This window comes from uncultured Comamonas sp. (genome assembly GCF_964277875.1).
GTDB lineage: Bacteria > Pseudomonadota > Gammaproteobacteria > Burkholderiales > Burkholderiaceae_C > Comamonas > Comamonas sediminis.
In genome coordinates this window covers 110904-224987 of record NZ_CAXYJV010000050.1, presented here as the reverse complement: position 1 = coordinate 224987, position 114084 = coordinate 110904, and the positions used below count along the sequence as shown (strand labels likewise).

Annotated in this window: 96 protein-coding genes, 4 tRNA genes, 1 other RNA gene and 2 pseudogenes (2 of these 103 running past the window's edge); 53 read left to right on the top strand and 50 right to left on the bottom strand. The window is 62.8% G+C overall.

The features are described 5' to 3' along the window. From ACHWUQ_RS21970 to ACHWUQ_RS21950, 5 genes are all read left to right on the top strand, one after another. Positions 1–70: the 3' portion of a TonB-dependent siderophore receptor gene (locus tag ACHWUQ_RS21970; protein ID WP_394682436.1), read on the top strand. The gene continues 2318 nt to the left of window position 1, outside the view; the window shows 70 of its 2388 coding nt (coding positions 2319–2388); its start codon lies beyond the left edge, outside the window; the stop codon is at positions 68–70. 1501 nt (positions 71–1571) lie between these two features. Beyond that, positions 1572–2552, top strand: a complete 981-nt coding sequence (gene msrP / locus ACHWUQ_RS21965) for a protein-methionine-sulfoxide reductase catalytic subunit MsrP (RefSeq protein ID WP_394682435.1) — start codon at positions 1572–1574, stop codon at positions 2550–2552. 9 nt (positions 2553–2561) lie between these two features. After that, entirely contained in the window at positions 2562–3200 is a 639-nt protein-coding gene (locus tag ACHWUQ_RS21960) for a protein-methionine-sulfoxide reductase heme-binding subunit MsrQ (protein ID WP_312409253.1), read from the top strand. A gap of 114 nt (positions 3201–3314) precedes the next feature. Further along, the gene (locus ACHWUQ_RS21955; RefSeq protein WP_133858915.1) at positions 3315–4025 is read left to right on the top strand and encodes a response regulator transcription factor; all 711 of its coding nucleotides are present in this window, start codon (positions 3315–3317) and stop codon (positions 4023–4025) included. Beyond that, positions 4022–5506, top strand: a complete 1485-nt coding sequence (locus tag ACHWUQ_RS21950) for a sensor histidine kinase (RefSeq protein ID WP_394682434.1) — start codon at positions 4022–4024, stop codon at positions 5504–5506. The genes ACHWUQ_RS21955 and ACHWUQ_RS21950 overlap by 4 nt, the downstream gene beginning before the upstream one ends. A gap of 125 nt (positions 5507–5631) precedes the next feature. Here the strand turns inward: ACHWUQ_RS21950 and ACHWUQ_RS21945 are convergent. The 4 genes from ACHWUQ_RS21945 to ACHWUQ_RS21930 all read right to left on the bottom strand — a co-directional run bounded on the left by ACHWUQ_RS21945 (position 5632) and on the right by ACHWUQ_RS21930 (position 7570). Further along, positions 5632–5722 (bottom strand) — tRNA-Ser (locus ACHWUQ_RS21945). Between the two features lie 87 nt (positions 5723–5809). Continuing rightward, positions 5810–5900 (bottom strand) — tRNA-Ser (locus ACHWUQ_RS21940). A gap of 120 nt (positions 5901–6020) precedes the next feature. Next, a complete protein-coding gene (locus ACHWUQ_RS21935; protein ID WP_230778027.1) occupies positions 6021–6935 on the bottom strand; it encodes an SPFH domain-containing protein in 915 nt (304 codons plus the stop codon). A 194-nt stretch (positions 6936–7129) separates the two neighbouring features. Continuing rightward, positions 7130–7570, bottom strand: a complete 441-nt coding sequence (locus tag ACHWUQ_RS21930) for an NfeD family protein (protein WP_394682433.1) — start codon at positions 7568–7570, stop codon at positions 7130–7132. 158 nt (positions 7571–7728) lie between these two features. Here ACHWUQ_RS21930 and ACHWUQ_RS21925 point away from each other — a divergent pair, with 158 nt between their 5' ends. After that, on the top strand, positions 7729–10287 hold the full coding sequence (locus ACHWUQ_RS21925; protein WP_239812251.1) for an arginine/lysine/ornithine decarboxylase: 2559 nt from the start codon (positions 7729–7731) through the stop codon (positions 10285–10287). A gap of 103 nt (positions 10288–10390) precedes the next feature. On the opposite strand, the gene ACHWUQ_RS21920 is transcribed toward ACHWUQ_RS21925, so the two are convergent. Further along, entirely contained in the window at positions 10391–11287 is an 897-nt protein-coding gene (locus tag ACHWUQ_RS21920) for a DNA ligase (RefSeq protein ID WP_394682432.1), read from the bottom strand. Positions 11288–11420: 133 nt separating this feature from the next. Continuing rightward, the gene (msbA, locus tag ACHWUQ_RS21915; protein WP_394682431.1) at positions 11421–13151 is read right to left on the bottom strand and encodes a lipid A export permease/ATP-binding protein MsbA; all 1731 of its coding nucleotides are present in this window, start codon (positions 13149–13151) and stop codon (positions 11421–11423) included. Positions 13152–13362: 211 nt separating this feature from the next. Here msbA and tolB point away from each other — a divergent pair, with 211 nt between their 5' ends. The 5 genes from tolB to ACHWUQ_RS21890 all read left to right on the top strand — a co-directional run bounded on the left by tolB (position 13363) and on the right by ACHWUQ_RS21890 (position 16992). Continuing rightward, the gene (tolB, locus tag ACHWUQ_RS21910; protein WP_239812248.1) at positions 13363–14676 is read left to right on the top strand and encodes a Tol-Pal system beta propeller repeat protein TolB; all 1314 of its coding nucleotides are present in this window, start codon (positions 13363–13365) and stop codon (positions 14674–14676) included. Positions 14677–14734: 58 nt separating this feature from the next. Beyond that, on the top strand, positions 14735–15271 hold the full coding sequence (gene pal, locus ACHWUQ_RS21905; protein WP_239812247.1) for a peptidoglycan-associated lipoprotein Pal: 537 nt from the start codon (positions 14735–14737) through the stop codon (positions 15269–15271). A gap of 7 nt (positions 15272–15278) precedes the next feature. Beyond that, entirely contained in the window at positions 15279–16040 is a 762-nt protein-coding gene (ybgF, locus tag ACHWUQ_RS21900) for a tol-pal system protein YbgF (protein ID WP_394682430.1), read from the top strand. Between the two features lies 1 nt (position 16041). Then, positions 16042–16842, top strand: coding sequence for a ThiF family adenylyltransferase (locus ACHWUQ_RS21895; protein ID WP_369459115.1), 801 nt, complete (start codon positions 16042–16044; stop codon positions 16840–16842). 74 nt (positions 16843–16916) lie between these two features. Beyond that, a tRNA-Lys gene (locus tag ACHWUQ_RS21890) sits at positions 16917–16992 on the top strand. A 494-nt stretch (positions 16993–17486) separates the two neighbouring features. Here ACHWUQ_RS21890 and ACHWUQ_RS21885 read toward each other — a convergent pair. The 3 genes from ACHWUQ_RS21885 to ACHWUQ_RS21875 are packed head-to-tail and all read right to left on the bottom strand — an operon-like array spanning position 17487 to position 23348. Then, complete coding sequence (locus ACHWUQ_RS21885; protein ID WP_394682429.1) at positions 17487–18956, bottom strand: efflux transporter outer membrane subunit; 1470 nt, start codon at positions 18954–18956, stop codon at positions 17487–17489. After that, the gene (locus ACHWUQ_RS21880) at positions 18949–22152 is read right to left on the bottom strand and encodes an efflux RND transporter permease subunit (protein WP_394682548.1); all 3204 of its coding nucleotides are present in this window, start codon (positions 22150–22152) and stop codon (positions 18949–18951) included. Before ACHWUQ_RS21880 ends, ACHWUQ_RS21885 begins: the two co-directional genes overlap by 8 nt. An 11-nt stretch (positions 22153–22163) precedes the next feature. Next, a complete protein-coding gene (locus ACHWUQ_RS21875; protein ID WP_394682547.1) occupies positions 22164–23348 on the bottom strand; it encodes an efflux RND transporter periplasmic adaptor subunit in 1185 nt (394 codons plus the stop codon). A gap of 218 nt (positions 23349–23566) precedes the next feature. Here ACHWUQ_RS21875 and soxR point away from each other — a divergent pair, with 218 nt between their 5' ends. Continuing rightward, positions 23567–24037, top strand: coding sequence for a redox-sensitive transcriptional activator SoxR (gene soxR, locus ACHWUQ_RS21870; RefSeq protein ID WP_394682428.1), 471 nt, complete (start codon positions 23567–23569; stop codon positions 24035–24037). A 141-nt stretch (positions 24038–24178) separates the two neighbouring features. On the opposite strand, the gene ACHWUQ_RS21865 is transcribed toward soxR, so the two are convergent. Further along, complete coding sequence (locus ACHWUQ_RS21865) at positions 24179–24502, bottom strand: helix-hairpin-helix domain-containing protein (protein ID WP_239812241.1); 324 nt, start codon at positions 24500–24502, stop codon at positions 24179–24181. A gap of 443 nt (positions 24503–24945) precedes the next feature. Beyond that, positions 24946–25386: a hypothetical protein gene (locus ACHWUQ_RS21860; RefSeq protein ID WP_394682427.1), complete on the bottom strand. Its 441-nt coding sequence runs from the start codon at positions 25384–25386 to the stop codon at positions 24946–24948. A gap of 223 nt (positions 25387–25609) precedes the next feature. Between ACHWUQ_RS21860 and ACHWUQ_RS21855 the strand changes: the two are divergent. Continuing rightward, positions 25610–25708: pseudogene (locus ACHWUQ_RS21855) on the top strand (hypothetical protein); the annotation flags it as partial. Positions 25709–26268: 560 nt separating this feature from the next. Here ACHWUQ_RS21855 and ACHWUQ_RS21850 read toward each other — a convergent pair. Continuing rightward, a complete protein-coding gene (locus ACHWUQ_RS21850) occupies positions 26269–26487 on the bottom strand; it encodes a hypothetical protein (protein ID WP_239812238.1) in 219 nt (72 codons plus the stop codon). A 389-nt stretch (positions 26488–26876) separates the two neighbouring features. On the opposite strand from ACHWUQ_RS21850, the gene ACHWUQ_RS21845 reads away from it, so the two are divergent. Continuing rightward, positions 26877–27086, top strand: a complete 210-nt coding sequence (locus ACHWUQ_RS21845; RefSeq protein WP_239812237.1) for a hypothetical protein — start codon at positions 26877–26879, stop codon at positions 27084–27086. 118 nt (positions 27087–27204) lie between these two features. Here ACHWUQ_RS21845 and ACHWUQ_RS21840 read toward each other — a convergent pair whose 3' ends face one another. Next, positions 27205–27429 (bottom strand): hypothetical protein, encoded by a 225-nt coding sequence (locus ACHWUQ_RS21840; RefSeq protein WP_239812236.1) that lies wholly within the window; start codon positions 27427–27429, stop codon positions 27205–27207. A gap of 706 nt (positions 27430–28135) precedes the next feature. Here ACHWUQ_RS21840 and ACHWUQ_RS21835 point away from each other — a divergent pair. From ACHWUQ_RS21835 to ACHWUQ_RS21815, 5 genes are all read left to right on the top strand, one after another. After that, positions 28136–29260: a branched-chain amino acid ABC transporter substrate-binding protein gene (locus tag ACHWUQ_RS21835; RefSeq protein WP_394682426.1), complete on the top strand. Its 1125-nt coding sequence runs from the start codon at positions 28136–28138 to the stop codon at positions 29258–29260. Positions 29261–29349: 89 nt separating this feature from the next. Beyond that, positions 29350–30273, top strand: coding sequence for a high-affinity branched-chain amino acid ABC transporter permease LivH (gene livH / locus ACHWUQ_RS21830; protein WP_116927424.1), 924 nt, complete (start codon positions 29350–29352; stop codon positions 30271–30273). After that, positions 30273–31502 carry a high-affinity branched-chain amino acid ABC transporter permease LivM gene (locus ACHWUQ_RS21825; RefSeq protein ID WP_373451227.1) on the top strand — a complete coding sequence of 410 codons (1230 nt, stop codon included), beginning with the start codon at positions 30273–30275 and terminating at the stop codon, positions 31500–31502. The genes livH and ACHWUQ_RS21825 overlap by 1 nt, the downstream gene beginning before the upstream one ends. A 37-nt stretch (positions 31503–31539) precedes the next feature. After that, positions 31540–32307 carry a high-affinity branched-chain amino acid ABC transporter ATP-binding protein LivG gene (livG, locus tag ACHWUQ_RS21820; RefSeq protein ID WP_239812234.1) on the top strand — a complete coding sequence of 256 codons (768 nt, stop codon included), beginning with the start codon at positions 31540–31542 and terminating at the stop codon, positions 32305–32307. Positions 32308–32315: 8 nt separating this feature from the next. Continuing rightward, positions 32316–33017 carry an ABC transporter ATP-binding protein gene (locus tag ACHWUQ_RS21815; protein WP_239812705.1) on the top strand — a complete coding sequence of 234 codons (702 nt, stop codon included), beginning with the start codon at positions 32316–32318 and terminating at the stop codon, positions 33015–33017. Positions 33018–33109: 92 nt separating this feature from the next. Here ACHWUQ_RS21815 and ACHWUQ_RS21810 read toward each other — a convergent pair whose 3' ends face one another. The 12 genes from ACHWUQ_RS21810 to ffs form a co-directional block, all read right to left on the bottom strand. Continuing rightward, the gene (locus ACHWUQ_RS21810) at positions 33110–33973 is read right to left on the bottom strand and encodes a TIGR00730 family Rossman fold protein (protein WP_239812233.1); all 864 of its coding nucleotides are present in this window, start codon (positions 33971–33973) and stop codon (positions 33110–33112) included. A gap of 145 nt (positions 33974–34118) precedes the next feature. Then, a complete protein-coding gene (crcB, locus tag ACHWUQ_RS21805) occupies positions 34119–34502 on the bottom strand; it encodes a fluoride efflux transporter CrcB (RefSeq protein WP_394682425.1) in 384 nt (127 codons plus the stop codon). 69 nt (positions 34503–34571) lie between these two features. After that, positions 34572–36392 (bottom strand): peptidase M14, encoded by a 1821-nt coding sequence (locus ACHWUQ_RS21800; RefSeq protein WP_394682424.1) that lies wholly within the window; start codon positions 36390–36392, stop codon positions 34572–34574. A gap of 136 nt (positions 36393–36528) precedes the next feature. Next, complete coding sequence (locus tag ACHWUQ_RS21795; RefSeq protein WP_239812231.1) at positions 36529–36906, bottom strand: monovalent cation/H(+) antiporter subunit G; 378 nt, start codon at positions 36904–36906, stop codon at positions 36529–36531. Continuing rightward, positions 36903–37181: a K+/H+ antiporter subunit F gene (locus ACHWUQ_RS21790; protein ID WP_182322531.1), complete on the bottom strand. Its 279-nt coding sequence runs from the start codon at positions 37179–37181 to the stop codon at positions 36903–36905. The genes ACHWUQ_RS21795 and ACHWUQ_RS21790 overlap by 4 nt, the downstream gene beginning before the upstream one ends. Next, a complete protein-coding gene (locus ACHWUQ_RS21785; RefSeq protein ID WP_239812230.1) occupies positions 37178–37666 on the bottom strand; it encodes a Na+/H+ antiporter subunit E in 489 nt (162 codons plus the stop codon). Before ACHWUQ_RS21785 ends, ACHWUQ_RS21790 begins: the two co-directional genes overlap by 4 nt. Next, the gene (locus ACHWUQ_RS21780) at positions 37663–39432 is read right to left on the bottom strand and encodes a monovalent cation/H+ antiporter subunit D (RefSeq protein ID WP_312531488.1); all 1770 of its coding nucleotides are present in this window, start codon (positions 39430–39432) and stop codon (positions 37663–37665) included. Before ACHWUQ_RS21780 ends, ACHWUQ_RS21785 begins: the two co-directional genes overlap by 4 nt. Continuing rightward, a complete protein-coding gene (locus tag ACHWUQ_RS21775; protein ID WP_021028259.1) occupies positions 39432–39797 on the bottom strand; it encodes a Na+/H+ antiporter subunit C in 366 nt (121 codons plus the stop codon). Before ACHWUQ_RS21775 ends, ACHWUQ_RS21780 begins: the two co-directional genes overlap by 1 nt. A gap of 12 nt (positions 39798–39809) precedes the next feature. Next, positions 39810–42734: a monovalent cation/H+ antiporter subunit A gene (locus tag ACHWUQ_RS21770; RefSeq protein WP_312409237.1), complete on the bottom strand. Its 2925-nt coding sequence runs from the start codon at positions 42732–42734 to the stop codon at positions 39810–39812. Between the two features lie 420 nt (positions 42735–43154). Further along, complete coding sequence (gene lapB, locus ACHWUQ_RS21765) at positions 43155–44321, bottom strand: lipopolysaccharide assembly protein LapB (RefSeq protein ID WP_313329790.1); 1167 nt, start codon at positions 44319–44321, stop codon at positions 43155–43157. Continuing rightward, on the bottom strand, positions 44311–44622 hold the full coding sequence (locus ACHWUQ_RS21760; RefSeq protein ID WP_239812227.1) for a lipopolysaccharide assembly LapA domain-containing protein: 312 nt from the start codon (positions 44620–44622) through the stop codon (positions 44311–44313). The genes lapB and ACHWUQ_RS21760 overlap by 11 nt, the downstream gene beginning before the upstream one ends. Before the next feature lie 98 nt (positions 44623–44720). Beyond that, positions 44721–44816: signal recognition particle sRNA small type (ffs, locus tag ACHWUQ_RS21755), an RNA gene on the bottom strand. 155 nt (positions 44817–44971) lie between these two features. Here ffs and dnaX point away from each other — a divergent pair. The 4 genes from dnaX to ACHWUQ_RS21735 all read left to right on the top strand — a co-directional run bounded on the left by dnaX (position 44972) and on the right by ACHWUQ_RS21735 (position 49998). Beyond that, positions 44972–47233, top strand: a complete 2262-nt coding sequence (dnaX, locus tag ACHWUQ_RS21750) for a DNA polymerase III subunit gamma/tau (protein WP_394682423.1) — start codon at positions 44972–44974, stop codon at positions 47231–47233. Positions 47234–47297: 64 nt separating this feature from the next. Next, complete coding sequence (locus ACHWUQ_RS21745) at positions 47298–47630, top strand: YbaB/EbfC family nucleoid-associated protein (protein WP_239812225.1); 333 nt, start codon at positions 47298–47300, stop codon at positions 47628–47630. Positions 47631–47731: 101 nt separating this feature from the next. Beyond that, entirely contained in the window at positions 47732–48322 is a 591-nt protein-coding gene (recR, locus tag ACHWUQ_RS21740) for a recombination mediator RecR (protein WP_312531497.1), read from the top strand. A 362-nt stretch (positions 48323–48684) separates the two neighbouring features. Further along, a complete protein-coding gene (locus ACHWUQ_RS21735; RefSeq protein ID WP_394682422.1) occupies positions 48685–49998 on the top strand; it encodes an MFS transporter in 1314 nt (437 codons plus the stop codon). A 104-nt stretch (positions 49999–50102) separates the two neighbouring features. Here the strand turns inward: ACHWUQ_RS21735 and ACHWUQ_RS21730 are convergent, their stop codons facing one another. Together ACHWUQ_RS21730 and ACHWUQ_RS21725 are read right to left on the bottom strand one after the other, a co-directional pair. Continuing rightward, positions 50103–51224 carry a hypothetical protein gene (locus ACHWUQ_RS21730; protein ID WP_394682421.1) on the bottom strand — a complete coding sequence of 374 codons (1122 nt, stop codon included), beginning with the start codon at positions 51222–51224 and terminating at the stop codon, positions 50103–50105. Between the two features lie 232 nt (positions 51225–51456). Beyond that, entirely contained in the window at positions 51457–52263 is an 807-nt protein-coding gene (locus ACHWUQ_RS21725) for a ferritin-like domain-containing protein (RefSeq protein ID WP_312409232.1), read from the bottom strand. A gap of 105 nt (positions 52264–52368) precedes the next feature. Here ACHWUQ_RS21725 and ACHWUQ_RS21720 point away from each other — a divergent pair, with 105 nt between their 5' ends. Together ACHWUQ_RS21720 and ACHWUQ_RS21715 are read left to right on the top strand one after the other, a co-directional pair. Next, the gene (locus ACHWUQ_RS21720) at positions 52369–52896 is read left to right on the top strand and encodes a gamma carbonic anhydrase family protein (protein ID WP_239812220.1); all 528 of its coding nucleotides are present in this window, start codon (positions 52369–52371) and stop codon (positions 52894–52896) included. A 68-nt stretch (positions 52897–52964) separates the two neighbouring features. Then, a complete protein-coding gene (locus tag ACHWUQ_RS21715; RefSeq protein WP_230778097.1) occupies positions 52965–53954 on the top strand; it encodes an Hsp33 family molecular chaperone HslO in 990 nt (329 codons plus the stop codon). A 21-nt stretch (positions 53955–53975) separates the two neighbouring features. Here ACHWUQ_RS21715 and ACHWUQ_RS21710 read toward each other — a convergent pair whose 3' ends face one another. The 6 genes from ACHWUQ_RS21710 to ACHWUQ_RS21685 all read right to left on the bottom strand — a co-directional run bounded on the left by ACHWUQ_RS21710 (position 53976) and on the right by ACHWUQ_RS21685 (position 59264). Continuing rightward, on the bottom strand, positions 53976–54536 hold the full coding sequence (locus tag ACHWUQ_RS21710; protein ID WP_394682420.1) for a hypothetical protein: 561 nt from the start codon (positions 54534–54536) through the stop codon (positions 53976–53978). A gap of 87 nt (positions 54537–54623) precedes the next feature. After that, a complete protein-coding gene (locus ACHWUQ_RS21705; RefSeq protein WP_312531512.1) occupies positions 54624–54902 on the bottom strand; it encodes a septum formation initiator family protein in 279 nt (92 codons plus the stop codon). Between the two features lie 60 nt (positions 54903–54962). Next, positions 54963–56249, bottom strand: coding sequence for a phosphopyruvate hydratase (gene eno / locus ACHWUQ_RS21700; RefSeq protein WP_239812217.1), 1287 nt, complete (start codon positions 56247–56249; stop codon positions 54963–54965). A 99-nt stretch (positions 56250–56348) separates the two neighbouring features. Further along, positions 56349–56639: a DUF1330 domain-containing protein gene (locus tag ACHWUQ_RS21695; RefSeq protein WP_239812216.1), complete on the bottom strand. Its 291-nt coding sequence runs from the start codon at positions 56637–56639 to the stop codon at positions 56349–56351. Next, the gene (kdsA, locus tag ACHWUQ_RS21690; RefSeq protein ID WP_369459132.1) at positions 56640–57497 is read right to left on the bottom strand and encodes a 3-deoxy-8-phosphooctulonate synthase; all 858 of its coding nucleotides are present in this window, start codon (positions 57495–57497) and stop codon (positions 56640–56642) included. 111 nt (positions 57498–57608) lie between these two features. After that, positions 57609–59264, bottom strand: a complete 1656-nt coding sequence (locus ACHWUQ_RS21685; RefSeq protein WP_230778111.1) for a CTP synthase — start codon at positions 59262–59264, stop codon at positions 57609–57611. Between the two features lie 189 nt (positions 59265–59453). Between ACHWUQ_RS21685 and coaBC the strand changes: the two genes are divergently transcribed. After that, positions 59454–60668, top strand: coding sequence for a bifunctional phosphopantothenoylcysteine decarboxylase/phosphopantothenate--cysteine ligase CoaBC (coaBC, locus tag ACHWUQ_RS21680; RefSeq protein ID WP_394682419.1), 1215 nt, complete (start codon positions 59454–59456; stop codon positions 60666–60668). 53 nt (positions 60669–60721) lie between these two features. On the opposite strand, the gene ACHWUQ_RS21675 is transcribed toward coaBC, so the two are convergent. From ACHWUQ_RS21675 to ACHWUQ_RS21665, 3 genes are all read right to left on the bottom strand, one after another. Beyond that, positions 60722–61747 carry an Ldh family oxidoreductase gene (locus ACHWUQ_RS21675; RefSeq protein ID WP_394682418.1) on the bottom strand — a complete coding sequence of 342 codons (1026 nt, stop codon included), beginning with the start codon at positions 61745–61747 and terminating at the stop codon, positions 60722–60724. A 12-nt stretch (positions 61748–61759) separates the two neighbouring features. Further along, positions 61760–62344: a peroxidase-related enzyme gene (locus ACHWUQ_RS21670; protein WP_394682417.1), complete on the bottom strand. Its 585-nt coding sequence runs from the start codon at positions 62342–62344 to the stop codon at positions 61760–61762. 129 nt (positions 62345–62473) lie between these two features. Then, positions 62474–62917: a DUF192 domain-containing protein gene (locus ACHWUQ_RS21665; protein WP_394682546.1), complete on the bottom strand. Its 444-nt coding sequence runs from the start codon at positions 62915–62917 to the stop codon at positions 62474–62476. Positions 62918–63233: 316 nt separating this feature from the next. On the opposite strand from ACHWUQ_RS21665, the gene icd reads away from it, so the two are divergent. From icd to ACHWUQ_RS21620, 9 genes are all read left to right on the top strand, one after another. Beyond that, on the top strand, positions 63234–64502 hold the full coding sequence (gene icd, locus ACHWUQ_RS21660; RefSeq protein ID WP_239812211.1) for an NADP-dependent isocitrate dehydrogenase: 1269 nt from the start codon (positions 63234–63236) through the stop codon (positions 64500–64502). 62 nt (positions 64503–64564) lie between these two features. Next, positions 64565–65203 (top strand): trimeric intracellular cation channel family protein, encoded by a 639-nt coding sequence (locus ACHWUQ_RS21655; protein ID WP_394682416.1) that lies wholly within the window; start codon positions 64565–64567, stop codon positions 65201–65203. 31 nt (positions 65204–65234) lie between these two features. Further along, positions 65235–65786: a DUF1439 domain-containing protein gene (locus ACHWUQ_RS21650; RefSeq protein ID WP_394682415.1), complete on the top strand. Its 552-nt coding sequence runs from the start codon at positions 65235–65237 to the stop codon at positions 65784–65786. Between the two features lie 223 nt (positions 65787–66009). Next, positions 66010–66999, top strand: a complete 990-nt coding sequence (locus ACHWUQ_RS21645) for a sulfate ABC transporter substrate-binding protein (protein WP_312807100.1) — start codon at positions 66010–66012, stop codon at positions 66997–66999. A gap of 72 nt (positions 67000–67071) precedes the next feature. After that, positions 67072–67944, top strand: a complete 873-nt coding sequence (gene cysT / locus ACHWUQ_RS21640; RefSeq protein ID WP_239812207.1) for a sulfate ABC transporter permease subunit CysT — start codon at positions 67072–67074, stop codon at positions 67942–67944. A 12-nt stretch (positions 67945–67956) separates the two neighbouring features. Further along, complete coding sequence (gene cysW, locus ACHWUQ_RS21635) at positions 67957–68922, top strand: sulfate ABC transporter permease subunit CysW (RefSeq protein WP_239812206.1); 966 nt, start codon at positions 67957–67959, stop codon at positions 68920–68922. A gap of 23 nt (positions 68923–68945) precedes the next feature. Then, on the top strand, positions 68946–70079 hold the full coding sequence (locus ACHWUQ_RS21630; protein ID WP_239812205.1) for a sulfate/molybdate ABC transporter ATP-binding protein: 1134 nt from the start codon (positions 68946–68948) through the stop codon (positions 70077–70079). A 132-nt stretch (positions 70080–70211) separates the two neighbouring features. Beyond that, on the top strand, positions 70212–70709 hold the full coding sequence (locus ACHWUQ_RS21625) for a disulfide bond formation protein B (protein WP_239812204.1): 498 nt from the start codon (positions 70212–70214) through the stop codon (positions 70707–70709). A gap of 218 nt (positions 70710–70927) precedes the next feature. Next, complete coding sequence (locus ACHWUQ_RS21620; RefSeq protein ID WP_239812203.1) at positions 70928–72001, top strand: alcohol dehydrogenase; 1074 nt, start codon at positions 70928–70930, stop codon at positions 71999–72001. A 100-nt stretch (positions 72002–72101) separates the two neighbouring features. Here the strand turns inward: ACHWUQ_RS21620 and ACHWUQ_RS21615 are convergent, their stop codons facing one another. After that, positions 72102–72422 (bottom strand): FHA domain-containing protein, encoded by a 321-nt coding sequence (locus ACHWUQ_RS21615; protein ID WP_239812202.1) that lies wholly within the window; start codon positions 72420–72422, stop codon positions 72102–72104. 549 nt (positions 72423–72971) lie between these two features. Here ACHWUQ_RS21615 and ACHWUQ_RS21610 point away from each other — a divergent pair. From ACHWUQ_RS21610 to ACHWUQ_RS21600, 3 genes are all read left to right on the top strand, one after another. Then, positions 72972–73151 (top strand): CsbD family protein, encoded by a 180-nt coding sequence (locus ACHWUQ_RS21610; protein WP_394682414.1) that lies wholly within the window; start codon positions 72972–72974, stop codon positions 73149–73151. 34 nt (positions 73152–73185) lie between these two features. Continuing rightward, complete coding sequence (locus tag ACHWUQ_RS21605; protein ID WP_373449083.1) at positions 73186–73572, top strand: PRC-barrel domain-containing protein; 387 nt, start codon at positions 73186–73188, stop codon at positions 73570–73572. Positions 73573–73839: 267 nt separating this feature from the next. After that, positions 73840–73916: transfer RNA gene (locus ACHWUQ_RS21600), tRNA-Arg, on the top strand. A gap of 195 nt (positions 73917–74111) precedes the next feature. Here ACHWUQ_RS21600 and ACHWUQ_RS21595 read toward each other — a convergent pair. The 3 genes from ACHWUQ_RS21595 to ACHWUQ_RS21585 all read right to left on the bottom strand — a co-directional run bounded on the left by ACHWUQ_RS21595 (position 74112) and on the right by ACHWUQ_RS21585 (position 79144). Next, positions 74112–75923, bottom strand: coding sequence for a M14 family metallopeptidase (locus tag ACHWUQ_RS21595; RefSeq protein WP_394682413.1), 1812 nt, complete (start codon positions 75921–75923; stop codon positions 74112–74114). A 214-nt stretch (positions 75924–76137) separates the two neighbouring features. Further along, positions 76138–77250 (bottom strand): endonuclease/exonuclease/phosphatase family protein, encoded by a 1113-nt coding sequence (locus tag ACHWUQ_RS21590; protein WP_394682412.1) that lies wholly within the window; start codon positions 77248–77250, stop codon positions 76138–76140. A 115-nt stretch (positions 77251–77365) separates the two neighbouring features. Then, positions 77366–79144, bottom strand: a complete 1779-nt coding sequence (locus ACHWUQ_RS21585) for a DEAD/DEAH box helicase (protein WP_312451330.1) — start codon at positions 79142–79144, stop codon at positions 77366–77368. Between the two features lie 254 nt (positions 79145–79398). Here ACHWUQ_RS21585 and ettA point away from each other — a divergent pair, with 254 nt between their 5' ends. The 7 genes from ettA (at position 79399) to ACHWUQ_RS21550 (ending at position 94952) form a co-directional block, all read left to right on the top strand. Beyond that, positions 79399–81060 carry an energy-dependent translational throttle protein EttA gene (gene ettA, locus ACHWUQ_RS21580; protein WP_230778157.1) on the top strand — a complete coding sequence of 554 codons (1662 nt, stop codon included), beginning with the start codon at positions 79399–79401 and terminating at the stop codon, positions 81058–81060. A 63-nt stretch (positions 81061–81123) separates the two neighbouring features. Next, entirely contained in the window at positions 81124–83163 is a 2040-nt protein-coding gene (locus ACHWUQ_RS21575; protein ID WP_394682411.1) for a DUF1631 family protein, read from the top strand. 195 nt (positions 83164–83358) lie between these two features. Then, positions 83359–84381: a tripartite tricarboxylate transporter substrate binding protein gene (locus ACHWUQ_RS21570; RefSeq protein ID WP_312451336.1), complete on the top strand. Its 1023-nt coding sequence runs from the start codon at positions 83359–83361 to the stop codon at positions 84379–84381. 136 nt (positions 84382–84517) lie between these two features. Then, positions 84518–88114, top strand: coding sequence for an exodeoxyribonuclease V subunit gamma (gene recC / locus ACHWUQ_RS21565; protein WP_394682410.1), 3597 nt, complete (start codon positions 84518–84520; stop codon positions 88112–88114). A 5-nt stretch (positions 88115–88119) separates the two neighbouring features. Beyond that, a complete protein-coding gene (gene recB, locus ACHWUQ_RS21560) occupies positions 88120–91932 on the top strand; it encodes an exodeoxyribonuclease V subunit beta (protein WP_394682409.1) in 3813 nt (1270 codons plus the stop codon). An 11-nt stretch (positions 91933–91943) separates the two neighbouring features. Further along, positions 91944–94151, top strand: coding sequence for an exodeoxyribonuclease V subunit alpha (recD, locus tag ACHWUQ_RS21555; RefSeq protein ID WP_394682408.1), 2208 nt, complete (start codon positions 91944–91946; stop codon positions 94149–94151). Positions 94152–94622: 471 nt separating this feature from the next. Continuing rightward, the gene (locus tag ACHWUQ_RS21550; RefSeq protein ID WP_239812190.1) at positions 94623–94952 is read left to right on the top strand and encodes a hypothetical protein; all 330 of its coding nucleotides are present in this window, start codon (positions 94623–94625) and stop codon (positions 94950–94952) included. 84 nt (positions 94953–95036) lie between these two features. Here ACHWUQ_RS21550 and ACHWUQ_RS21545 read toward each other — a convergent pair whose 3' ends face one another. Further along, positions 95037–95432, bottom strand: a complete 396-nt coding sequence (locus tag ACHWUQ_RS21545; RefSeq protein WP_394682407.1) for a nuclear transport factor 2 family protein — start codon at positions 95430–95432, stop codon at positions 95037–95039. A gap of 118 nt (positions 95433–95550) precedes the next feature. Between ACHWUQ_RS21545 and ACHWUQ_RS21540 the strand changes: the two genes are divergently transcribed. The 3 genes from ACHWUQ_RS21540 to ACHWUQ_RS21530 all read left to right on the top strand — a co-directional run bounded on the left by ACHWUQ_RS21540 (position 95551) and on the right by ACHWUQ_RS21530 (position 98121). Next, positions 95551–95973: a winged helix-turn-helix transcriptional regulator gene (locus tag ACHWUQ_RS21540; RefSeq protein ID WP_394682406.1), complete on the top strand. Its 423-nt coding sequence runs from the start codon at positions 95551–95553 to the stop codon at positions 95971–95973. Between the two features lie 71 nt (positions 95974–96044). Further along, positions 96045–97586: a 23S rRNA (uracil(1939)-C(5))-methyltransferase RlmD gene (gene rlmD / locus ACHWUQ_RS21535; protein WP_394682405.1), complete on the top strand. Its 1542-nt coding sequence runs from the start codon at positions 96045–96047 to the stop codon at positions 97584–97586. Positions 97587–97713: 127 nt separating this feature from the next. Further along, positions 97714–98121, top strand: a complete 408-nt coding sequence (locus ACHWUQ_RS21530; RefSeq protein WP_312409210.1) for a heme-binding protein — start codon at positions 97714–97716, stop codon at positions 98119–98121. A gap of 90 nt (positions 98122–98211) precedes the next feature. Here the strand turns inward: ACHWUQ_RS21530 and ACHWUQ_RS21525 are convergent, their stop codons facing one another. The 7 genes and pseudogenes from ACHWUQ_RS21525 to ACHWUQ_RS21495 form a co-directional block, all read right to left on the bottom strand. After that, positions 98212–99297 (bottom strand): metallophosphoesterase, encoded by a 1086-nt coding sequence (locus ACHWUQ_RS21525; RefSeq protein ID WP_312530568.1) that lies wholly within the window; start codon positions 99295–99297, stop codon positions 98212–98214. Between the two features lie 137 nt (positions 99298–99434). Next, the gene (locus ACHWUQ_RS21520; protein WP_312409209.1) at positions 99435–99959 is read right to left on the bottom strand and encodes a dihydrofolate reductase; all 525 of its coding nucleotides are present in this window, start codon (positions 99957–99959) and stop codon (positions 99435–99437) included. Continuing rightward, positions 99956–101035, bottom strand: a complete 1080-nt coding sequence (locus ACHWUQ_RS21515; protein WP_394682404.1) for an acyltransferase family protein — start codon at positions 101033–101035, stop codon at positions 99956–99958. The genes ACHWUQ_RS21520 and ACHWUQ_RS21515 overlap by 4 nt, the downstream gene beginning before the upstream one ends. 113 nt (positions 101036–101148) lie before the next feature. Then, positions 101149–101817, bottom strand: a complete 669-nt coding sequence (locus ACHWUQ_RS21510) for a glutathione S-transferase (protein WP_312409413.1) — start codon at positions 101815–101817, stop codon at positions 101149–101151. Positions 101818–101859: 42 nt separating this feature from the next. After that, positions 101860–102774 (bottom strand): annotated as a pseudogene (locus ACHWUQ_RS21505) (rhodanese-related sulfurtransferase); the annotation flags it as partial. Positions 102775–103056: 282 nt separating this feature from the next. Then, the gene (locus ACHWUQ_RS21500; RefSeq protein WP_394682403.1) at positions 103057–103587 is read right to left on the bottom strand and encodes a DUF3617 domain-containing protein; all 531 of its coding nucleotides are present in this window, start codon (positions 103585–103587) and stop codon (positions 103057–103059) included. Positions 103588–103749: 162 nt separating this feature from the next. Beyond that, positions 103750–104625, bottom strand: a complete 876-nt coding sequence (locus ACHWUQ_RS21495) for a LysR substrate-binding domain-containing protein (protein ID WP_394682402.1) — start codon at positions 104623–104625, stop codon at positions 103750–103752. A 157-nt stretch (positions 104626–104782) separates the two neighbouring features. On the opposite strand from ACHWUQ_RS21495, the gene bla reads away from it, so the two are divergent. After that, positions 104783–105631, top strand: coding sequence for a class A beta-lactamase (gene bla / locus ACHWUQ_RS21490; protein ID WP_312530576.1), 849 nt, complete (start codon positions 104783–104785; stop codon positions 105629–105631). A gap of 83 nt (positions 105632–105714) precedes the next feature. On the opposite strand, the gene argA is transcribed toward bla, so the two are convergent. Then, positions 105715–107061, bottom strand: a complete 1347-nt coding sequence (gene argA / locus ACHWUQ_RS21485; RefSeq protein WP_394682401.1) for an amino-acid N-acetyltransferase — start codon at positions 107059–107061, stop codon at positions 105715–105717. A 263-nt stretch (positions 107062–107324) separates the two neighbouring features. On the opposite strand from argA, the gene ACHWUQ_RS21480 reads away from it, so the two are divergent. The 4 genes from ACHWUQ_RS21480 to hrpA all read left to right on the top strand — a co-directional run bounded on the left by ACHWUQ_RS21480 (position 107325) and on the right by hrpA (position 113950). Further along, positions 107325–108320: a tripartite tricarboxylate transporter substrate binding protein gene (locus tag ACHWUQ_RS21480; RefSeq protein WP_312409204.1), complete on the top strand. Its 996-nt coding sequence runs from the start codon at positions 107325–107327 to the stop codon at positions 108318–108320. Positions 108321–108386: 66 nt separating this feature from the next. After that, positions 108387–108992, top strand: coding sequence for a flavin reductase family protein (locus ACHWUQ_RS21475; RefSeq protein ID WP_394682400.1), 606 nt, complete (start codon positions 108387–108389; stop codon positions 108990–108992). A gap of 48 nt (positions 108993–109040) precedes the next feature. Continuing rightward, a complete protein-coding gene (locus tag ACHWUQ_RS21470; RefSeq protein WP_394682399.1) occupies positions 109041–109799 on the top strand; it encodes a hypothetical protein in 759 nt (252 codons plus the stop codon). Between the two features lie 80 nt (positions 109800–109879). Then, positions 109880–113950 carry an ATP-dependent RNA helicase HrpA gene (hrpA, locus tag ACHWUQ_RS21465; protein ID WP_394682398.1) on the top strand — a complete coding sequence of 1357 codons (4071 nt, stop codon included), beginning with the start codon at positions 109880–109882 and terminating at the stop codon, positions 113948–113950. Between the two features lie 55 nt (positions 113951–114005). Here the strand turns inward: hrpA and ACHWUQ_RS21460 are convergent, their stop codons facing one another. Then, on the bottom strand, positions 114006–114084 hold the end of the coding sequence (locus ACHWUQ_RS21460) for a cysteine hydrolase (RefSeq protein WP_239812178.1). It continues 587 nt past the right edge of the window; the window shows 79 of its 666 coding nt (coding positions 588–666); its start codon lies beyond the right edge, outside the window; its stop codon occupies positions 114006–114008.

Here is a 114084-nt window from a genome sequence, read left to right as displayed (position 1 = left end):
TTTTGGCCGGGTGCAGTACACCTGGGGCGCACCGCGCAGTGTGACGGCGAGTGTGCGTTACGACTTCTGAGCGGCCTTTTTATAGGCGTTTAGCATCGACTCGGGCTTGGTCCAGCGCCAAGCCCCGGCTTGCGCCTGGGAATATGGTTTCGCCCTTTAAAAGGCGCATTGGCATCGATGGCTGCCCATTGTTGGGCGTATTGGCGTGGGGCTGGATAGCCCTTGTAGTGGTTGGTTAGCCACTTTGTTGGTGGTGTCTAATGCAAAAAATTATAAGTAACCAAGCTATTTATATTTTACTGGTCGTCGAATTTACCGTTGTGAAAAATAGCTGCGGTGATGAGGGCTGCGCAAAGGTCGTCACGTTGAATTGAAAGACAATTCAAGCGATAGGCGCTTGGTGGGATGTTGGGAATTATTATATTTATAGAGAGCTTTTGTAGCATTATCAGATAGTCTTCGGTTGTGATCAATGGCAGCTTATAGATTGAATGGATAATGGTTTGAGCGCATTTCAATTTTCAACAAATGCTGTGGGTTCGATGAGGATGGATCGCCTATTATTAAAATGCCGTTGATGATAAGCATCAGGGTATTTTTTAAATGTCTTGGTTATACAGGAGCATATCTGTGTTTATCCGATCCATCACTACGACTGCCATTCTGTTGGCAAGCGCTGCCGCCCATGCACACGCAGTGGCCCCTATGACGGACTCCTCGTTGCGCAACGACACGGTCGACACAGGCATGCGGTTTCGCTCAGCCGAACTAAGCCCGAATGCGCAGCAGTCACCCGCATCTTTCCCATTCACTGCGTTTGAAGAAAGCACTCACAACGGTCTTGAGTTTTCTCATGACCCCGAGGTATTGCCGCAGTTCAGCGCTTCGCAGCCTCTGTTGTTCGTGAACCCCGAGGCTGATCCGTTCAAGGAGGGGTTCCATGCCAGCCCGCTGACGGACTGGGACCACCCAGCAGTGACACGCTATTACGACGCAGCCCCGGACATCCCGCCCCATGTGGCGCCTCCCATCTTTGATCCGCAGATGCGGCCCTGTGCCGATCCAGACCTTCACAGGGATCGACCGTTCGTAGCCATCACGTATGAGGAATTGACGGCCAGGGCGGATCCATTCAGTCCCGGCTGTGCGGCAAGCTTGTCATGGGCTACACCGCTTCCAGAAGATCGCTTTGATTGGTCTTGCATCGCTATCAACGGACGGGAATGCCCCCCCAGCTTGCACCAGGCAGCTTTTGCATCAGGTCCTCGACGTGCCTAACCGGGTTGTGTATCTTGTAGCGCTTGTCCGATAGCGCAGGCCGCTGCGGCCCTCGCAGAATAGGATGGCCTTTTGCCGTGCGGTGAGCTCCGCTTGCGCTGGCCTTGTCTGTGGGCTGCGCTTGGAAGCGCCGCCCACAGACGGCCCCCTCACTGGCCATTTATAACTTTTTGTTTAACAAATACTGAGCAGCGCTTGAAATCTTTGCGTTGCAGATGGTGTCTATTAGAGGTAACCGAGGCAGGCCCGCTGGCCTGCCTCATCTGCATCCACCCACTTCAGGAGCGATACCCATGCTGATACGTACTAACAACGCGGGCTTTGACCACGGCAGCAGCAGCGACATCACGCCTCAGCATCTGTATGTGAGCCGCCGCGAACTGCTCAAACTCGGCGCGGCAGGCGGTACGGCGCTGGCCGCAGGCGGGGCTTGGGCGCAAGCGGCCAAGTCCGATGGCACGCAGCCGATCAGCACGGTTCGCTCAACGGTGCCGGGGGCGATATCGATGGAGACGCCGACTTCCTTCCAGGATGCCAGCACCTACAACAACTACTACGAGTTCGGTTTGGACAAAAGCGACCCGGCGCGCTATGCCCACACCTTGCAGACCAGGCCCTGGACGGTGCGGGTCGAAGGCCTGGTCAACAAACCCAAGACCTTTGATATCGAAGAGTTGCTCAAGCTCAGCGCCCAGGAAGAACGCATTTACCGGCTGCGCTGTGTCGAAGGCTGGTCGATGGTGATTCCCTGGGTGGGATACTCGCTGTCCAAATTGCTGGCCCAGGTCGAGCCGCAAGGCAGCGCCAAGTATGTGGAGTTCGTCACCTTGGCCGACCGCAAGATGATGCCGGGCCTGAACAGCGGCGTACTCGATTGGCCCTACACCGAGGGCCTGCGCATGGACGAGGCCATGCACCCGCTGAGCCTGCTGGCCTTTGGCATGTACGGCAAGACCTTGACCCCGCAAAACGGCGCGCCGGTGCGCCTGGTGCTGCCCTGGAAATACGGTTTCAAAAGCGCCAAGAGCATTGTGACCATCCGCGTGGTCGAGAAGCAGCCCGGCACCGCCTGGAACAAGGCAGCGCGCAATGAGTACGGCTTTTACTCCAACGTGAACCCCGACGTGCCGCACCCGCGCTGGAGCCAGGCAACCGAGCGCCGCATCGGTGAAGGCGGTCTGTTTGCCAAGCGCCACAAGACCTTGCTGTTCAACGGCTATGAGGCCCAGGTGGGGCAGCTCTACGCTGGCATGGATCTGCGCAAAGACTACTGATACCTGCCCATGCCCAACTCCTCGCGTTTCTCGGCAAAGTCCGTACAGCGGCTGCTGCTGCACCTGTTGTGCCTGGTGCCCGCCGCCTGGCTGTTTTACCTGGCTGCCACTGATGGTCTGGGCGCCAATCCAGCCGAGGCGCTGTTGCGCTCGCTGGGCGACTGGGCCATCCGCTTTATCTGCTTTGCGCTGGCGGTCACCCCCTTGCGCCAATGGCTGCGCTGGAACGGGCTGGCAGCCTACCGCCGCATGCTGGGCCTCTATGCCTTCTTCTATGCGAGCCTGCACTGGCTGGCGTACGTAGTGTTTGACATGGGCGTGGACTGGTCCGCAATCGTCGACGATCTGGTCAAGCGTCCGTTCATACTGATAGGCACCCTGGCCTGGCTGATCCTGCTCGCGCTGGCCGTCACTTCGGTGCCCAGGATCATCCGGCGCATGGGCGGCAAGCGCTGGCAGATGCTGCACCGCGCGGTGTATGGCGCGGCTGCGTTGGCGGTGCTGCACTTCTGGTGGATGCGCGCCGGCAAGAACAACTTTGCCGAGGTGTGGTTGTACGGGCTCATCCTGGCTGGCTTGCTGGCGGCGCGCTGGGTGTTCCAGAAGCGCAAGCAGATGCAGGCGGCCGCCAAGGCGGCCCGGGCCTGACCAGCGACAGTCCGCTTCACACTTTTTTCGCAGCCGCTGCCTGCAGGCTCGATGGGCTGTTTGCAGCTGGCTGCCGATGCCAGCAGACCATCGCCTGTACCGCACAATGACAGCATGAATCCCAGCAAACGTATCTTGATCGTGGAAGACGATGCCCCCATCGCCGAGCTGCTGCAATTGCATCTGCGCGACGAAGGCTATGAAGTGGTGCACATGGCCGACGGCGATGCGGGCATGCAGGCCTTGGAGCGGGGCGGTTGGGATGCGCTGGTGCTGGATTTGATGCTGCCCGGAGTGGATGGCCTGGAGATCTGCCGGCGCGCCCGCGCGATGGCCTATTACGTGCCGATCATCATCACCAGTGCCCGCTCCAGCGAGATGCACCGCATCCTGGGGCTGGAACTGGGCGCGGACGATTACCTCGCCAAGCCGTTCTCGGTGCTGGAGCTGGTGGCACGGGTGCGCGCGCTGCTGCGCCGCAGCCAGGCCTTGGCGCAAAACGCCCGGCTGGATGCAGGGGTGCTGGTGCTGGGCAATCTGGAGATCGACCCGATATCGCGCGAGGTGAAAGTCGACGGCGCCCAGGTCGAGCTGACACCTCGGGAGTTTGACCTGCTGCATTTTTTTGTGCGCAACCCCGGCAAGGTGTTCTCCCGGTTTGACCTGCTCAACCAGGTCTGGGGCTACCGCCATGATGGCTATGAGCACACGGTCAACACCCATATCAACCGACTCCGGACCAAGATCGAAGCCGATCCTGGCAGCCCCAAGCGCATCTTGACGGTATGGGGCCATGGCTACAAATGGGCGGAGGAGACGCCATGAAGCTCGCATCCACCACCCTGGCCCAGCGCCTGAGCCTGGTCTTTGTGCTGCTGCTGTTGGCCTGCAGTGCGGCCACGGTCTGGCTGCAGATGCGGGTGTCGGACCAGCGCGAGCAAGAGGTGGTGCAGCGCCTGTCGCAGGATCTGGCCGCGCGCATTGCCCGCTACCCGGAACTGATGCGTGCCGACGGCCTGAATGCGGGCGCCAGCCGCGAGCTGTTTGGCAAGCTGATGCAGGTCAACCCGAGCGTGGAGGTCTATCTGCTCGACGACAGCGGCGCCATCCAGGCCTACGATGCGCCGCAAGAACGGATACTGCGCCAAAAGGTCGATCTGGAGCCCTTGCAGCGTTTGTTCAGCGGCGCTGCGCTGCCGGTATTGGGCGATGACCCGCGCAGCATGACGGAACGCAAAGTGTTCAGCGCAGCGCCGTTGATGCAGGGCGGCCAGCGGTCAGGCTATGTCTATGTGATCCTGCAAGGCCAGGGCCGTGACAGCCTCGCCGCCCGCGTCAGCAGCGACGGCGCGCTCCGCACTTTGCTCTGGTCACTGCTGGTCGTCGTGGTGTTGGGCGCGGTCGCAGCAGCGGTGGCCTTTGGCATGATCACCCGGCCACTGCGGCGCCTGACAGCAGCGGTGCAAGAGCTGCAAACCGATGGCCTGGCCGATCTGCCCCAAGCCCAGGCCAAGCTGCAAAAGGCCGCGCACGGCGGTGCCGATATAGCCTTACTCAGCCAGGCCTTTGCACAGCTGGCGCAGCGTACCTGGGAGCAGTGGCAAAAGCTGCGCACGCAAGACCAGCAGCGGCGCGAACTCTTCGCCAATATCTCCCACGATTTGCGCACGCCATTGACCTCCTTGCATGGCTATCTGGAAACCTTGCAGCTTAAGGCCGATGTGCTGTCGCCCGATGAGCGCCGCCGCTACCTGGGCATTGCACTGGACCAAAGCCGCAAGGTCGGTGACCTGGCGCAAAAACTGTTTGAGCTGGCACGCCTGGAATACGGCGTGGTCAAGCCCGAGCCCGAGCGCTTCTTTCTGCCCGACCTGCTGCAGGACGTGTTCCAGAAGTTTGAGCTTGCTGCCGAGGCCAAGGCGCAGCGCCTGCACGCCGTGATCGACCCGGATTTGCCCCCTGTTACCGCTGATCTGGGCATGCTCGAAAGGGTCCTCGTCAACCTGATCGACAACGCCATCCGCGCCACGCAGCAAGGCGGTGATATCCAGGTGGAGCTGCGTGCCGCAGAGCAGGGCCTTATCAGCGTGACGGTGCAGGACAACGGCCCTGGCATCCCCCCTGCGCTGCGCGACAGCCTGTTCGAACGCCCCACCTTGAGCCGCATGCACAGCCGCAGCGATGGGCGGTCCGGTGGCTTGGGCTTGATGATCGTGCACCGCATTCTGCAGTTGCATGACAGCTCGATTGAGCTGTTGAGCGGGGTGGGGGATGTGGGGGCGCGGTTTAGGTTTTATTTGCGCTAGGGCTACCGAAAAGCGTCACGCTCGAAACAAGAAAGGCTGCAAACCGAAATTTGCAGCCTTTGTTTTGTGCGCTATCTGGTAGCGCCAGATTCAAAAGCCCTTGCAGCGTTTGAACCGGTCATCTGTGGCGGAGAAGGCGGGATTCGAACCCGCGGTGGGCTATTAACCCACACACGCTTTCCAGGCGTGCGACTTAAACCACTCATCCACCTCTCCGCATGTTTTGTACGTTTTACATCCTGTGGTGGCCAGGAAATAAAAAGCCAAGCGTGGACAGCTTGGCTGACAATTTCACCTGTTGACTGGCGGAGAGGGCGGGATTCGAACCCGCGGTGGGCTATTAACCCACACACGCTTTCCAGGCGTGCGACTTAAACCACTCATCCACCTCTCCAGTCGGTGAAGCGTGTATTCTAGCCTGAAATTTGGCGGCTTCCGGCAAAGAGGGTGGTTGTTTGGAAAAAATGCAGCGCCTCCGGAAGGGTTGGCGCTGCATGCGCGCTGGCCAGGTTCTTTACTGGCCCTTGCCGGTCTGGATCATGCGCATGGCCGAGGTGATCAGGCTGGAGACCTCGGTCATGTTGCTGGGGACGACCAGGGTGGTGGTCGCGTCGCTGGCCAGCTTGCCGTAGGCATCGACGGCTTGCTCGGCCACCTTCAGCTGCACGGCTTGCTCGCCGCCTGGCTGGCGGATGGCGGAGGCGATGCGCTCCAGCGCTTGCGCGGTTGCATCGGCCACGGCGGTGATCGATGCGGCCTCACCCTGTGCCTTGTTGATGGCGGCTTGCTTCTCACCTTCGGAGCGGGCGATGAAGGCTTCGCGTTCGCCGGTGGCGATGTTGATCTGCTCCTGGCGGCGGCCTTCGGATGCGGCGATCAGTGCACGCTTCTCACGCTCGGCGGTGATCTGGGCTTGCATGGAGCGCAGGATTTCTGCCGGTGGCGTCAGATCCTTGATTTCATAGCGCAGCACCTTGACACCCCAGTTCAGCGCGGCCTCGTCGATGGCCGAGACGATCTGGGCGTTGATCATGTCGCGCTCTTCAAAGGTCTTGTCCAGCTCCAGCTTGCCGATCACGCTGCGCAGCGAGGTCTGTGCCAGCTGGGTGACGGCCATGATGTAGTTGGACGAGCCGTAGCTGGCGCGCATCGGGTCGGTCACCTGGAAGTACAGGATGCCGTCCACCTGGAGCTGCGTATTGTCGCGGGTAATACAGATCTGGCTGGGCACATCCAGCGGGATTTCCTTCAAGCTGTGCTTGTAGGCCACTTTGTCGACAAAGGGGATGATGAAGCGCGGGCCGGGGGCCAGGGTGCCGGCGTAGCGGCCCAGGCGCTCTTTGATCCAGGCGTGCTGCTGGGGCACGATCTTGACGGACATCGCGATGAAGATGATGGCGATGACAAATATGATGATGGCGACTTCCATGGGCTCTCCTCGTGTGGGCGCAGGCGTTCGGGCATGCGCCGGTTTTAGCGGTGATGGGCTGGGGACGGGCCCCTGGCTCAAAGGGCCTGGCCATTACACCATGCAGGTGTGGCGGGCCAAGCGGGTGGGGCGGGGCATGGGTTCGGCAGTGCCTGTTATCTATGTTTGTATGCCCCAGTGATTGCACGCGGTTCTTAGTGTGCGGCGGGGTCGGCAGGTTCCACCAGCAGGCGGTTGCCGTCCAGCCGCACCACGCGGTAGGCGCCGGGCAGCGCTGGGTGCTGGCCCAGCAAGGTGGCCGACCAGGGCGCGCCCCGGTAGCGTACCTGGGCGGTGCGGTCGGCATCCCAATGGTCGATATGGACCTGTTCGCCAATGTCCAGGTGCATGTCCTGATCGCGCTCGCCCGACAGCAGCGAACCACGGCGCTTTTGCCGCATATAGCAGGCCAGCACGGTGGCGGCGCCCACGACGGCGGCGATGAGGATCTGCGCCACTTCGCTGGCACCCAGGTGCGCAGCGATGGCAGCGGCGGCCATGCCGATCGCGACCATCAGCAAATACAGGGTGCCGGTGAGCAGCTCGGCGACAACGGCCAGGCCGGTCAGCAGCCACCACACGGTTGAAATCTCCATAAGTCCCCCTCGTTGGAATAGGTTTGTAGGCCGATTGTGCGATATGCCGACCAATTTTGCGGCAATTGATGCAGGATACATAAAAAGGGCGTGCAAATTCCGTACACTTCGCGGCTGTTTCGATTGTTTTACTGAGGCCCGCGGCTGCGGGAACGCCCATGAAGTTTCGCTTTCCCATCGTCATCATTGACGAGGACTTTCGCTCGGAAAACACTTCCGGCCTGAGCATCCGCGATCTGGCGCATGCCATCGAGGAGGAGGGCTTTGAGGTGCTGGGCGTGACCAGCTATGGTGACCTGAGCCAGTTTGCGCAGCAGCAAAGCCGCGCCAGTGCCTTCATCCTGTCGATCGATGACGAGGAGTTCCAACTGGGCGGCGGTGATGACCAGATCGTGCACAACCTGCGTGACTTCATCACCGAAGTGCGCCGCAAGAATCCGGATGTGCCGATCTACATCTACGGCGAAACCAAGACCAGCCGCCACCTGCCCAACGACATCCTGCGTGAGCTGCACGGCTTCATCCACATGTTCGAGGACACGCCCGAGTTCGTGGCCAAGCACATCCTGCGCGAAGCCAAGAACTACCTCGAAGGCATTCAGCCACCGTTCTTCAAGGCGCTGCTGGATTACGCCGAAGACGGCTCCTACAGCTGGCACTGCCCCGGTCACGGTGGCGGTGTGGCTTTCTTGAAGAGCCCGATTGGCCAGATGTACCACCAGTTCTATGGCGAGAACATGCTGCGCTCCGACGTCTGCAACGCTGTGGAAGAGCTGGGCCAGCTGCTGGACCACAACGGCGCGATTGGCGAGAGCGAGCGCAATGCTGCGCGCATCTTCAATGCCGACCACTGCTTCTTTGTGACCAACGGTACCTCGACCTCGAACAAGATGGTCTGGCACCACACGGTGGCGCCGGGCGATGTGGTGGTGGTGGACCGCAACTGCCACAAATCCATCCTGCACTCCATCATCATGACGGGTGCGATTCCGGTGTTCCTGAAGCCCACGCGCAACCACTTCGGCATCATCGGCCCGATCCATGAGAGCGAGTTCTCGCCCAAGACCATCGAGGCCAAGATTGCTGCGAACCCGCTGCTCAAGGGAGTCGATCCAAAAACGGTTAAGCCCCGTGTGCTAACCCTGACGCAATCGACCTACGACGGCGTGCTCTACAACACCGAGACCATCAAGCAAAAGCTCGATGGCTATGTCGACAACCTGCACTTTGACGAAGCCTGGTTGCCGCATGCGGCCTTCCACCCCTTCTATGGCAGCTACCACGCCATGGGCAAGAAGCGCGCGCGCCCGAAGCACTCGGTGGTGTATGCCACCCAGTCCATCCACAAGCTGCTGGCTGGCATCAGCCAGGCATCGCACGTGCTGGTGCAGGACAGCCAGACCCAAAAGCTGGACTTCAACCTGTTCAACGAGGCGTACCTGATGCACACCTCGACCAGCCCGCAGTACAGCATCATCGCCAGCTGCGATGTGGCCGCTGCGATGATGGAGCCGCCTGGCGGCACCGCGCTGGTGGAGGAGTCGATCCTGGAGGCGCTGGACTTCCGCCGTGCGATGCGCAAGGTGGACGAGGAATTTGGCGAGGACGACTGGTGGTTCCAGGTCTGGGGCCCCGAAGCCCTGGCCGATGAAGGCGTGGGCTCGGCCCAGGACTGGATCATTCGTGGCCCGGATGCATCGCGCAAGACCAAGGGCAAGAACGGCAAGGAGTTCGACAACTGGCACGGCTTTGGCGATCTGGCCGATGGCTTCAACATGCTGGACCCGATCAAGTCCACCATCGTGACGCCCGGGCTGGACCTGGACGGCGACTTCGACGAGACCGGCATTCCCGCGTCCATCGTCACCAAGTACCTGGCCGAGCACGGCGTGGTGGTCGAGAAGACCGGTCTGTACTCGTTCTTCATCATGTTCACCATTGGTATCACCAAGGGCCGCTGGAACACGATGCTGACCGCGCTGCAGCAGTTCAAGGACGACTACGAGAAGAACCAGCCGATGTGGCGCATCCTTCCCGAGTTCTGCCAGCAGCACAAGCGCTATGAGCGCATGGGCCTGAAGGACCTGTGCCAGCACGTGCACCAGCTCTATGCCAAGTACGACATCGCCCGTCTGACCACGGAGATGTACCTGTCGGACCTGACGCCAGCGATGAAGCCTTCGGACGCGTTTGCGCACATCGCGCGCCGCAAGACCGAGCGTGTGGAGATCGACCATCTGGAAGGCCGCGTTACCGTGGGTCTGGTCACGCCTTACCCACCCGGCATTCCGTTGCTGATCCCTGGCGAAGTCTTCAACAAGAAGATCGTGGACTACCTCATCTTTGCGCGTGAGTTCTCCAAGCTCTGCCCAGGTTTTGAGACCGATATCCACGGCCTGGTCGAACTGGTGGACGAAGAAAGTGGCGAAGTGCGCTACTACGCGGACTGCGTCGCGATGGATGCCAGCGACCAGGCGATGCAAACCCAGGTGGTTTCTGCCCCGGTGGCATCTTCGAAGAAGCGCAGCCCCATGCTGGAAGGCAAGGCGCCCGCATCGTCGGCCAAAAAGCGCAGCACTGCTGCGATGAAGAAATCGCTCAACGCTGAAAAGCCCCTGGGTGATGCCAGCGAAGGTGTGGTGTCGCCCGTGGCCAAGACGCCGCAAGCGGCGCCCAAACCGCGCCGTGTGGCCAAGCCACGCACGCCCAAGGTCTGATCGGGCAGGGGCGTAACTGCGGGGAATTTTGAGTCCCTTGCTTTACGCTCGCCTCACCTCCAAAGCAGCGCAATGCGCTGCTTTTTTTATGCGCGTTCGTCGCTCATGGCGTGCTTGCCACGTCGCTTGCCGGGGAGGGTGGCATGCCTTCTTCACGCATGCGCCAAAAGCTGGCAAAGCGTGGCTTGCCGCTGTCGTGCACGCCACGGTAGCGGTAGGTGACCCAACTGCCGATGGCGGGCGGATCGCGGCGCTGCGCATCGCTCAAACCGCTGCCCAGTTTGAAGTCAATGCCATCGGCAGTGCGGACCAGCAAGGCGCCAGTCATCCCTTCGTATTTGCCGCGTCCCGGTGCATGCCCTACCACCTGGGCTTCGGCATCCTCATGCGGTTTGAGCTTGAGCACATCGCCGCTGCGTCCACTGCGGTAGGCAGCGCTGGCCTTGTGCAGCATCAGCCCTTCGCCACCTTCGCGCACGATGCGCTGCATCTGCGCCCTCAGGCGGGCTTCGTCGCTCTCCCGCCATTGCGGCGTGGCCTGTACCCAGGGCTGCTGCACAGCGTCTACAAACTGCGCAATGGCCTGCAGGCGCTCGGTAAAACTGCCGGGCGTGGCAGGCGCATCAAACACCATGAAGTGCAGGGCTTGCCAGTCGGCATCCGCCGGCGTGGCTTTGCTGGTGATGGACTGGGCGCGTGCAAACTGGCCGCGCCCGGCCCATAGCTCACCCTCCATCGGCGTGGCTGGCCAGCCAGCGGTGTACCAGGCCGGGGCGGCAATGGCTGTGCCTTGGCGGGTCCACAGGGCTTGGCCATCCCAGTAGCCGCGCACTCCGTCGTATTTCTCACTCACCCAGTACTGCTGCAGATCCAAGCCACCGGGGTATTTTTGCGCAAGCCACAAGGCTGGCTTGTTGCTGGCATGGGTTAGTACTGCCCAGCAGCAGAGCACGGCGGCCAGCCAGAGCTGGCGCCAACTGGGTAAGAAACAACTACGCATGCAGCCCCCTCCAAATAGCGACCGGGATGGTCGTCTATCAGCATGCTAGCGGCGATAGCGCAAGGCTGTCACCCGCGGCTGTGGTTCTGCGCGGTAAGCAGATGTTGGGGCCTCCTGCTGAGGCCCCGTGGGTTCAGTGGGGGCGCGACTGCAGGCGTGCGTACAGGCCGCCCAAGTCGATCAGTTCCTGGTGCGTACCTTGCTCCACGACCTGGCCGCGCTCCATCACCACCACACGGTCGGCATGTTCGATCGTGGACAAGCGGTGGGCAATGACCAGGGTGGTGCGGCCCTGCATCAGGCGCGAGAGGGCTTCTTGCACCAGACGTTCGGACTCGGTGTCGAGGGCCGACGTGGCTTCGTCCAGGATCAGGATCGGCGCATTCTTGTACAGCGCGCGGGCAATGGCCAGGCGCTGGCGCTGGCCGCCCGACAGCTGGTTGGCATTGTGGCCGACCAGGCTGTAGATGCCCTGCGGCTGGCGTTCGACAAAGTCCTGCAGATTGGCAGCAGCCAGGCATTCGAGCAGGCGTTTTTCGTCCACATCCTGGCCCAGCGCTACATTGGCGGCGATGGTGTCGTTGAACATCACCACGTCCTGGCTCACCATCGCAAACTGGCTGCGCAGGCTGTGCAGGTCCCAGTCGCCCAGCGCCACGCCATCAATGCTGATCTGGCCCTCGCTGGGCTCCACAAAGCGCGGCAGCAGGTTGACCAGCGTGGTCTTGCCGGCGCCTGACGGGCCGACCAGCGCCACCACTTCGCCGGGGTGGATGGTCAGGCTCAGGTGGCGCAGCGCCGGGGCCTTGTCTTCACCAAACCCCACGCTCACATCTTGCAGCGCAATGGCCCCACGTGCTTGTTCCGTCTTGTAGCCACCGCCCTGTTCGGGCGGAATTTCTTCGAGCAAGCCCAGTCCGCGTTCCAACGCAGCTACGCCCCGGGTCAACGGGTTGGCCACATCGGCCAGGCGGCGGATGGGTGCAATCAGCATCAGCATGGCGGAGATAAAGGCCACAAAGCCGCCGACGGTCACATCCTTGGCATTGATGCCGGTGGTGCGGCTTTGCCACAGCGCAATGCAGATCACCGCAGACAGTGCGACGGCGGCCAGCAGCTGGGTGAGAGGCGTCATCGCTGCCGATGCGATGGTGGCCTTGATGGCCAGCTGGCGCAGCTTGCGGCTCAGAATCTGGAAGCGGCCCGACTGGCTGGCCTGGGCGGCGTGGATGCGCACCATGCGGTGGGCCAGCACGTTTTCTTCGACCACATAGGCCAGCTCATCGGTGGCCTGCTGGCTGGCCTTGGTGATGTGGTAGAGGCGCTTGGAGAGCTTCTTCATGATCCACGACACGCTGGGCAGCAGCACGGCGACGATCAAGGTCAGCTGCCAGTTCAAGTAAAGCAAATACATCAACAGTGCAATGACCGTGAAGCCATCGCGCGAGAGCATCAGCAAGGCCTGCACGATGAGTGTGGATCCGTTTTGCACCTCATACACCACGGTGTTGGACAGCGCACTGGCCGATTGCTTGGTAAAAAGGCCCAGGTGTGCATCGAGCACCCGGCCGAAGAGGTTCTCGCGCAGGCGCATCATGCCGTCATTGGCAATGCGTGCGAGTGCGTATTGGTTGATGAACTGCGCCAGACCTCGGATGAAAAAGACGCCGACGATGGTGACCGGCACTGCCCACAGCGGCAAGGTGCCACCGGTGAAGCCCTGGTCCAGCAAAGGCTTGAGCAGTGCGGGAATAGCCGGCTCGGTGCCTGCTACCACGATCGTGGCCAGGATCGCCAGTACCCAGGTCCAGCGTTGGTAGCCAAAGTAGGGGGCCAGGCGCGACAGGCGTGCGCGCAGTGGCATCTGCGCAACGCTAGCGGCCGGATTGTGGCCTTCAGCGCCCGCTGGCGCGTCAGATGCACGTGCAGAAGATGGTTTTTCAGTTGTGGACATGTAGAGGTGATTCTAAAATGCACGGCTGTCGACGTTGAACGATAATAAAGAATTTGTGGGGTGTGTAACATCCTGCAGCCTTCAGGGCTTGTCATGCATAGCGCATTTATGATGGTCGGTAATGACTAAAACTCGCTTCCCATCTCTTCTCTCGGAGGCGGCCAAGCCGCTATTCCATCGTCGTCACGTTCTAGGTGCTGCACTCGCAGCCCCTGCAGTTCCCGCCCTGGCGCAGTTCCGGGTTGAGATCAGTGGCGTTGGCATCAAGCAAATCCCCATCGCCTTGCCCAAGTTCCGGGGCGAAGATGCGTCGCCGCAAAAGATCTCTGCCATCGTGCAGGCCGATCTGATCCGCAGCGGTCTGTTCAAGCCGGTCGATGCTTCAGGCGAACAACTCGATGAGAGCTCGCGTCCCGATGTCGCCAAGTGGTCGGCCGCAGGCGCCGAGTACCTGTCGGTCGGTAGCGTGACCCGGGGCGCCAATGGCTTTGATGTGCGTTTTCGTCTGTGGGATGCTGTCAAGGGCGCCGACATGGGCGGTCAGAGCTACAGCGTGCCGCAAGCCGATTTGCGCTTGGTGGCGCACAAGATTTCGGACTACATCTACGAAAAGATCACCGGCGAAAAAGGCGTGTTCTCGACCCGCATCGCCTACGTGACCAAGGCCGGCCCCCGCTACACGCTGTGGGTGGCAGACTCGGACGGTGAGAATGCACAGTCGGCACTGGCCAGCCCAGAGCCCATCATCTCGCCCACCTGGTCGCCCGCCGGCACGCAGCTGGCCTATGTGTCTTTCGAGTCGCGCAAGCCCGTGGTCTATGTGCACGAGGTCTCGTCCGGCCGCCGCCGCCTGATCGCCAACTTCCGGGGCTCCAACAGCGCACCGGCCTGGTCGCCGGATGGCAGCACCTTGGCGGTCACCCTGAGCCGCGATGGCGGCTCGCAGCTCTATACCATCCCTTCGAGCGGTGGTGAGCCTCGCCGTCTGATGCAAAGCAGCGGCATTGACACCGAGCCTACCTATTCGAAGGACGGCCGCTATATCTACTTCGTCAGCGACCGTGGCGGTGCGCCGCAGATCTACCGCGTAGGCGCCCAAGGCGGCAACGCCGAGCGCGTCACGTTTAGCGGGTCCTACAACATTTCTCCTTCCATCAGTCCTGATGGCAAGACACTCGCTTACATCACGCGCGCCGGTGGTGGATATAAATTGCAGGTCATGGATCTGGCTTCCGGAACTCCAGTGTCGGTCACAGACACCACAAGTGATGAAAGCCCCAGTTTTGCTCCGAACAGCCGACTCATCGTCTATGCAACCCGCGAAGGCGGTCGTGAAGCCCTCATGACCACGACGCTGGACGGCAAGATCAAAGCACGACTGGCAGGGCAGAGCGGAGACATACGGGAGCCCGATTGGGGCCCATACCAGCCCTAAGATTGGTTTTGGCGAGTCAATTATTTTTATACGAGAAAATCGTTTCGGAGAGTTATACATGTTGTCATTGAAGAAAGCTTCGTTGGCCCTGGTGGCCGCTGCCGTGTTGGCTGGTTGCAGCTCTGCACCTCCTCTGGATAACGCACCTGTCGAAGACAAGGGTGGCGTTACCGCCGGTCAAGGCGCTGGCACCGGTGGTGCAGGCCAAAGCACGGTGCCAGGCGTTGACCTGAACAGCAGCGCAGCCAACGGCCAAGGCCCCGTCGGCGTTGCACGCATTGTTTACTTTGACTTCGACAGCTACTCGGTCAAGCCAGATGCACAATCGATGCTGGATGCACACGCACGCTTCCTGAAGGCCAACCCGTCGCGCAAGGTCATGCTGGAAGGCAACACCGACAACCGCGGTGGCCGTGAGTACAACCTGGCCCTGGGCCAAAAGCGTGCTGAGGCCGTGCGCCGTTCGCTGACCGTGCTGGGCGTGAGCGACAGCCAACTCGAAGCCGTGTCGTTCGGCAAGGAAAAGCTGGCTGCTGAAGGTAACTCGGAAGATGCGCACGCCCAAAACCGCCGCGTTGAACTGAACTACCGTTAAAGGCTCCATGAACCTCACTCGCAGTACTCCCCGTTGGATTGCATTGGCCGCATTGATGGCCTGTGCAAGTACCTCCCAGGCCGCTTTGTTCGAAGATGGCGACGCACGCCGCGCCATCCTTGAGCTGCGTCAGCGCGTTGATCAGCTGACGCAAGGCAACAACCAAAATGGTGAGGACACCTCGCAAGTGCGTCGCAGCCTGCTGGACTTTCAATCGCAGATTGAATCCATGCGTGGAGAGATGAACAAGCTGCGTGGCGAAAACGAAACTCTGCGACGTGAGGTTGCCGATCTGAAGCGCGGTCAGACTGATTTGGCCAAGGGTGTTGAAGCCCGGCTCCAGCAGTTTGAACCCGTTTCGGTCACTGTGGATGGGCAGGAGTTCAAAGCTGACCCTGCTGAAAGGCGAGATTTTGAAGCCGCCCTGGGCGTGTTTCGCACCGGCAAGTTTGCCGATGCTGCTGGCGTGTTCAGCAGTTTCATCCAGCGTTATCCCAAGAGTGGCTACGTGCCCTCGGCACGCTTTTGGCTGGGCAATGCGTACTACGCTACCCGCGACTACAAGCCTGCCATCGATAATTTCAAGCTGATCCTGGCCCAGGCGCCCGAACACATGCGTGCGCCTGATTCGGCACTGTCGATTGCCAATTGCCAGATCGAGCTCAAGGACACCAAGGCTGCCCGCAAGACCTTGGAAGACCTGATTGCTGCCTACCCGCAAAGCGATGCGGCGACGGCGGCCAAAGAGCGCCTCTCCAAGCTGAAGTGATATGAGTGCACCGTCTCCATCGGCGCCCGATCGGCAGGACGCCGAGGTGGACGTTGACACGCAAAGGCGCTTTGGCGGCTTGGACCGCCTGTTTGGTGTCGGGCCGGCCGCGCAAATGCGCGCAAGCTGCATCGCCGTGATCGGCATCGGGGGCGTAGGCTCCTGGACGGCCGAAGCGCTGGCTCGAAGTGGAGTTGCCCGCCTTCGGCTGATCGACCTGGACAATGTGGCCGAGTCCAACATCAACCGGCAGATCCATGCATTGACCGACACGATTGGCATGGCCAAGGTCGATGCGATGCGCGAGCGCATCCGCCAGATCAACCCCCATTGTGTCGTCGAGGTGGTCGAAGACTTCCTCACCGCCGAGAACTGCGCTGCACTGCTTGACGGCGTCGACGGCTTTGTCGATGCCTGCGACCAGGTGCGTGCCAAGGCCGCGATGGCCAACTGGGGGCGGCGCAACCAGCGGCCTTTTGTCTGCATCGGTGCGGCGGGCGGCAAGCGCCTGGCATGGAAGGTGGAGCAGGCCGACCTGTCGCAGACGACGCACGACCCTTTGCTTGCCCAGGTGCGCTACCGTCTGCGCAAAGAATATGGCGCCCCCAAGGATGGCAAGAAGATGAACGTGGCCTGCATCTACAGCCAGGAAGCCGTTGCCGGCCCTGATCCTTCTTGCGCAGTCGATGGTGATGGTTCGCTGAACTGCCACGGCTATGGGTCGTCAGTGGCGGTGACCGCAACCTTTGGTATGTGCGCTGCGAGCTGGATTCTGGAAAAATTGGCGCATTCCCAAAAATGACAAAAAACCTACGCTATAATCTAAGTCTGTTGTGAGCAAGACCTCTTCTTAGGAATTTGTCAAGCAAACGCGGCGGGTCTTTAGCTCAGTCGGTAGAGCAGCGGACTTTTAATCCGTTGGTCGCGAGTTCGAATCTCGCAGGACCCACCAAACATTGGTTATAGGAATCAAGCCCTTGCGCAAATCGCGCAGGGGCTTTTTTTTGTCTGTTGTTCCGCAATCTCAGGGAATATTCCGCAATCTGTCGGTTGGCTTTGCAGCTGCGCACGCACTCAGACAGAAAAAAAAGCCACCGGCTAGGATGGCTTAAATGCCCGCAGGGTACGGGCGGGAGGGATCTCTGCAAAGGGCTGATTCGTCAGCAATGCCAATGACTTGCGACGATCGTAAGCAAGCATCTGGGTGGGAGTTTGTCTCTCCTGTGAAGCTGTATGTAACTCTTTGAAACTAAACCGTTGGCCCGCGTTCATCGCTTCCGGCCTAGTGGCTTGAGCTTTTGCAACGGGTATTTCTGCTGCCGCGTGTTTCATGGATTCCGTTCGAGCGTAACCGCGCCATGTCATCCGCATGTTTCCATGGCCGGTCTTGGCGGAGACAAGGCACTGTGCTGCGGGATCCCAGCGTCCATATGCCCCGTCTCACCGTCACTGAGCGGCGAGTGTCTCTGCTGGCTGCGGCAGCCCAGTCCACCCACCTGCCAGTGCCTTGTACAGCGCAATGCTCGAACGTACGCCAGCGATCTGGCTTTGGGCTCGGGCATCCTGCGCTGCCAGCTGCTCACGCTGGGCTTCCAGCACTTCGTACAAGCTGATGGAGCCGCCTCGGTACATGCGCTGGGCCAGCTGCTCAGCCTGGTCCCTTTCGGCCTGCGCTTCCTTCAAAGCGCTGAGCTCGTCGCGGTTGCGATGCACTGTTGCCAACGCGTTCTCGGTTTCTTCCAGCGCCAGCAGCACACTTTGCTGGTACAGCGACAGGGCCTCGGCGGCATCTGCCTGGCTCGCTGCAATGCGGGCGCGCACGCGGCCCACATCCAGGAACGACCAGTCGATGCCGAGAAAGGCACTGCTTTGCAAGGTGTCACCCGCAAAAAGATGGCGGCCGGCCAGCGTGGTGCTGCCCAGCACAGCGCCCAGCGAGAGGCGGGGGAACAAGTCCGCTGTCGCGACACCAATGCGTGCTGTGGCGGCATGGAGGCGCAATTCTGCTGCGGTGATGTCAGGCCTGCGCCGCAGCAGGTGAGCGGGCGCCCCCGGGTCCAGCGCGGGTGGCATGGCTGGCAACGCAGCTGTGTTGGAGAGCTGGGCTGACAAGCGATCCGGCGAAAGACCCAGCAGCACTGCCAGACGATGCTGTTGAACCGCCATCTGCGTCTGCCATCCGGGAACCCGCGCCTGCGTGTTCAGCCACTGAGCCCTCGCACGGGCGGCGTCCAGATCGGTGCTGCTTCCTGCCTGCAAGCGCCGCTCGACCAGCCGCAGGGTGCCAAGCTGGTTTTTCTCAGCAGCCTGTGCAATCTGCAGGCGCAGCTGGGCGCCGCGCAATTGGGTGTAGGCGTCTGCCACCTGTGCTGCGATGATGATTTGCAGTCCCGCGACATCGGCTTGCGTCGCTTGCATGCTGGCCTGCGCTGCCTCCACCGACCGCGAGATGCGCCCCAGAAAATCCAGCTCCCATTGCGCGGTGATGGCACTGCTGTAGAGGCGAGCCGACCGGGGCTGCCCCGGGCTGGTTTGCGCAGCACTGCGCTTTTGCTGCCGGCCCTCGGCGTTCATTGTGACGGTGGGGAAGCGATCCATTCCTGATTGCCTGAAAAGCGCCTCCGCCGACTGGAGCCTTGCCAGCGCCGCACCCAGGTCGTTGTTGTTCTGCAGCGCTTGCTGTACCAGCTGGGTGAGTAGCGGGTCGCCAAACTGGTTCCAGAATGGGGCATCTTGGATATCGGTGGAAAGCAATGGAGCCGCGTCTGCCTGCGCAGACCTATGCTGCTGTGCAAACCGGGTGGGCAGGCTGTCTTCTGCAAGCGGCGAATGAAAATCGGGCCCTACTGCGCTGCAGCCTGACAAGCTGATGCAGCAGGCGGCAGCGATGCTTCGCAGATGGAAGTATTTAGTCATGTGCCAGCTCCTTGGCGATTACAGGTGCTGCACGGCCGGGCTTCAATGCCTCTGCAATGTCGGGTGTATGCAGCTGGGTGCCACTGAGCTTGCGCAAGGTGACATAGAACACCGGCGTGAGGAACAGCCCAAAGAGCGTGACACCCAGCATGCCGGAGAAGACAGTAATGCCAGTGGCAGCGCGTACTTCCGCGCCAGCGCCCTTGCCGATCAGCAGCGGCACGGCGCCGGCAATGAAGGCAATGGATGTCATGACGATGGGGCGCAGGCGGAGCCTGCATGCTTCGCGTGCGGCATCCCAGGTGCTGGCACCTTGCATCTCGCGTTCGCGGGCGAATTCCACAATGAGGATGGCGTTCTTGCAGGCCAGGCCCATCAGCACCACCAGGCCCACCTGGACAAAGACATTGTTATCGCCGCCTGACAGCCAGACGCCAAACAGCGCCGCACAAATGCAGACGGGTACGATCAGAATCACGGCCAACGGCATGGTCCAGCTCTCGTACAGCGCGGCAAGCACCAGGAACACCAGCATCACTGCCAGGGTGAATACGACGGCTGCGGCATGGCTTTGCTCGACTTGCTGGTAGCTCATGTCCGTCCAGGCCAGTTCAATGCCCGGCGGCAAGGTCTTGTCCGCAATGTCACGCAGCTTCAGCAGTGTCTCGGACGACGACAGAACGGCAGGATCGGCATCACCGATGAGGTCGGCAGCCGGAAAGCCGTTGTAGCGCAAAACCGGATCGGGCCCGTAGCTGGGCACGATGGACACCATGGAGGCCAGCGGCACCATATCACCCCGGTTGTTGCGCGTTTGCAGTTTTCCGATGTCCTCTGCCGTCTGGCGGTGGCTGGCGTCGGCCTGCAGCACGACGCGGTAGACGCGGCCCAGCGCATTGAAGTCATTCACGTAGACCGAACCCAGATAGGCCTGCAGGGTCTGGAATAGGTCGCTCAAGGCGACGCCCTGGGCTTTCGCCTTGGTGCGATCCACCTTCACGTCGAGCTGCGGAATATTGGACTGGTAGGCGCTGACGGGGTAGTGCATGCCCGGGGTCTTGGCAATCTCTGCCTGAAACGCTCCCAGCGCTTGCTGCAGGGCTGCATAGCCCAGGCCGGCGCGGTCTTTCAGAAACAGCGAATAGCCCGATCCATTGCCCAAACCCTGGATCGGCGGCGGCATCAGCGCGTAGCCATAGCCGCCCTCCATGCCCGCGAGCTTTTGGTTGAGCGCATTGCTGATCTCCGTCGCGCTGCGCTGGCGCTCCGCAAAAGGCTTGAGGATCACATAGGCGCTGGTGAGATTGGGTGTATTGGTTCCCTGCAGCGCATTCATTCCGGCAAAGGCCGGCACCGATTCCACCCCGTCGATGGCCAGGGCGTGGCGCGTGAGTTCTTGCGTCACTGCATCGGTGCGTTGCAGCGATGCGCCCTCGGGCAATTTGGCGCCGGCAAACAGGTAAAGCTTGTCCTGCATCGGGATAAAGCCACCGGGCACCTGGTTGAACAGCAGGGCGGTGGCACCCAGCAGCGCCAGGTAGATGGCAAACACCAGCCCGCGCCCCTGGAATGAACGCGCCACCGCATGTTCATAGCGCTGCGCGCTGCGGTCGAACAGGCGGTTGAAGCGCCTGAAGAACCAGCCCAGCCCCGTGTCCATGCTGCGCGCCAGCCAGTCTTTGCGCGCGCCGTGGCCCTGCAGCAGCTTGGCCGCAAGGGCGGGCGACAAGGTGAGCGAATTGATGGCCGAGATGACGGTCGAGATGGCAATCGTCACCGCGAACTGCTTGTAGAACTGGCCAGTGATGCCATCGAGAAACGCCATGGGCACAAACACGGCGCACAGCACCAGCGCAATGGCGATGATGGGGCCTGACACCTCCTGCATGGCCAGGTGCGCGGCATCGCGCGGGCTGTGGCCTTTTTCGATGAAGCGTTCCACATTCTCGACCACGACGATGGCGTCGTCGACAACGATCCCGATCGCCAGTACCAGTCCGAACAAGGTCAGGGTATTGATCGAGTAGCCCAGCAGGTACAGCCAGGCAAAGGTGCCGACAATCGATACCGGCACCGCGAGCAGCGGGATGATGGAGGCGCGCCAGGTCTGCAGAAAGACAATGACCACCAGGACGACCAGGACCACGGCTTCGATCAACGTGTGCTGTACCGCCTTGAGCGAATCCCGCACAAAGACGGTCGGGTCCCAGAGGTATTTGAACGCGGTGTCGGGCGGCAGGTCGCCGGACAGGCGTTCCAGCGTCTTGTACACCTCTTGGGCCACGCCCAGCGCATTGGCGCCCGGTGTCAGAAAGATGCCGATGGCTGCCATGGGTTTGTTATCCAGAGAGGCTCTCAGTGTGTAGTCGCTGGCACCCAGCTCCAGCCGGGCCACATCGGACAGGCGCACCAGTTGCCCATCAGCGCCTGTCTTCAGCACAATGCTGCCGAACTCCTCTTCGCTCTGCAGACGGCCTTGCACGTTGATGGACAGCAAGGTGTCCGTAGCGCGGCCACTGGGCTCGGCGCCGAGCTGGCCCGCTGATACCTGGACGTTCTGTTCGCGCACGGCGGCAATGACCTGGTCGGTGGTCAGCTGGCGGGCTGCGACCTTGTCCGGGTCCAGCCATATGCGCATCGCATAGTCACCAGCGCCGTAGACGCCGACGTCGCCAATGCCGGGGAGGCGCGCGAGTTCACCCTTGACGCGCAAGGTGACGTAATTGCGCAGATACAGCGTGTCGAGGCTGCCAGTCGTGGAGACGAGGCCGACATACATCAGCGGCGTGGCCGATTGCTTTTGCGTGGTGATTCCGTACTGGCGCACCTCTTCGGGCAGGCGGCTTTGGGCCTGGCTCACCCGGTTTTGCACCCGCACCGCAGCGGCGTCGGGGTCGGTGCCCGGGCGGAAGGTGGACACCACCTGCAGGCTCCCATCCGAGGCCGCGACGGACTTCATGTACATCAGCCCTTCGACGCCATTGATCGCCTCTTCCAGCGGCACTGCCACTGATTCGGCGATTTCCTTGGGGTTGGCGCCGGGGTAGGTCGCACGCACGACCACGCTGGGGGGAACGACTTCGGGGTATTCGCCAGACGGCAGCTGAGGAATCGCAATCAGTCCTACGGCGAACATGATGACCGACAGCACGATCGCGAAGATGGGCCGGTCGATGAAGAATTTGGAGAAGTCCATGTGTCCTTTGCTCATGGCTGCGCTTTCTGGGCGGGTTTCTGCGTTTCCGGCAGCGCGGCGCCCGCAGCTTGGCTGTCCAACCTCTGGGGTGCCAATGGCATGCCGGGGTAAAAAATGCGCTGCATGCCTGCCACCACCAATTGCTCGCCGGGCGCAAGCCCCGACTCGACGATGCGTCTGCCGTCCACCATCCTCCCCAACTGCAGATCGCGCCTTTGTGCACGCTGGGCAGCGTCCACGACATAGACGTATTTGCGGCTCTGGTCGGTAAGCACTGCCTTGTCGTCAATCAGTACGGCGGTGACCGTGCTGCGCTCCTGCATTTGCACCCGCGCAAACATGCCCGGCTTGAACAGTCCTTGGTCGTTATTCAACGTGGCGCGCAGTGCCACCGTGCCCGTCTGCGGATCCAGCCGGTTGTCGGTGAAGCCCACGCGGCCCGTGTGCGGAAAGCCTTCATCGCTGACCAGGCCGACACGCACCATCGCATCGCTCGGGGCCGCGCTGCTGTTTTGCATGCCGCGCAGCAGGCTTTGCTCATCGGCATCGAAATGCACATACACCGGATTTTGAGAAACCACGGTCACCAGGACACTGTCGTCCGCGCGCGCAAGGTTGCCGGTGGTCAGCAGCGCGCGTCCGGCTATTCCCGCAATGGGGGCACGAACTTCGGTGAAGCCCAGATCCAGTTGGGCGGCGGCCACCGCAGCTTCGGCAGCCGCTACCTGGGCTCGGGCTTGGGCCAGTGTTCCGGCACGGTTATCGGCTTCTTCAGCAGCGATGGCGCGGTCCGCCACCAAGTCGCGTGCACGCCGGTCCTGCGTGGCAGCCAATTCCGCCGCCGCTTTGGCACGCTGTAGTTGTGCCTGTGCGCTCGCCAGCGAGGCCCGATAGGGGCGGGCATCGATGCTGAACAGCAACTGGCCTTTGCGCACGGGCTGCCCCTCGCGGAAATGGACATGTTCGATGTAGCCTGCCACGCGGGAGCGGATCTCCACGGTTTCCTGCGCAGCAATCCGGCCGTTGAACTGGTTCCACAGCTGTACCGGCTCAGCGCGTACCGTGGCAGTCGTGACGGCGGCTGGCGCTGGTTCGCCCGGCGCACTGCTGTCCTCTGGTGGCTTTGGGGGTCCACAGGCTGTGAGTGCGGCGGACAATGCAAGGGATAGCGTGATCACGCGCACGGCAGATGCCATCGCAGGACCTGTGCCAGCAGCAGTCGCCTGCGGGCAGATCTCTGATCTCATATTGGAATTCCTTTTCTTGAAGACTCGGGCGTCTACCGTCCTGAGCGGCAAGCGACGGGGACGCAGAAGGGCTCAATGACTTGCGAGAAAAAATTTCCCTCGTCATTGCCGGAGCGGATTCTTCAAGTTAAAGTTAACTTTAAGTCAAGCGAAAAGGAAGAAGCACCATGACTCCTGGGGATGATGAACTGCTGCCCATCGGAAATATCGCAAAGCGCAGCGGCGTCAACGCGTCGGCGCTGCGTTACTACGAGTCACTGGGCTTGATCGAATCAGTGCGAAGCGCTTCGGGGCATCGCCGTTACCGGCGTTCAGCACTGCGCCGGGTGGCCTATATCGTGTTCGCGCAGCGGCTGGGATTTCAGCTCGAGGAGATCGCGTCGCAATTGGAGGGCCTGCCCAAGCACCATGCGCCCTCTGGGGAGGAATGGCGTGGCCTGTCGAAGATCTGGATCGCGCGGGTGGATGAGCGCATTCAGGAACTGACGCATCTGCGCAAAAGTCTTGAGAACTGCATCGGCTGTGGCTGCCTGTCGATGAAGGTCTGCCACGTGTTCAACCAGGCGGACTATATTGGCAAACGGGGTGCTGGTCCCCGGTTGTGGCTGGGCGATACGCTGAAAGCTGCAGAGGAGTGATGGTGGGCGCGGTGGTCTGCCTCGCGGGTACGGCCACGCGGCAGAGAATCCGTTGGCACGAATGCTGGGGATGGGCCCCAGTTGAATGGGCCGCTGGTTCCGGGCGGCTGGTCTTCCCGGTCATTCAACAGCCCGCTGTCCTTACTTGAGGTCGTGCCGCCTCAGCGCATTCTGGGTGCGCCGGAAAAAGGGGAGGGCCCTGGATGTCTGGTCCAGACCAGGCTGCACGGCACCTTCCTGCTGGGGCGGCGCATAGTGCTTTCCCGGAAACAGGCTTTCTTCAATCTTTCTAAAGGTTCTAGGGCCCACGCTGGGCATCAGCAGCAGCTTTTCTGGGTAGCTCTGGGCTGCCTGTTCAATGGTCGTAATGCCATTTCTTGCCAGTACCCTCCACAGGTGCGGAGGCAGCAAGCCTTGCAGAGTAGGGGCCGCATCGAACAATGGGTGTGCAGTGCTGGTATTCATCTCTAGCCATCCAACAAGGTGGTACTGAAACTCAGCAACCCCGGTTGGGCGGTTAAGCGAGGAGCTGCTGAGTTATAAGCATAGAGAGGATGAGTAACAATTGGTATCACTGAAAATAGTGATTCTGTCAGCGTTTACACCGCACAACGCGAGGCTGCAATATTCCAGATCCAAAAGCCGGAATCGCCAATCACCTCGCAGTGTTCTCCAAGAGCAAAGCGCCTCCGAATTAAGGCCAGACACGATATGCAGCTATCAGGTGCAAGCACCCTGCACATGGGGCCGGTGCGCGGCGAACAAGGTTCCGGAGTCGTTCCACTTCATTCAATGCCGTCTTTGCCAAGCTGATGGCGGCAGTGAGAGTATCCAGCCAAACGCGTCTGAAGATGTGCGCAACTGGTGCGGATAGGCCAGCTTGCCAGTAGCGCTGGCATGCCTATCGCTTATTCCAATTCCAGATCCAGGCGCCGCTTGGCCATGCTCAGGTTGTCTTCCAATGCGGAAAAGCGTAGCGAGTAGTCGTACTTTGTCTCTCCCGCCTTGGCATCTATGCCGTCCAGAAAAGTCATGAAGGCCACCTGGTAGTCCTTGAGAGCCTTTTTGGCATCGCTTCCCTTGGCTTTGCCGAGCACCTTTTTATAGACCTCCTTGGATGCTTTCGACACAGCGCCTCTGCAGCCCAGAAAATCGCTGTAAGCCTGCTGCAGAGTCGTTTCGCCCTGGCCAACCTTCAACAGTCCAATCATATATTCCTCCTTGCAGATCATGGCCTTGATTTTCAAGGTCTCGTATGCAGAGGCTTCTTGCGATGCAGGGCTGGCGTGTGCCAGACCTGCGTATACCAAAAAAATACAGGTGAGTGAAACCTTGAAGCGAGACAACATAGAAAACGCCTTGTGTGCTTGGGATGGAGGCAGTTTAGCGGCCAGTCGAGCAGTGGTCCGTGTTTGGTGTCGCCAGGCGACATTTTCAGCAGAAGCTCGCTGCCCTTTCTGCGTGCGTGTTTTTGCGCATCCATATGAATTCAACCTTCATGCCGCTGACCGGCGGTGCTAGGCGTCCGGCAGCGTCTGTTCCACTGCTGGGCATGGCTATCCTGCATCTGTATATGGCGTACAGCATGCAGGCACGTCACCTCTCCAGTCTTCAGCGATCGGGGAGCGAAGCATCTGCAAGCTGCCCGATGGGCGGGTAATCGACGAATGAACATGCGACAGGCGGGATCTTCACTAAATGGCTACCTCCCGAGCCAAAAAAAGGCCACCCGAAGGTGGCCTGAGGCGCTGAAGAAAAGCCGTTCCTGATCGCTCAGGATGTTCATGCAAATCTAGAGAGGGAGGGAGGATGGTGCATGAACCCGGCAAATCATTAGATATATTCTATAGATTTATGCAAATCGATTCTTGAAGGGTATTCCCTAGGTCTGAGCCAAGGACAGCCTGGGATCAGCAGGCTCTCCACCGGTGAATGGCGCCAGTTGGTCTCAAGTACGCGCCCATGTTCAGCCGACCATCAGCTATACCGGTTGCCTGCTTGAGCATCTCCAAATATCAACTGCCAAGGCCGCGGGGTAGGGGTGTGGACCCATTGATATGGAGGGCGTGGGAACTCTCTACATAGCCAGACTGCGACTCGAACCCCTCGCTATGCAGCGAGGCGAACCAGGACAGAGGGCTTGGTGCCTACCCAGCCCAGGCCTGCCCAACGAGCGGCCGCACTCCGCTGAGAAAGCGCCTTCCTTGCCCGCGAGAGGCGCTATGACAAGCTCAGCTCACTAGCAAGCTTCCCGCATCGAGCGACGGCGGACGTAAAAGATCATCGTTGACGCCCATCGCCAGGCTGGCGCGCTCAATGGCTTGCCAAAGCTGCGGGGGCATCTGCAGAATTTCTTCCGGGGTGGTGGACTGGTCGATCCATGCGCTGATCTCACCATGTTGGTCATGGGTGAGCAGGTCCAGACTCAGCATTTCGTCGATGGTTTTCATAACAATCAAGCGGTGGGCATGACAACGTGACCAGGGTCAGCTGCCAGCGGCAATCAAAGGGAAATCTCGGCGAAGGGGGAGCGGGGGCTTAAGTCGGCTGAGAACGCCAAGGAGAGGGGGCTGCCTGCGGCGGGTCTCCATGTGCTTGCAGGCCTGGGCAGCGATGGCGTTGCGCGTTGTGGGCCATGGGATCCTCCTGGTGTTATGCCCCACTGTAACCGGTTCCTGGGGGCGCTCAGGCAAATTGGCCGCCACGCAACATGGTCCGTGGAGATGGTCTTACAGAAGGTGCTGGGCCAGCCGTGGACGGGGAATGACCGATGGCGCAGCGACACAGGCAGTCTGGCATTTCGCCGGACAATAGCGGCTGTAGAAAACAAGGAACTGTTGTGAGCCCTTCCCCTGAACATGCGGATCTGATTGCCAGCTACCAAAAGCTGGTGGCCGAGGTCAACAAGAAAACGGATCTGGTGCGTGTTGCATCGCTCAAAGGCCCTCAGGCCATGCGTGCCGCGATGGCCACTGCTGAGAAAGCCGAGCGCCGGCGCGATGTCATGGCATCGAAGCTGGCCGCCCTGGGCGTAGTGCTGGGTGATTGAGCGCTACCAGCAATCGCAGCTAAGTATCAGCCTGCCCAGCCGATGAGGCGGCGCGGCGAAAAAGGCATGCCGCATGCCTTGCCCGAGAGCCTGAGGCGTGCGACCCAACCCCCAGCGCTCAGACCGGCGCGCAGAACGCCCGGTTGGGATAGAGAATATCGGTCAGCACATGCTGGCCACGGGTCTGCAGCAGGTAGGTGCCTGGACCACCATCGGCAATGGCCTGCTCCAGCAGTTGCAGGAATTGCTGGCGATGGTGGACATCATCGGGCAGCCAGGCAGAGGCAGCAGCGGCGTTGTCTGCGCCGGTGCCCTTGGAATTGATCAACCTAATTTCTTTCATGTTGAACAATTCTCCATCCCTGATTGATATTGTGCAAGTGGTTTTTGCTTGAGTTAGCAATGGTTAAAGAACCAATGAATGAGCACATTCTGATGGTGCGTAGGTCGAGCATTCAATAAGCCTTTAGACATCAAACGCTTTACGGTGGTCTTCGATGGGCATGCCTATCGGCCCCACCAGCTCCCGAGCGTGATCCATGGCTAGATGTAACAGAGGCGGGCGAGGTGCATGGACGGGCGCGCGCGTCTTGGCTGCAGATCAGGGTTTCCACAGCCCTGGTTTTGTGCGTGGCGGGATCTTTTTCGCGCACAATGCTGCCTCTCGCGGCGAAGCTGCCTGGGTTCTGAAATTTGCGATGGCCGCTGGGCTCAGTACAAGAGAAGGGAGCCGGGACAGCACCGATGCCGAGGAGGCGCTTGGGGCATTTCAGATTGATGCTACTAGATGCATCAGAATGTATAGGGTCTGAGCGCCTTGCGCGGTGGCTTTAAAGGTGTTTTGCACATTATTGGTGCATGAATGCCCGTTAATGCCCTGATTAGGTGCAAAAATCACTTTTTGCTAGCACATAAGTGACATATTTGGCAATCCTAGGCATCCCTGTTGCGAGAGTTTATTAGACCTATATGCTGTCTCCGCATCGCACTTGATAGTTGCTCTATTGTCAATGTCTGCGATCCATAGCTTGATTAAAAAGGATTCCGATATGAAGGTACCGTTTCGCCTCAACTCGATGGTGGTTGCATTTGGTCTGGCCGGCAGCATGCTCGCTGGCGCAGCCCAGGCTCAAAATATCAAGATCGGCGTGGTCATTCCTGCGACGGGTCCGCTGACCCAGTACGGTGACATGGTCAAGGAGGGTGTGGATACGGCGCTCGAGCAGATCAATGCTGCCGGCGGCGTCAATGGCAACAAGCTTGAAGCAGTGATCGTTGATGATGCCTGCGAACCCAAGCAGGGCCCTGTGGCCGCCAACCGCGTCGTCAATGCGAAGATCCATTACGTGGTGGGACCTGTATGCTCGGGCGCAGCCATCGCTGCAGCACCGATCTACAACAATGAAGGTGTGGTCGTCGTGACCCCCTCGGCCACCTCGCCTGCGCTGACCGAAGGCAAGAACTTCACGTCGGTCTTCCGCACCATTGGCCGCGACGACCAGCAAGGCCCGTTTGCTGCCAAGTTCATTGCCCAGACCGTCAAGCCCAAGAAGGTTGCGGTGCTGCATGACAAGCAATCCTACGGCCAGGGCATTGCCACGGCCGTGCGCGATACGCTGAAGGCTGACGGCATCAATGTTGCGCTGTTTGAAGGTATCAACGCCGGTGACAGCGACTACTCGGCCGTGATCACCAAGCTCAAGAGCGCCGGTGTGGATTTTGTCTACTACGGCGGCTACCACCCAGAAATGGGACTGCTGCTGCGCCAATCGGCAGAGCAGGGCCTGAAGGTCCGCATCATGGGCCCTGAAGGCGTGGGCAATCCCGAAATCAATGCGATCGCCGGCCCCGCCGTTGAAGGCATGCTGGTGACCCTGCCCGCCGACTTTGCTGGCAACCCGAAGAACGCGGCCATCGTCAAGGCCTTCAAGGACAAGAAGCGCGATCCTTCCGGTTCGTTCCAGATGGGCTCGTACACCGCCGTGCAGGTCATCGCTGACTCGATCAAGGCCGTGGGCAACGATGGCACCAAGGTGGCCAAGCACCTGCATACCGCTACGTTCGACACCCCGCTGGGCAAGCTCGCCTGGGATGCCAAGGGCGACCTGAAGTCCTACGACTTCCAGGTCTTCAACTGGCACAAGGATGGCAGCAAGTCGCCAGCGTCTAAGTAAGTGTTTGACAAAAGCATGGCTCTAAAACATAGAGCCATGCTTTTTTATTTTGGCGGCCACAAGCGCCAAAGGAATTGGGTTGGTACGGTATGAACGATTTTTTGCCCCAATTCATACAGCAGTTGTTCAATGGTCTGTCCCTGGGCGCGATCTACGCGCTCGTGGCCATTGGCTACACGATGGTGTATGGAATTATCGGAATGATTAATTTCGCCCACGGCGAGATTTATATGATTGCGGCCTATATCGGCCTCGTGACCTTGTCGGCCATCGGCACGCAAAGCGGGTTGCCGGTGTTTGTGGTGATCGGTGCGATGCTGCTCGTTGCAGTGGTGCTCACCGGTGTTTACGGCTATGTGGTGGAGCAGGTGGCGTACAAGCCCTTGCGTAGCAGCCCGCGCCTGGTGGCGCTGATCTCGGCCATCGGCATGTCCATCTTCTTGCAGAACTGGGTAGCCCTGGGGCAGGGCGCACGCGATATGGCCGTGCCCTCGCTGCTGCCCGGTGCATTCAACTTTCACATGGGTGATTTCGAGGTCTTTGTGCCTTACACCCGCATCTTGATCATTGTGGTGGCGGTGGTGCTGATGGCCGCGCTGACCTTCTACATCCGCCACTCGCGCATGGGCCGCGCATCGCGCGCCTGCTCGCAAGACATGCAAATGGCCAACCTGTTGGGCATCGACACCAACAAGGTCGTGTCATTCACCTTCATCCTGGGGGCGGTGCTGGCGGCTGTAGGCGGTGTGCTGATTGCGCTGGCGATCGGCAAGCTCAACCCCTACATCGGCTTTGTCGCCGGTATCAAGGCCTTCACCGCTGCGGTGCTTGGCGGTATCGGCAGCATTCCGGGGGCGATGCTGGGCGGCGTGCTGCTGGGCGTGGCCGAGACCATGGCCGCAGCCTATATCTCTTCGGAATACAAGGACATCGTTGCTTTTGGTCTGCTGGTGCTGATTTTGCTGTTCCGCCCCACCGGTCTGCTGGGCAAGCCTGAGGTGGAGAAGGTCTGATGATGAAAGCGAACTTCAAGAACGCCATCATCTCGGCCGTGTTGGCGGCCTTGGTGGTGATGCCCATTTTCGGACTGCATCTGGAGCGCAAGGGCGGTCAGAACTACATCGAGCCGCACTGGAACCTGGTGATCTGGGGCTTTGTCATTGTGCTGGTGCTGCAGCTGATCAAGCCTTTGCTGGGAAAGCACATGGCCCGGGTGCAGGCGCCGCGCCTGCCCGAGGTCAGCACCCGCATGCGGATGACCTTGCTGTGGCTGGTGATTGTCGCGGCCATTGCCTGGCCTTTTTTCAGTGGCCGCAATGCGGTGGACATTGCCACCTTGGCGCTGATCTACGTGATGCTCGGCCTGGGCCTGAACATCGTGGTGGGCTTTGCCGGTCTGCTTGACCTGGGTTTTGTCGGCTTCTACGCGGTGGGTGCCTACACCTATGCCTTGCTGTTCCACTGGGCCGGCTGGTCGTTCTGGGAAGCGTTGCCGCTGTCCGGCGCCGCCGCCGCGTTGTTCGGCTTCTTGCTGGGCTTTCCGGTGCTCCGCCTGCGCGGCGATTACCTGGCAATCGTGACCTTGGGCTTTGGCGAAATCATTCGCCTGCTGCTGGTCAATCTGGTGGATGTCACCGGCGGGCCGGACGGTATCTCGGGCATTCCCAAACCGACGTTGTTCGGCTTTGAGCTGACGCGTACCGCCTCGCAAGAGGGTGCGCAGACCTTGCAGCAACTGATGGGTATCGAGTTCAACACCATGCACATGGTGATCTTCCTCTACCTGCTGGCGCTGTGCCTGGCGCTGGTCACCTTGTGGATCAGCAACCGCTTGATTCGCATGCCGATCGGCCGCGCCTGGGAAGCACTGCGTGAGGACGAAGTGGCTTGCCGTTCGCTGGGCATGAACCCCACCAAGATCAAGCTCTCCGCTTTTACTTTGGGTGCCATGTTTGCAGGCTTTGGCGGTGCATTTTTTGCAGCGCGGCAAGGCATTGTCAGCCCCGAGTCGTTCAGTTTCATCGAGTCGGCCCTGATCTTGGCCATCGTGGTGCTGGGCGGCATGGGCTCGCAGATTGGCGTGGTCGTGGCTGCGATCCTGATCACGGTGCTGCCGGAGCTCGCACGTGAGTTCTCGGAATACCGCATGCTGATTTTCGGCCTGGTGATGATCTTGATGATGGTCTGGCGTCCGCAGGGCTTGTTCCCGATGAAGCGCTACCACGAAGAGTTGAAGCAATGACCGTAAACACGGAAAACGCAAACAGGGAGAAGTGTTTATGAGTCAAAGCATCTTGAAGGTGGAAGGCCTGTGCATGCGCTTTGGTGGCTTGCTCGCAGTCGACCAGGTCGCACTCGATGTCAAGCCGCAGGAGGTGTTCGCCATCATTGGCCCCAATGGTGCGGGAAAGACCACGGTGTTCAACTGCATCAGCGGCTTCTACAAGCCGACGGCCGGTACGGTCTCGCTGGGCGGGCAATCGATTGCCGGCCTGGCCAGCCATGAGGTCGCCAACCATGGCGTGGTGCGGACGTTCCAGAACGTGCGCCTGTTCAAAGGCATGACGGTGCTGGAAAACCTGCTGGTTGCGCAGCACCAGCAGATCAAGCGCAACCTGCTGTCGGGTCTGTTCAAGACCAAGGCCTACCGCGAAGCGGAAGAGAACGCCAAGCAGCAAGCTGCGCACTGGCTGGATGTGATGGGCCTGCGTGCCTTCACCAACCGCGAAGCGGGCAACCTGGCCTATGGCCACCAGCGCCGGCTGGAGATCGCGCGTTGCATGATCACCAAGCCCAAGCTGCTGATGCTCGATGAGCCGGCCGCCGGCCTCAACCCGCAGGAGAAAGTGGAGCTCCAGCACCTCATCGACCGCTTGCGCAAGGAGTACGGTGTGACCGTGCTGCTGATCGAGCACGACATGAGCCTGGTGATGGGGGTGTCCGAGCGCATCCTGGTGATGGAGTATGGCAAGCCGATCGCACTGGGGGTGCCGGAGGTCATTCGCAATGACGAACGCGTGATCAAGGCGTACCTGGGAGAGTCCTGATGCAGCCGATGTTGGAAATCAAGAATATCAGCACGCATTACGGTGCGATCTGTGCAGTCAATGATGTGAGTCTGCATGTCAATGAGGGAGAGATCGTCTCGCTGATCGGCAGCAATGGCGCGGGCAAGACCACGTTGTTGATGAGCGTCTGCGGCAATCCCTGCGCGACCACCGGTTCGATCAGGTTCGAGGGCGAAGAGCTGGTGGGGCAGTCGTCTCACCTGATCATGCGCAAGGGCATTGCGATATCGCCCGAAGGCCGCCGTGTGTTCAAGGATCTGACGGTCATGGAGAACCTGCAGATGGGCGCGTTCTTCTTGAACAAGCAGGAGATCGCCCACGGCATCGACTATGTCTATGGTCTGTTTCCCCGCCTCAAGGAGCGTGCCGACCAGCGTGCCGGCACGATGTCCGGGGGAGAGCAGCAGATGCTGGCCATTGGCCGGGCGCTGATGAGCAAGCCGCGCCTGCTGCTGCTCGATGAGCCCACGTTGGGCCTGGCGCCGCTGATCATCGCGCAGATCTTCGAGATCATCAAGGCCGTGCGCGAGCAGGGCGTGACTGTGTTCCTGGTGGAGCAAAATGCCAACCAGGCGCTGCAGATCGCCGACCGTGGCTATGTGCTGGAGACAGGCAAGGTCACCTTGGAAGACACCGGGGTCAACCTGCTGCGCAACCAGGACATCCGCAAGGCGTACCTGGGCGGCTGATGGGTGCGGCGGCAGAGGATGCCGCTGCACAAAGCAAAACCGCTCCTGGCTGCATGGCCAGGAGCGGTTTATTTAAGGGGCCGAACGCTGCCTTAGCGCTGGTAGTAGGCCTGGATGATGCGGCAGGCCTCATGTACATCGTCGGTGATGTGGAACAGCTTGACGTTCTCGGGTGAGATGGTACCGTATTCGATCATCACGTCGAAGTTGAGCATGCGCGACCAGAAGTCCACGCCAAACAGCACAATCGGCACGCCCTTGGCCTTGTGGGTCTGCACCAGGGTCAGCACTTCGAACAGTTCATCCATCGTGCCAAAGCCGCCTGGGAACACCACCAGGGCGCGTGCACGCATCATCAGGTGCATCTTGCGCAGCGCAAAGTAGTGGAACTTGAAGCACAGCGCCGGCGTGATGTAGCGGTTGCCCGACTGCTCGTGGGGCAACGTGATGTTCATGCCGACATTGGGTGCATGCTCTTCGGAGGCGCCCCGGTTGGCGGCTTCCATGATGCCGGGGCCGCCGCCGGTGCAGATGTAGAGGCGGTCCTCGAGCTTCTGGGTTTCGCTGAACTTGGCGACCAGGCGTGCAAAACGGCGCGCCGCGTCGTAGTAGCGGCTGGTCGCCATGGCGCGCTGCGCCACAGCTATCGCCTGCGCATCGCCCTGGGCCTGGGCAGCGGCCAGCAGTACCTCCGCCTCTTCGGGGGCTACGAAACGCGCACTGCCAAACACCACCACGGTGTTGTTGATGCCCTGGGCGGTGAGCTCCAGGTCGGGTTTGAGCATCTCCAGCTGAAAGCGGATCGAGCGGGTTTCGCGGCGGCTCAGAAACTCCGGATCGGCAAAGGCCAGGCGGTATGAATCGCGTTTGGCGGCTTGCTCGGGCGGCATGTCGGCGCCGAACAGGTTCCAGTCATGCGCCATGACTTGTTCGTCGAGTTGGGTGTTGGCGTCCATGGTCTTCTCCAGCTTTCACAATGCCGGCGCCGGGGCAGGCACCAGCGGTCACAAAAAACACGAGCAGCACAAGCGGGGCCTGTGCTGCTACTGAATATAGAGCGTTTTGGGCATGCGCTTGGGGCAATGCGTTGAAAAAAGTCGTTCAGCGCCCACCCCAGAGGGCTTGGCCGGTGGCCAACCCCAGGGCCGTCAACGCCAGCGAACCGAGCAGATGCAGGCTGCACTGCAGCAGCGCCAGACCATAGCGCTGCGCCTGCAGCATGGACACCGTCTCGGCGGAGAAGCTGGAAAAAGTCGTGAGTGCACCCAGAAATCCGGTGATCAGCACCAGGCGCCAGACCGGGTCGATGCCGGGGGAGTTCTGGAACAGGGCCACCAGCAAACCAATGGCGTAGCCGCCGACCAGGTTGGCCGCCAGGGTGCCCCACGGCAGCAGCGCATGGGGCTGGTTGAGCCAGCGGCCCAACTGCCAGCGTGCCAGTGCGCCCAGGCAGGCGCCAATCGATATGCTAAGAACGTTCCACATGCCCGCGAGCTTAGCAGGGCCCCGCTGTGTTGGGGAGAAATGCAGCGCAGAAAGGCTCCGCTTGATGCGTCAGCGCGCCTGCACGATGTCCTGCCAGGCGGCATAGGCGGCCAGCACGGCTGCGCGTTGTGCGGTATGCGCGAACACCAGCGCATCGCCCACCACGGTCTGGTCCGGGAACTCGGTGATCAGGCTTACCGGCGTGAGGCCGTTGTCGTCCACTTGCATCGAGCAAGGGGTACCGTGCCGCAACTCAAACGGCTGGCGGCCGGAATGGCTTTGGTACAGCGCCAACTGGCGGCGGTTGTATTCCGGCAAACCTTCCACCTTCAGCAGCGCCTGCGCCACCCGTTCGGCCAGGGCCTCGGCTTGCGCCTGCCAGTCTTTCCGGTAGCGCAGAATCAGGAAAAAGCCCTTGGGAATGGTCCAGAGGTCGAAGCCCTGGGGCACGTAGCCCGACAGGGGACGGGTCCATTCGTGTGCGGGGTAGCCATGCAGGCTCAGGTGCAACTGCGCACCACTGGCGGCAATTGCATCACGCCGCAGTGCGCTCTCGTACCAGGGGGCGTGGTCGCGGTAGGCCAGGTCGTCGCCCAGCGCGGTGTAGCGCGCTGCATGGTGCATCTGCTGCGGTGCGTAGTCGCAGTACCACTGGTGCAGGTCATAGCCGTCCGGGTTCTCAATGGGGATGTAGGCGAAGTGGCTGTCGGCCTGCTGCGCCAGCGCCAGCGCCCCGCGCAGAGCGCCGGTGACGCCAGAGATCTCGTTGGCATGCTGGCCGCCGCTCAGTACCACCGCGTGTTCGCTGCCTTTTTTATAGGTGGCGGCAATAGGGCGGCCTTGTACGCTTTGGCCCTGGCAGGCGCTGCCATAGGCGGCGAACAGCGGCTGGACCAGCGCATCCATCTGGGCCAGGCTGGGGGCACGCTGCAGCTGCGCCGCATGGAAAGCAGCGTCTTCGATGCTGTTGGGGCGGAAGAACGCTGGCGGCAGGCCCTCAGGCGCGGTGGGCAACGGCTCTGACAGCGCCAGTGCGTGTATTTGCAAGCCCACGGTGGTCTGTTCAAGCGGATGGGATTGTGCGGCGATCCGGATGTCGGGCACGATCTGGCCCGGCTGCAGCCGGCGGTCGCCTGCTGCACGCCCGGACAGCTTCTGGAAGTGCTCGAGCAGCGAGAAATACAGGTCCTCATGCATGGCTTCCGGTGTACTCATGGTCTCACCAGTGCCGGCAATCTCCTGCTCAAAACCGGTCAACTGCATCGCAATGTGCAGGCGGCCGAAAAAGGGCTCGCTCTGCGGCCAGGCATGGTGCTCGATCGCATGCAGGGCTTGGGCGTAAGCAGCTTCGTAGTCGGTTTGCAAGGCGGCATCGTGCACGGTGCGCCCCTGCGCATCCTGCGCCTGCTGCCAGCCGCAGGGGGTGATGCCGCTGCTGCCGTGTGCGGTGTGGAAAGACCGGTTGGGCGCGAACACCTGCAGGTTTTGCGTGTGCCCGTCCTGGTAGCGTAGCGCCAGCGTATAGCTGTCGGCGTGCTGACCGGCCTGCATCTGCAGGTCCACCCCCGGCGGCAGCATGGCGGCCAGGGGGTAGGCTTCCAGCATGAAACGATTGGGCGCGGCATCCGCATGGAGCGGGTAGTGCAGATGCAGGCTTTGCAGCCCGGTGGTATCGAGGTCTTCCAATACCGCATGCACCAAGGGCTTGTAGGCGCTGCGGATGCGGGCGTGGATGCCCCGCTTGCTCAGCATCTGCTCGGCCGCACGGCGCGCCTCAACGCCTTCGAAACACCACAGCTGCCAGGACCACTCGGGCTGGGGATGGGCCAGGCGCTCTGCCACCCACTGGGTGAGCGTACGGTCTAGGGTGCTGGAGAGGAGGAGCGTCATGGTGTGGCCTGCGGTGTAGATGCTTGTGATCCACCAGCATAGAACAAGCACGCTGTTCTTGCTGCACGCCGGCGCTTATTCCCGCTGACACTCCATCCGGCAAGGTCTTATTTAGCCGGCTATCGCCATCTGGCCCTCAGGCGTCGTTGCCTTCCGGGTTGGCAGACACGATGCGGCTCAGGCTGGGTGGCACGTCCTTGCCCATGCGCCGATCGCGGAACAGTGCCGCACGCATCAGGAAGATATTGGTGATCGGCACCGCGACCGACAGCAGCACGGCAATCAGCAAGGTGTGGAAACTGGGCTTGTGCGACTGCAGGCTGAAAAAGAAGACCGAGCTCCAGACAATGAGCCAGCAGCCGGCGCACGCGATGATGGAAGGTGTATGCACGCGCTCGTAGTAGCTGGGCAGTCGAAACAGGCTCAGCGCCCCGATCAGCGTGATCAAGGTGCCGCCAAGCACCAACACCGACACGAGGATCTGTACCCAGATGGGCAGGTCGACTTCGGTCATTCGATCACCTCCCCGCGCAGCAGGAATTTGGCCATCGCTGTCGAGCTGACAAAACCGAACAACGCGATGAGCAGCGCGGCCTCAAAGTAATTGACGGACGCATAGTGGATGCCCAGCACCAGCATCGCGAGCATACCGATCAGGTACATGCAGTCCAGCGCCAGAACGCGGTCTTGGGCCTGTGGCCCCTTGAGCAGGCGGATCATCGCGAACAGCATGGCCAGCAGCAAGATGAAAAGGGCTGCCGGCATGGTCCAGGCAAGAATGATGTTCATTCGAAAATCTCCATGAGGGGCCGTTCATAGAAGGCCTTGATGTGGTCGATAACGCCTTGCGGGTCGTCTGCCTCCAGCACATGCAGCAGCAGGATGGAGCGGTCGCGCGATATTTCGGCCCACGCGGTACCGGGGGTGATACAGACGATCATTGCCAGCACGGCCAGGCCGTTGGGGTCGCGCAGCTGCAAAGGCACATGGACAAACCCTGCCGGCTTTTTTCGGCTGCCCGGCATCAGCAGCAGTCGCAGCACGGCTACATTGGATTGCAGCGAATCCGCAGCCACACGAAAGCCGAGCCGGATGATGGTCCAGGGTTTTTTGATGCTGACCGAGCGTGGGCGCAGCCCCTGGGTGAGCATCGGAATCAGCCAGCCCAGCAGCACACCGAGAATGATCTGCCCGGGGCTGAGGCTGCGGTTGAGCAGCAGCCACACCAGGCACAGCAGCACGGACAGCAGGGGCGCAGGGAAAAGACGCTTCATGGCTCGGTACCTCCTGCAGGTGCTTGCGGCGCAAGCCCAAACCCCGTCTCAGGGAGCACGGTCGGGATCTCGGGAGCGACCACGGGCTTGGCCGTGGGGGAGGGCTTGGGATGGGTCTCCAGCACGGCGCGGATATAGTTGCCAGGCGAATGGAGGTTGTCAGCCGCGCGCTGGGTAAAGCGCATCACGCTGGCACCATGGGTCACCATCAGGATGCAGCAACCGAGCAAGATCGCTAGCGGCAGGCCTTCAATGACTTTCAGCTCAGGGGTATTGCGGCTGATGCTGGACCAGAACTCCCGAATCCCGATCCGCACCAGGGCGGTCAACGCCATCAGCCCCGTGGCGATCAGCAAGCCCATGAAAAGCCAGCCCAACCAGCCGATCTGCGTACCTGCCGAAGAGCCCAGTCCCAGGGGATTGAGCAGCGCCGAGAGCATGGCGAATTTGCCGATGAAGCCGGACAGCGGCGGCAGGCCCGATATCACCAAGGTGCAGAGCATGAATGACAGCCCCAGAAATGCCATTGCTGCCGGAATGGCCCGGCCGATCAGCACTTCCTCGTCTTCGTCGAGGTTGAAACCATCGCGCGGCAGCAGTTCGGCGGTCAGGAACGGCGCCTCCTCATCCTCGAAGCGTACGCTGGCACCGTCGGTCGTGCGCCATCGCTCGATCAGGTCGGTGATCAGGAACAGCGCCGCCACCGCAAGCGTCGAGCTCGGCATGTAGTACAGCAAGGCGCTCGTCATCAGGTTCTGGCCAAAGCCGGCGGCAGCCAGCAACGTGCCTGCGGACAGGATGGCGGCATAGCCCGCCACATAGCCCAGGCGCTGCGTGCCAAGCATGGAAATGGCCGCATACAGCATCGTGGCCAGGCCGCCCAGGATCAGCCAGGCGCTGCCAAAATGGGCCGATGGCCCGGCCTCGCTGCTGAACATCAAGGTCCACAGCCGCACAATCGTGTAGATGCCCACCTTGGTCATCAGCGCAAAAATGGCGCCGACCGGGGCCGTGGCCGAGCCATAGGCGGGCACCAGCCAGAAGTTCAGCGGCCAGACCGCTGCCTTGATCAGGAAGGCGGTGGCCAGAATGCCGGCAGCGGTGTGCAGCAAGCCCCGGTCCGCGCTGCTGACGCTCGGAATGATGCGCGCCAGGTCGGCCATGTTCAAGGTGCCGGTGATGCCGTAGAGCATCGACACGCCAATCAGAAACAGTGACGACGCTGCCAGGTTGATGGCGATGTAGTGCAGGCCATGCTGAACCCGGGACTTGCCTGAGCCATGCAGCAGCAGGCCATAGGAGGCAGCGAGCATGATCTCGAAGAACACGAACAGGTTGAACAAGTCGCCGGTGAGAAAGGCACCGGCCAGACCCATCATCTGGAACTGGAACAGCGGGTGAAAATGCACGCCTACCCGGTGCCAGCGCGCGCCCGAATACACCACCGCACACAGCGCAACCACGCTGGTGGTCAGCAGCATCAGCGCCGAGAGCCGGTCGAGCACCAGCACAATGCCAAACGGCGCAGCCCAGTTGCCCGACAGGTAGACATTCATCGAGGTGGCCATGCCATCCTGGTTGCTCCATTTGACCAGCGCCATCGCAATGACCAGGCCGATCAGGCAGGAGCTGATGTTCATCAGCAGTTTGGTGCGTTGGTACTTCTCGCCCAGGGTCAGCATCAAGGCTGCGGTCAGCATGGGCAGCAAAATCGGTGCCAGCAGCAGGTGCGGCATCAGGCGCTCAGTCAGCGTCATCAGCGACATCAAGGCGCCTCCTGCACGTCATTGGACAGGGATCCGTCCACGTGGTCCGTGCCCGTCATGCCGCGCGAGGCGAGCAGCACCACCAGAAAGAGCGCGGTCATCGCAAAACCGATGACGATCGCCGTCAGCACCAGCGCTTGTGGCATGGGGTCGGCATAGTGCATCAGATCAGTCGGTACACCCGGCTGCAGTATCGGTTCGCGGTCGATTGCCAGGCCTACGCGGCCCATGCTGAAGATAAACAGATTGACCGCATACGACAGCAACAGCAGACCCATGATGATCTGGAACGTCCGTGGGCGCAGCAACAGCCAGACGCCGGAGCCGGTCAATACGCCAATGGCAATGGCCAGTACGATTTCCATTTGGTATTGTCCTTAGGGTTGAGATGCCGAGTCGCTGCGCTCGCCTTGCTGGCGTTCGTGGTAGCGGAAGCCCCGGACGGATTGGTGGGCAATGCTGGTGAGCATCAGCATCGTGGAGCCCACGACCAGCGAGAACACGCCGATATCGAAGAACAGGGCGCTGGCGATATGGATCTCGCCTACGACCGGCAGGGTCAGGTGTGCGGTGTGGCTGGTCAGGAACGGATAGCCGAAGTACCAGCTGCCCACACCGGTGCCCAGTGCAAACAGCAGACCGGCGGCAATCCAGCGGCGCGGGTAGATGGGCAAATGCGATTCGACCCAGTGCGTACCGGAGATGATGTACTGCAGCAGCAGACCGATGGCCAAGGTCAGGCCGGCGACAAATCCCCCGCCGGGCTCATTGTGGCCACGCATGAACAGGTACATTGCAACAATGGCGGCAAACGGCAGCAACAGACGCACCAGCACAGCGGGCACCATCAGGTAGCCCACAGCGGTATCGGTGGCGCTGCGCGGGTTGAGCAGGTCGGTCTGCAAGTCAGCTGGCAAAAAGCGCTGCTGCTCGGGCACGTCCATGGCCTCGGGTGCCGGGCGGAAGCGCCGCAGCAGCGCATACACGGTCAGCGCAACAATGCCGAGCACGACGATTTCACCAAAGGTATCAAAGCCACGGAAATCGACGAGCATCACGTTGACAACATTGGTGCCACCGCCTTCCGTCTGCGCACGCTCCAGGAAGAAGGTCGAGGTGCTTTCGGGGAAGGGCCGGCTCATCATCGCAAACGACAGCCAGGCCATGCCGCCACCGGCCAGCAACGTGATCAACAAGTCACGCCAGCGGCGCAGCGTGACCAGTGCGCCTTGCTGGGAGACTTTCTTGAGCTTCTTGTCGCGCTTGGGCAGCCAGCGCAGACCCAGCAGCAGCAGCACCGTGGTGACTACTTCGACCACCAGCTGGGTCAGCGCGAGATCAGGCGCGGAGAACCACAGGAAGGTCAGGCAGGTCGCCAGCCCGGCGCCGCCCAAGGTGACCAGCGCCGCCAGGCGGTGGTACTTGACGAGGAAGGCTGCTGCCAGCGAGCAGCTGATGCCGATCAGCCACAGAATGCCAAAGGCGGGGGACAGCGGTTGCAGGCCACGGTTGCCCAGCTCCAGGCCATGGATCAGCAGCGGAAGCGTAGCCGTCAGCAATGCCGCCAGCACCAGCCACAGCGCCTGCCATTGCCAGCGGCGCGTGCCCAGCCAGCGGCGCAGATGGCGCGCACCGTTGGTGATGATCGCCATCACCGCCTGGAACACCCATTGGCCATTGATGCGCCCGACCAGCGGTGCATCATCGAGGTATTGCTTGGCGCGCAGCAGACGCAGCAGCAGATAGAGCAGAATGCCAGCGAGCATGGCGATGATGCTCATCACCAGCGGCGCATTGATGCCATGCCACAGCGCCAGGCTGAACTCCGGCAAGCTGCCGCCCACCACCGGCGAGGCCGCCGCATCCAGGTACTGGCCGACCGCCCAGGCCGGAAAGATCCCCACCAGCAGACAGATCAGCACCAGCAGCTCGACGGGCACCCGCATCCAGTGCGGTGGCTCATGCGGCTCATGGGGCAGATCGGTGGCAGGCGGGCCAAAAAACACATCGACGGTGAAGCGCAGCGAATAGGCGACGCTGAAAATACCGGCCAGGGTAGCTGCCACCGGCAACGCAGTGGTCAGAAACGGTGTGGTGTTGATGTACACCGTTTCGGCAAAAAACATTTCTTTGGACAAAAAGCCGTTGAGCAGCGGCACACCGGCCATGGCCGCACTGGCCACCATCGCCAGGGTGCCGGTAATCGGCATCATTTTCTGCAGGCCGGAGAGCCGGCGGATATCACGCGTGCCCGATTCGTGGTCGACAATGCCGGCCGCCATGAACAGCGAGGCCTTGAAAGTCGCATGGTTCATGATGTGGAACACGGCAGCGACGGCAGCCAAGGGGCTGTTGAGGCCGAGCAGCAAGGTGATCAGGCCCAGGTGCGACAAGGTCGAATAGGCCAGCAGCGCCTTCATATCGTGCTGGAACATGGCGATGTAGCCGCCCAGCAGCAAGGTGATCGCGCCGGCACCCCCGACGAGCCAGAACCATTCCTCGGTACCGCTCAGCGCTGGCCAGAGGCGCGCGAGCAAGAAGACGCCTGCCTTGACCATGGTGGCCGAATGCAGGTAGGCCGACACGGGGGTGGGCGCTGCCATGGCGCGCGGCAGCCAGAAATGGAAGGGAAACTGTGCACTCTTGGTCAGTGCCCCCAGCAACACCAGCACCAGCGTAACGCGGTAGAGCTCGTGGTTGCGGATCTGGTCGCCCGCCGCCAGCACATTGTCCAGCTCATAGCTGCCGACAATATGGCCCAGCAGCAATACGCCCCCCAGCAGGCACAGGCCGCCGGTGCCGGTCACCGTCAGCGCCATGCGTGCGCCCATGCGTGCATCCTTGCGGTGGTGCCAGTAGCCGATCAGCAGGAAGGAGAAGAGGCTGGTCAGTTCCCAGAAAAACACCAGCTGGATCAGGTTGCCCGAGAGCACTACCCCCATCATCGAGCCCATGAACGCCAGGAAAAACGAGAAGAAGCGTGGCACCGGATCGGCTTGCGACATGTAGTAGCGGGCGTACAGCACCACCAGGCTGCCAATGCCCAGTACCAGAATGGAGAACATCCAGGCAAAGCCGTCCATGCGGAAGTGCAGATCCAGGCCCAACTGGCCCAACCAGGCCACGTTGTGGTGCACCACGCCATTGTTCTGCGTTTCCGGGAAAAGCATGGCGACTTGAACCACACAGAACACGGCTATGGCCCCTGCCAAGGTGGACTCGGTGTTACGCGCGTTGGCAGGCAGCAGCGCCGCGATGGCGCTGCCGATGAAGGGGAGGAGGATCAGGTAGGAAAGTGCCATTTCTTTGTAAATTCTACAAGCTGGCTCGATCCCAGCTGCTACTAAAACCCGAGCAAGTTCAGGATATTGGTCATGGCTTATCGATAGTCAATACCCTATGTTAGTGACTGCAAATGCGCGAGCAAAGGCGGTTTCTGGATGGATGTTTTGGACATGGGCCGATGCATGCTTTGCATGAATAGGCAGGCCTTTGGCCATAGGCCAACACGGCAGCCGGGCTGCAGCACCTGGGATGGATATCAGGGGGGAAATGGTGCGTCGCGGCGAGCCACCCGGCGACGTGCACGTGCGACGCGCCGCTGAGGCGCGCTCCATGGTGGGCTGGGCTTGGGTGCATGGGGTCCGGTGCCGAGGCATGTCAGGGCTCCTGCGCCCCAGGGCAGGGCGTCAGCGCATCCTAGCAGAAGCGACCGGGATGTCCTATTGCTCTTCCACCCGGCGGGGCGGGTAGCTGTCCCAGGATTGGCAGCCGGGGCACTGCCAGAAATGCTGGCGCGCTTCAAAACCGCAGGCGGCGCAGCGGTAGCGTGTCAGCGGCTTGGCGGCATTGTCCAATGCGCGCTGGATAGCCGGGTGGTGTTCCTCATGGCTGAGGGTTTCCTGGGTCAGCCAGCGACCCGCAGCCACCAGCGAAGGCTCATGGCGCAGATGCTCGATGTACCAGTCACGCCCGGCAGGCGCCGCCGCGTCCGGCACCATCGCGTGCTCGTCCATCTGAACGAGGCTCTCCATCACATCCAGCGACGGCGCGTTCTGGTAGTTCGCCTCCAGCAGCGCACGCACCTGCGGCTTGCGCTCATCGGTCTTGACCAGCTCCAGCATCAGCGGGGCGACCAGCGGCACCGAGGAGGGCGACACCGATGCCAGTTCGATCAACGAACTCAGCGCCAGCGAAGGATGTCCACTCTTGTGCTGCAGATGGGCCAGCTCAATGCGGGGGCGCGGTGCATGCGGGGCTTCGGACTGGGCTTGCTGCAGCAGGTTCAGTGCAGCGTCGCGCTGGCCCTGGGCCTGCTGGCCCAATGCTTGCTCGCACAGGTAATGGGCAATGCGCACACTGTAGTCCCCCTGGTTGTGGCTGTGCATCAGGCGTGCAATCTGCACCGCCTGGGGCCAGTCGTGGGCACGCTCGTAGATGGCCAGGCGCGACAGGCGTGCCTCGTTTTCATAGGGTGTGCCGTCCAGTCGGGACAGCGCATCCTCGGCGCGGTCCAGCAGGCCCGCCTTGAGAAAATCGAGTGCCAGCGCGTGCTGGGCACGTTCGCGCTCGGGCTTGCTGATATCGGCGCGTGAGAGCAGATGCTCATGCACCCGCACCGCGCGGCTGTACTCGCCCCGGCGGCGGAACAGATTGCCTAGCGCAAAGTGCAGCTCGGCGGTATCGGGGTCGTTCTGTACGGCCTCGATAAATGCATCGATGGCCTTGTCCTGCTGCTCGTTCAGCAGGAAGTTCAGCCCCTTGAAGTAGGCCTTGGGGGCGCTGCGGTTCTCGCGGCGGATCTGGCGCAGGTCAAAACGCGAAGCCAGCCAGCCCAGCACAAACGCAGCGGGAAAGCCCAGCAGGATCCAGGAGATGTCAAATTCCATGAGGGGGCAGCGGGGTGGATTCGTCCGCAGGGGCGTTGATGGAGAGGGCGGGCTCAGCCGCGGCCGTTTGCGCTGCCGCTGCACGCTGCGCGGCTTTGCGGTGCTTCCACCAGCGCGGCACCATGCCGATGATGCCGACAATCACACCCGCGCTGAATGCGAGCAGCACGACCAGAACGAGGGGGGCCTGCCACTGGGTGCCGAAGAACAGGTGCACCACCACATCCCGCTGGTTATTGAGCGCAAATGCAAACAGGGTGAAGAAGATGACAGCTTTGAGCAGCCACAGCAGGTATTTCATGGCAGTGACAGGAATGGCTTGGGCGCCATTCTACGTGCATTCCCGCGCCTGGCCTGGAAAAGCAAATGCCAGCACGAGGCTGGCATTGGTCAAAAGAAGGTGACGAGCCTGACCCCGGCACTGGATCCACAGTTAGGGCTGCTTGGTTCCCCACCTGACCCGGTTGGCCGCTTCCCCATGCGAGGAGGCCCGTCAGGGACCGATTGTACCTAAAGAATGCATGCGTTCCGGCCAGGCGGGCCAAAAAGTCCCTGATCGTCCAGGTGGCAGGGTGCGGCGCCTAAAAGTATTGCATGCAGCGCGGAGCCAGCGCCGTGCATGGCTGCGACTGACCGTAGAATGCGGTGCTATGTCTTATCTTGTTCTCGCTCGCAAATACCGTCCACGGAATTTCTCTGAAATGGTAGGCCAGGAGCATGTGGTGCAAGCGCTGTCCAATGCGCTGGTACAGCAGCGCTTGCACCACGCCTATCTGTTCACGGGAACCCGTGGTGTGGGCAAGACGACGGTCTCGCGCATTCTGGCCAAGTCGCTCAACTGCACCGGGGTGGACGGCCATGGCGGCATCACGGCTGCACCATGCGGCGTGTGCCCGGCCTGTACCGAGATCGACAGCGGGCGCTTTCCCGATTACACCGAGCTCGATGCCGCGTCCAACCGGGGCGTCGACGAAGTACAGGGCCTGCTGGAGCAGGCGGTGTACAAGCCGGTGCAGGGCCGCTTCAAGGTCTTCATGATCGACGAAGTGCACATGCTCACCAACACCGCCTTCAACGCCATGTTGAAGACCTTGGAAGAGCCGCCCGAATACCTGAAGTTTGTGCTGGCGACGACCGACCCGCAGAAGGTGCCGGTCACGGTGCTGTCGCGCTGCCTGCAGTTCAACCTGCGCCCCATGGCGCCAGAGACCATCCAGGAACACCTGGGACGCGTGCTGGTGCAGGAGCAGATTTCCTCCGAGCCACCGGCGCTGCGCCTGCTGTCGCGCTCGGCCCGTGGCTCGATGCGCGATGCGCTGTCGCTGACCGACCAGGCGATCGCCTTTGGTGGTGGCCAGCTGCAAGAGGCCAGCGTGCGCCAGATGCTGGGCGCCGTCGATTCCAGCCACGTGTTCCGCCTGATCGATGCGTTGGCACGTGGTGACGGTGCCGAGGTCGTCGACACCGTCAACCAGCTGCGCCACCAGGGCTTGTCGGCTGCGTCTACGTTGGAAGACATGGCCGTGCAGCTGCAGCGCATGGCCGTGTTGCAGGCGGTGCCCGACAAGGCGCAAGCCGCTGCCAGCGAAGACGACGGGGAGCAGCAGGAACTGCTGCGCTTGGCCCAGCAAATGCCGGCGGACGAGACCCAGCTGCTCTACAGCATTGCGCTGCATGGCCGGGGCGAGCTGGGACTGGCGCCTGATGAATATGCCGCGTTGACGATGGCGCTGCTGCGGCTGCTGGCCTTCAAGCCTGCGGGCTCGGCTGAAAAAAAAACTCTGAATAGCGCGGTTGCCGCACCCAAAACGGCGGCGGCCCAGGCTGCCGTTGCGTCTGTCGCTGCGCCTGCAGCGGCGCAAGTACCGCCATCGCCATCGCCATCGCCATCGCCATCGCCAGCCGCAGCTTCTCAACCACCGCAGTTGGCCAGTGCGTTGGCTGCGCCCATAGCTGCACCTGCGCCTCTCGCTGTAGCCCAGCCGGTTGCCGCGCCTGCTGCGCCGGTAACTACTGCCGCACCCGCCCCGGCCGTGGTGGCCAACTCGATGGCCCAGCCCGCTTCCGGTGGGGCCGCAGGGGCCGACCACATAGCCGCGCCTATCGTGGAGGCTGTCAAGCTGCCAGTGCGCAGCGCAGAGGATTTGATTCCGGCCCGTGCCGCTGCGCCGGCGCCTGCGGCGATCGACCCGCCGACACCGGCCCAGACAGAGAAAGAACTGGTGGAGGAGGAGCAACCGCAAGCCCATGATGACGATGGCTTGCCGGACGCGGGCAGCGATGCCGATGACGAGACCGCTGCGCCTTATTTCGACGAAGTGCCGATCGACGCCTACGCCGATGATGCGCCCCCGGCATTGCCGGGCCGCTCCGATGCCGTAGTGGCGGTGCAGACGACGGTGGTGGTGGCTGAAGAGCGCGCGAGTCTGATCGCCTTGCCGGTGCAAACGCCGCAGGCCAGCGAACTGGATCGGCCCGCTGCCAGCTTTGGCGAAAACCTGGGACGGGTTCCGCCAGAGTTCGAGGACACCGAAGAGGGCCGTTTCTGGAACGACACCGTCACCGGGCTGGTGCAGGCCGAGGCCATCACCGCAGTGGCACGCCAGTTGGCGCTGCGCTCCCAGCTGATCCAGCGCGAGGCCGAGGTGTGGTCGCTGCGCGTGGACCTGGAATCGCTGGCGCAGCCTGGCACGATCGAGCGTCTGCGCACGGCCTTGGTGGCCGCTGGTCTGGTGGGCAAGATCCAGGTGTCCGTTGGCCCCGTGACGGACTGCCCCGCACGCCGCAAGGCCCATGCGGTGCAGGCGCGCCAGCGTGCGGCCGAAGCGACGGTGCGCAACGATCCCTATGTCCAGTCTTTGATACAGCAATTTGGCGCGAAAATAGTGCCCGGTAGCATTCAGCCTCTATGATGCGGCGTTCGCGGGCCGATGGGCGCTCCCACCTGCCGCAGGTTTTTATACAAAAGGATTTTCCATGTTCAACAAAGGACAACTCGCCGGTTTGATGAAGCAAGCCCAGGCCATGCAGGACAACCTCAAGAAGGCCCAGGATGACCTGGCCAACATCGAGGTCGAAGGTGAGTCCGGTGCCGGCCTCGTCAAGGTGCTGATGACCTGCAAGCACGACGTCAAGCGCGTGACCATTGACCCCAGCCTGCTGGCCGAAGACAAGGACATGCTCGAAGACCTGGTGGCTGCCGCCTTCAACGCCGCCGTGCGCAAGGCAGAAGAGACCAGCAACGAGAAGATGGGCAAGATCACCGCTGGCATGCCAGGCCTGCCCGGCGGCATGAAGTTCCCGTTCTAAGCGCTTCGTTTTGCCACAAGCTCTGAGCGTTCTCCAGCCCTTGACAGCCGCGCGCCGTCACGGGCTTGGCTGCCCCATGCACTGCCCGGAAGGACTGGTCCATGTCTGATACGGGTACCTTGGATACACTGGTGCAGGCGCTGCGCCGCCTGCCGGGGGTGGGGGTGAAGTCGGCATCCCGCATGGCTTTTCACCTGCTGCAAAACGACCGGGAGGGGGCCGAGCTGCTCTCGCGTGCACTGCACGAGGCCAGCAGCCGTGTGCAGCACTGCGAACGCTGCCACACGTTTACCGAAAACCGCATTTGCGACACCTGTCTGGATGAAGGGCGGGATGCCGCTCGCCTGTGCGTGGTGGAGACACCGGCGGACCAGGCTGCACTGGAGCGCACCGGCGCCTACAAAGGCTATTACTACGTGCTGATGGGGCGCCTGTCGCCGCTCGATGGCGTGGGCCCGCGCGATATTGGGGTGCTGCAGCTGTTGCAGCGGGCCACGGATGGCGTGGTGCAGGAGGTGATTCTGGCCACCAATTTCACCGCTGAAGGCGAGGCCACTGCCCATGTGATCGGGGACGCCTTGCAGCGCAAAGGCATTGGTTTCACGCGCCTGGCACGGGGCGTGCCCATTGGCAGCGAGTTGGAATATGTGGATCTGGGCACGATTGCCCATGCGTTAGCCGACCGCCGCTGAAACCGAACGGCGCACGCGCTAGGTAACACGCTTGCGGCGGAGCACAGTTGTGCCGTCTCTGCCTTAGCGCTTCCCGCAGGCTGGGAAAAGCGGTTTTCCTGCGCCTGACCCCTAGGCTAAATGCCGCTTTGGCGTCCTGCGCGCCGTTTTCCACCCATTACAATTCAATGCTGATCTCGGTGGTTATTTATGCATTTCATGCATGAATCCAGCCTGGTGCGGTCTGTAGTCTGGCTTTGCTCGCCTTGCTGCGCCGCATGCCCGGTTTCCTGGTGGTAGCCGTTCAAAGATCGTTTTCCGTTACGTTATTGCATCTAGCCGTGTTGCTGCCGGCTGTGCCTCGTGTTTTTTAGGATTTTTGCGTGCAATCTACTGCTGTATCCAAGCGAAATATTCTGGCCGCTGTCATTGGCAACGCGCTTGAATGGTATGACTTTCTGGTCTTTGCCTTCATGACGCCGATCGTGGCGAAGCTGTTCTTCCCCTCCAATCCCAATGATCCCAGTGATGACCTCAACCGCATCCTGATGACCACGGCCGTGTTTGGCGTAGGCTTCTTTATGCGCCCCGTCGGCGGCATCCTGCTGGGTCTGTATGGCGACCGCAAGGGCCGCAAGGCCGCGATGGTGATGGTCACGGGCATCATGGCGGTGGCCATTGCGCTGATCACGTTTGCGCCCACCTACCAGGGTGTGGGTATCTGGGCGCCGATCTTCATCGTGCTGGCGCGTCTGCTGCAGGGTTTTGCCGCTGGCGGTGAGTTCGGTACCTCCACCGCACTGCTGATCGAGCTCGCACCCAAGGGCAAGCGCGGCTTTTACGGCTCCTGGCAGATGACAGGCCAGATGGCGGCCCTGCTGATTGGTGCGGCGGTGGGTACGCTGATTACCGACTTTTTCACGCAGGAGCAACTGATGTCCTGGGCCTGGCGCATTCCGTTCGCCGTAGGTCTGTTGATCGTGCCAGTCGCCATCTACATTCGCCGCCATGTTGAAGAGCCTGAGACTTTTGTGAAGATGCAGGCCGCGCAAAAGGCGGGTACCGTCAAACAAGTTGGTGTACTGGAGATGCTGCGCACCCATGCGCGTGAAACCCTGGTGGGCATGGGCCTGGTGGTAACGGCCACCGTGTCGATCTACATCACCTTCACCTACCTGGTGACCTACTCCACCGTGACCTTGAAGCTGCCGCTGCACGACACCTTCATGGTCCAGATGGCGGGTGCCGCGATGATGGTGGTGCTGATGCCTTTCATGGGCGCCTGGTCGGACCGCGTGGGCCGTCGTCCTTTGATGATCGGCTCGCTGCTCGGTTACCTGGTGGTGCTGTACCCGCTCTACGCCTGGCTGACCGATGGCCCGACCATTGCGAAGCTGATGACGGTGCAGGTCGTGGTCTGCCTGTTTGTGTCGGTGTTTTTCGGCGTCTTCAGCACGGTGATGGCAGAGCTGTTCCCCGCCCATGTGCGTTCGGTCGGCATGTCCATGGCCTACAACATCGCCGTGATGGTGTTTGGTGGTTTTGCGCAGTTCATCGTGACCTGGTTGATCAAGACGACGGGCTCGACGATGTCGCCTGCCTTCTACGTGATGTTCGGCGTGACACTGGGCCTGATCGCCTCCTTCTTCATCCGCGAGCGTGCGCACGACGACGACCTGGATGCCACGATCGGTTAAGCCTGCTGCCTACAGCACCTGCAGGTGCTGGTAACCGCATGGCCCAAAGAAAGCCCGGTGCTGCACAAGCACCGGGCTTTTTTGCGATGACGGGAAGGGCGGGGTCAGGCCCGCGCAGGCAGCATGGCCTGCCACTCGGAGGCCAGCAGGCGCACCGGTTGGGCCAGCGCACCGGGCAGCAGCTGGTCGGCGGTTTGTGCGACGGTCATACCCAGCATATGGCCGAGCAGCAAGGCGCTGGCCATCAGCTGGAGGCTGCCTGCCGGGGCGTCGGGCCATCGCATCTGTGCCTTTGCAGCCAGCTCCGCACTTTGGTGCGGGAAAACTTTCTCGCAGTACTGTATTTGCGGCAGCTGGGGAATCTTCGTGGCCACTGCCTGGAGCAGGGTCTCCCAGGCCTTCAGCTGTTCGGCCGAATAGGCCTGGATCAAGGTCAGCAGCGACTGGAAAGGCGTGCGCCCATCCAGGGCTTGCGAGTGCGCCATGCGCAGCAGATTGAACAGCAGGGCCGGGCGGCGCTGCATCAGCTCCACCAGTGCGCCGGCGTCTGCCTGGCTGCTCAGCACAGCCGCCAGCGCGGCAACATCGGCCGTGCTGGGCAGCACCACCCTGGCAGGCAGCGGCTCGGGCCGGCTGACCGCATAGCCCTGCAACAGGTGGGCTTTGTTCTCCTTGGCCAGTTGGAGCTGTGCGGTGGACTCGATCTTGTCGGCAATCAATGTCGCGCCGGAGATGCGCCGGGCCCATTGCAGCATCAGCACGGCACGCTCGGCCGACAGCACCGAAAAGTCAATCTTCAGGTAATTGACCAGGTCATGCCAGGGTGCGTAGGCGGAATCGAGCACGGAATGGTTGAAGGCGAGCGCAAAGCCCCTGGCGCGCAACGCTTCCAGCGCCGGGCGGCGGGCCATGGCTTCAGACGATGCGGCGTGGCCGAGCGAGGGTATTTCCAGCACGATCTGGTGCGCGGGCAGCAGATCAAGGTGGCTGCCGTGCAGGCTCTCGAAGGTCGTGTTCAGAAAGAGCAACCCGTCGCCGAGCAGCGGGGCGGGTTCAATATGTGAAAGCACGGCATGGGTCAATGCCAGGTCGGATTCCAGCGTATGGGCCGACGCGGTGCGGGAGCGGTTGAATATCTCGTGGCCGATGACGGTGTCATCGGCATCTTTGATCGGCTGCCAGGCAATCGGGGGGGCAGGCGACGTAAACACTAAGGCCGTGGCCAAGGAGGATGGGGTTGCGGAGGGCGCGCTCGTCTGTTGCATGTACGGCTGAACCATGGCATGCATCAGTGGTGCCTCACCAGCAACTGGCGCAAGCGATGTCTGCATTTTGTTATCTCGGGATCGACGTGCATTGTCCTTCATATCGGGCATTTCACGCGTCTGAGGATAGAGTGAACCTGCAGGTTTTGTAGCAAACTGCACACGCTTTTGGGGTTTAAAAAGCGTCAGTTTGTTACAGTTGTCCCTGCAGCCAGTCCAGTTCGCTCTCGCTGAAGCCGGCCAGGCGCCGCGCAGACAGATTGATGGGCGGGCGCGGGCGTGGTGCTTCGTAATGCCCCACAAGCCAGCTGTAGTGCTGTTCCGGATCCAGATTGCGCTGCGCGCAGAGGTACCGGTACCAGTGGTTGCCGATCGCGACATGGCCCACCTCTTCGCGCAGGATGATGTCCAGAATGGCCACGGCCTCCAGCGCATCATCGGCAGAAGTTTGTTGCAATTTTCCCTGAATCTGGGGAGTTGCATCCAAACCACGGGCCTCCAAGGTGCGGGGCACCAAGGCCATGCGCGCCACGATGTCATCGGCGGTTTTTTCGCACATGGTCCACAGCCCCTGGTGGGCCGGGTAGTCGCCATAGTCGTGGCCCCATTTGCGCAAATGGGCGCGCAATAGCCGGAAATGCTTGGCTTCCTCTGCCGCCACCTGCAACCAGTCCTGGTAGAAAGCCTCGGGCATGCCGCCATAGCGCCAGATGGCATCGAGCGCCAGGTTGATGGCATTGAATTCGATATGCGCAATGGCGTGCAGCAAGATGGCGCGGCCCTCGGCCGTGGCGGGCGAGCGCCTGCCCATGGCGGTATGGACCTTGAGCTCGGGCTTGGCCGGGTGGCCGGGCAGGGTGACGCCCTGGGGGACCGCCAACTGCGCCTGGGGTGCTATTGAAATTGTGGCTCTTTGCGCATACATGGCAAGGGTGAGCGCGGATTTTTCCTCGGCATCGGCCACACACAGGGCTTGCAAGGCGGATTGACGTAATTCCATCCCTACAATTATGAGGCTGGTACGCATGTGGCGGCGTGCTGCCCGGCGGGGCGTCTCTGATGCCTGTGAGGCCTTGGCCCGGAACCATAAACCGATGGAGACATGATGGCAAAGTATGAACTCGATGGCGTGCAGCCGCAGGTTGCAGCGTCGGCTTGGATTGCAGACAGCGCGCAGGTGATCGGCCGGGTGGAGATGGCTGCAGACAGCAGTGTGTGGTTCGGCGCCATCCTGCGCGGGGACAATGACCCGATCCGCATCGGCGAGGGCAGCAATATCCAGGACGGCAGCGTGCTGCACACCGACAAGGGCAAGCCCCTGGACATCGGCAAGCATGTGACCATCGGCCATAACGTCATCCTGCATGGCTGCACGATCGGTGATGAATCGCTGATCGGCATGGGGGCCATTGTGCTCAATGGCGCCAAAATCGGGCGCCACTGCCTCGTAGGTGCCGGTGCGGTCGTGACCGAGAACAAGGAGTTTCCGGAAGGCAGCTTGATTGTGGGCAGCCCTGCCAAGGTGGTGCGCACGTTGAGCCCGGAACAGATCGATGGGCTGCGGCGCAGTGCTGAGGGCTATATGGCCAACGCCCGGCGTTTCAAGGCGGGTCTGCGAAAATTGCCCGATTGAGGCGCTGTTGCACCGGGCAGCATGCCCGGGCGCTGCCGGCCTGCATGTATTGAATGGGAAGAATCACAGTGTCTGAACTGCATAAATTTTTGTTTGATGGGCTGCCCGTGCGGGGCGCCATTGTCCGACTGACCGATGCCTGGCAAGAGATCTTGCAGCGCCGCGCAGTCAATACCAGTACTGGCCCGTACCCACTGCCGGTGCAGGAGATGCTCGGCGAGATGACCGCTGCCGGCGTGCTGATGCAGTCCAACATCAAATTCAATGGCGCGCTGGTGTTCCAGATTTCGGGTGATGGCCCGGTGAAGCTGGCCGTCACCGAGGTGCTGACCAACCTGAGCGTGCGCTCCACCGTCACGATGATCGGTGATCTGCCAGCTGACGCGACCCTGACCGACATGGTCAATGTGCATGGCAAGGGCCGCTGTGCGATCACCTTGGACCCCAAGGACAAGCAACCCGGCCAGCAACCCTACCAGGGCGTGGTGCCGCTGGTCGATGTGGATGGCCAGCCGCTGGAGAGCATGGCCGCGATCCTGCAGCAGTACATGCGCCAGTCCGAACAGCTCGACACCGTGCTGGTGCTGGCGGCCAACGACAAGGTGGCTGCTGGCCTGATCGTGCAGCGCATGCCGATCAAGGGCGAGGCCAACCTGGCAGCCGGGGCGCAGAATACCGAAGAGGTCGACCAGATCGGCCTGAACGAAGAGTACAACCGCATTGCCCATCTGGCTGCCAGCCTGACCCGCGATGAGCTGCTGAACCTCGATGTCGAGACCATCCTGCACCGCCTGTTCTGGGAGGAAAAGCTGCTGCGCTTTGTGCCCGAAGACGGCGAAGGTGGCCCGCACTTTGCCTGCACCTGCAGCCGCGAGCGCGTCGGCAACATGCTGCGCAGCCTGGGTCAGGAAGAGTCCGACAGCATTCTGGAAGAGCAGGGCATGATCGAGGTCGGTTGCGAATTCTGTGGCCAGCAATACCGCTTCGATGCCGTTGATGTGGCGCACCTGTTTACCGAACGCGGCAATGACCCGCCAGCCTCCAACCTGGTGCAGTGACGCAGGGCGCCCTGGCGGCGCCTAGCTGGCCGAGGGGGTGATCAGACCCTGGAACAGGCGCAGCTCGCAATCGGGATCGCTGCATTTTTCGCAGTTCCAGCGTGCACGCGCGCCGGGGTTGGCCTGGCGCAATGCCGTGCGCAAGGCCTGCAGGCCCGGCGCCTCCGGGAACCAGTTGCACAGTGCCGCCAGCGCCTCTTGCTCCAGCCGGTGCCCCTGGCTGAACAACAATTGAAACGCCTGCCCCTGAGCCACCAGGTGCAGGCGTGCCTGCATCAGCAGGGTCTGGGTGGGATCGGCTCCGCTTGCACTGTCACGCATCGGTGGCGCCAGCAGCAGCACCGCGTCATGCCGGGTTAGGAACGCGGCTGGCAGCTCTGCCATGGGCGAGGCGGTGAGTTGCGCAAGGCTGCAGGCCTGTAGCACAAATGCGGGCGGTGATGCCGTATCGCACTGCGCCAGGTAATGCGCCAGTTGCTGCGCGAGCTGCTCTGCATCCGCGCAGGCTGCCGAGGCCAGGTAGACCGCCGGTGGCGAGCCCATGGGGCGGGGTGTGATGGCAGAAGGGGGCAGCGCAGGCATGGCGGCGATGATACGGCCTAAGGCAGGCCAGGGCGACAAAAAAGCGCCTCCTGGGAGGCGCTTACTGGGGCTGGGGGCCGCGCTGTCTTATTTGCGCGTGTACTGCACAAACACTTCATTGGGCTTGACCATGCCGAGCTCATTGCGGGCCTTGCCCTCAACCATGTCCATGCCTTGCTTGAGGTCGTTGACCTCGGTCTCCAGGCGCAGGTTCTCACGCGTGGCCGCTTCGTTCTCCGTTTTCTGGGTGGCGATTTGCTGCTTCATGTCCTTGACGTAGGGCACGCTGCCGCGCCCACTCCAGAGCTGGGCATGGATGCTGACCAGGATGGCCAGCAGCACAAAAGGAACTATGCGAGAGATCATGGCAAACAGAAGTCCGGGAGGCAGTCAGGACACGGCTGTTAGCCATGTCCCGAGACAAGCTTAGCGCAGATTGTAGAAGGCGGCGCGGCCTGGATACACTGCCACTTCGCCCAGGTCTTCCTCGATGCGCAGCAGTTGGTTGTACTTGGCCATGCGGTCCGAGCGGCTCAGCGAGCCGGTCTTGATCTGGCCGGCGTTCAAGCCCACGGCGATGTCGGCGATGGTGCTGTCTTCGGTTTCGCCCGAGCGGTGCGAGATCACGGCGGTGTAGCCGGCGCGCTTGGCCATCTCGATGGCGGCAAAGGTCTCGCTCAAGGTGCCGATTTGGTTGATCTTGATCAGGATCGAGTTGGCGATGCCCTTGTCGATGCCTTCCTTGAGGATCTTGGTGTTGGTCACGAACAGGTCGTCACCGACCAGCTGCACCTTCTTGCCCAGGCGCTCGGTCAGCACCTTCCAGCCATCCCAGTCGCCTTCGTGCATGCCGTCTTCGATGGAGATGATCGGGTACTTGTCGCACCAGGCAGCCAGCATGTCGGTCCACTGCTCGGCCGTCAGGCTGATGCCGCCTTCGCCTTCGAGCACGTACTTGCCGTCCTTGTAGAACTCGGAGGCAGCGCAGTCCAGCGCCAGCGCGATCTGGTCGCCAGCGGTGTAGCCCGCCTGGTCGATGGCTTCGAGGATCAGCTGAATGGCCGCTTCATGGTTCTCGACCGATGGCGCGAAACCGCCTTCGTCGCCCACGGCGGTGGGCATGCCACGGCTGTCGATGATCTTCTTGAGCGCGTGGAACACTTCGGCACCCCAGCGCAGCGCTTCACGGAAGCTCGGCGCACCGACGGGCACGATCATGAACTCTTGCAGGTCCAGCGAGTTGTTGGCGTGTGCGCCACCGTTGATGACGTTCATCATCGGCACGGGCAGTTGCACACCGCCCATGCCGCCAAAGTAGCGGTACAGCGGCAGGCCGGCTTCTTCGGCAGCGGCGCGGGCCACGGCCATCGACACGGCCAGCATGGCGTTGGCGCCCAGGCGGCTCTTGTTGTCGGTGTTGTCCAGGTCGATCAGGGTCTTGTCCAGGAAGGCCTGCTCGGCGGCATCCAGGCCCAGGATGGCTTCGGAGATTTCGGTATTGATGTGCTCGACGGCCTTGAGCACGCCCTTGCCCAGGTAGCGGCTCTTGTCGCCGTCGCGCAGCTCGATGGCTTCACGCGAACCGGTGGAGGCGCCCGATGGGACGGCCGCGCGGCCCATTACACCCGATTCCAGCAATACATCACATTCCACGGTGGGGTTGCCACGCGAATCCAGAATTTCGCGGCCAACGATATCAACAATTGCACTCACTTTAGAGCCTTTCAGAGATTGAGAAACGGGATGGTGCGCTGCAAACGGGTGGGCTGCAACTGCACGGAATCAAAAGGGGTGGGCAGGGCGGGGCAGCGCTTAAACGCCTTCGACCAGTACCATGCGCATGATGGCGGCACCGGCACGCGCTTCGCGCGCCTTGCTGTACTCGGGGGAGTCGTAAAAACGGCGGGCCTGCTCGCTGTCCTTGAACTTCAGGATCACGGTGCGGCCGGGGTTCCAGTCGCCCTCGATCACCTCGACCTTGCCACCGCGCACGCAGACTTCGGCATCATAGGTCTGCATGGCGATGGTGCTGAACTTGCGGTACTCCTCGTACTGCTCCGGGTCGGTGACGGTGACCGATGCAATGATGTATGCGCTTGGCATTTAAGCTCCAAAATTGTTTTCCAGGAAACCGTTCTTCTTGGTGATGCCGTCGAGCGCCACCATGGTTTCGAGCAAGGCCTTCATGTGCTTGAGCGGCACCGCATTGGGGCCATCGCTCAGCGCATTGCAGGGGTCCGGATGGGTTTCCATGAACACGCCGGCGACGCCTACGGCAATGGCTGCGCGGGCCAGCACGGGAACCATCTCGCGCATGCCGCCGCTGGAGGTGCCATTGCCGCCGGGTAGCTGCACGCTGTGGGTGGCATCGAACACCACCGGCGCATGGGTCTCGCGCATGATGGCGAGCGAGCGCATGTCGCTCACCAGGTTGTTGTAGCCAAAGCTGGCGCCGCGTTCGCAGGCCATGAAGCTGTCCTCGGGCAGGCCCACTTCCTTGGCGGCAGCGCGGGCCTTGTCGATGACATTCTTCATGTCATGCGGGGCCAGAAACTGGCCCTTCTTGATGTTGACCGGCTTGCCGGATTGGGCGACCGCCCGGATGAAGTCGGTCTGGCGGCACAGGAAGGCCGGTGTCTGCAGCACATCGACGATGCTGGCGACGTAGGGCACTTCGGCTTCGGTGTGCACATCGGTGAGGATGGGCACATTCAGCTCTTTTTTCACCTTGGCCAGAATCTCCAGGCCTTTTTCCATGCCAGGGCCGCGAAAGCTCGTGCCCGAGCTGCGGTTGGCCTTGTCAAAGCTGCTCTTGAAGATAAAGGGGATGCCCAGGCTGGACGTCATTTCCTTGAGCTGTCCGGCCACATCCATCTGCAGCTGCTCGGACTCGACCACGCAGGGGCCGGCGATCAGGAAAAACGGTTTATCAAGCCCGATATCAAATCCGCACAATTGCATGGACGGTGTTCCTTAAGGATGGGGTGAAAGCAAAGACGCCATGAGAAACGCAGCGTTGGTGGGTGCTTTGTTTGTCATGGCTTCAGTGTGTGCCGCAGCGTGGCCGCAATTTTACTTGGCTGCCTGCTTCTTGCGATCGACTGCTGCCTTGATGAAGGCATTGAACAGCGGATGGCCGGCCCAGGGGGTGGACTTGAACTCGGGGTGGAACTGCACGCCGATGAACCAGGGGTGTACCGCCTTAGGCAGCTCGACGATCTCGGTCAGGTGCTCGCGCTGGGTCAGCGCGGAGATCACCAGGCCCGCGTTGCGCAGCTGGTCCAGGTACTGGGTGTTGGCTTCGTAGCGGTGGCGGTGGCGTTCGGTCACCACATCACCGTAGATGCTGTGGGCCAGCGTGTCCTTTTGCACATCGGACGATTGCGCGCCCAGGCGCATCGTGCCGCCCAGGTCCGAGTTCTCGTCGCGGGTCTTGATCGTGCCGTCGGCATCCTTCCACTCGGTGATCAGCGCGATCACGGGGTGGGGGGTCTGGCGGTCGAACTCGGTGGAGTTGGCATTGTCCAGCCCTGCCACATGGCGGGCGTATTCAATGGTGGCCACCTGCATGCCCAGGCAGATGCCCAGGTAGGGCACCTTGCCTTCACGGGCAAACTTGGCCGTGGAGATCTTGCCTTCCACGCCGCGCGAGCCAAAGCCGCCGGGCACCAGGATGCCGTCATAGCTCTTGAGCAGCTCGGCGGCATCGCTGTCGTGGATGGTTTCCGAATCCACGTGCGTGATCTTGACGCGCACATGGTTTTGCATGCCGGCGTGCTTGAGCGCTTCGTTGACGGACTTGTAGGCATCCGACAGCTCGACATACTTGCCCACCATCGCAATGGCCACTTCGCCCTTGGGGTGCTCGGTCTCATAGACCAGGTCATCCCAGCGCTTGAGGTTGGCCGGAGGTGTGTTCAGGCGCAGCTTGTCGCAGATGAGGCCGTCCAGGCCCTGCTCGTGCAGCATGCGGGGCACCTTGTAGATGGTGTCCACATCCCACATGCTGATGACGCCCCAGGATTGCACATTGGTGAACAAGGAGATCTTGTCACGCTCTTCCTCGGGGACGGCATGCTGGGCGCGGCACAGCAGCGCATCGGGCTGGATACCGATTTCGCGCAGCTTCTGCACCGTGTGCTGGGTGGGCTTGGTCTTGAGCTCGCCGGCCGCTGCGATGTAGGGCAGGTAGGTCAGGTGCACAAAGGCCGAGTTGTTGGGGCCGAGCTTGAGCGACAGCTGGCGCACCGCTTCGAGGAAGGGCAGCGACTCGATATCGCCGACCGTACCACCGATTTCGCAAATGGCGACATCGACAGCGTGGTCGGTGCCGATGCCGGCGCCGCGCTTGACGTATTCCTGGATCTCGTTGGTGATGTGGGGAATGACCTGCACGGTCTTGCCCAGGTAGTCACCACGGCGTTCTTTTTCAAGAACACTTTGGTAGATGCGGCCGGTCGTGAAGTTGTTGGACTGGCGCATGCGCGTTTCGATGAAACGCTCATAGTGGCCCAGGTCCAGGTCGGTCTCGGCGCCATCGTCCGTCACAAACACTTCGCCGTGCTGGAAGGGGGACATGGTGCCTGGATCCACGTTGATGTAGGGATCCAGCTTGATCAGGGTGACTTTGAGTCCGCGCGATTCCAAAATCGCTGCAAGGGAGGCTGAGGCGATTCCCTTGCCCAGGGAAGACACCACACCGCCAGTAACGAAGACAAATTTGGTCATGTCTTTTAGGGAGGTGGGAAATTCTGATTATAAAGGCGTATGCCAGCCCCTGCGGACAGCTGCGACAAATGGGCTTCAACGGCCACGGGTTTGCGTGCGATGGCGTGCGGCAAAGATAGCCGTTCTGGCGCTGCTCTCTTGTCTGCTGCAGTGCAGCGGTGGCGCTGTGCCTCTGCTACATTGGCGGGCATGAACCAGCTCCACGGAAAACATATTGTCCTCGGCATGTCGGGCGGCGTTGCAGCCTTCAAATCGGCCGAGCTGTGCCGCCGATTGATCAAGGCCGGAGCGACCGTGCAAGTGGTCATGACCGAATCGGCCACCCAATTCATGACCCCGGTCACGATGCAGGCGCTCTCCAACCGCCCGGTCTATACCTCGCAGTGGGATCCGCGCGATCCCAACAACATGCCGCACATCAACCTGAGCCGCGAGGCCGATGCGGTGGTAGTGGCGCCTTGCAGCGCCGACTTTATCGCCCGCCTGGTGCAGGGCCGGGCCGATGAGCTGCTGAGCCTGTTGTGCCTGGCGCGTCCCATCGACCGCGTGCCCCTGATCCTCGCGCCCGCGATGAACCGCGAGATGTGGGCCCACCCTGCGACGCAGCGCAACCTGCGCCAGGTGCAGGCCGATGGCGCCGTGGTGCTGGGCGTGGGCAATGGCGACCAGGCCTGTGGCGAGACCGGGGACGGCCGCATGCTGGAGGCGGCCGAGATCGAGGAAGAGCTGCAGTATTTTTTCAGCGCCAAGGCGCTGGCAGGCAAAAGGCTGTTGATCACCGCAGGCCCCACGTTCGAAGCGATTGACCCGGTGCGGGGCATCACCAACCTGTCCAGCGGCAAGATGGGCTTTGCGATTGCGCGTGCGGCGCAGGCCGCGGGCGCCGAGGTCACGCTGGTCGCCGGTCCGGTGCATCTGCCCACGCCGCGTGGCGTGCGCCGCATCGATGTGCAATCGGCGCAAGACATGCTGCAAGCGGTGCTGGCCAGCGTGGAAGGCGCCGATGTGTTTGTAGCCACCGCTGCGGTGGCCGACTGGCGCCCCGCCCGTGCGGCGGACCAGAAGATCAAGAAGGACGGCAGTGGCGAGGTGCCCCATCTGGCTTTTGTCGAAAACCCGGACATTCTGGCCACCGTCGCGCAGCTGCCGCGTGCCAAGAGCGGCGATCTGTACTGCGTGGGCTTTGCCGCCGAAAGCGAAAACCTGCTGGCCAACGCCCAGGCCAAGCGCCTGCGCAAGCAGATTCCGCTCCTGGTCGGCAATATTGGCCCCGCCACCTTTGGCAAGGACGACAATGCCTTGCTGCTGGTGGACGCGCAGGGCCACCAGGAGCTGCCCCATGCCAGCAAGGCGGCCTTGGGCGAGCAATTGGTGGCCGAGATCGCCAAGCGCATCGCGCGCTAGTTCGCAAACGCCGCGCCCTGCAACTGTCCGCATCGGCGGCTGTGTGCCTGGCGTCAGTCCAGCAAGGCCAGGATTTCGTCGTGCAGCTGGCGTGGCAGGCGGATGCCTTGCTGCGCACTCAGCGCCCGCGCTGCATAGCGCCGCTCGGACGGCAGTCGTGCACCCTGGCCTTTGATGGCTACAAACATGGCCTCGGCACGCGCCTGGTGCCCGGGCCAGTCTTCGCCGGCAAAACGCTGCGGATCAAAAGCCAGCACCAGGTGGCCATGGCAGGGCATGCCGCCTGCACCGGCGTCCAGCGCCATCGATTCCTGGCTGCCCAGATCGCCAATCAGCATGCCGGCCATCAACTCCACCATGGTCGCCAGGGCCGAGCCCTTGTGGCCGCCAAAGGTGCGCATCGCGCCCAGGGCGACGGCTTCCGGGTCGGTCGATGGTTGGCCTTGCGCATCGATGCCCACGCCTTCGGGCAAGGGGGTGCCGGCGCGCCGGTGCAGGTCCAGATCGCCGCGCGCTATGGCGCTGGTGGCAAAGTCAAACACATAGGGGAAGGGCCCGGGCCGGGGCCAGCCAAAGGCAATCGGGTTGGTGCCAAACACCCCCTGGGTGCCGCCGGCCGGTGCCACCCAGGCATGGCTGGGTGTCATCACCAGGGCGGCCAGGCCTTGGTCGGTGAGCATCTCCACCTCCGGCCACAGCGCCGTGAAGTGGACGCAGTGGTTGATCACCAAGGCACCCATGCCTAGCTTGCGGGTGGTTGCCACCAGCGGCGGCAGGCCCACCTCCAGAGCCCAGGGCGAGAAGCCACGCTGGGCATCGACCCGGGTGATGGCGCCTTGCGTGGGCTGCAGCAGTGGTGGGGCTTGCAGATCCACCATCCCGGTGCGGATGGTGTGGGCTGCGCTCAGGATGCGGTAGGCGCCATGCGATTGGCAGGCATCGCGCTGGCCAGCGACGACGATGCGGGCAATGGCCTGGGCATGGGGTTCGCTCAGGCCCAGGTGCTGCAATACCTGCAGCGCCAGGCGCTGCAAGTCGCTTTCGCTGACCAGCAGGCTGTCTTCTGGTGCGTGGTCCATTCTTGACCCGTCTCAGGCCTTGCCGCGGGGGATGCGGCCCATCAGATAGAACTCGTCATTGGGCTGCATGCCGGCAAAGCTGGCCATGCGGTTGCTCAGGCCAAAGAAGGCGGTAATGGCCGCTATGTCCCAGATGTCCTCGTCATCGAAGCCATGGGCGTGCAGGGCGCCGAAATCGGCTTCATCAATCTCCTGCGAGCGGGTGCAGACCTTCATCGCAAAATCCAGCATCGCGCGCTGGCGTGCCGAGATGTTGGCCTTGCGGTAGTTGACGGCCAACTGGTCGGCCAGCATCGGGGCCTTGTCGTAGATGCGCACCAGCGCGCCATGCGCGACCACGCAGTACAGGCACTCGTTGTGTGCGCTGGTGACGGTGACGATCATCTCGCGCTCGGCCTTGCTCAGGCTGCTTTCCTCGCGCTCCATCAGCGCATCGTGGTAGGCAAAGAAGGCGCGCCATTCCGCCGGGCGGCGCGCAAAGGCCAAAAACACATTGGGGATGAAGCCCGCCTTTTCCTGCACCTGGGCAATGCGGGCCTGGATGTCTTCGGGCAGGCTTTTGAGATCGGGCAGGGGGTAGCGTGCAGCTGCAGCCATGGTCTTGTCTCCACTGGGTTGTTCTGCGGACCATCATAGAGGCAAGCCCTGCGCCGGGCCTGCCTGTTGGTGACTGCGGGTCACGACCTGCGGGCGGCTGCTGAAAGGTGGCCGCCCGAAAGCGCCTGCTCAAGGCGCGCTGAAGGGGCGGCCGCGCAGCTTGGTGCCGGCCGCAATGCCTTTTTGCTTGAACCACCCCTGGTTCATCTCCAGCACATAGCGCACCGGCTTGCTGGAGCAGTGCGAATCCTCCGTCATCGGCTGCATATCGGCCAGGTTGACGATGGTGCCGTCGTCGCTGACAAAGGCGGCGGTCAGCGGCAGGAGGGTGTTCTTCATCCAGAAGCACTGGATGCCGGGGCGGTCAAACACAAAGAGCATGCCTTCGTTGGCTGGCATCTCCTTGCGGAACATCAGGCCGATTTCCTTCTCACGCGCCGTCTGGGCCACCTGTGCATGGATGCGGTGCATGCCGGCCGTCAGCTCGGTGCGGGCCAGCTGCATCTGGGGCTCCCCGGTGGGCGCCGCCTGCTGCGCCGCAGCCGGCAAGGCAGCCGCCAGTGCGCAGGCCATGGCGGATGCGGCAAGGCAGCGTTGAGCGAGGCGGGAAGAACGGGTTACCAAGGGGGTGGGGAACATAGGGGTCAAGACTCTCACAAAGCAGGGCGCACGAGATGTGCAGCGGCGGCGCGGCGCGCCATAGCCGGTTTTATACACCATGCCAGCGCAGCTGGGGGGCCGTTGTACCTTGCCCGGGGCCGGGTTCAGATGTCACAGTTTGTGCAGTCAGGCCGGGCCGGTATTTGTCGATAGAATCGTTGGCGGTAACACATGCGCCTGGTGCCTGGTGTGGGGCTGGGCGAAGAACCAGATTGGGAGATTTGTGACGATGCGTGCTCAACCTATCCAGCAGCCCGAAGGCGGACAGGCCATCACGGCCAATGCGGACCACAGCCTGTGCGTGCCAGACCGGCCCATCATCCCCTTCATCGAAGGCGATGGCGTGGGCCGGGACATCACCCCGGTGATGCGCAAGGTGGTGGATGCGGCAGTGGCCCAGGCCTATGGTGATACGCGCCGCATTGCCTGGATGGAAGTGTTTGCCGGTGACAAGGCGCTGGGTCTGTATGGCGAGGGCCAGAGCCTGCCGCAGGAAACCATGGACGCCATCGGCCAGTACCTGGTCGCCATCAAGGGCCCGTTGAACACGCCGGTGGGCGGCGGCATCCGCTCGCTCAACGTGACCTTGCGCCAGACCCTGGACCTGTACGTCTGTCTGCGCCCCGTGCGCTACTTTGAAGGCGTGCCATCGCCAGTGCGTGAGCCGCACAAGACGCACATGGTGATCTTCCGCGAGAATTCCGAAGACATCTATGCCGGGATCGAGTTTGCGGCGGGCTCGGACCTGGCGGTCAAGCTGATCGCTTTCTTGCAGCAGGAGATCGGCTCGCAGAAGATCCGTTTTCCGCTCAGCTCGGGCATCGGCATCAAGCCTGTGTCGCGCGAAGGCACCGAGCGCCTGGTGCGCCAGGCCATCCAGTATGCGATCGACCATGACAAGCCCAGCGTGACCTTGGTGCACAAGGGCAACATCATGAAGTTCACCGAAGGCGCGTTCCGCGACTGGGGCTATGCGCTGGCAAAGCAGGAGTTCGGTGCCGAGGTCATCGACGGCGGGCCTTGGATGCGCCTCAAGAGCCCCAAGGACGGCTCCGAGATCATCATCAAGGATGTGATTGCCGATGCCTTCCTGCAGCAGGTGCTGCTGCGCCCGGCCGATTACTCGGTGATCGCCACGCTCAATTTGAATGGTGACTACATCTCGGACGCGGTGGCCGCGCAGGTGGGCGGTATCGGCATTGCGCCGGGCGCCAATCTGTCGGACCGGGTGGCGGTGTTCGAGGCCACACATGGCACGGCGCCCAAGTACGCCGGCAAGGACTATGTCAACCCCGGCTCGCTGATCCTGTCGGCCGAGATGATGCTGCGCCACATTGGCTGGACCGAAGCCGCTGACCTGATCATTGCCGCGATGGAGGCCACGATTGCCTCCAAGCGCGTCACTTACGACTTTGCGCGGCTGATGGAGGGGGCCACGCAGGTCAGCACCTCGCGCTTTGGCGACGAGATGATCAGCAACATGCAATCGGTTGCCTGACCTTCCACCGGCGGGGCTGCGGCTGAAGCCGCATCCCGCCCCTTACCTTGCTGCCCATGGCCATGGACACACCGCACATCATCGACACTGCGCGCCAGGTGCTGGAGATCGCGGCGACGATTGCGTTTGCGCTGTCCGGCGTAATCAAGGCGGCGCACAAGAAACTGGATGTCGTCGGTGTCTGTGTGGTGGCCTTTGTGGCTGCTTTTGGCGGCGGCACCTTGCGTGATCTGCTGCTGGACCAGCGGCCGTTTTTCTGGGTGCGGCAGGAGACCTTTGTCTGGGTGATCCTGGGCATCAGCCTGCTGGCCATCGTATTTTTGCGGCAGCGCCACTTTGCTTTGACCGAGCGGGCCATGCTCTGGCCCGATATGCTGGGCCTGGGCCTGTTTGCTGCGGTGGGGGTGGACATGGCCGCCGAGCAGGGCCTGCCTGCACTCATCTGCGTGATGATGGGCGTGATCACCGGGGTGTTTGGCGGGGTGCTCCGCGATGTGATGTGCGGCGAGATTCCGCAGGCCTTCCGTGACCACCAGCCCTATGCTGTCTGTGCCTTCGTCGGCGGTTGGGTGGATCTGCTGCTGCGCAGCTCGCCCGTGCCCGATATGGCGCCGATGCTCGGCTGTGTGCTGGTCACCGCAGGCTTGCGGGCGATTGCGCTGTGGCGGCATTGGCGGCTGCCCAGTTGGCGGGTGGAGTGAGCGAGATGGAAGCAACAGAAGGGATGCAGGCATGGGGAAAAAATGGACATGGTCACTGCTGGTGCTGCTGGCCTTGGTGGGCAGCGCGGTCATCTGGTACCTGGCGGGTAAAACCTACGAGATACGCATCAGCCAGGCGCAGTTGGAGCAGAAGCTGGCTGAGCGCCTGCCGCTGACGCAGCGCTATCCGCTGGTCTCTGTCACCATGGCACAGCCCCGGGTGCATTTGAAGGAAGACAGCGAGCGCGTCGACTTTGGTGTGAACATGACGGTCAACACCCATTCCAGCGGCACGCAGCTGTTGGGTGCGCAGATCGATGTGTCTTCCTCCCTGCGCTATGACGCCGAGCGCGGGGCGATCTTTCTGGACCAGCCGGTGATGGACAAGCTGGTAGTGCAGGGCCTTGATGAGCGGCGCACGGCGATGGCCGAGGTAGCGCTGGAAGCGGCGATGGCTTCGTACCTGGCCCAGCAGCCGATCTACACGCTCAATGCCTCCGACACGCGCCAGCGCCTGGCGCGCATGGCGGTGCGCGATATCAAGGTGGACAAGGGCGTGCTGGTGGTCATCCTGGGGCTGTGAGCCCGCCAGGTTCTGCACCATTGGCTGCACCGGGCTGAGCGCGGTGCCGGGCGGATGGCGCACAGGCCGCCTGGAGACCGGCGGCAAGACGCTTGCCTGATTCCTTTATTCTCAAAACGCCATAAATTAACAAAAATATATTCGTTTGAGTTTTAAGTACAAAAGTCCACAATTTGCAACATCACTTCATACGAACGGGTAGCAGAACATGAAACTGGGTGGATTGAAATCTTTGGTGGTTGCCGCAGCGGTGGTGGCCAGTGGCTCGGTGCTGGCACAGAACCAGCTGCTCAATGTTTCGTACGACGTCGCCCGCGAGTTCTACAAGGACTACAACGCGGCCTTTATCGCCCACTACAAGAAGACCAAGGGCGTGGATATCAAGGTGGACCAGTCCCATGGCGGCTCCAGCGCCCAGGCGCGCGCCGTGTCCGAAGGTCTTGCCGCCGATGTGGTGACCTTCAACACCACGACCGACGTCGAGTTCCTGGCTGAAAAGGGCGTGGTTGCCAAGGATTGGACCAAGAAGTTTCCCAACGATGCGTCGCCCACCACATCGACCATGCTTTTTCTCGTGCGCAACGGCAACCCCAAGGGCATCAAGGACTGGGATGACCTGATCAAGCCCGGTGTGCAGGTGGTGGTGGTGAACCCCAAGCTGGGTGGCAATGGCCGCTACGCCTATCTGGCCGCCTGGGGCCAGGCCCGTGAAAAGGGTGGCTCGGATGCTGATGCCCAAGCCTACATCAGCAAGTTGTACAAGAATGTGCCGGTGCTGGCCAAGGGTGGGCGCGATGCGACTGCTGCTTTCCTGCAGCGCAACGTGGGCGATGTGCTGATCACCTTTGAATCCGAGGTGGTTTCGATTGACCGCGAGTTTGGCAAAGGCAAGGTGGATCCGGTCTACCCATCGGTGAGCATCACTGCGGAAAACCCGGTGGCTGTGGTGGAACGCACGGTCGAGAAAAAGGGTACGGCCGAGCTGGCCAAGGCCTATCTGGATTACCTCTACTCGGATGAAGGGCAGGAAATCGCTGCCAACCATGCCATCCGCCCCCGCAGCGAAGCGGTGCTGAAGAAGCACGCCGACGTGTTCAAGCCGATCAAGCAGTTCACCGTGGCCAAGTACTTTGGCAGCCTGGGTGAGGCGCAGAAGACCCATTTTGGAGATGGCGGCTACTTCGACAAGCTGTTCACCGAACCTAAGAAGTGATGAGCCAGCAGCAGCGCCCGCCAGCCGGGCGCTGACTGCGCATTTCCTGTAGATTTTTGCCGATCGGAATCCATGTCAGCTGCCATCACTGCTCCGGCGAATGCCGTGCCCAGTGCCAAACGCCGTAGTGCCAAACGCGTACTGCCAGGCTTTGGGCTCACCCTGGGCTACACCATTTTCTACCTCAGCATCATCGTGCTGATCCCGCTGGCCACGTTGTTGTTCAAGACCTTCGAGCTCAGCTGGGACCAATTCTGGACAACGATCTCCGCCCCCATTGCCGTGGCCGCCTACAAGGTCACCTTCGGCGCATCGCTGATCGCGGCGCTGGTGAACCTGGTGTTCGGCATGCTGATCGCATGGGTGCTGGTGCGCTACCAGTTTCCCGGCAAGAAGATCGTCGATGCGCTGGTCGACCTGCCGTTCGCGCTGCCCACCGCTGTGGCCGGTATCTCGCTGACTGCATTGCTGGCGGACAACGGCTGGATTGGCCAGTACTTTGCGCCCCTGGGTATCCAGCTGGTGTTCAACCGCGTAGGTATCGTGTTTGCGCTGATCTTCATCGGCCTGCCGTTCGTGGTGCGCACGGTGCAGCCGGTGCTGGAAGATTTTGAGAAAGAGCTGGAAGAGGCCGCCGGCAGCCTGGGTGCGTCGCGCTGGCAGACCTTCTACAAGGTGATCCTGCCTGCGATCGGCCCGGCTTTGCTGACTGGCTTTGCGATGGCCTTTGCGCGCGCAGTGGGTGAGTATGGCTCGGTCATCTTCGTCTCCAACAACATCCCGATGGAGTCGCAGATCACACCCTTCGTCATCATGGCCAAGCTGGAGCTGCACGACTATGCCGGTGCCACTGCGATTGCGATGGTGATGCTGGTGATCTCCTTCGTGCTGCTGCTTCTCATCAACGGCCTGCAAAGCTGGCAGCGCAAGCGTTCGGGGGCCTGAACCATGCCAACCATGTATCTCGTATTGATTGCCATCGTCGTGGTGGTGCTGGGCACCGTGCTGGCGCGCTACCAGTATGTGGCCCGCCATGTGCCTGAAGTGCAGAGCACCGTGACCGAGCCGCGCTGGGTGCGCTGGACCCTGACCGGTATTGCGCTGGTCTTCATGCTGCTGTTTTTGCTGCTGCCATTGCTGGCGGTGTTCTTTGAGGCGCTGCGCAAGGGATGGGACGTCTATGTGAGCGCGCTGACCGAGCCTGATGCCTGGTCGGCCATCAAGCTGACCTTGATCACTGCATTGATTGCCGTGCCGCTGAACCTGGTGTTTGGTGTGGCAGCCGCCTGGGCCATTGCCAAGTTCGAGTTCAAGGGCAAGGCCTTGCTGACATCGCTGGTGGACCTGCCTTTCTCGGTGTCCCCCGTCGTGGCCGGCCTCACCTATGTGCTGCTGTTTGGGGCCAATGGCTGGTTTGGGGCATGGCTGGAGGCCCATAACCTGAAGGTGATTTTTGCGGTGCCCGGCATTGTGCTGGCCACTGTGTTCGTCACCTTCCCGTTCATTGCCCGTGAGCTGATTCCGCTGATGCAGGCCCAGGGCAATGACGAAGAGCAGGCAGCCATTGTGCTGGGGGCTTCGGGCTGGCAGACCTTCTGGCGCGTGACCCTGCCCAACATCAAATGGGGTCTGCTGTACGGCGTGATCCTGTGCAATGCGCGCGCCATGGGCGAATTCGGTGCGGTCTCTGTCGTGTCGGGGAGCATCCGCGGCCAGACCAATACCATTCCGCTGCATGTCGAGATTCTGTATGCCGACTTTCAGTCTTCTGCAGCCTTTGCGGTGGCGTCGTTGCTGGCCCTGCTGGCGCTGGTGACCCTGGTGCTCAAGTCGATCGCCGAGTGGCGCGCCGAGAAAGAGCACAAAGAGGCAGCCAGTCTGCCACCCGAGCGTCCGCGTGATGACAGCGCAGCCACGGCATAAACCCGGTATTTTCGAGGTCGGATATGAGCATTGAAATCCAAAACATTTCCAAGTCGTTTGGCAGCTTTAAGGCGCTCAATAACGTCAATCTGGACATCCAATCCGGTGAACTGATTGCGCTGCTGGGCCCGTCGGGCTGCGGCAAGACCACCTTGCTGCGCATCATTGCCGGCCTGGAGTCTGCTGACCAGGGCACGATCCAGTTCAGCGGTGAGGACACCACCGATGTGCACGTGCGCAACCGCAATGTGGGCTTTGTTTTTCAGCACTATGCGCTGTTCCGCCATATGACGGTGTTCGAGAACGTGGCTTTTGGCCTGCGCATCAAGCCCCGCAAGGAGCGCCCGAGCGAAACCCAGATCCGCGAAAAGGTCATGAGCCTGCTCAAGCTCGTGCAGCTGGACTGGATCGCGGACCGCTATCCCTCGCAGCTGTCGGGTGGCCAGCGCCAGCGGATCGCGCTGGCCCGGGCGTTGGCGGTGGAGCCCAAGGTGCTGCTGCTCGACGAGCCCTTTGGCGCACTCGATGCCAAGGTGCGCAAGGAGCTGCGCCGCTGGTTGCGCCGTCTGCACGATGAGCTGCACGTGACCAGCATCTTCGTGACCCATGACCAGGAAGAAGCGCTGGAAGTGGCGGATCGTGTGGTCGTCATCAACAAGGGCCAGATCGAGCAGGCGGGCACGCCGCAGGAAGTCTGGGACAGCCCGGCCAGCCCCTTTGTTTATGGCTTCCTGGGTGACGTCAACCTGTTCCGAGGCCGTGCTACCGGTGGCCATACGGTGGTCGAAGGCGGCGTGCAGATCGATTCGCCCGAGCTGGCATCGGCCAACAATGCCCAGGCACTGGCCTATGTGCGGCCCCACGAGCTGGACGTGGAGCGCTACTCGCCCGGCCAGGAAAAGGACGCCGATGGCCGCCAGCGCGGCATCGTGGCCCAGCTTGACCGTGCGATTGTTGTCGGCCCCATCGCCCGTCTGGAACTTATTGCCGTTGGCGGGCACCAAGCCCCAGGTGCCGAGGCTTCGGACAGCGACAAGCTCATTGAGGCGCAGATTTCTGCGCAACAGTTCAAAGCCATGGGCCTGAAGGAAGGCGAGACGCTGGTGGTGACACCGCGGCAAGCCCGAGTTTTTCTCGATCAAGCGGCCAATATCTAGCGCCTGACGCTCGCGCCTGCGCCTGAAGCTGTGAGACCCGGTTCTGCCCTGTGGGCGGGCCGGTTTTCTGGTTTTGGGCTCCTGCAGGTCTGTACGCGTAAGATGGCGGGATTGGCAGCATAAGGACATGACTTGAACTGGATCTGGAACGCACCGCGCCGCACCTTGGCGCTGATTTTTGTGGCCTGCGCGGCCATGATGGCTTTTGGCATGTATTTGCAGCACGTGGTAGGGCTGGAGCCTTGTCCGATGTGCATCGTGCAGCGCTACTGCCTTATTGCGGTCGGTGTATTTGCGCTGCTGGGCAGCCTCAAGCCGTCGACGGCCGGTTGGTGGAAGAGTTTCGGTGGCCTGGCGCTGCTGTTTTCCGCCTTCGGCGCATTCACTGCAGCGCGCCAGAGCTGGCTGCAATGGAACCCGCCAGAGTTCGCGACCTGCGGGCGCGACTTCTACGGCATGATCGAGAACTACCCGATCAGCCGCTCGCTGCCTATGATTTTCCGAGGATCCGGTGATTGCACCGCGATCGACTGGACTTTCCTGGGTCTGTCGATCGCCAACTGGTCCTTTATCGCCTTTGCAGGCTTTAGCATCGTGCTGCTGTTGGCCCTGTTCAAAGCCAAGCGCTAAGCGCCAGTCAACCGCATGCGAACGCCCCTTTTGAGGGGCGTTTTTCATGGCTGCATCAAGCAGGGGATGGCCCGCCAGACCTATATCGCCAATGCGACTGGTGTGCGCGATAGCCAGCTTGTGCAGAAACAACGCGGCACTAATATGCTGATCTGTCAGGCAACGAAAGGGACAGCCAGTCCCGGCCCAGTACAAGCAACAAGCAATAAGGAGATCGCATGATCAGCTATGACGTCACAGGCTTTGGTGAGCCCCTGGTGCGCAGCGAGCGCCCCACCCCCGTACCGACCGGAGACCAGGTGCTGGTGCGTGTCGAGGCTGCGGGTGTCTGCCACTCGGACCTGCACATCTGGCATGGCGAGTACGACCTGGGCAATGGCAAAAAGCTGTCCATGGCCGACCGTGGCATGAAGCTGCCCCTGACCTTGGGCCACGAGATTGCCGGCGAAGTGGTCGCCATGGGCCCGGACGCCAAGGGTGTCGAGATCGGCAAGCGCTATGTGGTCTTCCCCTGGCATGGCTGCGGCGAGTGCAAGGTCTGCAAGCGCGGCGATGAGAACCTCTGCCTGGCCGGCAAATCCATGGGTGTCTACCAGAACGGTGGCTACGCCGACCATGTGCTGGTCAACCATGCCTACTACCTGGTGGATATCGGCGATATGCCCGCCGAGCGCGCCGCCCCCTATGCCTGCTCGGGCCTGACCACCTACAGCGCGATCAAGAAGATCGATCCCCAGGTCTTCAAGGATGAGAAGATCGTGCTGTTTGGCGCCGGCGGTCTGGGGCTGATGGCCATCCTGCTGATGAAGGCCATGGGTGGGGCCGGTGTGGTGGTCGTCGAGCCCGATGCCAGCAAACACGCGGCAGCGTTGAGCGCAGGCGCCGACGTGGTCATTGATCCCAAGTCGCCCGACTTCATCGCCCAAGTCAAGCAGGCCGCTGGCGGCGCGGTCTGGGCCATCATCGACTGCGTGGGCTCCAGCCAGACCGTGCAGCAAGGCATCGATATGCTGACCAAGGGCGGCCATCTGGTGCAGATCGGTCTGTTCGGCGGCCATGTGGATCTGCCCACCCCCACGCATGCGATCCGTGCCATCACCTACCAGGGTACCTATGTGGGCAACCTGGGTGATCTGCGTGAACTGATCGCGCTGGTGCGCGACAAGAAGCTGAACCCCGTGCCGACCACCTGCATGCATTTCAGCAAGGCCTTCTCCGCGCTGGTGGCGCTGGAGCAGGGCAAGGCGGTAGGGCGTCTGATGCTGACCCCCAACGAGGAAGCGGTGGCCTGAGACCCTGGCCACTGAATCGGGCGGGCGGAGTCCAAGCCGTCAGCCACCATGCAAAAAGTCCACACATGCGGACTTTTTTCGCTGGGTGGCAGGCAGGCAGTCAGTCTTGTGTTTCCAAGCTGGGCACGGAGCCGGACTTCACCACGATGTCGAAATTGCCGACAGAGACCTGGTCTCCGGCATACAGCACCTGGCGCTTGACCCTGCGGCCATTGACAAAGATGCCATTGGTGCTGTCATGGTCCTCCACCATCAACAGACCGATGTAGTAGCTGAAGGCGCCGTGGTCGCGGCTGATGCTCGGGTCGCTCAGGAACAGACCGCTGCTCGGACCTCGGCCAATGGCCGTGCAACCGCGCTCCAGTTGGATAGCGCGGGGAGGGGATTGCAGATCAGAACGAACAAGGATTTCCGGCAACATGGTGAGCTCCTGAAGGAACTGGCTATTGAAAAGTCTGAACGGATTATGCATCTATTATTGGTTCAGATTCGATACACATTGCCAATCATTGTCATAGCTGTGCGTATTTTGCAGAAACTATGAAAAAAACCAAAGAAAAATAAAAAATCTAAAAGATGGGTGGGCGATTGTAGGGGGTGCTACTCATCTGGTGTGCCGGGTGTGTGTCAATCCCCACTGATTTGCTCGGCAGCGTGGGCTGATCGTGGCACGCGTTGGCCTGCCGCCGACCTGCGGTGCGCCTCATGGTGTTGCGCACCCAGTGGATCAAGCCGGTTAACCGAGACCTGCCGCTGAATGCGCATGAGGTAGTGCGCGAGTGTTCAGGGTGAAGCGTATGCAGTGCTTTCCGGACGGGCGCTTGAAGGCGCGCATTCCGAGCAACTCCAGCGAGGCCTGTAAGCCTAACCCCACTGTCTAACAAGTTGTGCACCTAACTTCTTCCATCGCGTTGCGCGCTATCGTTGACCCATCCCAACGTTGCGCTGCAACACCACTGAAGGAAAACGCATGAACAAGAACCAAGTCGCGGGTGCCGTAAAAGATGCTGCTGGCAAGGTGCAGCAGAAGGTTGGCGAAGCAGTCAACAGCCCTGAGCAGCAGGCCAAGGGCATTGCCAAGCAGGTCGAAGGCAAGACCCAAAAGGCAGCGGGCCATGTGCAAGAAGCGGTCCGGGACACTAACAAGTAACAAGGAGTTGATGATGCAATCCAAATCTATGTTGATGCTCGGCGCTTTTGCCATCACGATGGCTGCGGGCACTGCATTCGCGCAGACACAAGTGCCAGTCGCAGGCGGCGTCAAGCTGGGTGTGGAGCAGACCGAAATCCAGGCGGTCGCCACCGGTTGGAGCCTGAAGAAGTCGGTGCTCGGCAAGAACGTTTACAACGAAGAAGGCAAGTCTGTCGGCAAGGTCGACGACGTGATCGTCGCACCTGACAAGGCCGTCTCTTACGCCATCATCGGTGCCGGCGGCTTCCTGGGCGTTGGCAAGCATGATGTTGCCATCCCCGTGGGCCAGTTCCGCGTGCAAAATGACAAGATCACTTTGCCCGGTGCGACCAAGGATGCCCTCAAGGCGCTGCCCAAGTTTGAGTACGCCAAGAAGTGATAGCTGCCCGGAGGCAGATGTCCTGGAAAGCCCCGCAAGGGGCTTTTCGCGTTGTAAGCCTTCAGCCATTTTGCGCAAACGTCCCGCAGTGGTACCGTCTGATCCATCTTTTGCCTTGACCACGCCTGCGCTGAAGTTGGAGCCGATGATTCAGTGCATAATGACGCCCAGTCATAAAAAAACAAAAACGGCCCTTGCGGAGCGCTCCGCAAAACCAGGCTCTCAGGTTGCGCCCTTCACGGCAAAATACCTTCATAAATCAAGCATCTGCCCGTAGCTCAGTTGGATAGAGCAACAGCCTTCTAAGCTGTGGGTCACAGGTTCGATCCCTGTCGGGCAGGCCAAACTCCTCGGCTGTATTGAGTCCGCTGCCAGACTGCAAGATTGCATTCCCCCCATAGCAGGGCAGTCACGTCGCATCGAGTCGTGCCTTCAATGCACAAATAGCAATGCCCGCAGTGCGATCACACTGCGGGCATTGTCAATTCCGACCCAGCCATGCATCGATCCAAGCATGGCCGAAGAGGGCAGGGCAGCGCTTACTCGGTTTCTTCGTAAACCAGCGAAGGGTTGTTCATCGAGCGAGCCACATCGTTGAGGCCGGCGATGATGTGGTTGGCGAAAAAGCTGCTTTGGGTATCTGGCTCCAGGGCCGCGATGGCCACATTGGCCAGCGACTGGTTCAGTGGCACGTAGTAGCTGCCCTCGGGCACATCGATGGCAACGCGCTCCAGGCCGACCTTGACCCGCTCCACGCTTTGCTGTCCCGGGCCCAGTACATCGCTTTTGGCGTTGCTGCTGCGTTCTTGCTCCTGGTAGGTGTCGGCCAGCAGGTTGCCCGGTTCGGCGACGCGCAGCACCTGCAGCCCCAGCGCGCGGAGCTTGTCGACCGCATCGGTCGCGCTGCTGGCCAGCCAGTATCCGCAAGGGCGAGCACGCTTGGGGCCAGGGCTGAGCTTCACCGAGGAGTGCCAGTCCACTTCCTGCTGCATGTCCTCACCCGTTTGCGGATCGAGGAAGAGGACGCGGCGCTTTTCGGTGGTCTGCTTCGCCTCCAGCGTGAACTCACCTCGGCACGCCTGGGAGGCGATGTCGCGGTTGACGAAGGTGCGCACCTGCTCGAGCTCCTTGGTGCGCTGGGCAGTGGTCTCCAATGCAGATGCCAGTGCCACATACTGCGCATGCACGCGGCGCTGGATGTGCGCGCGGCCAATACCGACACCGCGCGTCTCGATCAGCATCGTGGTGGCGTTCTTGAGTGCGTTCACGTTGCGGCCGGTGTCGGGGCGTACGCCGCCCATCGACAGCGACAGGTCCTGCGGATCACGGGTAGTGGTGTAGTACCAGTTGGTCGCCAGCCCTTGCTCGGTCAGCGCCTTTTGGATCGGCAGCAAATACCATTCGTGGGCCGCCTTGCTGACGAACTCATGGACATTGGCGGTCGTGGGGGGCTGGAGAAGGGCGTCATAGCGCTGCACGCCCTTGAACTTTTCCAGGTAGCGGCCGGCGACTGTGAACTCATGGGCATCCAACACTGCCAGGGGCCGGTAATTCCGGCTGAGCTTGGCAAGGGCCTGGGCTTCCGGCGTCTGCAGCAGCAGGTGGTCGCGGTTCATGTCCAGGCCGTTGGCAGTGGTGCGCCGTCCGGTGGCAGCCCCATCGGGATTGGCACGTGGCACCAGCAGTACGTTGATCTTGTCGAGGACCGCCGACAGCGGGCCTTGTTTCAAATCCTGCGCCAGGGCCAGCAGCGCTTCGCTGCCGGCGGGCTCATCACCATGCTGCTGGCCAATCAGCAGCACGGTGGGGCGCTGGCTTTGGTCCAGGTCGTGCAGGCTGGTGCTGGCAGCGCGGGTCAGCAGCAGCGCCAAAATGGGCTGGCCTTCCTGGGAGGTGCCGGCGGTGACCAGCTCGGTCTTGGTGCCGGACTGGTCTGGCGTCGCCAGCTGGCGCAGCCACTGGCCGAGTTCGGCATTGCTGGTATAGGTGGTGCGGCCCGCACTCAATCCAGGGGTGATGTAGTTGCGTTGGGGATCGGGAAATCGGGCAGCGACTTCGTCGCTCTCCTTCCATCCGCTCAAAGGACTGCCCTGCAGGGGCACCGTTTCAACCGGGGTTGACACCACGCCGGAGTTGCTGATGCCCGGAATCTGCACCGGGCTGGGGCCACTGGCCGGCCGGGTCGTGACCGTGCCCGGCGCCGGTTGGCCGCCGGCTATCGGCGTGCTGTTCCAGGCAGGCAGCGGCGTGCTCGAGCACGCGCTCAGCGCAAGCGCTGCCGCAATCACGGTCAGGCTGGTCCAGGCGGGCATCGTGCGCTGGGTGGATGGGGATGCTGCGTCGGATTTCATCATCATTGTCGTGCGTGACGAATCACGCCCCTCCTGAAAAATACGTTGCCATTATGCAAAGCTATGCACGGCTTTCACGTAGGATGGGTGCGAAACAATAAGTTTCCGTGCGTAACTGGCGCAGGCTGATCTGCCGCCGTAGTGTGCGCCGCAGTGCCGACCTCCAGCGAGGAATCGGCGCGGCTTGCAGTCGTTTGCATTGGACGCTATGTTGCTAGGCCCCATCACTGGGCCGCTCGAAAGTGCCTGCCGTCTCCAGATCCGGGGCTACATCCCCGGGCGCGGCGCCAGGTACCGGCGCCTGCATGCGCAGCAATGCGCGAACAAATCCGTGGTCGGAGCGGCTGCGGTCGCGCCCTTCATGCAGGTGGTCGTTGAAGTAATCCACGCGGCGCACATCGCCCACCGCATGGCGGCTGCGCGGATCGAACTCCTCGCTGACCAGCACCTGGTCCAGAACGGCCGGCGCCCCCTGGTGGATATGGGAGTAGGCCACGTCTTTTTTCAGCGCCGCATCGCCCAGCAGATCAAAGGCATTGAACAGCGCGCGATCACGGGCCTTGCGGTCATAGGCCACTTCGGCGCTGGCCGAGATCATCTGCGTGGTGACGCTGTCGGGCGTGTCGTTGAAATCGCCCAGCACCACCAAGGGCATGCGGGTGTGGCGCAGCAGGTCGATGACCAGGCAGCGCAGCGCCGTCGCTTCCACGCCCCGCATCACCAGCGAGCGCAACGAGGCGAGTGCGGCAATCTTGGGGTTGTCGCGGTCTTCCAGAGGGTTGCCGTTGGCATCAAGCAGGAACTTCGGGCGTTTGGATTTGAGATGGCAGGTCAGCACCGTCAAGACTTGGCCACGCTTCATCTGCAACGTGGCCACGAGCGGGGGACGCTCAAAACGCGTGTGGACGCCCAGCCCCGGAATGGGCTGGCCCAGCCCGGCAGGAAAGTCGGTGAACGAGCGCGTGGCCAGCACCTTCAGGCGGGTGGCCAGTCCCACGCGCGGGGTGCCGCTGGCGCCTGGCCGGCCCTCGCTGTTTTCTGCGCCGGGCACAGCCGCATAGTGGTAGTGCAGACCGCTGGCGGCCAGCGATTGAGCAAAGGCAGCCTCGTCCCAGACTTCCTGCACCGCCAGAATGTCGGCATTCAGCGCCTGAAAGCGGTCACCCAGCCATTGTGTTTTGCGCTCGTACTGGGCCCGGGTGTAGGGCGCCTGGTTGGCGTAGAACTCCCGCTCAGGCAGTGCCAGATTGAGAACATTGCAGGTGGCGACCGTCAAGGTGTCGGGTGCCAAAGAGGGCGCTGCAGGGTGGGCAGCGGAAGAGGGCATAGAAAAAGGCCGCATGAAACTCGCTTTCGAATGCGGCCTAACCCTAGCGGAAGTGGGCGTCCAAATCAACTGCCATCAGCGATGACAGTTGGGATTCGTCCCCACTTCACGCTGCTTATCGCGAGAACGAGTGGTTGCGGCCACCTCGGCCAGCACCACCGCCGCCGCCATTGCGGTTGCCACCGCCGAAGCCGCCACGGCGGCCGCGTTCGGCCATGCTGTCCACGCTGGTGCGCATCGGATCGGGCTGTGCCGCGCCGCTGCGGCGGTGGTCACGGCCATCGACCGTGCCGCCAAACTGCGTGCCCAGGTGGGCATCAGCGCGGGGCTGGCGTTCGCTGTCCTGGCGGGGGCCACGGGCAGCACCAGCGCCGCCTTGGCGCGGGCCTTGCGACTGGCGTTGTGGGCCGCGTGCCTCACCCGATGGGTGGCGTGGGCCTTGGCGGCCGTCGCGGCGTGGTGGGCGCTGCTCGCGGCGTGCCTGGTCCATGCCTTCGCCGCCAAAATCAGCACCACCTTCGGCGCGTTCACCGCGTGGGCCGGGGCCGCGCTTGGCATTGCCGCCGCGCTGGCCACCACCTGCGTTACCGCCGCCGGGGCCGCGTGCCACCTTGTTGGTACGCACGCGTTCCATCATTTCCTGGCGCGCAGCCTTGGCCGCTGCCTGCATCACATCACGGCCAGGGGCCTTGCCCGCGCCGCCCCAGATCGTCTGGCGGCCCATGGCGATGGGCTCGGCCTTTTCGCCTTCTTCAGGGCCAAAGCCTTCGAGCACCTGCACAGGGATGTCCTGCTTCGTGAAGCGCTCGATGTCCATCATGAAGCCTTCTTCATCCATGCACACCAGGCTCACGGCGTTGCCTTCGCGGCCCGCGCGGCCGGTGCGGCCAATGCGGTGCACGTAGTCTTCCGAGACATTGGGGATTTCGTAGTTGACCACGTTGGGCAACTCGTCGATGTCGATACCGCGCGCTGCGATATCGGTGGCGACCAGCGCACGCAGGTCGCCGGACTTGAAGCCTTCCAACGCCTGGGTGCGGGCGCTTTGGCTCTTGTTGCCGTGCAAGGCCATGGCCGAGACGCCATTCTTGCTGAGGTATTCGGCCACGTTGTTGGCGCCGAACTTGGTGCGGGTGAAGACCAGCACCTGGCTCCAGTTGTTCTCCTGCACGATGTGCAGCAGCACCTGCTTTTTCTTGCCGCGGCCCACCGGGTGGATCACCTGCTTGATGCGCTGCACCGTGGTGTTGCGCGGCGTCACCTGGATGGACTGGGGATTCTTCAGAAGGCCGTTGGCCAGCTCGCGGATCTCATCGCTGAAGGTGGCGGAGAACAGCAGGCTCTGCTTGTCCTTGGGCACCAGGGCCAGCACCTTCTTCACGTCGTGGATGAAACCCATGTCCAGCATGCGGTCGGCTTCGTCAAGCACCAGGATCTCGACCGTGGACAGGTCCAGAAAGCCTTGTTGCTGCAGATCGAGCAAGCGGCCAGGTGTGGCCACCAGCACATCCACACCCTTTTTGATGCGGTCGATCTGGGGGTTCATGCCAACGCCACCAAAGATGACAGTGGACTTGATGTCCAGGTGTGCAGCGTAGAGGCGCACATTCTCTTCCACCTGGGCGGCCAGTTCGCGGGTAGGGGCCAGGATCAAGGCGCGGATGGCCTTGTTGCCCCATTTGTTGAGGCTGCCTTGGGACTCGGTCAGGCGCTGCAGCATCGGCAGCGTGAAGGCGGCCGTTTTGCCGGTGCCGGTTTGTGCGCCGGCCAGCAGATCGCTGCCTTGCAGCACCAGCGGGATAGCCTGAGCTTGGATGGGAGTAGGCGTGTCGTAGCCTTGTTCGCGCACAGCCTGCACAATGGCAGGTGCCAGATTCAGTTCTTCAAAGTTCATTGGATCAGATGCGTCCAACCTGGACGCTGGGTATCGGCCTCGTCTAAGCAATTTTTTGGAATAATTGCAGCCAGTCAGATAGGCAGATGGGTTCAAAGAGGGAGCCCGGAACTGTGTCCATCGTCCCCAGCATAAGCGCTGAAGTCCTAGGCAACTGGAGCCTTTGACTGCAGGTATTGTCGCATGCACCGATAATCCCAGGGTGGCCGCGATCAAAAATCGCATATTTTTTTACTGATTTACCAAAAGAACACATGGCTCAATACGTTTTTTCGATGAACAACGTCACCAAGACGGTTCCTCCGAAGCGACAGATTCTGAAGGGTATTTCTCTGAGCTTCTTCCCGGGCGCCAAGATTGGCGTGCTGGGTCTGAACGGTTCGGGAAAGTCCAGCTTGCTCAAGATCATGGCAGGCGTCGACAAGGAATTCGAAGGCGAAGCGATCCCGATGGCAGGCCTGTCGATCGGCTATCTGCCGCAAGAGCCCCAGCTCAACCCCGAGCACACCGTGCGCCAGGCGGTGGAAGAGGCGATGGCTGAGGTCAACAACGCCAAGGCACGCCTGGAAGAGGTCTACGCCGCTTACGCCGAAGAAGACGCCGACTTCGATGCGCTGGCTGCCGAGCAAGGCCAGCTGGAAGCGGTGATCGCCGCTGCCGGCACCGACTCCGAGCACCAGCTGGAGATCGCTGCAGACGCGCTGCGCCTGCCTGCCTGGGATGCCATCGTCGGCCAGCTGTCCGGCGGTGAAAAGCGCCGCGTGGCGCTGTGCAAGCTGCTGCTGTCCAAGCCTGACATGCTGCTGCTCGACGAGCCGACCAACCACTTGGATGCCGAATCGGTGGACTGGCTCGAACAGTTCCTGCACCGTTTCACCGGCACCGTGGTGGCCATTACCCACGACCGCTACTTCCTGGACAACGCGGCCGAGTGGATTCTGGAACTGGACCGTGGCCACGGCATTCCCTACAAGGGCAACTACTCCGACTGGCTGTTGCAAAAGGGCAACCGCCTGGAGCAGGAGCAAAAGGGCGAAGAAGCCCGTGCCAAGGCGCTGAAGAAGGAGCTGGAATGGGTGCGCCAGAATGCCAAGGGGCGCCAGGCTAAGTCCAAGGCCCGTATTGCCCGCTTTGAAGAGCTGAGCGACTACGAATACCAGCAACGCAACGAAACGCAGGAAATCTTCATTCCTGTGGCCGAGCGTCTGGGCAGCCGCGTCATCGAGTTCAAGAATGTGTCCAAGGCCTTTGGCGATCGTCTGCTGATTGACAACCTCAGCATGAACATCCCTGCGGGCGCCATCGTCGGCATCATCGGCCCCAACGGCGCAGGCAAGTCCACGCTGTTCAAGCTGATCGCCGGCAAGGAGCAGCCTGATTCGGGCGAGGTCGAAATCGGTCAGACCGTGAAGATGGCCTTTGTGGACCAGCACCGTGATGCGCTGGCCAACGACAAGACCGTGTGGGAGGACATCTCCGGTGGTCTGGACATCATCAACGTGGGCAAGTTCCAGATGGCCTCGCGTGCCTATGCGGGCCGTTTCAACTTCAACGGCCAGGACCAGCAAAAGAAGGTCGGCAACCTCTCCGGCGGTGAGCGCGGCCGCCTGCACCTGGCCAAGACCTTGATCCAGGGCGGCAACGTGCTGCTGCTGGACGAACCGTCGAACGACCTGGACGTGGAAACCCTGCGTGCACTGGAAGACGCATTGCTGGAATATGCGGGTACAGTATTGGTCATTTCCCACGACCGCTGGTTCCTGGATCGCATCGCGACCCATATCCTGGCGGCGGAAGGGGATAGCCAGTGGGTATTTTTTGATGGAAACTATCAGGAATACGAGGCAGATAAGAAGAAGCGGTTGGGAGAAGAAGGGGCGGCACCCAAGCGGATGCGCTACAAAGCCCTGAAGTAAACCCACACCGTACGCCCGTCGCTTTACAGAAGCGGCGGGCGTTTTAACTGGGAGAGGTGAAGCGTGGAGCAACGGGCCGTATCGGTATTTGACACCTGTCTGGAGCAGGCATTGCAGGAGGCGGAGCCTTTGATGGCCGCCATGGTCAATGCTGCATTGGCTTCCCTGGCTGCGCAATTGTCGTCTTACAGCAACGCTGAAGATCAACAATTGTTGCGCCACGCGCAAGGCCAGCTCGCCAGCAAGAAGGCACAGCTGCCGCTCGCGTATGCGCTGCGTCTGCGCCAGGCCGTGTTTGCCATTGCCGAAGGCAAACGTGAGGACTACCACGCCCAGATGAGCAGCCAGGGCCTGACCGATGGCCTGCCCGAGGACCGCAATGCGCTGCGTGCCCAGATCGAGTGGGGGCGCATGCAGATCAACCTGCTGCAGCAGACCGAGCAGAGCCTGACAGGCCTGGAGCGCGTCTACCGCCCGTTGCGCAAGATCACCCGTTACTGGCGCAATGGCAACCCGTTGCACCATACCGTCTACCTTGACAGCCTGCAGGCCACGTTGAGCGATGTGGAGATGTCTGCAGACGCCACGGCGCTGTTCTTGCCGGACATGGTGGGCGTCATGGCGGACCACCTGCAGACGAACTACCAGCGCATCATGACCTTGGCGATGAACAGCTATGCCGAGCTGCTGGCCAGGGCCGAGCTCAAGCGCCGCGCTGCCAAGGACAACACCCGCAGTTTTGTGCAGCGGATCAAGACACTGTTCGACATCCCCGCGCATTGTCCTGTCGGTGCCGTCAGAGCCTACAAAACCCTGATTCCGGTGATGGAGCGCATGGCCGGCCAGGATGCATCGTTCTGGAGTGATTCCGACCACCCTGCGCGCGTGCTGGTGCAGACCATTGTCGACAAGGCCACCGTGCTCAAGGAAGAGGGGCGTGCGCTGTCCGATCCGCAGTTTCCCCAGCTGGTGAGCGAAACTGTAGAAGCGCTGTCGGCTCTGGCCCAGCCCAGGGCCGAGGATTTTGCCCTGGCGCTCAGCCGCTTCGGCGTGCGGCTCAAGCCCCGCTTGTCGTCTGCGCTGCAGGATGTCGATGATTCCGGTTACGCCAGCAGCATGCTGCTGGAGAGCCAGTGGGGCGCATCGGGGTTGATCAGCATCAGCCCCGAGTCTGACTGGGCGCAACTGGCCCAGATGCAGGCAGAGCGTGATGCCCCGGTACCGCCCACCCCGCAAGCCGTGCCGCTTCAGGCCCCGGCGGCAGGCGCATCCGTGGCGTCTGCTGCACCGATCACGGTCCCAGCCGCCACGGACGACAGCGCCTCGGCCAGCCTCGAAAAGATCGAGGCGGACGTGATGCTGCGCCTGGCGACCAGTCTGCACAGTTTTGATGTGGATCCCGCGCTGCTGGCGGCATTGACGGGCGCCTGGCCCAAGGTGCTGCAGCAGGCGGCCGAGCGCTCGGGCATCTCGTCATCGCATTACCGCGCCTACCAGGAGGCGGTGGACGATGTGCTGGCGCTGGCCGGCGCCAATGCCAGCGCAGGCATGCACCACGATGCGGACATGCTGATCCCCTCGCTGCTCACGCGCCTCAAGGCAGGGCTGACCAGCATCGGGTGGATGCCGGAGCGCATTGCACCGGTGCTGACCGCCGTGGCTCAGATGGCGCCGAGCGCGCTGGTCGAGCTGCAGATGGTGCAGGAAGAGGGGCTGCACCCGGTGCCCGCTGTGGCACGCGCCCTGCCGGCTTCATCGGCGGCCGCCGGCGTGTCACCTGCGCCGTCTCCTTCGGCATGGGCACAGCTGCCCGATGCCGTCGATGCGATTGGCGAGGATGAGCCCGCGATCATCGTGACCGGCTCGATGCTGGATGCGCCCAAACCCGACAGCGTGGGGCTCTGGATTGGTGGCAAGCGGCTGGAAGCCGGTGTCTGGCTGGAGTTTTTGGGCCAGGGCGGTGGCTGGGTGCCCAAGCAGCTGAGCTGGACCAATGCGCGCTCGACGATGTTCCTGTTTGTCGCCAGCGGAGGCGCGAGCCAGTCGATCACGCGCCGCATGCTGGAGAAGCTGGCGCAAGAGCAGGCCGTGCGGCCGGTCTGAGATCGTTGTACGGCTTTTCGGACCTTTCCATGCAGTGCAAAGGTCATAGCGTCTCAGGCGCACGCTGCCGTGGCACAATCTTGCGGTTTGGGGTGATCTGCCCCGAAGGTCTGCCGCCGCATCAGGCTGCAGCCGCTACAAGCCTATAAGCCAACCGCCTGGATGTGCTCAGCGTCCAGGTGCCAAGGAGACACCATGAGCCCCTCTTCGTGCAGCCGCATCGCGGCCGCCTGCATGCCCTCGCGCCGTCACGTGCTGGCCGCCACCCTGCTGGGTGCCGCCGCGCTGCTGCCCCTGGCCTCGCAAGCCGCAGACCCCAAGAAATACCCCGAGCGCGCCGTGCGCGTGGTGGTGGGCTTTTCTGCCGGCGGCACCACCGACGTGGTGGCACGCATCATGGCCAAGGAGCTGACCGCCGAGCTGGGCCAGTCCTTCGTCGTGGACAACAAGCCAGGCGCCGGCAGCAACATCGCCACCGAGCAGGTCGCGCGTGCCGAGAACGACGGCTACACCTTGCTGTTTGTCGCGGTCACCAGTGCCATCAACCAGACCCTCTACCCGAAGGTGCGCTTTGACCTGGAAAAGGACTTTGCACCGGTCGCGCTGGGCGCCAAGGTGCCCAATGTGCTGGTGGTGAACCCCAGCGTGCCTGCCAACAATGTGCAGGAGCTCATCGCCTTTGCCAAGGCCAACCCCGACAAGGTCTCCTATGCGTCGTCGGGCAGCGGCACGTCGATCCACATGGCCGGTGAGCTGTTCAAGCTGCGCACGGGTCTCAAGACCCAGCACATCCCTTACAAGGGCAGCTCGCCTGCGCTCACCGACCTGATGGCCGGCCAGGTGCAGTTCATGTTCGACAACATGCCTTCGGCCTGGCCGCATGTGAAGGCGGGCAAGCTCAAGGCGCTGGCGGTCACCACCACCAAGCGCTCGCCCACCGCCCCCGATCTGCCGACGATGGAAGAAAGCGGGATCAAGCCTTTTGATGTTTCGTCCTGGTTCGGCCTGATTGCACCGGCTGGCACGCCACCTGAAGTGGTGGCAAAGCTCAACGCTGCGATGAACCGTGCCTTTGACAAGCCCCAGGTCAAGGAAGCCTATGAAAAGCTGGGCGCCGTGGCCGAGAAGAACACGCCCGAGCAGTTTGGCGCCTTCATCAAGTCCGAAGTGGCGGCCTGGGCGCCGGTCGTCAAATCCTCGGGCGCGACCGTGGATTGAGCCGGGCCGACTCCCCCTCCGCACAGGCAGCTTCGGCTGCCTTTTTTATCGGCCTCACCGACCTTTGCAATCGCGGTGGGCCGGGCCTGCGTTACAGTCCCAAGCTGGCACAGCCTGACCGATCTTCCCCCTTCTGATGCAATCTTCCCCCGTACCAGCGATGACCCCCGGCTTGATGGTGATACACAGCAACCATCCGGAGGCTCTGCGTGACCTGGTCGTGGCCTGGATGCAGCGCTACCCGCTGCGGCCCCTGGAGAGCGAGACGATCCTGGTGCAGAGCAATGGCATTGCGCAGTGGCTCAAGCTGTCGATGGCGCAGCCGGTCGCGGAAGGAGGATGCGGCATCACTGCCGCCGTCGATCTGCAGTTGCCCGCGCAGTTTCTGTGGCAGGCCTACCGGGCAGTGCTCGGCAAGCACGAGGTCCCCGAAATCTCGCCGTTGGACAAGCAGCCGCTGACCTGGCGCCTGATGCGCCTGTTGCCCGGTCTGCTGGCCCAGCCTGCGTTCGCCGCGCTGCAGCGGTTTCTCGCCGAGGACCATGACCAGCGCCGGCGCTTCCAACTGGCCGAGCGCATCGCCGACCTGTTCGACCAGTACCAGGTCTACCGCGCCGACTGGCTGCGCGACTGGGCGGAAGGCCGTGACCAGCTGCGCAGTGCGCGCGGCGATGCGAAACCGCTGGAGCAGGAGCAGCGCTGGCAGGCACAGCTGTGGCGCAGCTTGCTGGACGACGTGGGCGCTGCCGGCATGGAGACCAGCCGCGCCGCCGTGCACCAGCGCTTCGTGCAGTACTGGCAGTCGCCCCAGGCCCGGCACATGCCCGGGCTGCCGCGCCGGGTGGTGGTATTTGGCATTTCTTCGATGCCGGCGCAGACCTTGCAGGCGCTGGCTGCCATGTCGCGCAGCAGCCAGGTGCTGCTGTGCGTGCACAACCCCTGCCGCCACCATTGGTCGGACATCGTTGCCGACAAGGATTTGCTGCGCCACCAGTACCGGCGGCAACAGCGCAAGGGCAGCATGCAGGGGCTCATCCATGACGATGACCTGCACCAGCATGCCCACCCGCTGCTGGCCGCCTGGGGCAAGCAGGGGCGCGACTATATCCACCTGATTGACGAATTCGACCAGCCTGACCAGTACGCCTCGCTGCTGAGCCCGGTCAACGGCGGGCGCATTGATCTGTTTGGCGAGGCCGAGCCCCGCCACATGCTGGCCCAGTTGCAGGACGACATCCTGGACCTGCGGCCGCTGGCCGAAAGCCGCGCGCTGTGGCCGGCGGTGGACCCGGCGCAGGATGGCTCCATCCGCTTCCAGACCGCGCATAGCCCGCAGCGCGAGGTGGAGGTGCTGCACGACCAGTTGCTCGCCCGCCTGGGCGCCGACCCGGGCCTGCGCCCGCGTGACATCATCGTCATGGTGCCCGACATCCAGGTCTATGCACCGCATATCGATGCGGTGTTTGGCCGCATAGCCCGCAGCGATGCGCGTTTTATTCCCTATTCGCTGGCCGACCAGAGCCAGCGTGGGCGCGAGCCGATGCTGGTTGCGCTGGAGCATGTACTGGCCATGCCTGAGAGCCGCTTTGCCGTCAGCGAAGTGCTCGATCTGCTGGCCGTCGATGCGGTGCGCCAGCGCTTTGGCATTGACCCGGACGATCTGGCCTTGCTGCACCGCTGGATTGAAGGCGCCGGTGTGCGCTGGGGGCTGGATGCCGCGCAGCGCGCACGCATTGGCCTGGCCCAGGCCGGGGAGACCAACAGCTGGCGCTTCGGCCTGCGCCGCATGCTGCTGGGCTTTGCCGTGGGGCGCGGTCAGGCGCTGGACGATATCCAGCCCTACGATGAGATTGGCGGTCTCGATGCCGCAGCACTGGGTGGCCTGGCGGCCCTGCTGCGCGCACTGGAGCAAGCCTGCAGTCTGCTGGACGAGGAGGTATCGCCCGGTGCCTGGGTGGAACGGGCACGAACGGTGCTGGAGCTGCTGTTCGATCCTCAGCAAGACCATGAAAAACTGCTGCAGATGCAGCTGCTGCAAGGCTTGGAACGCTGGCTGGGCCAATGCGAGGCGGCGGCGTTTGACGAAGCGTTGCCGCTGTGTGTGGCACGCGAGGCCTGGCTGGCAGGCCTGGATACCAGCAGCTTGAACCAGCGCTTCATGGCGGGGGCGGTGAGCTTTTGCAGCCTGATGCCGATGCGCGCGATTCCTTTTCGCGTGGTGTGCCTGTTGGGCATGAACGATGGGGCCTACCCGCGCCCGGTGTCGGTGCTGGACTTTGACCTGATGCGCCAGCAGTACCGGCCCGGTGACCGTTCGCGCCGCGATGATGACCGCTACTTGCTGCTGGAAGCTGTGTTGTCGGCCCGCGAGCAACTCTACATCAGTTGGGTAGGGCGCAGCATCCGTGATAGCACGGCCCGCCCGCCATCGGTGCTGATCGGCCAGCTGCGCGACCATCTGGCCCAGGGCTGGCAGTTGGCAGGCGCCCCCGCCGGGCTGTCGGGCCCTGCCTCGGGGCAGGCGCTGCTGCGCGCGCTCACGCAGGAGCACCCGCTGCAACCCTTCAGCCCGCGCTACTTCGCACAGCCCCCTGCGCAGGCGGGCAGCGATGGCCTCTATACCTATGCGCAGGAATGGCATGGTGTGCACGGTGAAGGCCTGCCGACCGAGGCAACCGAAGACGCGTTGGAGGCCTTGCCCGAGATGGGGCTGGACGCAGCGCTGAACCTGCGCCAACTGCAGGACTTTGCGCAAAAGCCCGTCGCCGCATTCTTCCGCCAGCGCCTGCGCGTGTTTTTTGAAGACGAGGACCTGACCGGCCAGGACGAGGAGATGTTTGCCCCGGACGGCCTGCAGGCCTGGAGCCTGCAGGCGGGCTTGCTGAGCGCGCTGGAGCCCTGGGTGCGCGACAACCCCGGCGCGGCGGCCGATGCGCCCCAGCTGCGCGCGCAGCTCGATGCTGCGGCCCAGCGGCTGCGGCTGGAAGGGCGGCTGCCGCTGCGCGCCTTTGCCGATTGCGCGCTCGAGCCTGCCTGCGACGCGGCCCTGCGTGCGCTGCAGGTGTATGCGGCAGCGCTGCGCTATTGGCCGCAGGCGGGCAGCGATGCGCTGGAGCTGCGCTACAGCGGCGGCACGCAGGGCCCGGCCGTGGCCGACTGGCTGCGCGGTCTGCGCTGGACTGATGCCGCCGGCCAGCGGCATGCCGCCAAGATCAGCCTGTCCGCCGGCCGCTTGCATGCCGGCGAGCAGCTGCGCTATGACCGCCTGGTGCGCGCCTGGGTGGAGCACCTGGCCTGGCACAACGCCGGCCAGGCGCTGACGACCGTGGTCTGCACCGAATCGGGCATTGCAGTGTTTCCCGCGCTGGCCGCTGGCGATGCCCAGACGGCGTGGCGCCAGTTGCTGGCGCTGTGGCAGCAAGGCATGCGCGCGCCCTTGCCGGCAGCGGTTCGTACCTCCATCGCCAGCCTGTCACCGGCTGCATCGGCCGGGCAGCTGGCGTCGCTGTACGACGACAGCTACCGGGGCACCGGCGAGCTGCAACGCTCGGCCGAGCTGGCCCGGGTGTTTCCGGATTTTGATGCGCTGCTGGCTGCCGGTCTGCTGGACGTGGCCCAGCAGCTGTATGGCGACATGCTCGCCCATGTGCAACTGGTCAATGGCCAGCATCCGCAGGCGCTGGCGCGCTTTGCAGAGGGTGGTGCGGGCGATGGGGAGGGGCCGCCGCAATGAGCGCGATGCCACCCGATACCACCTTGGCATTGGATCCGCTGCGTTTTCCGCTGTGGGGCAGCCGGCTGATCGAAGCCAGTGCCGGCACCGGCAAAACCTATACGATTGCTGCGCTGTACCTGCGGCTGGTGCTGCAGCATGGAGGAGAGCAGGCCTTTGGGCGGCCTCTGGCGCCGCCCGATATTCTGGTGGTGACCTTTACCGATGCGGCCACGCAGGAGCTGCGCGACCGCATTCGTCACCGCCTGTCCGAAGCGGCCCAGCTGTTCGCGCAGGACCCGGAGGGCAGCGGCAGCGAAGAGGCAACGGACCCCTTGCTGCTGGCGCTGCGGGCCGATTACCCCAGCAGCCGCTGGCCTGCCTGCGCCCGTGTGCTGCACGAGGCCGCCAACTGGATGGATGAGGCAGCGGTATCCACCATCCACAGCTGGTGCTACCGCATGCTGCGCGAACATGCATTTGACAGCGGCAGCCTGTTCCAGCAAAGCCTCATCACCGACCAGAGCGAATTGCTGACCCAGGTGGTGCAGGACTACTGGCGCCGCCAGTTCTACGACCTGCCCGCGACGTCGCTGCGCAGCTTGCTGCAAGTGGTGGCCACGCCCCAGGCCTTGCAGCAGGCCATCCAGCCCATGCTCAGCCGCCAGGATGCCGACTGGCGCTACGAGGGCGCGCAACTGGCGCCTGCCGGCCAGGTCGACCTGCCGGCTTTGCTGGCCCAGGCCAGCGAGGCTGCCGCCCGCCATGGCGCGCTGGAGAATGCCGCCCGCCAGTTGTGGCAGCAGCACCGGGCCGAGCTGGAGGCGTTGCTCATCGCGCTGGTGCCGGGCCTCAACGGCGTCACCTATCCCAAGAAGGACGAGCCAGGCGTGTTCGAGGCCTGGTTGGCCGCGATGGCGGCCTGGAGTGCTGGCGAGCCGGCGCCCGCCAAGATACGGGCCTTCGGCCAGTCGGGCATCAAGGCCAAGAAAGGGGTCGTGGTGCCCGAGCATGCGGCCTTTGCTGCGATCGACGCCTGGCTGGAGGCGGTGGCGCAAGGCGCACAAGCGGCCACGCCGCTCAAGCCGCTGCTTCTGCGCCATGCAATGGCCCACATACAGCGCGCGCTGGAGGGCGAGAAGCAGCGCCGTGGCGAACTGGGGTTTGACGACCTGCTGCAGCGCCTGGATGCTGCGTTGCATGCGCCCGGGGGCGACGCTCTTGCGCAGCGCATCCGCAGCCAGTTTCCGGTGGCAATGATCGATGAGTTCCAGGACACCGATCCACTCCAATACCGCATTTTTGAACGCATCTACCGCATCGCGGACAACGACCCCGCGCAGGGCCTGTTCATGATCGGCGACCCCAAGCAGGCGATCTACGCGTTTCGCGGTGCCGATATCTACACCTACCTGCGCGCCCGCGCTGCCACCCAGGGGCGCCATTACTCGCTGGGCACCAACTACCGCTCCACCCAGGCGGTCGTGGAGGCCATCAACCATTGCTTTGTGCATGCCGAGGGGCATCCCCGGGCGGCCTTTCGCTTCCGCGAGGACTTGCAGCGCAACCCGGTGCCCTTTGTGGCGGTCGGTGCGCACGGGCGGGCCGATGCGCTCTTCTTACAGGGCGCAGCCCCTGCGGCGATTACCCTGTGGACCATGGAAGCGGGTGTGCAGGCGCAGGCTGAAGCCCCCGACGAGCATGGCGATGCCGCAGGCGCTGGCAAGAGCGCGCGTACCGGCGTGGCCGAATCCGCCTACCGCCAGCGCATGGCACAGTCGGCCGCCAGCCAGATCACCGCCTGGCTCAATGCTGCCCGGGCCGGGCAGGCCGGTTTTGGCCAATCGCCGGATGCGCTGGGCCGGCCGCTGCGTCCGGCCGATATCGCCATTCTGGTGCGGGGCCGTGCCGAGGCCGAGCTGGTGCGCAATGCGCTCAAGGACCGGGGCCTGGCCAGTGTCTACCTGTCGGACCGCGATTCGGTGTTCCAGACGGGTGAGGCCGCTGACATGCTGCGCTGGCTGCGCGCCGTCAATGCGCCTGGCGATGACGGCCTGCTGCGGGTGGCGCTGGCCACCGCGTCGATGGACTGGTCGTGGCAGGAACTGGAGCGGCTCAACCATGATGAACAGCATTGGGAGCACCTGGCGCTGCGCACACGTTTACTGCAGCAGCTATGGCAGAAAAAAGGCGTGTTGCCGATGCTGCGCCAGTGGCTGCTCGATTTTGACCTGCCCGCCCGCTGGCTCGGCCAGCCCGGCGGCGAGCGGCGCCTGACCAATGTGCTGCACCTGGCCGAATGGCTGCAGCGTGCTTCGACCGAGGTGGAGGGTGCGCAGGCGCTGATCCGGCGCCTGGCCGAGCAGATGGACAGCCCCGAGGGTGAGGAGGAGATCCTGCGCCTGGAGAGCGATGCGGACCTGATCAAGGTGGTCACCATCCACAAGTCCAAGGGCCTGGAATACCCGCTGGTGCTGCTGCCCTTCATCAGCAGCTGGCGCGATTTTGACGGCAAGAGCCGGGGCTATGCGCAGTACCACGATGCTGCTTCGGGTGACCTGGTCGTGGAGCTGAACAACAAGCATGCCGAGGCGGTCAGCGCCCACAACGACGAGCGCCTGAGCGAAGACATGCGCCTGCTCTATGTGGCACTGACGCGGGCCCAGTACGCGCTGTGGCTGGGAGTGGCACCGCTCGCCAAGGGCATGAGCCGCGCAGGCAGCCTGGAGAAAAGCGCTGTCGGTTACCTGCTGGCGGGCGGGCAAAAGCTGCCCGATCTGGCGCTGCATGCCTACCTGCAGGAATTTGCCAGCAGCTGCCCGCAGATGGCAGTGCAGCCGGTCCCCGAGGTCAGCCTGCAGCGCTACCAGCCCGAGCGGCCGCCGGCTGTTCACCCGGCGCGCCGCCCCCGCAGACAAGCCGATGAGCACTGGTGGATCGCCAGTTTCTCCGCACTGACCGAGCGGCTGGGCCTGGCGGTCCCCTCGCAAGGCCTGTGGAACGAAGAAGCCGTCACTGCGGCCGAGCCCGAAACCGCAGAGCAGGACCAGTATCTCGAGCCCCAGGAAGCACTGCCCGAGGCCACCGCGCCCGGCCAGCCGCAGCCGGGCAGCCTGCATGCGTTTCCCAAGGGCCCGGATGCGGGCAACTTTCTGCACGGCCTGCTGGAGTGGTGCGCGCAAGAGGGTTTTGCCACGGTACTGAGCAAACCAGCGGCATTGGATGGCATCATCGCCTACCGCTGCCAGGTGCGCGGCTGGGGGGACTGGGCCGCACCCTTGCAAGGCTTCGTCCGGCAATGGCTGCAGACGCCGTTGCTGCTGCAGGGTGCCCCGAGCGAGACGCCTGCCGCACTGCAGTCGCTGGGCGATTACCAGGTCGAGATGGAGTTCTGGCTGTCGATCAACCGGGCCTCGACCGGTCAGCTCGACACGCTCGTGCAGCAGCATGTGCTGCCGGGCCAGCCGAGGCCGGCGCTGCTCCCCAACCAGCTCCATGGCATGCTCAAGGGCTACATGGACCTGGTGTTCGAGCATGGCGGCCGCTATTACGTGATGGACTACAAATCCAACTGGCTGGGCGCGGATAGTACGGCCTACACGCCGCAGGCCATGGCGGCTGCTGTGCTGCAACACCGCTATGACCTGCAGTATGTGCTGTACACCTATGCGCTGCACCGCTTGCTGCAGCAGCGCCTGCCCGGTTATGACTACGAGCGCGATGTGGGCGGCGTGCAGTACTGGTTTTTGCGAGGCGTGGGTGCGGAGCACCAGGGTCTCTACCAGGACAAACCCCCGCGCGCGCTGATGGATGCGCTCGATGCGCTGTTTGCGCAATGATGAAGAATGCAATGACGACAGAACCCGAGGACGGCACGCCCCCGCAGGGCGTGCCCCACCAGCAATCCGCAGTACGTACGCCGGCCGTGCCGGACGGCGCGACCGCCAGCCTGCTGCACACGGTAGAGCGCTGGACCGCCCATGGATGGCTGCGCAGCCTGGACCAGGCGCTGGTGCTTTTTCTGCATGAACTCGATCCCGGCGCATCGCCGCTGGTGCTGCTGGCCGCTGCGCTGGCCAGCCACCAGCTGGGCCGTGGCCATGTCTGCCTGGATCTGCAAGCCACGTTGGACAACAGCCGTTTTGCGCTGTCGCTGCCGCCCGATACCGTCGCGCAGGGCAGTGGTGCTACCGAGCCCACGCCCTTGCCGCTGCCCAGCGAGCTGCTGGCCCAGGTCAACCTGCTGCAGTGGCAATCGGCCCTGCAGGCCAGTGTGCTGGTGGCCGCGCCCGGCAAGCCCAGCCAAGGCGGCACACCGCTGGTGCTGCAGGGGGATCGTCTCTATCTGCGCCGCTACTGGCAGTACGAGCAGGACGTGGCGCAGGCCATTGGCCAGCGCATCACTGCCAGCCAGCATTTGCGCCAGGGCCGCAGTGCCGCGCAGGATGCGATGCTGCGCCAGGCACTGGACCAGCTGTTTGCACCGGCACCGCACCAGGTTCCCGATTCGCCCGACTGGCAAAAAATGGCCTGCGCCTTGGCAGCATCGAGCGCGTTTTCGATCATTACCGGCGGACCGGGCACCGGCAAGACCACCACCGTTGTCAAGCTGCTGGCGCTGCTGCAGAGCATGGCCTTGCAGCAAGGCGGCCGGCCCCTGCGCATTTGCCTGACGGCGCCCACCGGCAAGGCGGCAGCGCGCTTGTCCGAATCCATCGTGCAGGCCTTGCAGCGCCTCGATGATGCGCAGCTGCCTGCCTTGCCGCCGGCCGAGGGTGGCGGGCCCCGGAGCTTGAAGCCGCTGATCCCGTCGGAAGCCCAGACCTTGCACCGTTTGCTGGGCAGCCGGCCTGACAGCCGGCATTTCCGCCATGATGCCCAGCACCCGTTGGCGCTGGATGTGCTGGTGGTCGATGAGGCTTCGATGGTTGACCTGGAGATGATGGCCGCCTTGCTGTCGGCGCTGCCGCCGCAGGCCAGTCTGGTGCTGCTGGGCGACAAGGACCAGCTCGCATCGGTGGAAGCCGGCGCGGTGCTCGGGGAGCTTTGCGCCCAGGCCGAGCGCGGCCTCTACTGGCACGAAACGGCACAGTGGCTGCAGCAGGTGACCGGCCAGCAGGTGCCTGCGGAGCTGCAAGATATTGCAGGCAAGCCGCTGGACCAGGCGGTGGTGATGCTGCGGGTCAGCCACCGTTTCCATGCCGACAGCGGCATCGGCCAGTTGGCCGGTGTCGTCAATGCCGGAAGGCGCAAGGCCATCAAGCCGCTGCTGAAGGCAGGCTACCCCGACCTGGCCGCGTATGCGGTACCGGACCCGACACATTCATCTCTCGCGCAACTGGTGCTCGATGGCGGCGGCAAGCGTTTTGTCGACAGCGCCGCCAAGCGCGATGCCGGGCCCGTGGGCTATGGCCACTACCTGCAGTTGCTGCGCGAGATGCCGCCCAACCCCGGCCCCGAGGCCTTGAATGCCTGGGCGCTGCGGCTGTTGAAGGCGCATGGCGAGTTCCAGGTGCTCTGCGCGCTGCGCAGCGGCCCCTGGGGTGTGGAAGGGCTCAACGAGCGCATTGCCCAGCTGCTGGCCCACCGCGAGCTGATTGCACAAAGCAGCGGCTGGTATGCCGGCCGGCCGGTGCTGGTGACCCGTAATGACTACAGCCTCAAGCTGATGAATGGCGATATCGGCATCACCGTGCAGATGCCGGCGAACCAGGCGCCCGAGACCGGCGGGGCCGGTATGGCACCGGGCGCCCTGCGCGTGGTGTTTGCGACCAGCGAAGGCCTGCGCTGGGTGCTGCCCAGCCGCTTGCAGGCGGTGGAAACCGTCTATGCAATGACGATCCACAAATCGCAGGGCTCGGAGTTCAGCCATGCGGCCGTGGTATTGCCGCCCAGCCTGTCGCCCATCATGACGCGCGAGCTGGTCTACACCGGCATGACCCGCGCCAAGCGCTGGCTGACCGTGGTGGCAGGCGGCAGCAGTAACTTCTCGGTGTTGGAAGAGGCGACGGAACGCCAGGTGAGGCGCTCGAGCGGATTGCGGCAAGGCGAGCTGTAGCAGCGGGTGTTGGAGATTGCGGAGGCGTGGACAACGCGGGCCGGTGCAGCAGGGCAGGGCTATCGTTCAGCAAACACCGGTCGCAGCGGCGGCGATGGGCAGGGGCCATGGACTGCGCGGGCTTCATCGAAAAAATGCGTGGCTGTGCGAAAAGATCGTTGGCTGGCCAAAACGACCCTGGGGCTGAACGGGCCCCAAGAGTCGCCCCACGATGAAACCATCACCGTTGCGAGGGCCGGGGGCATGTCTGTATGCACCCAGCCCCTGCCAGCGGCGATGGGCGAATCTTAGCATTGAATGAGAATAATTATCAATATCAAATTTGAATAAATCAGTGCCAAGCGCTCGTTTTATGTAAGTTTTTGTTTTTGGTTGATTTTTCTTGACCTTTCCCCGGCAAATGGGGATGCGCCGTTTGGGAAAATTTGGTAACTTCACCGGATCGATAAAAAATATTGCGGGAGTCCTACCATGCCTGGTTCCAGTTACAGCTTCAAATCCACAGCACTTGCGATGCTGGCGCTCACCGCCTCGGCCTGGGCGCAGGCGACCTGCTACACGGTCTATGACAGCAAGAACGAAGTGATTTACCGCAGTGCGGAACCACCGGTCGACATGTCCAAGCCGCTGCACCAGACTGCAGGCGAGCTGCCCAGCGGCAGCCGCGTGGTCTTCACGCCCAACAACAGCGTCTGCGTCACCGAAGTCCATGCGCTGCCGGGCGCCAAGAAGCGCACATCGAGCAGTGCCAACATGGTGACTGACCAGCTGAACATGGGCAGCATGATCACTGCGCAGTAATCGCTACACAAAATACCGAAGGGCAGCGCGGCTGCCCTTTGTGTTTTTCAAACAGGCCTCATCGTGCTGGCCTGCCCAGCGCTGTTAGCCCCAGAAGGCGTCCTCCGCATCCTGATCTTCAGAGAAGAGCCATACTTCCCGGATGAGTCCGTTCTCGATGCGCAGCACATCGATGCCCGACATGGCGATGGCTGCACCTGGCTTTTCAGCGCAGAAGTGCAAGGAGGTGCTGACCAGATCGCTCTGGGCCATCAGCGGGCCGACTTTGTCGATGCGAAAGCTTCCCTGGCTGCGCTGCATGAATTGGCCCAGCAGTGTGAAGACGGCAGCCTTGCCACGGTGCAATCCAGATAGCGTGCCCTTGCCGGGCTGGTGCCATTCAATGTCGTTACTGAAAGCGGCGCCAACGCCCTCGAGATCGCCTTTTGCGACAGCCTCAAAGTAGCGGCGTACGACATCCATGTTCTGTGCTGTGTTCATCTTCTCTCCTTGTTGAATAAGCCAAGCTGCCGTGGGCAGATGCATGAAAAACGATGAGATTAAAGGTAGCGATCAATAGTTGCAATAAGACACTGAAAAGTGACATAGGAACCAAAAAGTGACCATTGACCCCTGGCAGCCTGCATGGAACCCTTATCTCGCCACCGGCCCCACCAGGCAGGTGCTCGATTGCGTAGCCGACAAATGGACAGTGCTGGTGCTGGGCCTGCTGCGCGCAGGGACGTGGCGGTTTGGGCAGTTGCGCAAGGGCATTGAGGGCCTGTCTCAAAAGATGCTGACGCAAACGCTGCGGGCGTTGGAGCGCGATGGCATCGTGCGGCGCGAAGTCTTTGCCTGTTCGCCGCCCAAAGTGGAATACAGCCTGACTCCGCTGGGCCAGTCGCTGGCTGACACGCTGGATGCGCTTCGCCTGTGGGCCGAGCGGCATATGGATGAGGTGATACGCCATCGGGACAGCTACGACGAGGCGGCAGCACAGCAAGACCCGGCATTGGCAAAGCTGATCTGGGCGCCGTCGTGATTTTGCGCTCCCGCACGCCAAATTGCCAGAGGTTGGCCGCAGGCCATTGTCCAGCCTGCGAAAATACCGGGATGAGCGAAGCGCAGACCCCACAGACCATTTCCGAATCCCCCGATGCCGCCGAGGCGGCCCAATTCCCCGCAGATGCCTTGAAGATCGTGTCCATGGACATGGATGCCCAGGGTGTCGCGCGCCGTGCCGACGGCAAGGTCGTCTTTGTTGACGGTGCCTTGCCCACCGAATGGGTGAGCGCCAAGACCCGGCGCAAGAAAAACAACTGGGAGCAGGCCGATCTGCTGCAGATCCACCGCGAGTCGTCGCAGCGTGTGCGGCCCGGCTGCCCCAACTTTGGCTTGCATGCCGGTGCCTGCGGTGGCTGCAAGATGCAGCATCTGCACGTCGGCGCCCAGATTGCGACCAAGCAGCGCGTGCTGGAGGACAACCTCTGGCACCTGGGCAAGGTGGTGCCCGAGACGGTGATGCGCCCCATTGAAGGCCCCAGCTGGGGCTACCGCTTCCGCTCGCGCCTGTCGGTGCGCTATGTCGCCAAGAAGGGCAAGGTGCTGGTGGGCTTCCATGAGCGCAAGAGCCGCTACATCGCCGACATGGAAACCTGCAAGATCCTGCCGCCGCATGTCGATGCCTTGTTGATGCCGATGCGCGCGCTGATCGGCAGCCTCGATGCCCGCGAGACCTGCCCGCAGATCGAAGTGGCCTGCGGCGACCATGTCACCGCGTTGGTGCTGCGCCATCTGGAGCCGCTGAGCGACGCCGACATGCAGCGCCTGCGCGATTTTGCCGAAGCCCATAACGTGCAATGGTGGCTGCAGCCCAAGGGGCCGGACACCGTGCACCTGATGGACGGCATCGGCGCGCAGCTGTCCTATGCACTGCCCGATTTCGGCATCACGATGCCGTTCAAGCCCACCGACTTCACCCAGGTCAACCCCCACATCAACCAGGTGCTGGTGACGCGCTCGCTGCGCCTGCTGGATGCGAAGAAGACCGAGCGCGTGATCGACTGGTTCTGCGGTCTGGGCAACTTCACCCTGCCCATCGGCACGATGGCCGGTGAGGTGCTGGGCATCGAAGGCTCGGAGACCCTGGTGCAGCGCTCGCACGAGAACTATGCCGCCAACAATGCCAGCCGCCCCGCAGGCAATGCGCTGGCGCCCACGCGCTTTGTGGCCCGCAACCTGTTCGAGATGACGCCGGAGATGCTGATCGCCGATGGCCAGGCCGACAAATGGCTGGTCGATCCACCGCGTGAAGGCGCATTCGCACTGTCCAAGGCGCTGGCTGATATCCACAAGGCCCGCCACCAGGTACCCGACACGGCGCCGCTGCCCGACAGCGCCAAGGACTGGACACCGCCCAAGCGCATTGTGTATGTGAGCTGCAACCCGGCGACCCTGGCACGCGATGCCGGTCTGCTGGTGCACCAGGCCGGCTACCGGTGCGTGGCTGCCGGTGTGGTCAACATGTTCCCGCATACGGCCCACGTCGAGAGCATGGCGGTGTTTGAGTGGGATGGCCATGCGCCGTCGGTCAAGACTGAGACCGAGATGGCCGATGCAGAGGCCCCGGCTGCTGCGGAAGGTGCAGCCGCCTAAACCGATGGGGATTACCGACGTTTTAGGCACAAATGCTGTGATGCCGCTGATCAATTAGCGCGCTGTAATGCCGTTATGCTGGCATGCTGAACAACCGGGTTTCCCCCATCTTTTCCAAGGAGTCACCATGAAAACCAAAGCAGTGCTGGAGTTGGCCGATGTCAAGGCGGTGTTGAATGCGGCCGAGGCCGAAGCGGTCAAGAACCAATGGATCGTGAGCATTGCCGTGGTGGATGACGGCGGCAACCTGCTGGGCATGATCCGCCGCGACGGCGCAGCCCCCGTGTCGGCCCACATCTGCGTGGCCAAGGCCCGCACCTCGGCACTGGGCCGCCGCGAGAGCAAGGGTTTTGAAGACATGATCAACGGCGGCCGCACCGCTTTCCTGAGCGCTCCGCTGATCGATGGCATGCTCGAAGGCGGCGTGCCGATCATGAAGGACGGCGAATGTGTGGGCGCTGTGGGCGTCAGCGGTGTCAAGGCACCGGAAGATGCGCAGATTGCCAAGGCGGGCATTGCAGCCCTGGGCCTGTAAGGCACGAGCACTCCAAACAGGGCAGCGAGCCCATCAACGACGAAGCGGCCACTGGCCGCTTTTTCCATGCATCAGGGGCTGACCCGGGCGTCACACCAGCGCTGGCACGGCCGCCTGCATAAAGCCGGTGGTGGGCTCTGCACTGCCGTCATCGAGCACCAGCACCCGCTCCGGCCAGCGCAGCGCCGCGAGCTTGAAGTCCTGCTCCGGCGGCTGGCCTGCGAGCCGGGCCGTCCAGCGCGCGCCCACGGAAAAGTCCACGCAAAAAACATTGCCGCGCAGCCCGTGCCAGGCGTGGGGGGCGATATCGGCGAACAGGTCCTGGTCCCCCTTGCCCAGCACCGAGCGGTCGAGCTCATGGATGCGGCGCCAGTAATGGCCGACGACGACAGGTGTGCTGTCCGTATAGGCATCCCACCAGGCCACCCGCTCGACAAAACGCCATTTGCCACCCGCAAAAAAGGGCTCGCTGCCTCTGCGCTCCACCCCGCAACTCAGCACCTTGAGGGGGTTGTACTGGGACTTGTTCAGCTCGCTGTCGGCATGCGCAGGCATGAAGGGCGGGCAATGGGCGCCATCTTCGAGGTGGTAGGGCCAGGCCTGGTTTTCGGCCTTCAACTGGGCGGGGATGCCCAGCGTTTTTGCGTGCAGATAGGCCTCTTGCTCCAGCCGGTCATAGTCCTGCGCCACCCGCCCAAGCGGCAGTGCCCGGGCCTGGTCGATCTTGTCGCCGATCCATGCGGCATGAACGATGCGCAGGTCTGCGCGCTCCAGCGCGAGCGGCAACTGGCGCAAAAACGGCAGCATTTCGTCGTCAAAGGCCCTGTCCGCACGCGCATAGGGTGCATATTTGAGGTTGTCGGCCTCGATGCGCTCGTCAAAGTACCAGCCCGAGCCGTCCTTGGCGTCTTCGCGCAGCAGGTTGATCTCGTGGTTGCCGAGCACGGCGCAGGCATTGCCGGCTTCCACCCAGCGGCGCACGAGGGCCAGCACGCCAGGGCTGTCGGGGCCTCTGTCACAGAAATCGCCGACGAAGACCAGCGTACGGCCGGCCGGATGGATGCCATTGTCGTCATAGCCCAGATGCCGGACCAGCGCTTCCAATGCCAGGCGCTCGCCGTGCACATCGCCGATCACATCCAACGGGCCGGCGGGCAAAGCTTGTACCAGGCTCATCGTCACAGTGTTCCGTCTTGTTGCGTCGCCCCAGCGCTTGGTCCGGCACGCCGCAGATTGCTATTTGATGAAATCCATTTTGCATCAATTTGCTGCGCTGCACCAGCGTGGTGCCTTGGGACCTCGGCCTGTCCTACTCAGGACTTTGGGGCTTGCCTACGCTGGTAGCAGACAAACGCAAACGGCAGACCATTGCTGCTGGTCTGGGCTTCGCGCGAGACCTCGTGCCACCGGTCATCCAGCACGGGTGCATGGGCGTCGCCGTCAAAATCCTGGTCGATCTCGGTCACCCAGACCTCGTCTGCCAGCGCGAGCGACTGGGCATAGATCTGCGCGCCGCCAATCACCCAGACCGGTTGGCCCAGCCCCTGGGCGGTGGCCAGCGCCTGCGGCAGGTCAGCAGCGACATGCACCCTTTCGCTGGCAGGGCTGGGCTGCCAGCCGCTCTGGCGGGTGACGACCACATTGTCGCGGCCCGGCAGCGGGCGAAAGCGCGGCGGCAGCGAATCCCAGGTCTTGCGGCCCATGACGACGGTGCCCCCGGCTGTCTTTTGCTTGAAAAAAGCCATGTCCTCGGGCAGGTGCCAGGGCAGTTGGTTGTCGCGGCCGATCACGCCATTGCGGGCGCGGGCATAGATCAGATGGATACGGGCTTGGGTCATGGCTTGGGAGCCGCCCAGCGCGCAATGGCGCGGCGGCAGGCTTGGTAGATGGGGTGTTCGATGGCGTGGTAGTACAGCGCCGACAGCGCGACCAGCGCCGCCAGCACCAGCAGCAGGCTGAAGGCGCGGTGCGGTATTTCCAGCGCCATTGAGGTGATGGAGTGCTGCGCGAGCTGGAACACCAGCAGATGCAGCAAATAGATGGCGAAGGCGTAGTCGCCCAGCTTGGCGAGCAAGCGCCATGCCGCATGCCGGGGCACTGGCAACAGCAAGGCGGCACCGACCAGGGCGGTGGCTGCAGCCCCCACCAGCAGGGCACGCTCCGGCCAGTGGAAAAAGCCGACGATGCCCGGTGCATACAACGTGGCGGTGACGCTGTAGTAAACGGCAGCCGCGCAGAGCAGGGCGCTGGCCAACAGCCAGGCCCACCAGTGTTGCTGGGGCCTGCGCTGCAGCCAGCGGTACAAGAAGTACCCGGCAAAGAACTCGAGCACCAGCGGCGCGGCATAGAACCAGACCAGCGGCGTCGCTTGCGAGAACATGTCCGGGCGGTAGCGGCCTGTTGCGGCGTAATACAGCACCAGCACGGCGATGACCAGCGCCCAGAGCGCCAGCGCGCGGTCGCGCCAGGGCTTGGCCAGCAGCAGGCTGGCGCCGATGAGCAGGTAGAAATACAGCTCGTAGACCAAGGTCCAGATCACCGCATTGATATGGAGGCTGAAATTGGCCGGGTAGAGCAGCGCGGACGACAGCAGATGCACATCGGGCGGCATGGTGCCCAGCGCCTGCAAACCGACGACGTACAGCAGCATTGCAGGCCACCAGCCGGTGTAGATGCGGGCAAAGCGGGTGGCAACAAACTGGGCCGATGGGCGCAGGCCGCTGGGGGTATGGGTGGTGGCGAGCGCCATGATGACGCCGCTGATCACAAAGAAGATGTCGACACCGACAAAGCCGCCCTCGGCAATGGCGCGCAGCGGGGCGGAGAGTTCGGGGAAGAAGCTATAGGTCCGCGCATGGTAAAGCGCCACCCACAGGGCGGCAGCAAAACGCAGGATCTGGATGGACTGGATCATGGCACGGTCGTGGGCGCAGGCGGTCGGTGCCGGGCAAGCGCTGCAGCGGGCGCAGGGTTGCGCATCCGCGGGCAGTGCCTGTCACTCGCGTGCCGGGAGGGGGCGGCGTCCGCTCAGCGGAACAGCACGCCCGCTTCGTCCGGGTGCCAGGCAGGGTATTTTTCCATCACCTGCTCAAAAAGTGCCGAGTCGGTCAGACGCAGCAACCAGGCTTGCAGATGGGGCCAGGGGTGATTCTGCCATGCGGCTTCGTCGATACCGGCGAACTGGCGCACAAAGGGACGGATGGCCATGTCGGCCAGGCTCGGGTCGCGGCCAAACAGGTAGCCGGTGGCAGTCAGCTGCTGGTTCAGCGCGTCCAGGAACGCATGGGCAGTGGACGCTGCGGCAGCCGCATCTGCTTGCGGATAGCGGCTGGGGTATTTGCAGCGGTCCAGCGCGGGCTTGAATACGCTGTCGTGGCGGGCGATGAGCGCGAGCATCTCGTCGAGGCTGCCGTCGGTAGGGCTCAGCCACTGGTCGGGGTCATTCTGGCGCAGCGCCCAGAGCATGATCTCCAGGCTCTCTTCCAGCACGGTGCCATCCGCCAGCACCAGCACCGGCACGGTCGCCTTGGGCGATGCATCCAGCAGCGCCTGGGGCTTGTCCTTGAGCACCACTTCGCGCAGCTGGCAGGCCACTCCGGCGTAGGCAAGCGCCAGGCGCGCCCGCATCGCGTACGGGCAACGGCGGAAGGAGTACAGCACCGGCAGGCCTTGCAAGGCCTCTTGCTGTGCCGCCATTTTTTGCTGGCGCGACTGCTGCGAGCTGGCCTGGGTGTGGCCCAGATGGGTGTCGCCGCGCTCATGCGCCAAATCCATCTGCCGCTGGCGCTCGGCCAGCGAAGCGAGTTGCTCAGGCGTGCGGCTGCCGTGGCAGTAGGGGCAACTGACGCCGCGCACATAGTGGGCATGGGCCAGTTCGTCCGCCCCCAGCGGCATGCGGCAGCTGCGGCAGAGCTGGTGCGGACCGCGCACCAGGCCATGGCCGACCGACACGCGCTCGTCAAACACAAAGCAGTCGCCCCACCACATCGATGCGTCAGCGTCCACCGTCTCCAGGTATTTGAGAATGCCGCCTTCAAGATGGTAGACCTCGTCAAAGCCCTGGGTCTTCATATAGGCGGTGGATTTTTCACAGCGGATGCCACCGGTGCAGAACATCGCCACCTTTTGCTTGCCGTGCAGCGCGCCACCCGGTTGGGACTGCTCGGCCACCCATTGCGGAAACTCGGTGAAGCTCTTGGTGCGTGGATTGATCGCGCCCTCAAAGCTGCCAATGCCCACTTCGTAGTCGTTGCGGGTGTCGACCAGCACCACATCGGGCTGGCTGATCAGCGCATTCCAGTCCTCAGGCTTCACATACTGGCCGGCGTTGAGCGCCGGGTTCAGCTCGGGCACGCCCAGCGTGACGATCTCCTGCTTGAGCCGCACCCGCATGCGGTAGAAAGGGTTGCTGTCGGCAAAGGCTTCCTTGTGCACCAGATGGGCCAGGCGCGGGTCGCGCTTGAGCCAGTTCAGCACCGCATGGACATCGCCAGGCAGGCCGGCGATCGTGCCGTTGATACCTTCATGGGCGAGCAGCAGCAAGCCCTTGACCTGGTGCTGGTCACACAGCGCCTGCAAAGGTTGCTGCCACTGGGCAAACTCCGGCAGGTCAATGAACTGGTAAAGCGCGGCGGTAAGGTATTGCTGGGACATGGAGAAAATCTACGAAAGATGCCTGCCGGTGGGCAGCATCTGTCGGGTAGGGCAGAGGAAAAGCCGGGTGGACGCGAGGAGGGCCCTGGCATGCCATCTTGGGACGGCTGCATGGGCTGGCCGGCAGCGCCAGCGCAGGCAGCACAGGGCGGGCCGCAGTCCAACGGCTGAACATCGTACTGTATCTGAATCACCCATTTCTAGATCTGGATCAGCAAAATGGCCCGGCGTGCAGACGTAAAAAAGCCCGGCATGGCCGGGCTGTTGGACAGGTGCCAAACCTTACTTGGGGCTCAGGCCCGTAACGTCGTAGAAGTTGATCTTGCCGCCACCGTCGAATACGCGGTCGCCAGGATGGATGCCGGCGGGGCAGGCGCCCAGGTATTCGCCCTTGATGTTGCGGGTGGTCTCCACGGTGCTGCCATTGGGCATCTGCTGTTTGGTGACCGACAGCACATGGAAGTTGTGCTGGAAATCGCCGCTGATCTTGCGGCTGCTCTCGATGCGCTGCTCCGTCTGGCCTACCTTGCAGTTGGAGGTGAACTGCCAGCCATTGCTGTCCCGGAGGCTGCTCGTCTTGCATTGCTGCACATCGTACTTGGCCTTTTGCAGCTCACGCGTCTTGTAGAAAGTGTCCTTGTCCATGCAGTCCTGGAACTGGACCGTCTGGCCATCCTGGTCGGTGGAGCTGATTTGCCAGTGGCCCGACTTGGGGCGCGGCAGGTCTTCGATGTCGCCGGTAGAGGCGCAACCTGCAGCCAGCAAGGCGGCAGTAACAGCGGACAGGGAGGCGATATAGCGGGTGGAAAGCATGGATGTCCTCTCGGTGGTTGTGGTTCTGCGTAGACGCAGACTTGTTGTACAGGAACGCGTCACTGCCTATCGTAGGCGTGGCCTGGTTTACCCACTGTCTGACAAGCGCCGGGGCCTTTGTAGGAGACGGCCCGGCCTGGGCCCCGAGACCATCGCGGCCGGCTACTGGCCAGCGGCTGGTGGGCTGCACTGCTCCAGCAGCCAGCGCTCGAACGTCTGCATGGCCAGCGAGGGGCTGCGCGACTTCAGCTGGGTCAGCCAGTAGCTGCCGGTATCCAGACATTGCGCCAGCGGCGCCACGAGGCGGCCGGCCTGCAGATCGCGGGAAAACAGCCGCAACGGCAGCAGCGCAACACCCAGTCCTTGCGCAGCTGCCTCAGCCAGGGTCAACGAGGAGTCGAAGACCGTGCCACGCAGCGTCGGACAGGTCTGCCGGGTATGGGCAAACCACTGCTCCCACTCTCCGGCGCGGTAGGAGCGCAACAAGGTCTCATGGGCCAGGTCGGCCGGTTGCTGTATCCGTGCGGCGATGGCTGGTGCACACATCGGCGTCAGCGGTGCCTGCAGCAGTTGCCGGGCCGCTGTGCCATGCCAGGCGCCGTCGCCAAAGCGGATCGCACAATCCCAGCCCTCGCCAGCCAGGTCCACCCGGTTGTTGTGGGTGAACAGCCGCAGGTCGACAAAGGCGTGGGCTTCCTGAAAGGCCCGCAGCCGGGGCAGCAGCCAGCCCACGGCAAACGTGCCCACCACGCCCACGGACAGCACCTCGTGCGGCCTCCGGTCCTGTACCTGCGCCAGCGCCCGCGACAGGCTGCCAAAGGCCTGGGCCACCACCGGCACCAGGGCCATGCCCTCATCGGTCAGTGCCAGGCCGCGTGGCAGGCGGCGAAACAGCGGCTTGCCCAACTGGTCCTCCAACTGTCGTATGTGCTGGCTGATGGCAGCCTGGGTCACATGCAGCTCCAGCGCCGCCCGCGTCAGGTTGAGGTGGCGTGCAGCGGCATCGAAAGCGCGCAGGGCATTCAGAGGCAGGTGCATAAGCTATAAGTTTTTCTTGTGGGTTTTCTTGGTTTTCATCGTTGGTAAAAACGTCGCTAACCCGGTAAATTCAGTGTCATCTATCGATGAACCATGAATTCTAAGGAGTGAATCAGTGTACAGAAGAAAGTTTTTCTTGACTATGGGTGCGGCGAGCATGATAGCGACCTCGTCGCGCGCCTGGGCGGCCACACCTGCGCTTCGTTCGCCCGCGGAGCGGGCGTTTCTCCGCGCGATGGAGGCGCTGGAGCGCTCGGTGGGCGGGCGGCTGGGGGTGTCGGTGCTGAACACCGGCACGGGCGTGGCACTGGGCTGGCGCCAGGATGAGCGTTTCCCGATGTGCAGTACCTTCAAGATGCTGCTGGCGGGCCAGGTGCTGTCCCGCGTGGATGCAGGGCAGGAAAAGCTGGATGCACAGGTCACCTTTGACCGGTCGGCGCTGGTGAGCTATTCGCCGGTTATCGAGAAGTTTGCTGGCAAGGCGCCGATGACGGTCGACGCGCTTTGCGACGCCATCGTCACGGTGAGCGACAACGGTGCTACCAATCTGCTGCTGGAGCGTGTCGGCGGCCCCGCAGGCTTTACCGCCTACATGCGCAGCTTGAAAGACCAGGTCACGCGGCTGGATCGCATCGAGCCTGCCATGAGCGAGTCCAAGCCTGGCGATGTACGTGATACGACCAGCCCGCTGGCCATGCTGACCAGCATGCAGACCTTGACCCTGGGTACCGCCCTGAGCCCGGCAAGCCGCGACAAGCTGGTAGCTTGGCTGCTTGCCAACACCACCGGGGACAACTGCCTGCGCGCGGGCGCCAAGGGTTGGAAGGTAGGCGACAAGACCGGAGCCGGTCCAGACACGCGCAATGATGTGGGCCTGCTGTGGCCGCCAGGCGGTGGTGCCCCCATCCTGGTGACCAGCTATCTGACCGAATGCAAGGCTGAGCCCAAGGCCCGCGATGCCGCACTGGCCGCCGTGGCGGCCGAAGTGGTCAAGCTCTGGGGCTAAGGCGGCACCGATAGCGCCGGCATGGAGAAAAAACTGCCCCGGGTCAGGGGCAGTTTTGCTGTGCGCGCTTCAAGCCGGCCCGATCACAGGTACTTGACCAGCACCTGGCTCTTGCGGCTCCAGTTGTACTTGGCCTTGCGCTGCTCGGGCAGCCAGTCGGGATCCACCGGCTGGAAGCCGCGCTTGAGGAACCAGTGCATCGTCCGGGTGGTCAGCACAAAAATGCTCTTCAAGCCCGTGGCACGGGCGCGTTGCTCGATGCGCTTGAGCAATTTTTCGCCATCGCCGGTGCCCTGGCTTTGCGGCGATACGGTGACGGCGGCCATTTCGGCGGTGCCCGCTTCCGGGTACGGGTAGAGGGCGGCGCAGCCGAAGATCACGCCATCGTGCTCGATGATCGTGTAGGCAGAGATGTCACGCTCGATCTCGGTACGGCTGCGCTTGACCAGGGTGCCGTCCTTCTCGAAGGGCTCGATCAGCTGCAGAATGCCGCCGACATCGTCGGGCTTGGCTTCGCGCAGCTCTTCCAGGCGCTCGTCGATCACCATCGTGCCAATGCCATCGTGCACATAGATTTCCAGCAGCAGCGCGCCGTCGGTCGCAAACGGCAGAATGTGGCTGCGCTCCACGCCTTCCTTGCAGGCCTTGACGCAGTGCTGCAGGTAAAAGCCCACATCGGTGGGCACGGTGGCCGGGGGCAGCTCGGCCAGCAGTTTTTGCGCCGCATCCAGCGGCAGCTCGGTGTCGATGGGGTTTTCTTCGCTCTCGGCCTCCAGCGGGCTTTGGCGAATGCCGGCCACCTCGGTCAGGAACATCAGCTTGTCGGCCTTGAGCTCGATGGCCACGCGCGTGGCCACTTCTTCCATGCTGAGGTTGAAGGCCTCGCCGGTGGGCGAGAAGCCAAAGGGCGACACCAGCACCATCGCGCCCATGTCCAGGGTGCGGTGGATGCCGCCAACATCGACCTTGCGCACCAGGCCCGAGTGCATGAAGTCCACGCCATCGACAATGCCAACCGGGCGCGCGGTGACAAAGTTGCCCGAGATCACCCGCACCGTGGCGCCCGCCATCGGCGTATTGGGCAGACCTTGGCTGAAGGCCGCTTCAATCTCGAAGCGCAACTGGCCAGCGGCCTCCTGGGCGCAATCGAGCGCGACCGAATCGGTCACGCGGATGCCATGCGAATAGCGCGGCGCATGCCCTTTGGCGGCGAGCTGCTCATTCACCTGGGGCCGGAAACCATGCACCAGCACGATCTTGACACCCAGCGCCTGGATCAAGGCCAGATCCTGGGCAATGGATTGCAGCTTGCCCGCTGCAATCGCCTCACCTGTCACGCCCACTACAAAAGTCTGGTTGCGAAACTTATGGATATAAGGCGCCACCGAACGGAACCAGGGCACAAAGGTGAAATTGAATACAGCGGACATGGGGGGTGGGGGTGGGGTATTTCCTAGAAGCACGCCAGATCGGCGGTTTGCAGCTGCCGCTATTGTTATACAAACATGGCGCCCCTGCATGCAGTTCGCACCGGAATCGGGCCTGTGGCCATGGGAAAAAACCATCAATGGCGCCTGTTTCATTTCTGCTGGCGCGAAGTGGAGGTTTCGCAATCACAAACGGCGCGGGTGTGGGCAAAGCAGCGCGCCGGGCCGATGATGGCGGTTTCGCAAAAAATAGCCTGGAGACAAGCATGACCACCACCATCAACCGCCGCCAGCTGCTGGCGCTGGGCGCAGCGCCCCTAGCCGCCGGCCTGCCCCTGCTGCATGCGGGGGCTGCGCATGCGGCCGACTACCCCAACAAGCAGGTCAAATTCATCGTTCCGTTTCCGCCCGGTGGCCCGGTCGACACGACGGCGCGGGCCTTTGTACCGCCGCTGGGCCAGCTGTGGGGCCAGGGCACGTTTATCGACAACCGCGCCGGTGGCGGCGGCATCATCGGTGCGGAGACCGCAGCCCGCCAGCCCGCCGACGGCTACAGCCTGTTTGTGGGCGCGATCCACCATTCGGTCAACCCGTCGCTGCATGCCAGGCTGGGCTATGACATCCAGAAGGACTTTGTGCCGGTGAGCTTTGCGGCCATGTTCCCGGTGTTCCTGGTGGTCAACCCCAGCGTGCCGGCCAAGAATGTGCAGGAGCTGATCGCGCTGGCCAAAAAGCCCGGAAGCAACCTGGCCTTTGCGTCTTCGGGCAATGGCGGCGGCACCCATTTGGCGGGCGAGCTGTTCAACATGCATGCGGGCACCCAGCTGCTGCACATTCCGTACAAGGGCAGCGCTCCGGCGATGACCGATGTGCTGGGTGGCCAGGTGGCGATGATGTTCAGCGATGCGCCCACCGCCATTGGCCATATCAAGAGCGGCAAGGTGCGGGTGCTCGGTGTTGCCAGCCCCAAGCGCTCGGCGCTGATGCCCGAGGTGCCGACCATTGCCGAGCAGGGCCTGGCCGGCTACGAGGCCTATTCCTGGGCAGCGCTGTTTGCGCCGGCCGGCACGCCCAAGGAGGTGGTTGCCAAGGTCAATGCCGATTTCAACCAGGTGATGCGGAACCCGGAGGTGCGCCAGCGCCTGTATGTCGCCGGTGCCGAGGCCGATCCCGGCACGCCCGAAGAGATGGCGCAGCGCCTGCAGTCCGAGATCGACAAATGGGCACGGGTGGTCAAGACCGCGAAGATCCGCATCGATTGAGCCACAACCTGTGCAGCGCGACGCAGACATGCACAATGGAGGGATCTTGTACTTGCAGACCCACCTATGGACCTGATCTCTGGCAGTGCCGATCCCCATTTTCAACCCGTCGCACTGGAGAAGGCCTACCGCTTGCTCAACCACGGGCCCACGGTGCTGGTGTCGGCCGCCGATGGCGCCGAGCGCAATGTGATGGCCGCTGCCTGGGCCTGCGCGCTCGATTTCTCACCGGCCAAGGTGACCGTGGTGCTGGACAAGGCCACCCGCACCCGCGCGCTGGTGGAGGCCAGCGGCCGCTTTGCGCTGCAGCTGCCCACCGTGCCCATCGCCGCCTTGGCGGTGGAGCTGGGCACCCTCAGCGCGCTGCAGCACCCGGACAAGCTGGCCCGGTTGGGTGTGCAGCTGTTCGATGCGCCAGGCCAGCAGACCCCGCTGGTGGCGGGATGCGCCGCCTGGCTGGAATGCCGGCTGGTGCCCGAGCCCCATAACCAGCAAAGCTATGACCTGTTCATTGGCGAGGTCACCGCGGCCTGGGCCGACGACCGGGTGTTCCGGGACGGCCACTGGCATTTCGAAACCGCGCCACAGGCGCTGCGCACGCTGCACTATGTCGCGGGCGGCCATTTCTATGCCATCGGGGAGGCCATTGATGTACCGGTGCCCAAGGTTTGATCGCGCCCCTGGCTGCTGCCGCGCCCAAGCCGGCGCGGGGCGGGTCTGATGTTTCTGATCTTTGCCGCCATCGTTGCGGCGCTGTTGGCCGTGCTGGGCTGGCGCATGCTGCGCAAACGCCGGCAACTGCGTTTTTTGCAGCAGTACTGGCTGGACGCCGCCTACCGCAAGGCGATCTGGCGTGACCACCCCTACCTGAACGATGCGAGCCTGGCGCAGGCCGAAGAGGCGCTGCGCCAGTTTTTCATCATGCACTGGCTGGCGCCGCGCGCGCAGCTGCAGATGCCCTCGCGCCTGGCCGATGCGCTGTGGCATGCGTTCATTCTGGATACGCGGCGCTACCAGCAGTTTTGCCAGCGCGCCTTTGGGCATATGCTCCACCACCTGCCGGCGCAATCATCCAGCGCTGGGGCTTCGCTGGACCGGGCAGCGCAGATGCAGCCAAGCTGGAATGCGGCGATGCACACCCGGCGCTATATGGTGGGTGCGCTGCTGGGCGGCATTCCGCTGCTGTTTGCGCTCGACGCTGCTGCGGCCATCGAGGACGGCTGGCACTACCCGCCGGAGCTGCTGGACCAATGGGCAGCGGCCTTTGCGCAGGCGTCCGCTGCGGCCAGCAGCAGCACCGACACCATGTCCAGCCCGGTATCGGGCAGCGACAGCAGCCACCACCGGGGCGACAGCAGCAGCGCTGGTGATGGCACCGATATGGCCAGCAGCACGAGTGCAGACAGCGATGGCGGCTCGTCCGGCTGCAGTGGCAGCAGTTGTGGCGGTAGCAGCTGCGGGGGCGGCAGCAGCGATTGAGCGGCAAAGCCTGCGCGGGCCAAGGCGTTGTTGCGGCTTCGCAACCGGTGGAGGCCTGCTGCGGGGATAATGCTGCCCCTATGTCGCTCAAGATTACGTTTCCCGAATCCCTGCCAGTTTCCGCCCGCCGTGATGAAATCATGGAGGCCATGGACCGCCACCAGGTCATCATCGTCTGCGGCGAGACCGGATCGGGCAAAACCACCCAGCTGCCCAAGATTGCACTGGCCCTGGGCCGAGGCAAGATCAATGCCACCCCCAATGACAAGGGGGAGGTGCGCGGCCACCTGATCGGCCACACCCAGCCCCGGCGTATTGCGGCCAGCAGCGTGGCCAAGCGCATTGCCGAAGAGCTGCAGACCCCGCTGGGCGATGTAGTGGGCTACAAGGTGCGTTTCCAGGACCGTTTGTCCAAGGACGCCTCGGTCAAGCTGATGACCGACGGTATCTTGCTGGCCGAGACCCAGACCGACCCGCTGCTCAAGGCCTACGACACCTTGATCATTGACGAGGCCCATGAGCGCAGCCTCAACATCGACTTTCTGCTGGGCTATCTGCGCCAGATCCTGCCCAAGCGCCCGGACCTGAAAGTGGTGGTGACCTCGGCCACCATCGATGCCGACCGCTTTGCGAAGCACTTTGCCGGCCCGCAGGGCCCGGCGCCGGTGATCATGGTCTCGGGCCGCACCTTTCCGGTGGAGATGCGCTACCGCCCCTTTGAGGATGCGAAGGACTATGACCTCAACGATGCGATTGCCGATGGCGTCGACGAGCTGTGGAGCGGTGGGGCCGGCGGCGACATTCTGATTTTTCTGCCGGGCGAGCGCGAGATCCGCGAGGCCGCTGACCACCTGCGCAAGCACCTGCAGCATTCGCCGGTACTGCGCAATGCCGAGGTGCTGCCGCTGTTTTCGCGCCTGTCGCAGGCCGAGCAGGACCGCATCTTTGAAGGCCATACCGGCCGGCGCATCGTGCTGGCCACCAACGTGGCCGAAACCTCGCTCACGGTGCCCGGCATCCGCTATGTGATCGATGCCGGAACGGCCCGGGTCAAGCGCTATTCCTTCCGCAGCAAGGTCGAGCAGTTGCTGGTCGAGCCGGTCAGCCAGGCAGCGGCCAACCAGCGCGCCGGCCGTTGCGGCCGCGTGGCCAATGGTATCTGCATTCGTCTCTATGACGAGGCTGATTTCCAGTCGCGCAGCCCCTTCACCGACCCGGAAATCCTGCGCTCGTCCTTAGCCGGCGTCATCCTGCGCATGAAGGCCTTGCGCCTGGGCGATGTGGTGAATTTCCCGTTCCTGGAAGCGCCGTCCGGCCGCGCGATTGCCGATGGCTACCAGCTGCTGGCCGAGCTCGGTGCAGTCGATGAGCAGGGCGAGCTGCTGCCGATGGGCCAGGCCTTGTCGCGCCTGCCGCTGGACCCGCGCGTGGCCCGGATGATTGTCGAGGCGCGCGAGCGCGGCGCACTGGCCGAGGTGCTGGTGATTGCCTCGGCGCTGAGTGTGCAGGATGTGCGTGACCGCCCGCTGGAAGCCCAGCAGCAGGCCGACCAGCAGCATGCCAAGTTCGACGACGAGAAGAGCGAGTTCAGTGGCTACCTGCGGCTGTGGAAATGGCTGCAGGATGCGCGCGGCGGCAAGGTGGTGGCCAAGAGCCGCAAGGACATGGCCCAGCAATCGGCCCCGGCCAAGGGCCAGGCAATGGGGCGCAATGCCGCCTTTTTGCCGGTGGCCCAGCGCAGCACCGGTGCCACTGCCGCAGTGGACACGGCCGCGCCGCTGGCCGCCTTCACGCCGCAGGACAGCGTCGCCGACGAGGCCAGCCACAAGCTGAGCAACCGGCAGTGGGAGCAGCTGCTGCGCCAGAACTTCATCAACATCCGCCGGGTGCGCGAGTGGCGCGACATCCATTCGCAGCTGCTGACGGTGGTCAAGGAGCAGCGCTGGCCGATGAATGAGGAGGCTGCCGGCTATGAGGCCGTGCACCTGTCCATGCTCTCGGGCCTGCTGGGCAATATCGGCTTCAAGACCGAGGAGGGTGATGGCTACCTGGGCGCGCGTGGCATCCGCTTCCATCCGCACCCCGGCGCGCATCTGTCCAAAAAACCTGGCCGCTGGATTGTGGCGGCCGAGCTGGTCGAGACCTCGCGCCTCTACGGGCGTGGCATTGCCGCCATCGAGCCCCAGTGGCTGGAGCAGGTAGGCGCGCACCTGCTGCGCAAGCAGTTGCTGGACCCGCATTGGGAGAAAAAGCAGGGCGAGGTGGCCGCCTATGAGCGGGCTACCTTGTATGGCCTGGTGGTCTACAGCCAGCGCCGCATCAGCTACGGCAAGATCGACCCGCAAGGCGCGCGCGACATCTTCATCCGCCAGGCGCTGGTCGAGGGCGACTGGGAGACACGCCTGCCATTTTTGCAGGCCAACCAGAAGCTGATTGCCAAGGTCGAGGAGCTGGAGCACAAGAGCCGCCGCCAGGACGTGCTGGTCGACGATGCACTCATCTATGCGTTCTACGACCAGCAGATTCCGCAAGACATCTGCACCGGCTGGGCGCTGGAGCGCTGGGTCAAGGACGAGAGCGCGCGCAACCCCGATCTGCTGCGCCTGTCGCGCGAGGAGCTGATGCGCCATGAGGCCGCCGGTATCACGACCGCCGCCTTCCCCAAGACCATCAGGATGGGTGGGGTCGATTGCACGGCCAGCTACCTGCACCAGCCCGGCGATCCGCGCGATGGCGTGACCGTGACGGTGCCGCTGTTTGTGCTCAACCAGGTCAGCGAGGAGCGTGCCGAATGGCTGGTGCCGGGCATGCTCAAGGACAAGATCCAGGCCCTGCTCAAAAGCCTGCCCCAGCGCCCGCGCAGCCGCTTTGTGCCGTTGGCTGAAAACGCCCAGCGCCTGGCCGAGTTGCTGGGCAGCGCAGAGCGCTTTGGTGCCGGCAGCCTGGTCGAGGTGCTGCTCAAGCAGGCACGCGACGAGACCTCGCTGGACATCAAGCGCGCTGATTTCAAGCTGGACATGCTCAGCCCCCACCTGTTCATGAACTTCCGCATCAGCGACGAGCATGGCCGCCAGCTGGGCCAGGGCCGCAACCTGGGTGCCTTGAAGGCCCAGTGGGGCGCCAAGGCGCGCGGCGCCTTCCAGGCCTTGGCCGAGCTCAAGATCGCGCCACAGGCCGAAGGCACGGCCGCCGCTGCACCGGCGCAAGCCCCCGCCGCCGCTGCCAAGCAGGCGGGCAAGGCGGCCCCGGCGCCCAGCAGCGGTGCAGCCCCGCGCAAGCCGGCGGGGCCCGTGCATGCGGCCGACAAGCTCTGGACCGATTGGAGCTTTGGCGCCTTGCCCGAGCTGATGGAGATCAAGAAGGGCAACCAGACGCTGATTGGCTTTCCCGCGCTGATCGACCACGGCTCCGGTGTCGGCATCGAGGTGTTCGACGAGCCCGAGGTGGCAGCCAGCCGCCATGCGCTGGGCCTGCGCCGCCTGTTTGCGCTGCAGATCCGCGATGCGCTCAAGTACCTGGAGAAGAACATCCCCGATCTGCAGAAGATGGCGGTGGGCTATATGCCCCTGGGCACGCAGGAGGAGCTGCGCGAGCAGATCATCAATGTGGCGATTGACCGCGCGTTTCTGCAAGAGCCGCTGCCCGCCGATGCCGAGCAGTTCAAGCAGCGGGTGCAGGAGGGGCGCGGGCGCCTGACCCTGATCGCCAACGAGGTGGCGCGCATGGCCGCTGGCGTACTGCAGGAGTACATGGCTGCCGTGCGCAAGATCAAGGACACCAAGAACGCCCCCGAAGCCACCGCAGACGCCCAGCAGCAGCTGCAAAAGCTGGTGCCCAAGAACTTCATCGCCATCGCGCCCTGGGCCCAACTGGGCCACTATGCCCGCTACCTGAAGGCGATCACCGCGCGCCTGGACAAGTACCGGGCCGACCCGGCACGTGATGCCGCCAAGCTCAAGGAGCTGCAGCCGCTGGAGCAGCGCTACTGGCGCCTGGTAGCCGAGCGCAAGGGCCAGGTGGATGCGCGCATGCAGGAGTACCGCTGGATGCTCGAGGAGCTGCGGGTGAGCTTTTTTGCGCAGGAGCTGCGCACGCCGTACCCGGTCAGCAGCAAGCGGCTGGACAAGGTCTGGCAGCAGTTGCAGCAGTAAGGCCCTGTGATAGCCGGCCATGCTGCGTGGCGCACCATGGCCGGTTTTTTGGGGGTCAAGCCAGGCGCTCGGCGACCTCGTCCACCGTCAGCACATCGCCAAAGAACAGCATCCAGTTGTTCAAGCTGTTGACA

Coding starts and splice junctions, on each gene's coding strand:
- msrP (WP_394682435.1), top strand. CDS start 1,572: ATGCTGATACGTACTAACAACGCGGGCTTTGACCACGGCAGCAGCAGC.
- ACHWUQ_RS21960 (WP_312409253.1), top strand. CDS start 2,562: ATGCCCAACTCCTCGCGTTTCTCGGCAAAGTCCGTACAGCGGCTGCTG.
- ACHWUQ_RS21955 (WP_133858915.1), top strand. CDS start 3,315: ATGAATCCCAGCAAACGTATCTTGATCGTGGAAGACGATGCCCCCATC.
- ACHWUQ_RS21950 (WP_394682434.1), top strand. CDS start 4,022: ATGAAGCTCGCATCCACCACCCTGGCCCAGCGCCTGAGCCTGGTCTTT.
- ACHWUQ_RS21935 (WP_230778027.1), bottom strand. CDS start 6,935: ATGGAAGTCGCCATCATCATATTTGTCATCGCCATCATCTTCATCGCG.
- ACHWUQ_RS21930 (WP_394682433.1), bottom strand. CDS start 7,570: ATGGAGATTTCAACCGTGTGGTGGCTGCTGACCGGCCTGGCCGTTGTC.
- ACHWUQ_RS21925 (WP_239812251.1), top strand. CDS start 7,729: ATGAAGTTTCGCTTTCCCATCGTCATCATTGACGAGGACTTTCGCTCG.
- ACHWUQ_RS21920 (WP_394682432.1), bottom strand. CDS start 11,287: ATGCGTAGTTGTTTCTTACCCAGTTGGCGCCAGCTCTGGCTGGCCGCC.
- msbA (WP_394682431.1), bottom strand. CDS start 13,151: ATGCCACTGCGCGCACGCCTGTCGCGCCTGGCCCCCTACTTTGGCTAC.
- tolB (WP_239812248.1), top strand. CDS start 13,363: ATGACTAAAACTCGCTTCCCATCTCTTCTCTCGGAGGCGGCCAAGCCG.
- pal (WP_239812247.1), top strand. CDS start 14,735: ATGTTGTCATTGAAGAAAGCTTCGTTGGCCCTGGTGGCCGCTGCCGTG.
- ybgF (WP_394682430.1), top strand. CDS start 15,279: ATGAACCTCACTCGCAGTACTCCCCGTTGGATTGCATTGGCCGCATTG.
- ACHWUQ_RS21895 (WP_369459115.1), top strand. CDS start 16,042: ATGAGTGCACCGTCTCCATCGGCGCCCGATCGGCAGGACGCCGAGGTG.
- ACHWUQ_RS21885 (WP_394682429.1), bottom strand. CDS start 18,956: ATGACTAAATACTTCCATCTGCGAAGCATCGCTGCCGCCTGCTGCATC.
- ACHWUQ_RS21880 (WP_394682548.1), bottom strand. CDS start 22,152: ATGGACTTCTCCAAATTCTTCATCGACCGGCCCATCTTCGCGATCGTG.
- ACHWUQ_RS21875 (WP_394682547.1), bottom strand. CDS start 23,348: ATGGCATCTGCCGTGCGCGTGATCACGCTATCCCTTGCATTGTCCGCC.
- soxR (WP_394682428.1), top strand. CDS start 23,567: ATGACTCCTGGGGATGATGAACTGCTGCCCATCGGAAATATCGCAAAG.
- ACHWUQ_RS21865 (WP_239812241.1), bottom strand. CDS start 24,502: ATGAATACCAGCACTGCACACCCATTGTTCGATGCGGCCCCTACTCTG.
- ACHWUQ_RS21860 (WP_394682427.1), bottom strand. CDS start 25,386: ATGTTGTCTCGCTTCAAGGTTTCACTCACCTGTATTTTTTTGGTATAC.
- ACHWUQ_RS21850 (WP_239812238.1), bottom strand. CDS start 26,487: ATGAAAACCATCGACGAAATGCTGAGTCTGGACCTGCTCACCCATGAC.
- ACHWUQ_RS21840 (WP_239812236.1), bottom strand. CDS start 27,429: ATGAAAGAAATTAGGTTGATCAATTCCAAGGGCACCGGCGCAGACAAC.
- ACHWUQ_RS21835 (WP_394682426.1), top strand. CDS start 28,136: ATGAAGGTACCGTTTCGCCTCAACTCGATGGTGGTTGCATTTGGTCTG.
- livH (WP_116927424.1), top strand. CDS start 29,350: ATGAACGATTTTTTGCCCCAATTCATACAGCAGTTGTTCAATGGTCTG.
- ACHWUQ_RS21825 (WP_373451227.1), top strand. CDS start 30,273: ATGATGAAAGCGAACTTCAAGAACGCCATCATCTCGGCCGTGTTGGCG.
- livG (WP_239812234.1), top strand. CDS start 31,540: ATGAGTCAAAGCATCTTGAAGGTGGAAGGCCTGTGCATGCGCTTTGGT.
- ACHWUQ_RS21815 (WP_239812705.1), top strand. CDS start 32,316: ATGTTGGAAATCAAGAATATCAGCACGCATTACGGTGCGATCTGTGCA.
- ACHWUQ_RS21810 (WP_239812233.1), bottom strand. CDS start 33,973: ATGGACGCCAACACCCAACTCGACGAACAAGTCATGGCGCATGACTGG.
- crcB (WP_394682425.1), bottom strand. CDS start 34,502: ATGTGGAACGTTCTTAGCATATCGATTGGCGCCTGCCTGGGCGCACTG.
- ACHWUQ_RS21800 (WP_394682424.1), bottom strand. CDS start 36,392: ATGACGCTCCTCCTCTCCAGCACCCTAGACCGTACGCTCACCCAGTGG.
- ACHWUQ_RS21795 (WP_239812231.1), bottom strand. CDS start 36,906: ATGACCGAAGTCGACCTGCCCATCTGGGTACAGATCCTCGTGTCGGTG.
- ACHWUQ_RS21790 (WP_182322531.1), bottom strand. CDS start 37,181: ATGAACATCATTCTTGCCTGGACCATGCCGGCAGCCCTTTTCATCTTG.
- ACHWUQ_RS21785 (WP_239812230.1), bottom strand. CDS start 37,666: ATGAAGCGTCTTTTCCCTGCGCCCCTGCTGTCCGTGCTGCTGTGCCTG.
- ACHWUQ_RS21780 (WP_312531488.1), bottom strand. CDS start 39,432: ATGTCGCTGATGACGCTGACTGAGCGCCTGATGCCGCACCTGCTGCTG.
- ACHWUQ_RS21775 (WP_021028259.1), bottom strand. CDS start 39,797: ATGGAAATCGTACTGGCCATTGCCATTGGCGTATTGACCGGCTCCGGC.
- ACHWUQ_RS21770 (WP_312409237.1), bottom strand. CDS start 42,734: ATGGCACTTTCCTACCTGATCCTCCTCCCCTTCATCGGCAGCGCCATC.
- lapB (WP_313329790.1), bottom strand. CDS start 44,321: ATGGAATTTGACATCTCCTGGATCCTGCTGGGCTTTCCCGCTGCGTTT.
- ACHWUQ_RS21760 (WP_239812227.1), bottom strand. CDS start 44,622: ATGAAATACCTGCTGTGGCTGCTCAAAGCTGTCATCTTCTTCACCCTG.
- dnaX (WP_394682423.1), top strand. CDS start 44,972: ATGTCTTATCTTGTTCTCGCTCGCAAATACCGTCCACGGAATTTCTCT.
- ACHWUQ_RS21745 (WP_239812225.1), top strand. CDS start 47,298: ATGTTCAACAAAGGACAACTCGCCGGTTTGATGAAGCAAGCCCAGGCC.
- recR (WP_312531497.1), top strand. CDS start 47,732: ATGTCTGATACGGGTACCTTGGATACACTGGTGCAGGCGCTGCGCCGC.
- ACHWUQ_RS21725 (WP_312409232.1), bottom strand. CDS start 52,263: ATGGAATTACGTCAATCCGCCTTGCAAGCCCTGTGTGTGGCCGATGCC.
- ACHWUQ_RS21720 (WP_239812220.1), top strand. CDS start 52,369: ATGGCAAAGTATGAACTCGATGGCGTGCAGCCGCAGGTTGCAGCGTCG.
- ACHWUQ_RS21710 (WP_394682420.1), bottom strand. CDS start 54,536: ATGCCTGCGCTGCCCCCTTCTGCCATCACACCCCGCCCCATGGGCTCG.
- ACHWUQ_RS21705 (WP_312531512.1), bottom strand. CDS start 54,902: ATGATCTCTCGCATAGTTCCTTTTGTGCTGCTGGCCATCCTGGTCAGC.
- ACHWUQ_RS21695 (WP_239812216.1), bottom strand. CDS start 56,639: ATGCCAAGCGCATACATCATTGCATCGGTCACCGTCACCGACCCGGAG.
- kdsA (WP_369459132.1), bottom strand. CDS start 57,497: ATGCAATTGTGCGGATTTGATATCGGGCTTGATAAACCGTTTTTCCTG.
- ACHWUQ_RS21685 (WP_230778111.1), bottom strand. CDS start 59,264: ATGACCAAATTTGTCTTCGTTACTGGCGGTGTGGTGTCTTCCCTGGGC.
- coaBC (WP_394682419.1), top strand. CDS start 59,454: ATGAACCAGCTCCACGGAAAACATATTGTCCTCGGCATGTCGGGCGGC.
- ACHWUQ_RS21675 (WP_394682418.1), bottom strand. CDS start 61,747: ATGGACCACGCACCAGAAGACAGCCTGCTGGTCAGCGAAAGCGACTTG.
- ACHWUQ_RS21670 (WP_394682417.1), bottom strand. CDS start 62,344: ATGGCTGCAGCTGCACGCTACCCCCTGCCCGATCTCAAAAGCCTGCCC.
- ACHWUQ_RS21665 (WP_394682546.1), bottom strand. CDS start 62,917: ATGGCCTGCGCACTGGCGGCTGCCTTGCCGGCTGCGGCGCAGCAGGCG.
- icd (WP_239812211.1), top strand. CDS start 63,234: ATGCGTGCTCAACCTATCCAGCAGCCCGAAGGCGGACAGGCCATCACG.
- ACHWUQ_RS21655 (WP_394682416.1), top strand. CDS start 64,565: ATGGACACACCGCACATCATCGACACTGCGCGCCAGGTGCTGGAGATC.
- ACHWUQ_RS21650 (WP_394682415.1), top strand. CDS start 65,235: ATGGGGAAAAAATGGACATGGTCACTGCTGGTGCTGCTGGCCTTGGTG.
- cysT (WP_239812207.1), top strand. CDS start 67,072: ATGTCAGCTGCCATCACTGCTCCGGCGAATGCCGTGCCCAGTGCCAAA.
- cysW (WP_239812206.1), top strand. CDS start 67,957: ATGTATCTCGTATTGATTGCCATCGTCGTGGTGGTGCTGGGCACCGTG.
- ACHWUQ_RS21630 (WP_239812205.1), top strand. CDS start 68,946: ATGAGCATTGAAATCCAAAACATTTCCAAGTCGTTTGGCAGCTTTAAG.
- ACHWUQ_RS21620 (WP_239812203.1), top strand. CDS start 70,928: ATGATCAGCTATGACGTCACAGGCTTTGGTGAGCCCCTGGTGCGCAGC.
- ACHWUQ_RS21615 (WP_239812202.1), bottom strand. CDS start 72,422: ATGTTGCCGGAAATCCTTGTTCGTTCTGATCTGCAATCCCCTCCCCGC.
- ACHWUQ_RS21610 (WP_394682414.1), top strand. CDS start 72,972: ATGAACAAGAACCAAGTCGCGGGTGCCGTAAAAGATGCTGCTGGCAAG.
- ACHWUQ_RS21605 (WP_373449083.1), top strand. CDS start 73,186: ATGCTCGGCGCTTTTGCCATCACGATGGCTGCGGGCACTGCATTCGCG.
- ACHWUQ_RS21595 (WP_394682413.1), bottom strand. CDS start 75,923: ATGAAATCCGACGCAGCATCCCCATCCACCCAGCGCACGATGCCCGCC.
- ACHWUQ_RS21590 (WP_394682412.1), bottom strand. CDS start 77,250: ATGCCCTCTTCCGCTGCCCACCCTGCAGCGCCCTCTTTGGCACCCGAC.
- ACHWUQ_RS21585 (WP_312451330.1), bottom strand. CDS start 79,144: ATGAACTTTGAAGAACTGAATCTGGCACCTGCCATTGTGCAGGCTGTG.
- ettA (WP_230778157.1), top strand. CDS start 79,399: ATGGCTCAATACGTTTTTTCGATGAACAACGTCACCAAGACGGTTCCT.
- ACHWUQ_RS21570 (WP_312451336.1), top strand. CDS start 83,359: ATGAGCCCCTCTTCGTGCAGCCGCATCGCGGCCGCCTGCATGCCCTCG.
- recC (WP_394682410.1), top strand. CDS start 84,518: ATGCAATCTTCCCCCGTACCAGCGATGACCCCCGGCTTGATGGTGATA.
- recB (WP_394682409.1), top strand. CDS start 88,120: ATGCCACCCGATACCACCTTGGCATTGGATCCGCTGCGTTTTCCGCTG.
- recD (WP_394682408.1), top strand. CDS start 91,944: ATGACGACAGAACCCGAGGACGGCACGCCCCCGCAGGGCGTGCCCCAC.
- ACHWUQ_RS21550 (WP_239812190.1), top strand. CDS start 94,623: ATGCCTGGTTCCAGTTACAGCTTCAAATCCACAGCACTTGCGATGCTG.
- ACHWUQ_RS21545 (WP_394682407.1), bottom strand. CDS start 95,432: ATGAACACAGCACAGAACATGGATGTCGTACGCCGCTACTTTGAGGCT.
- rlmD (WP_394682405.1), top strand. CDS start 96,045: ATGAGCGAAGCGCAGACCCCACAGACCATTTCCGAATCCCCCGATGCC.
- ACHWUQ_RS21530 (WP_312409210.1), top strand. CDS start 97,714: ATGAAAACCAAAGCAGTGCTGGAGTTGGCCGATGTCAAGGCGGTGTTG.
- ACHWUQ_RS21525 (WP_312530568.1), bottom strand. CDS start 99,297: ATGAGCCTGGTACAAGCTTTGCCCGCCGGCCCGTTGGATGTGATCGGC.
- ACHWUQ_RS21520 (WP_312409209.1), bottom strand. CDS start 99,959: ATGACCCAAGCCCGTATCCATCTGATCTATGCCCGCGCCCGCAATGGC.
- ACHWUQ_RS21515 (WP_394682404.1), bottom strand. CDS start 101,035: ATGATCCAGTCCATCCAGATCCTGCGTTTTGCTGCCGCCCTGTGGGTG.
- ACHWUQ_RS21510 (WP_312409413.1), bottom strand. CDS start 101,817: ATGGCGGCACAGCAAGAGGCCTTGCAAGGCCTGCCGGTGCTGTACTCC.
- ACHWUQ_RS21500 (WP_394682403.1), bottom strand. CDS start 103,587: ATGCTTTCCACCCGCTATATCGCCTCCCTGTCCGCTGTTACTGCCGCC.
- ACHWUQ_RS21495 (WP_394682402.1), bottom strand. CDS start 104,625: ATGCACCTGCCTCTGAATGCCCTGCGCGCTTTCGATGCCGCTGCACGC.
- bla (WP_312530576.1), top strand. CDS start 104,783: ATGATAGCGACCTCGTCGCGCGCCTGGGCGGCCACACCTGCGCTTCGT.
- argA (WP_394682401.1), bottom strand. CDS start 107,061: ATGTCCGCTGTATTCAATTTCACCTTTGTGCCCTGGTTCCGTTCGGTG.
- ACHWUQ_RS21480 (WP_312409204.1), top strand. CDS start 107,325: ATGACCACCACCATCAACCGCCGCCAGCTGCTGGCGCTGGGCGCAGCG.
- ACHWUQ_RS21475 (WP_394682400.1), top strand. CDS start 108,387: ATGGACCTGATCTCTGGCAGTGCCGATCCCCATTTTCAACCCGTCGCA.
- ACHWUQ_RS21470 (WP_394682399.1), top strand. CDS start 109,041: ATGTTTCTGATCTTTGCCGCCATCGTTGCGGCGCTGTTGGCCGTGCTG.
- hrpA (WP_394682398.1), top strand. CDS start 109,880: ATGTCGCTCAAGATTACGTTTCCCGAATCCCTGCCAGTTTCCGCCCGC.